Below are 85,738 nucleotides of genomic sequence, written 5' to 3' on the forward strand. Positions count from 1 at the left end.
ATAGCGAATTTCCAAAAGGGCTCTCAGATAAGCCTGGCGGAGAAGATTATCTTGAATTTATAAGCAAGTGGCCTGATTTATCTCCAAATTCTTATCAATTCTATCATCCAGATCCGACGTCTCATGGTCCTTTGGAAGACCGAGGTGTGATCATGGTTTCTATTTTTTCTAACTCTCCTGGGAATGTTTCTGGTCAGGCGTTACTTGATAGAAATGTAGAAATAGGAGGAATAAAGAATTTAAATAATCCATTTAAGGATAAACTAGGATTTAATGAGTATTATGGAATAGTGAATGCACTTTATGAAAAAAAAATTAATAACGTAAAAAAAGTTGTGTCCTGTTCCCCAACACTTAATGGGCACCTGAAATCAACATGTGAATACAGATTTCCATTTTTTGTTCAGGATGAGAATAAATATTTATACGAAGATATGATCGATATTGAAACAGGTCCGCAGCATTTGAAAGATATGTTTGAAGTGGGAGAGGCTGTGCGGGCTAAGGTTCTATCATGGATGAGGTGTTAATTGACGTGCCGTATCAGGAGGTATCGTTAGGATATCACAGCAGGCGGTGCCCAGACAGGTGTGTGCAATAACTTACAGACTGCCTGCTGGGTATGAGGAGAGAGGGGGACTGTGCCGCGGATTTTTTGTCTTCCGAATCCGCACAATCCCCGTTCCCATCAGGCTGTTTTAAGAGCCTTTTTCAGCCCCGCATCCAGCACATCAAGGAAGTCCTGCGTGTTCAGCCATTTGGCGTCTTTGCCAACCAGAAGAGCGAGATCCTTGGTCATCTGGCCGCCTTCGACCGTTTCGATACACACCCGTTCCAGCGTTTCGGCAAAGTGGACAACGTCCGGCGTGTTATCAAACCGGCCCCGGTAGGCCAGCCCGCGGGTCCATGCAAAAATGGACGCAATGGGGTTGGTGCTGGTGGGGCGGCCTTTCTGGTGCTCGCGGTAGTGGCGGGTCACGGTACCATGCGCGGCTTCTGCTTCCACCACCTCGCCCGTCGGGTTGAGCAGCACGGAGGTCATAAGCCCGAGGCTGCCAAAGCCCTGCGCCACAATGTCGCTCTGCACGTCGCCATCGTAGTTTTTACAGGCCCAGACATACCCGCCCGGCCATTTGAGGGCGCAGGCCACCATGTCATCAATCAGGCGGTGTTCGTAGGTCAGACCCGCCTTTTCAAAGTCAGCTTTGAATTCCTTGTCATAAATCTCCTGGAACACATCTTTAAACAGGCCGTCATAGGCTTTCAGAATGGTGTTCTTGGTGGAGAGATAGACCGGCATGTTGCGGTCCCGCCCGTAGGAGAGGGAGGCGCGGGCAAAGCCTTCAATAGACGCACGGGTGTTGTGCATGCCCAGTGCCACGCCGGGGCCTTTGAAGTCATGCACGTTCAGCGTCACGGGCTCGCCGCCGCCTTCGGGCGTGTAGGTCAGCTTGACGGTGCCGGGGCCGGGCACGAGGGTTTCCACCGCACGATAGATGTCACCATAGGCATGGCGGCCAATCACAATCGGCTTGGTCCAGTGCGGCACAAGGCGCGGCACGTTGGAGCAGATGATGGGCTCACGGAAAATGGTGCCATCCAGAATGTTACGGATGGTGCCATTGGGTGAGCGATACATGCGCTTCAGCCCGAATTCCTTCACGCGGGCTTCATCCGGGGTGATGGTGGCGCATTTTACGGCCACGCCGTAGCGTTTGGTGGCTTCGGCGGCATCGACGGTGACCTGATCATCCGTTGCGTCGCGGTGTTCAATGCCAAGATCATAATATTTCAGGTCAATATCGAGATAGGGCAGAATCAGGCGCTCACGGATAAAGTGCCAGATGATGCGCGTCATCTCATCACCATCCATCTCGACGATGGGATTTTTAACTTTAATTTTTGTCATGGTGAATACTCCCTCGTCCCCGCACGGGACCATAAAAACCCGCATGAGGCGTATGGGCATCATGCGGCAGGCGGATGAACGGGATAAGAGGACCGGGGCAGTCTGTCGCTTCACATTCCGGTTAGGAAAATCCCCGTAAGAGGGATGTTTTCCCCGGTTTTGTGCCGCTGGAGGCCGGATTTGTGCGGGGTGTGTGCTTGTGGCGGAACTGGTGTAGGAGGGGGCATCACAATATGGTCAGGACTTCATGACAGCATCTGCGTCTTCTCTGCCGTCCCGAACCCAGTCTTTTTCTGTCGTGCTGGCGATTGAGCTGTGGGAACGGTTCGGCTTTTACGGCATGCAGGGCATCCTGCTGCTTTACATGATCCAGCGGCTTGGCTTTTCCGATACGCAGGCCAACCTGCTGTGGGGCACCTTTTCCGCCGTCTGTTATGCCGCTCCCGCCGTAGGGGGCTGGGTGGGGGACACCCTTCTGGGCGCCCGCCGCACCATGGTGATGGGCGCTGTGGTGCTGACGCTGGGGTATGTCCTGCTGGGCGTGGATCTGGGTGGCCAGATGGCGTTGTTTGTCGCTCTGGCGGTCATCGCTCTGGGGAACGGACTGTTCAAATCCAACGCGGCCAATCTGGTCCGCCGGGTTTACGAAGGGGATGATGCCCGCATCGATGTCGCCTTCACCATTTACTATATGAGCATCAATGTCGGCTCCACGCTCTCTCTGCTGCTCACGCCGTGGTTGCAGGAGAAGTATGGGTGGTCTCCGCCATTTCTGGTCTGTGCGGCCGGGCTGGCGCTTGGGGTGGCGTGTTACACGCTGTGCCGCAAGTGGCTGGCGCGCATTGGCTCCCGCCCGGATTTTGAGCCGCTGGTGTTCTCCCGCTTTATGGCGGTGCTGGGCGGGATGGTGCTGGTTCTGGCGGTTATGGTCGGGCTGCTGCGCTATCCGGCAGCGGGCCGGGCCTGTGTGTGGGTTGCCGCACTGAGCGTAGGTGTGGTGTGGACGCTGCTGTATCGCCGCGCCTCTGCCGCCGTGCGGCCCGGCCTGCGTCTGGCTTATCTGCTGATTGTGCAGACCATGCTGTATTTCGTGTTCTACCAGCAGATGGTCACGTCCCTCACGCTGTTTGCGCTGCGGGATGTGGATTCTGCCTTTACGCTGGGTGGCGTGACGCTGTTCCACATGTCAGCCGGGCAGTTTCAGGCGCTTAACCCGGTATGGATCATGCTGGCCAGTCCGCTTCTGTCGTGGGTTTATAAATCCATGGCGGACCGGGGCTGGAATTTCCCTATTGCCGAGAAGTTCATTGTCGGCTTCTCGCTGGTCTCGCTCTCCTTCCTCATCTGGTGGTGGAGTGCGGCGACGGGTGGCAACCATCTGGTTTCACCCTGGGTCATGTTCTGGGCCTATGGGGCGCTGTCTATCGGGGAGTTGCTGATCAGCGCGCTCGGGCTGGCGGTGGTGGCGCGCTATGCGCCCGCCAATGTCGGCGGGTTCATGATGGGCAGCTACAACGTGTCCAACGGTGTGGCGATGTATCTTGGCAGCGCGCTGGCCAATCTGGCGGCGGTGGGGCCTGCTGTGGCGTCCGGTGACCCGTCCCAGACCCTGCCGGTTTATGCGGGCCTGTTCCGTATGCTGTTCCTGCTGGGCATTGGCTGCACGCTGCTGTTTGTGGTGTGCCTGCCCTTTACCCGCCGGTGGGACGCCCAGCACCGCGCCGCGCAGGCTGCGGCGGAGTAAGCGGCGGTGTTCCTGCCTGCATGAGTTCCGAACGGGGCGGAGGGAAATCCTCCGCCCCGTTTGCGTCTGGGCGGGCAAACAGGCTGCTCTTTGTCCAGAGTTCGTGTCTGCGCCGCGTTTGAAGGGCATCTGCGGGGCAGGGCGGCAGCGTTTTCACACCAGGTCTCCATAAATAAAGTTGGAGGCCAAACGCAGTGTGCTGCAAAAGGTTCTGGGTAAAAACGGTATGCCGGGTCTGTGCCCCATGCGGGTTTTACAGAATGCCGCCTGCAATCGGCAGATTAACGCCTGTCATGTAGCTTGCGGCGTCGCTCAGCAAAAATGACACCACACCCGGAATTTCGGAAATATTGCCGTAGCGACGCATGGGCACGCTGCCAATCATCTGCTTCGCTACGGTCTCAGGATCGGTGGAGAAATACTGTGTCTTGGCTTTGGCCTGTTTTTCCACCTGCATGTCCCACATCGGCCCCGGCCCCATGAAGGCAGGGCTAATGGCGTTGACGCGGATATTATGCGGCGCAAGGTCTTTGGAGGCTGTTTGCGTCAGCCCCACAATGGCAAATTTGGACGCGCCATAAGCTGCCATATTGGGCGGACCCTGCACCCCGGCCATGCTGGCCGTGTTCACAATGGCTCCGGATTTCTGCGCCACCATTTGCCGGGCAACAGCTTGCAGGACATGAAATGCGCCACAGACATTGATCTGGATGACGCGGTTAAAATCCTCTTCCGGATAATCCTGCACCGGGGCAAAAGCCCCCTGAAAACCAGCGTTATTGAACAGGAAATCAATTTTTCCAAAATCGGAAACAACCTGCTCTGTTGTGCTGTTAACGCACTGCGCATCCGTTACGTCACACACATAAGGGCGGACAGTGCTGCCGTATTGCCGAACTTTGCTTGCTGCGTCCTCCAGTTTGTCCTTTTGCAGATCAAGAAGGGCAATGTCCGCCCCCAGAGAGGCCAGATGTTCGGCCACAGCAAGGCCGATGGTGCCAGCGGCTCCGGTAATTACAGCAATTTTGCCTGAAAACTGGCCGGATGTGTGCGGTGTCATACGGGGTCTCCTGTTCGTCCAATATCAGCAGTTACTGGGCCTGATCCGTCAGCAGCGGCACACGGCTTTTTTGCGCCATGTCCTGCATATAGCGGAGAGTGTTGGGGCCGAAGGTCAGGCCTTTGACAATGCTGAGGGAGCGCAGCACCGGGTAGAGGTGGAAGTCGGCTTCTGTCAGGGGAGGTGGGCTGGCCAGCAGAGGGTCCAGCTTATCGAGCTGCGCCTGCACGGGGGGCAGGAGCGTGTCTGTCTGCGCCATGAGGGCATCCAGATTGCCAAAATGCTGCTCTTCCCGGGTAATGAAGGCCTGTCGCGCGGCATCGGTCGCCACTTCTGCAAATTTGCCACGGGTAAAGCGCGGCACAATCAGTTTAAGCCCCAGAGACCAGGTCTCTTTGCTCCAGGCCATCAGGGGCTCATTGGCGGGGGATGTCAGCAGGCGTGGCGGGTAGGTGTCATCCAGATAGTGCACAATATCCAGACTTTCCGGCATGCAGGTGCCGTCGTCTTTCTGCAGGATGGGCAGGCCCTTTTTACCGGTAAGGCGCAGCGGGGTTTCGCTATCGCCTTCCATCACAACGCACAGTTCGACCGGGATATTCTTCAGGCCCGCCATCATGCGGGCGCGGGAGCAGAACGGGCAGTGTTCGTAAATATAGAGCTTCAACGACAGACTTCCTCACTCCGACCGGGCCCATGGAGGCCCGGCCAGTCTCTTGGTTTTGCGTAACCAGAACACGTCAGAGGAAGGATCGTTGCACCGCAGTGCTGGCAGGGCTGGTGTGCTTAGAACTCAGCAGACAGCGTGAAGTGATACACACGCGGCAGGCCGGCATACAGGCTGGAAGACGCGCCGGATGTGCCGCTGGGCGCACCGGTGAAGACGGAGGCCCAGTAGCGCTCGTTGGTGGCGTTGCTCACCCCAAAGCGCAGGACCATCGGCAGGCGCTCGGTCGCGCGGAAGGTGTAGCGTGTGCCCAGATCCAGCGTGGTGTAGGAGCCGGTGTGCAGCGTGTTGGTCACGTTGGCAGCGCGGTTGCCCATGTAATGCACGTTGGCATTAAACGCCCAGCCGGAGGCGAAGGAACCGAGAGACGCTGGGAGGCGATAGTCCAGCAGCAGGTTGGCCTGCAGCGGGGCCGCGCCCACAATTTCCTTGCGGTCCAGCGTGGGAGAGGCCGCATGCACCAGCTCAGCATCCAGCCAGGTCATGCCCGCCAGAACGGAGAGGTTGGGCAGCACTTCACCCGAAATCTGAGCTTCCACACCGTAGTTCCGCTGCGTGCCACCATACTGGTAGGTCTGGCAGTTGGTCATGGCGGCACAGCCGGCGTTCGGGTTGGCGGCGGCGACATACATGGCGTAGGGCGACGTCATGCGGAAACCGGCCACGTTAAACTGCATGGTATTGTAACGCAGTTTGTAGCCCACTTCATATTCTTCGGAATGGGCTGCGGGCAGCGCGATGTTCGTATTGGTGTAGCTGGTGCTGTTGGGGGTAACAGGTCCGGCTTCAATAGACCGACCATAGGTGAAGTAGAAGGTCTGGTTATCGGTCGGCTTATACATGATGCTGGCGGTCGGGCTGAAGGCTGCGGAAGTTTCAAACGTATCCCGCAGAGCGCTTTTGGCGTTCAGCGCACCGCGCTGATGGATCCAGCCCCATGAGAGCGTGCCCATGATGGACCAGTGTTTGTTCAGTTGCAGGGTGTCCCCCACAATGAAGGACTGGCTCATGATGCTGCTGGATTTATAGCGGCCATGATAATAAGGCTGCGTGCCACCGTTCTGGCTCGCGCCATACATGTTGTGGATACCCAGATTTTGCGCCGCCGTTGAGGCCGCAACCGGGTTGTAGTTGCCCATCATGTAGCCGTTGGTGCCAATCACCAGATCATGCCGGATGGGGCCGGTGTAAACGCGACCGTTGATGTAGGCCATGTTACTGCCAACGCGGAAATCGTTCGCGGTGGTGGTGGCGGTGGCTTTGGAGCTGTACCAGCCGTCACTGCCGCGCAGACCGCCGCAGGTTTTGCCGCCGTCACACAGCGTATCAGCCACACCAAAAGCCTGACGCGCAGCGTCCTGATACAAACCACCCAGCGTGAAGCTCCAGTTTTCATTAAACTGATGCTTGATTTTGCCGAGGAAGGTGTTGGTTTCCATGTGGTAGCCGCTCCATTCCGGAGCCAGACGCTTGCTCAGATCCGGAGCTTCCGGGAGCTTGTCGCCCCCCACGCCGGTGGCCAGAATACCAAAGCCGGGCGCGCCGCCGCGCTGGTCATAAGTATAGTGGCTGGCGTCAATTTCGATAACTGTCTTGTCATCCAGATGGAAATCGAAATCACCGCTGACCATTTCACGGCGCATGGAGCTGCCCTGCGTGTAGGCTGTGCCATCGGCGTGCAGCATGTTCAGGCGGTAGCCAAACCAGCCATTGCGGCCCAGACGACCGGAAATATCGCCATTGACGGTTGGGGTGCCGATGGAATCCACGCCAACGGAAAGCCGCTCCGTGCGGCGGTCAGTCGGACGTTTGAGCGTGTATTCAAACACACCAGCCGGGTTTTCCGGCCCATACATGGCCCCTGCCAGACCATTGAGAACCTGAAGGTTATCCACCCATTCCGCGGGATATGGCGTGGTGGAGACCACGTTCAGGCCGTCCAGACGGGAGTTGGCGACAACATCGGATTCAAACCCACGGGACTGCGGGCGGGATGTGTTGGGGTCCCCACGCACTTCCAGCTGCACGGAGGGGAGATACTGCGCCATGTCATTGATGCTGCGGATCTGCTGGTTGACCACAACGTCATGCGTCACACCCATGACGGAATAGGGCGTGTCCAGCGTATCGCGGTTCCCCAGCGGGCCGAGATAGACAACCTTGTTCATATATTTGGCGGCAGTGCCGTCGGCGGCATGGTGGCCGTGGACGTTGATCGTTTCCCCGTTGGAGCCGTCGAGAATTCCGGCAATGGGAGTGGAGGTACGTTTTGCGGAGTTCACAGTCGCAGGGGTTTTAAGCGCAACTTTTTTGGCGGGCGCTGCTTTGATGGCGGCCTGTTTGTCGGGCGCGGCCTGCGGAGCCGGGGCGGGTGTTGAGGCCAGAGCAGAGCTCGTCAGCAGGAGTGCGCCAAATGTCCCTGTGGCGAGGAGGCGGGGAAAACGATCATGCATGGCTCTGGCAGGTCCGGAATAGAAATGAACAAAAGGTGAGCCGGTTCTGCCGAGCCTGCCGGGTGTTGTCCATATATGGCCGTGCATAAACCTGTATATGAAGGAATATAATCATCGGACTGATGCAGGAATAATACAGTTACGCAGCGTTCCCCCGGAAAATGGGGGCTACTGTGCGATTTTGTGCATTATGGTGATGCGTAAAATGTATTGGGGAGCAGGAGGGATGAGCTGTCAAATGGCATCTGAGTGTGCAGGCACGACACGCCAAATCCAGACGCACGAAAACAGCATCTGTGATGCTTGGCTTTAGGCATTATCGATTTTCTGGAGAAAATTGCTGGGGCGAATGACGGGGCTCGAACCCGCGACAACCGGTACCACAAACCGGCGCTCTACCAGCTGAGCTACATCCGCCACACAGCAAGCGCTCATGTAGAGAAACGGAGCTGGCCCGTCAAGACCGAGATGCGGAGAAGGGGCAAAAAATTCCACAACCCGCTTTTGCCGCACGGATGGTGCGGCGCTCTGGCGGTCCGGTGTCTTGATTTATGGGCCGCCAGAGGTCCGGGGAGGGTTAGGCGCGCTTGCTTGCCCAGCGTTCGATACGGGCCACGGCCTCCTGCAACACGCTCTCCTGCTTACAGAAGGCGAAGCGGACCAGATGCTTTGGCGGGGTGCCGTTGGATGGGTCATAGAAGGCGGAGGCGGGGATGGTGGTGACACCGGCTTCTTCCGTCAGCATCCGGGCAAAGGCGACATCATCCAGCCCGTTGGCCAGAGGGCTAATGTCCGCCATCACAAAGTAACTGCCGTCACACGGCAGCACGTCCAGCCCTACGCCGCGCAGGCCTGCGGAGAGGATGTCGCGCTTGCGGGCCATGTCCCCGGCCAGATCGCGGAAATACTGCTCGTCCTTGTTCAGGCCGAATGCTACGGCGCGTTGCAGGTTGGGGGCGGTGGCAAACACCAGATTCTGGTGCGCCTTGGCGACCACAGCCGCCAGCGGGGCAGGGGCGGTGACGTAGCCCACCTTCCAGCCAGTGAGTGAGAAGCTCTTGCCCGCACTGCCAATGCGCAGGCACCGCTCCCGCATGGCGGGGCGGCTCATCAGCGAGACATGCGGCGTATCGAAGGTGAGATGTTCATACACCTCATCGCATACAGCATAGGCGTCGTGCTGAATCAGCAAACCGGCGATGAAGTCCAGCTCTTCCGGGGTGAAGACCTTGCCGGTGGGATTCATGGGCGTGTTGAGCAGAATGGCCTTGGTGCGGGCAGAAAAGGCGGCGGCCAGAGCCTCCCGCGGGAGCGTCCAGCCCGGTTCTTCCAGCCGCACCAGTTTTGGAACGCCGCCAAGCTGGCGGACCATGGGCAGGTAGGTGTCATAAAGCGGTTCAATCAGCACCACTTCATCACCGGGTTCGATCAGCGCCATCAGCGCGGCAGCGAGCGCTTCCGTAGCACCAGAGGTGACGACCACTTCCGACTCCGCATCAATCTCCAGCCCCTGAAAGCGGGCGTTGGAGTCTGCCACCGCGCGGCGTAGTTCCGGCAGGCCGGTCAGCGGCGCATACTGGTTGCGGCCATCCAGCAGGGCATCCGCCGCCGCCTGCACCATGTCCTGCGGGCCTTCCGTATCCGGGAAGCCCTGCCCCAGATTAATGGCGTCATGCGCGCGGGCCAGCTCCGACATCACGGTGAAAATGGTGGTGGGCAGGGCGGCAATCTGCCGGTTGAGCGGTTTTGTCATGGCCGTATGTCCTGGGGGCTGCCGGGGGAAAAACGCAGTGGAAACTACAAAAGTGGCGGGCAGACTGCCACGGGCTGGCAAGGGGAGAAAAGAGGGGAGTTTGATGCCGGATCGTTATATTTCGCACAAGGCCGATTGCCCGCGCGGCCAACCCGTGCAAGTTTGGGGCTGTTCGCCCTGAGCCTTCATGCCTTATGGGCAGGTTACGCGCAGGAAGGACCCCCTCTTGTTCAGTGCAGCACCAGATATATTGATGACGTGACATGAGAAAGATCGAGGCCATAATCAAGCCGTTCAAGCTGGACGAGGTGAAGGAAGCCCTTCACGAACTCGGCCTGCAAGGCATTACCGTGATCGAAGCCAAGGGTTTCGGCCGGCAGAAAGGGCACACGGAACTCTATCGTGGCGCGGAATATATTGTCGATTTTCTGCCCAAGATGAAAATTGAGGTTGTGTGTCCCGCAAATCTGGTGGAACGCGCGGTGGAGGCTATCTCGGCCGCAGCGCGCACCGGACGAATCGGTGACGGCAAAATCTTTATTCTCCCGGTGGAAGACGTGGTGCGAATCCGCACGGGGGAACGAGGGGAAGATGCTATCTGAGGCAGCCCGGCCCGGGGCGCCCCGAGAGCGGACGCGAGTTTTATAATCCTAGACGTGCCGCAAGAGTGTGGTGCGCAACAGGTTGTAGGTGAAGACATATGGTGAAGAAAACGACCACTGCGGGTGACAGCAAAGCCGCAGCGATTGCTAAGGTTTTTGACCTGATCCAGGAAAACTCGGTCGAGTTTGTCGATCTGCGTTTCACGGATCCGCGCGGCAAGTGGCACCACACCACGCAGTATGTCACCACGATTGAAGAAGACACCTTTACCGAGGGCTTCATGTTCGATGGTTCCTCCATTGCCGGATGGAAAGCCATTAACGAAAGTGACATGGTTCTGCTGCCGGACCCGGAAACAGCCGTGATGGACCCGTTTACGGCCCGCCCGCAGTTGATCCTGTTCTGTGACATCATCGAGCCGTCCACAGGTCAGCCCTATAACCGTGACCCGCGCTCCACCGCCAAGCTGGCTGAGCAGTATCTGAAGTCCTCCGGTCTGGGCGACACCGCCTTCTTTGGCCCGGAAGCTGAATTCTTCATTTTCGACAACGTGCGCTTTGGCACGGGCCCGAACTTCGGCAAATATCAGCTCGACAGCATCGAAGGACCCGGCGCGTCCCTGAAGGACTACCCGGAAGGCAACATGGGCCATCGTCCGGGTGTGAAGGGTGGCTACTTCCCCGTACCGCCGGTGGACAGCGAGAACGACCTGCGCGCCGAAATGCTCGCCACCATGGGTGAGATGGGTCTGCCGATTGAAAAGCAGCACCACGAAGTCGCACAGTCTCAGCATGAGCTGGGCACCAAGTTCGACACGCTGGTCCGCTCTGCCGACTTCATGCAGATCTACAAATACTGCGTGCACAACGTGGCCCATTCCTACGGTAAGACCGCCACGTTCATGCCGAAGCCGATCTATGGCGATAACGGCTCTGGCATGCATGTTCACCAGTCCATCTGGAAAGACGGCAAACCGACGTTTGCAGGCAATGGCTATGCGGACCTGTCCGACACCGCCCTGTATTACATCGGCGGCATCATCAAGCATGCCAAGGCGCTGAATGCCTTCACCAACCCGTCCACCAACTCCTACAAGCGTCTGATCCCGGGCTTTGAAGCTCCGGTGCTGCTGGCTTACTCTGCGCGCAACCGCTCTGCGTCCTGCCGTATTCCGTATGCCACCAACCCGAAAGCCAAGCGCGTTGAAGTCCGCTTCCCGGACCCGACGGCCAACCCCTACCTGGCGTTCTCCGCCATGCTGATGGCCGGTATCGACGGCATCAAGAACAAGATCCACCCGGGCGATGCCATGGACAAGGATCTGTATGACCTGCCGCCGGAAGAGCTGAAGCAGATCCCGACGGTTGCCGGCTCCCTGCGTGAAGCGCTGGAAGCTCTGGCCGCTGATCATGAGTTCCTGCTGGCTGGTGGCGTGTTCACCAAAGACCAGATCGAAAGCTACCTGACGGTGAAGTGGGAAGACGTGTATCGCTTTGAACACACCCCGCACCCGGTTGAGTTCGAAATGTACTACTCCGTCTGATCCCTCTCCTTTAGAGGTTCAGTCGATCAGGAACGCGGCCTTCTTCGGAGGGCCGCGTTTTTTTTGTGCCTGCGCTCGGGCTGCACTGTGCCTTTTGGGTGATTGACTCGGCGGGGTGAGGCGATAAGACAACGCCTGTGATGGTTTCCCCCACACAAGGGAATGAAAAGGGAACCGGGTGCAGGCCTCGCTGGCCTTAGTCCCGGGCTGTCCCCGCAACTGTAAGCGGTATGGCTGAGTAGTCCGGACGCAAGGCGTTCGGCCCACTGGAGATGGTGTTTCTCCGGGAAGGGATTGCTCAGCTACGACGCCGCAAGCCAGGAGACCTGCCATCCAGCAAGTGGTTGCGACCAGGAAACGCCAGTCGGGGTGTGTTGGCGTGCGTAACTGAGTTCTGCCCCGGCTACTGCCGTATGGGGCAGGCCGGAGACGCTGTCCTGTGGCAACGGCTGACCACAGGATACGAGTATTATGACCTTCCTTCGTTGCGTGCTGACAACCTCCACCATTCTGGCTGTGGCTGGCTATGGCGGGGTAGCGCAGGCTGCTGCCCTTTCTGAAGCCCAGACTCCTTCCGGCAAACAGGTGGCCCATAAAGCCGCCTCTTCCGGCAAGACCCTGAAAGGTCGGGCCGGTGCGGCGGCTCAGCAGCCGGTCGGCACGGCACCGGCGGGGCGTACAGTTGTCTCGCTCAGCCCGTCGCAGGGATTGCCGGAAGTGGTTACGGTCAGTGCGTTGCGCAGGCCAGTGCGGGCGGATGATGTGGGCTCCAGCGTCACCGTGGTCACGGATGAGCAGATTGCTACCCAGCAGCGGCGCACACTGCCTGATATTCTGGCGCGTCAGCCGGGGCTGAATGTGGTGCGGTCCGGTGGCTTTGGCGGCACGACCTCCATCTTCATGCGCGGTTCAAACGCCAATGACGTGAAGGTGCGGATCGATGGCATGGACATCAATGATGGCAGCTCCGCTGATAATGCGTTTGATGCCGGACAGTTTGTAACGGACGGTATTGGCTCCATTGAAATTCTGCGCGGCCCGCAGAGCGGCCTGTATGGCGCAGATGCCATGGCCGGGGTGATTGATATCAACACCAAACAGGGTGAGGGACGCTTCAAACCGTTTGTGCGGATTGAGGGTGGGTCTTACGGCACGTTCAATCAGGCCTTCGGCGCGTCCGGCAGCAGCGGGCGATTCCATTATAATGTCGTGTTGTCCCATTACCGCACCGACGGTTTTCATGAAATCCCGCGTTATATTGATCGGTATAATGAGGCCAGTCGTGCTCAGCGCCGCGCGGGCGACCGGAATGATAACCGCAGCGCAAACGTCAAACTCGGTTATGATGTCACGCATAATTTTGATCTCGGTCTGACGGCGCGCCTGATACAGGCCAATTATCATACCTTCACATCGTATGATGACGTGTTCACACCGTATAACGGTAACCAGCTGATCCGGGACCAGAATACGCAGAATGAGGCCGTTGTGCGCGGTACGGCGCATCTGTCATCGTTTGGCGGAATGTTCGATCAGGTTTTGGGGCTCGGTTACATGACCAACCGCCGCCGCTACATGCAGGACGGGTCTTACGCGGATGGCGAGCCCGCCATGACGGACCCGTACTATTACCGTTCAACCCGGCTCAAGGTGGACTGGCACGGCACGGTGGATCTGCGAAAATACGGCACTCTTCTTGTGGGTGCCGAGCATTTTCATGACACGATTGATGTCTCGACCAGTGACCCGACGGAACCCATGCACACTACAGCAGGCATGGATACCACAGCGGGCTATGGGCAGTATGAAGGCAACTGGAACCGCATTCTCTACGGCGCGGCCAATGTGCGGTATGATTCCAATTCCCGCTACGGCAACCATGTCACCTGGCGTGTGGCCCCGGCCATTCATGTGCCGAACACTGGCACTATTATCAAAGCCAGTGCCGGGTCCGGCTTCCATGCGCCGTCGCTGTATCAGCTGTTTGTCAATCAGCGTGGGGCAGGCTGGGGGGAAGAGGGCAACCCTAACCTGAAAGCCGAAACCATGATTGGGTATGATGTGGGTGTGGAGCAGAAACTGCTGCATGACAAACTGCATTTTGGCGCCACATGGTATGACAACAAGGTGCGGAATCTCATCCAGTCTTCATCCTACGTGTTGCCAGTGGCAGGGAGCGCGTGGGGGGATTACATTTATTCCTACGGCAATGTGGGCCATGCGCGGATGTATGGTGTGGAAGCGTTCCTGGACTGGAAGGCGTTGGATACGCTCAGCTTTGCGCTGAACTATACCTGGACCCACGCGCGGGATACGGAAAATAATGCGCCGTTGCAGCGCCGCCCACAGCATAAGTTCAATTTCAACACCACATGGTCCCCGGTGAAGGACTTCACGCTGTCTGGCAATATTCTCTACACCAGCGGCTGGCGGGATTACCCGTTAGTGGGTGAAAACTATTGCAGCACCTGTGGCAAGGGGCATGGATATTTCACGATTGATCTGACCGCGCATTACAAAATCAATCGCTATATCTCGGTTTTTGCGCGGGCGGATAATCTGCTCAACCGGCAGTATGAAGACCCGATTGGCTACCTCCAGCCCGGTCGCGCCGGATATGGTGGCTTTACGCTGAATTACTGATCCCGCACGGGGCGCATGCCAGAAGGCAAATGGCCTTTTTTACGCCATGCGTTAGAGTGACAAGACAGTTTGAGACGTATTTCAGAAAGGTTTTTCCCGTATGGTCACGCAACGCCCCGAAACACAGTCCACACAGCGCCAGCCGGTGCGTCGCACGCTTAAGGCACTGGTACGGTGTGGCATGCTGATGGGTCTGCTCTGTGCATCCGTCTCCGGCACGGCGCTGGCGGAAGACAGCACGGTGCATAACTGGACCACCAGCGGGAATGTGACGGTGGCGGATCGCTTCCCGGATGTGCAGGCGTCCGGCATTGCGCGGCTGCCGGACGGGCGGATTGTGCTGTCGCTGCCCACGAGTGCTCAGCGGCATAAAGGCCCGGTGCTGGTTACGTGGACGCAGGGGCAGTTGACGCCGTTCCCCAGCAAAGCCGCGCAAAGTAAGATTATCTCTCCGCTGGGTATGACGGTGGATACCAACGGCCAGCTCTGGCTGCTGGATGAAGGCGTGCGTGCTGGCAGCAAGGCCAAAGCCAAACCGGCCCTGCTGCATATTGACCCGAAGACGAACAGGATTGTCCGTCGTTATGCGTTTGGCGCGCCCGCCGTGCGGCCAGACAGCCATGTGAATGATGTGCGGGTTGACCTCACCCATGGCAGCGCCGGCACGGCATTTGTCAGCGATACGTCCCAGACCACGCACCCCGCTCTGCTGGTGGTGGATCTGGCCAGTGGCAAGGTGCGGCGCATTCTGGAAGAAACCGTGTCCGTCAGCCCGGTGCCGGGTTTTGTGATGGAAGCGGACGGTCGCCTTGGCCGGTATGATGCCGAGCATCCCACCGTGCCGCAGGGCGGGGTGGACGGTGTGGCGCTGAGTGCGGATTCCACGCGCCTTTACTGGTCTCCGCTGTCCTCCCGCCGCCTTTACAGCGCGCCCACAGCCGTGCTGGCAGACCCCAACACGACAGAAGCCACGCTGGAAGCTGCCGTGAAGGACGAAGGGGAAGTCGGGATTATGGACGGCATGATGACCGCCCCTGATGGCAGCCTGTATGTAACGGATATTGAGCGCCATGCCGTGGTGCGCCGCGCGCCGGATGGCAGCCTGTCCCTCGTTGCGCAGGATGCCCGTCTGATTGCACCGGACAGCATGGCGTTTGATGGCAACACCATTTTGCTGACAGTCGGCCAGTGGGCGCGCCTGCCGGACTTCCATAATGGCAAGGACATGCAGGAACGCCCGTATATTCTGGTGCGTATTACCCCGCCTGAAGTCGCAGCTTCAACTCAGCCTGCACAGCAGTAAAAGGTGAGATGGAGCAAAAATGTCTACACAGGATTTTATTTCGACTATCCCAAAAGCTGAGCTGCATCTGCATATTGAAGGCAGTCTGGAGCCGGAACTGATGTTTGCGCTGGCGCGGCGGAACCGGGTTTCCATCCCGTTTTCCTCTGTGGAAGATGTCCGCACCGCCTATCAGTTTACAAAATTGCAGGACTTTCTGGATATCTACTACGCCGGGGCGGATGTGCTGCTGACGGCGGAGGATTTTCGGGATCTCGCCGTCGCCTATTTTGATCGTGCAGCGGCAGATGGCGTAACCCATGCCGAGATCTTTTTTGATCCCCAAACGCATACGCTGCGAGGTGTTCCGTTTGATGTGGTGATGGAAGGGCTGCTTGCGGGGGTGGAGGACGCCCGGCGCAGACACGGCATGAGTGTTCTGCTGATCCTGTGCTTTCTGCGCCATCTGGATGAAGAGTCGGCTTTTGCAACGTTCCGATCAGCTGAAAAATGGTTTGGCCAGATTAGCGGTGTCGGGCTGGATTCCTCAGAAGTGGGGCATCCACCATCAAAATTTGCAAAAGTGTTTGCCGCCGCAGCCGATGCCGGGTTGAAGCGTGTGGCCCATGCGGGGGAGGAAGGGCCGCCCGCTTATGTGTATGAAGCCCTTGATATCCTGCGGGTGGACCGGCTGGACCACGGCAATCGATCACTGGAAGATCCTTTTCTGACCAGCCGTCTGGCGCGGGACGCCATGACACTGACCGTCTGCCCGCTCTCCAACCTCAAATTGTGTGTGGTGGAGGATCTGCGGAACCACCCCATTGATATCATGCTGGAAAAGGGGCTGCGGGCGACGCTGAACTCGGATGATCCGGCTTATTTTGGCGGCTATGTTGCGGAGAATTACCGCGCGCTCGTTGATGCCGGGAAACTGTCAAACCGGGATATTGCGACATTGGCCCGGAACAGCTTCCTTGGCTCTTTTCTGAATGATGATGCCCTGACGCACCAGCTTGAAAGGCTTGATGCGTTTTTGCTGCGTCATGCTGCGGCTCTGTAAAGGCAGGCCGTCAGGAGCTTTTACGGCTGAACCCCAAAGGCGAAGACTGTGGTGTGGTCAAACTCTTCACCCGGTCTGAGCACGGTTGAGGGAAAGTTTGCGTGGTGCGGAGCGTCCGGGAAAAACTGGGTTTCCAGCGCAATACCGTCTGTCTGTCGGTAGGTCCGGCCGGACGGGCCAGCATAACGACCATCCAGACTGTTGCCTGTGTAAACCTGAATGCCGGGTTGCGTGGTGAAAACGGACAGGGTGCGGCCTGTAGTCGGGTCCGTCAGCGTGGCGGCCAGACGGGGGGCCGGACCGGTTGGCGCGGTGAGAACCCAGTTATGGTCATACCCTTTGGCGTGGCGCATCTGCCCGAACGTGCTGCGCAGTCGCTCCTCAATCCGGTGCGGTGTGCGGAAATCCAGTGGTGTGCCGTCAACTTTGGCAATATCGCCGGTGGGGATGGAGGCATCATCTGTCGGGGTGTAATGGTCCGCGTTCAGGCTTAGGACGTGATTTTCCACCGTGCCGGAGCCTTCACCGCCCAGATTAAAATAGCTGTGGTTTGTCAGGTTCAGAACGGTGGGGCGGTCGGTGCTGGCGCGGTAGCGGATGCTCAGGCGGTTACTGTCATCCAGAATGTAGGACACACGGACCGTCAGCGTGCCGGGGAAGCCTTCATCCCCATCCGGGCTGACCAGTGTGAGTTCCGCACCGGTGGCGTTGCTCAGGTCGGAAAGTTTTTTGACAGACCATATCTTTTTATCAAACCCGTTCCGGCCACCATGCAGGGTGTTCGGCGGTTCAGTGGCCGGGAGGTGATAGGTCGTGCCGTCCAGATCAAACGACGCCTTTGCAATGCGGTTGGCGTAGCGGCCCACCAGCGCGCCAAAAAACAGACCGCCTTCTGCACTATCCCGTGTGTAGCCCTCCAGCGTAGGAAAACCGAGCACGATATTGGCCTGCTTTCCGGTCTTATCCGGGGTGGAAATGGCGGTAATGACCCCGCCATAAGAGAGAAACTGCACGGTGAGGCCAGCCTTGTTGCGCAGCGTGTAGCGCGAGACTTTCTGCCCGTTTGCCAGTGCGCCAAACGGTTCAGCTTCAAACGCTCCGGGCGGGGCCGCGTGGGACAGGGACGGCAGCAGCGCCCCCAGCGCGGCCAGCCCCAGTGTTGCGGAGCGGGAGAGGGGGCTCATGAGGCCGTGTGGTCTGGCAGCAGGCGAAACTAAGCGTGAAGTCATGGTGTAAGACCGTTCATGTGTACTGGCCGGAACAAATGCCCGTACGTCGCGTTGGCGTATACTGCCCAATAACGTCATGAGGGCATGAAAGTTCATGTCCAGGGCCACGGGCCAGGCGGTGTCTGTCTGTGGTTTTGTATGTTTTGACAGTCTTGTCCGGAATGTTTTTAGAATTGAGTCGATAAAAAAAGAAAATTCTCTCAGGACTTCTTGAAGAAATTTCTATTTCTTCAGGATAGAGAGCCTGTGTTCTTTCTTGAGAAAAGATAAAAAGCATGCCGCGTGGGTGCGTAGAGCAATCAGTTGCTCTGTTTTCTATCAGGCGCGACGCAGTTCCAGAATTTTTCTGGAAAAAAATGAATTTATCTTATACGGTTGTGGTCCTTTCTTACATTTCTGACAACATTGGTTGACCTGAATGACGCCACCATCTTCGCGGCCCGGTATGCCGTTACTGATTACGACTGTCCTTGTGGCAGTGCTGGGCCTGTTCCTGACGGGAGGCGGCGCATGGCTCGCTTCTCTGGGCGGTTCTCTCTTTTATGTGCTGTGCGGGCTGGTCCTGCTGGTCACGGCTGCGCTGCTCTGGCGGCGCCGGCAGGAAGCCCTGTGGCTGTATGCCGCTCTGGTTTTCGCAACGCTCATCTGGTCCGTGGGGGAAGTCGGGTTTGACTTCTGGGCGCTGGCTCCGCGTGGGGACGTGCTGCTGCCGCTGGGCCTGTGGATGCTCCTGCCATTTGTGACCAGAGACCTCTACCCGCACTCCCGCATGGGGCGTGCGCCGCTGGCGCTGGGTGTGGTGGCTGGTCTGGCAGTGTATGGCTTTGCGCTGACGCAGGACCCGCAGGATCTTGCCGGCGTTCTGCCCTCCGCAGGACCGCAGGCTGCCATTGTGCCGGGTGATGCACAGGACGCAGCGGATGCCGACTGGCCCGCTTATGGCCGCACCCAGTTTGGTGACCGTTATTCTCCGCTCAAACAGATTACCCCGGCCAATGTGTCCGGTCTGAAAGTGGCATGGGTGTTCCGCACGCATGACCTCAAGACCCCGAATGACCCGGGCGAATTCACGGATGAAGTCACGCCCATCAAGGTGCGCGACACACTGTATCTCTGCTCCCCGCACCAGATCCTGTTTGCGCTGGATGCGGCCACGGGCAAGGAACGGTGGAAGTTCGATCCGAAACTTCAGTACAACCCGACCTTCCAGCACATGACCTGCCGTGGCGTCTCTTATTCTGAGATGCATCCCGGTGATGTGACGAGTGATGGCACGCCGGCTCCTACCGAGTGCAGCCACCGCGTGTTTCTGCCGACCAATGACGGTCGCCTGTTTGCGCTGGATGCAGAAACGGGTGAGCGCTGCCACGGTTTTGGTCAGGATGGCGAGCTGGACCTGAAGGGCGGCATGCCGATGCATGAGGCCGGGTTCTATGAGCCGACCTCTCCGCCGGTGGTGACGCAGAAGGTTGTTATTGTCTCCGGTGCGGTGACGGATAACTATTCCACGCATGAACCCTCCGGTGTGACGCGTGCGTATGACCTGTATACGGGCCGTCTGGTCTGGGCATTTGATGCGGGTAACCCCAACCCGAACGAACTGCCGTCCGACACCCACAAATATGTGGCGAACTCTCCCAACTCCTGGATTACATCGTCTTACGATGCCCGGCTGAACATGATCTACATCCCCACGGGTGTGGCCACGCCGGATATCTGGGGCGGTCATCGCTCTGCCGATCAGGAACGCTATGCGTCCGGTATCCTGGCACTGAACGCCGATACGGGTGAGAAAGTCTGGTTCTATCAGACGGTGCATCATGATCTGTGGGATATGGATATTCCGTCCCAGCCCAGCCTTGTCGATATTCGTCAGGCAGACGGCACGGTGGTTCCGGCGCTGTATGCTCCGGCCAAGACGGGCAACATCTTTGTGCTGGACCGCCGCAACGGGCACCTGATTGTCCCCGCTCCGGAAACGCCGGTGCCGCAGGGTGCAGCCCCCGGTGACCATGTGGCTCCTACCCAGCCTTATTCCGAACTCACTTTCCGCCCGAAGAAAAACCTGACGGATGCGGATATGTGGGGCGGCACGATGCTGGACCAGATGGTGTGCCGCATCATGTTCAAGAAACTGCGGTATGAGGGGCCGTTTACGCCGCCGTCCGAGCAGGGCACGCTGGTGTTCCCGGGGAATCTGGGCATGTTTGAATGGGGCGGTCTGGCTGTGGATCCTGTGCGTCAGATTGCCTTTACCAACCCGATTGCCATTCCGTTTGTCTCTACCCTTATCCCGCGTGGGCCGAGTAACCCGGCTGAGCCGAATCCGAATGTCGGGCCGTCCGGTTCAGAAAGTGGTGTGCAGCCGCAATATGGCACGCCGTATGGTGTGGACCTGCATGCGTTCCTTTCCCCGCTGGGCATTCCGTGCAAACAGCCGGGCTGGGGCTATGTGGCGGGCATTGATCTGAAGACCAACAAGATCATGTGGATGCACCGCAACGGCACAGTGCGGGACAGCTCTCCGCTGCCGCTGCCTTTCAAGGTTGGTATTCCGTCTCTGGGTGGCCCGCTGACCACGGCTGGTGGCGTGGCATTCCTGACCTCCACGGCGGATTATTACATCCGGGCGTATGACGTCACGACCGGCCGCCAGCTCTGGCAGGACCGTCTGCCTGCCGGTGGTCAGTCCACACCGATGACGTATGAAGCCAATGGTCGCCAGTTTGTGGTGACAGCCGACGGCGGCCACGGCTCCTTCGGCACCAAGCTGGGTGACTATATTGTGGCCTATGCGCTGCCGGATGGTGCGGAAAAGCATTGATCTGACCAAACTGTTGCCGGACGGTGTTCCGGCATGACGTAAGGGAAGGGGCGAACCGGGAAACGGGTTCGTCCCTTTTTTTATGGGGAAAATGAGGCTGTGCCTGTGGCGTGCAGAGGTAGAGCGCCACCTGTTTTTCTGACGGGAAGGGCTTTGTAAGCGTAGGTCTTGGAGCCGGCGTATTTCCACAGATGGCCTGCCAGAATGTGGGTAAGAAAAGGTGCGTAAATGTATGTCGTGATGGGGGCCACGGGCCATGTTGGGGGCAGTGTGGCGCGGGCGTTGCTGGAGGCGGGAGAGGCTGTCACGGTCGTAACCCGCAGTGCGGCAAAAGCCGAAGCATGGCGGCAGAAAGGGGCGGAGGCAGCGATACTGAATGTGCAGGACACATCAGCTCTGGCCGCCTTGTTTCAAAAAGCCAGACGCGCCTTTGTGCTGAACCCGCCCGCCAGTCCGGCTCTGAAACCGGCGTGTATGCGGTGGAAGGCCCGGAGCAGTATAGTCCAGAGGATGTGGCGGAGCTGCTGCGGGAGGTTTTGAACCAGCCGGTGCGCGTGGCGTCTCTTCCTAAAGCCGAGTTGCTGGCAGCGTATCGTCGGAATGGGTTTTCAGACAGTGCCGCGCAGTCTTACGCCCATATGACAGAGATTTTTGTCACGCAGGCCTATGATGTGCCTGCCAGCCCTTTAAAGGGAACGACTAATCTGAAAACCTGTTTTCAGCAGGTTTTGGCGCCGAATGCGGCCTGAGCAGAGAAGCCGCTTGCATTCCCCGTAGTGATTGATGATCCTGCATTCCATGTGGAATGAACCGTATCTGGAAACCTGTTGTCGCTCTGCCTTGCACCGTTTGTGTCTGGCGGGAGCGGTGGGACGTCCCGCCGGGCAGCGGGATGATCCGTGTCTGGTGCGGATGGAAGGCATGGGCTTTGTGCGGGATGATGGACAGGGCCGCTTTTTTGTCACCGATGAGGGTGAGGCTCGCCATGCGCGGGAAGTGCTGAAAATCGCAGACGGGCTCAAGCCAGCGTCTGTACCACATGAATGATTCGCCCGGATGATCTGTGGGAGGCGCTGGATGCACTGGCGCTGGAACAGGGCCTGACACCCTCCGGTCTTGCTCGTGCGGCGGGACTGGACCCGACCACCTTTAATCCGTCTCGCAGGATCAGCCCGCATGGTGACATGCGGTGGATGGCATTACCCACCCTGCTGCGGGCGCTGGATGTTCTCAAAATTTCCCCGGCGGATTTTATTCGGAGGCTGGAAGGCGAGGGACGCGGGCAAGGGATTGGTGCAGCGCGGCGCATTCGCGGCCTGCCACTCTCCCGCCTGCGGGGCAGCGGCCTGTTTGATAGCACAGGCCGCCCTAACGGCGTGTTGTGGGAAGACGTGACGCTCCCCTGCGCCGTAACGGGAGACGCGTATGTCGTGCGCGTGGATACGGACAGTATGGAACCGCTGCTGCGCGAAGGCAGCTCACTGGTGCTGATGCCCGATATGCCGCCCCGGCGTTCTGACCGTGTGTTGCTCTGGCGGTCGGGGATGGAGCCGGTTCTGGGGATTCTGCTGGATAATCCGCTGGAGGCGGGTGCGCAAAGGAAAGCGGGTGTGCCGGAAAGCAGGCAGGTCGATCCGGTTGGCAGAACGGGTGGGAGAGCACTGTCCTCATCCCGCTGGGCTGTGCAGCCGTTTACCGCCAGTGCCGCGCCTTTACGAGGGATCCCAGCCTACGCGGCGGCGGAGGAGGACATGCACGTGTCGTCACCTTTCGTGAGAGAAGACGCACTCGTACCCGTTCCGGAGGGAAAAGCGGGTGTCTGGCTGCATCGCGTAGTGATGGGCACGTTCTGAAAATGATGGTCGGACGTCACCCGATGCGTGATGTTTTGCCTTTGTGGAAAAATTTACCGGGAAACAGACCCAAGTAGAGCGGAACTGGCTGACAAGTCTCTCCGTATCGCTTAAAGGGAGCAGCATGACCGACACACCCCTTTCGCTCATCCGTAATTTCTCGATTATCGCCCATATTGACCATGGGAAATCGACACTGGCCGACCGCATGATTCAGGCTTGCGGGGCGTTGACCGCCCGCGAGATGACGAATCAGGTGCTCGATAATATGGATCTTGAGCGTGAGCGTGGCATCACCATCAAGGCCCAGACCGTCCGGCTGACCTATCCGGCCAGGGACGGCAAGACCTACGTCCTGAACCTGATGGACACGCCCGGACACGTTGACTTTGCGTATGAAGTCAGCCGCTCGCTGGCCGCGTGTGAAGGCTCGCTGCTGGTGGTGGATGCCTCGCAGGGTGTGGAAGCGCAGACACTGGCCAACGTGTATCAGGCCATTGATGCCAACCATGAAATTGTGCCGGTGCTGAACAAGGTCGATCTGCCCGCAGCTGACGTCGAGCGCGTCAAGGCGCAGATTGAGGAAGTGATTGGCATCCCCGCAGATGATGCGGTGGAAATTTCCGCCAAGACCGGCCTGAATATTGAAGGCGTGCTGGAAGCCGTCGTCACCCGCCTGCCGCCGCCGGTGGGCGATGCAGAAAAGCCGCTTCAGGCCATGCTGGTGGATAGCTGGTATGACCCGTATCTGGGCGTGATCGTGCTGGTGCGCGTCAAGGAAGGCCGGCTGCAGCGCGGCATGAAAATGCGCATGATGTCCAGCGGCGCTGTGCATCAGATTGATCAGGTCGGTGTGTTCGCCCCGCGTATGACGGCGGTGGAAAGCCTCGGTCCGGGTGAGATGGGCTACATCAATGCCGCCATCAAAACCGTGGCTGACTGTAACGTGGGTGACACCATTACCGATGACCGTCGCCCGGCGGACAAGGCTCTGGCAGGCTTCAAGCCCTCCATTCCGGTGGTCTGGTGTGGTCTGTTCCCCATTGTGGCGGATGACTTTGAAAAGCTGCGCGACAGCCTGTCCAAACTGCGCCTGAACGATGCCTCGTTCCATTATGAGGCCGAGACATCCGCAGCACTGGGCTTTGGTTTCCGTTGCGGCTTCCTTGGTCTGCTGCATCTGGAAATTATTCAGGAGCGCCTGTCCCGCGAGTTCGATCTTGATCTGATCGCCACCGCGCCGTCCGTGGTGTACCACATCACGCTGACCAACGGACAGAAAGAAGAGCTGCACAACCCGGCCGATATGCCGGACCTCTCCCAGATCGAGACAATTGACGAGCCGTGGATCAAGGCCACCATCATGGTGCCGGATGAATATCTGGGCGCTGTGCTGACCCTGTGCACGGAGCGTCGTGGTGTGCAGGTGGACCTGACCTACGTGGGCAGCCGCGCCATGGCTGTCTATCGCCTGCCGCTGAACGAGGTGGTGTTTGACTTCTATGACCGCCTGAAGTCTCTCACACGCGGCTACGCCAGCTTTGATTATCAGATGGATGGGTACGAGGAGAGTGACCTCGTGCGCATTTCCATTCTGGTCAATCAGGAGCCGGTGGATGCGCTGTCCTTCATTGCGCATCGCTCTGCAGCGGAAACCCGTGGCCGTGCTATTTGTGCCCGCCTGAAAGACCTCATTCCCCGCCAGCTGTTCAAGATCGCCGTTCAGGCGGCCATTGGCAGCAAGGTGATTGCGCGTGAGACCATTGGTGCACTGTCCAAGGATGTGACGGCCAAATGTTATGGCGGTGATATCTCCCGTAAGCGCAAACTGCTGGAAAAGCAGAAAGAGGGTAAAAAGCGCATGCGGCAGTTCGGGAAAGTGGAAATTCCGCAGAGCGCCTTCCTCGCCGCTCTGAAAATGGATGGCTAACACTGGCATGGCAGGCCTGCGGCAGCGTTAAGGCGGACTTGATCCGTCCTGTTTTCGCTCCTATGTCGGAGGTCTTCCAGCCGGAGTTGGTATCACCTTCATGAACAGCACAGCGCCTCTTGATGTCGGCGACCATCAGCACGCCACCTTCCCCGATGGGCTGGATCTGGAATGCGGTGTGCATCTGCCATCCCTTGATGTGGCCTATCGCACCTACGGCCAGCTTTCCCCCAGACGGGACAACGCCATTGTCATCTGCCACGCCTTTACGGGGGACCAGTATGTGGCGGAAACGCATCCGCAAACCGGCAAGCCCGGCTGGTGGGGGCGCATGGTGGGGCCGGGGCGGCCGATTGATACCGACCGCTTTTTCGTTATCTGTATGAACGTGCTGGGGGGCTGCATGGGCAGCACCGGTCCGCGCTCCCTCAAGCCAGCCTGTGCAGAAGGCAGGGTAGAGCGCTGGGGTACGGATTTCCCGCCCATCACCATCCGGGACATGGTGCGTGCCCAGTATAAGCTGGTGCGCTCTTTAGGGATTGAGCGGCTGTTTGCCGTGGTCGGTGGCTCCATGGGCGGCATGCAGGTGCTGGAATGGGCCGTGACGTATCCACACATGATGCTGGCGGCCATGCCGATTGCCACGGCACCCTTCCATTCGGCCCAGAATATTGCGTTTAACGAGGTCGGGCGTCAGGCCATTTTTGCTGACCCCGAGTGGTATGGCGGGCGCTACTGGGAACATAATGTGGTCCCGGCTCGTGGGCTGGCCGTGGCGCGTATGATGGCGCACATCACCTATCTTTCGGAAGAAGCCCTGACCCGCAAGTTCGGCCGCCGGGTGCGGCAGGAACCCAAAGATGCGCAGGCCCCGGAAGCCTCTCTGGCCATGTTTGGGGATGTGTTCGAGGTGGAATCCTACCTGCGCTATCAGGGCTCGGCCTTTGTACGGCGGTTTGATGCCAATTCCTACCTGACCATTACCCGCGCCATGGACTGGTTTGACCTCGCTGCCGAGCATGACGGCGAACTGCCTGCGGCCTTTGCGGGTACGCCGGTGCGGTTCTGTGTGGTGTCGTTCTCGTCCGACTGGCTGTTCCCCACGTCCAGCTCCCGCTATCTGGTGCGCGCGCTCAATCAGGCTGCGGCTAACGTCTCCTTTGTGGAGATTGAAACGGACAAGGGGCATGACGCCTTTCTGCTGGATGAACCGGATTTTGACAGAACCGTGCGGGGCTTCCTGTGCGGTGTGGCAGATCATGCAGGGCTTGCCTGATGCGTCTTGATCAACGGCTGATTGCAGAAATGATCGAACCCGGTACCCGGGTGCTGGATGTCGGCAGCGGTGATGGCGCGCTGATTGACCATCTGTTCCGCCTGCGCGGCTGTGATGCCCGTGGTATTGAAATTGATATGCGGGAAGTGACCCGCTCCGTTGCCCACGGCCTGCCCGTGGTGCATGGGGATGCGGACCACGATCTGGCGCATTACCCCAATGATGCGTTTGATTATGTGGTGTTGCAGCGCACGCTTCAGGCCGTGGAACGCCCGCGGGAAGTGCTGCGGCAAATGCTGCGCATCGGGCGGCACGCCATTGTCTCCTTCCCCAACTTTGGCCACTGGCAATTGCGGCTGAAACTGTTGCTGAGCGGGCGGATGCCCATGACAGCCGTCTGGCATACCCCGTGGTATGAAACGCCCAATATTCATCCCTGCACCATTCGGGACTTCATCGCGCTGTGCGCGGAAGAGGGCTATTGCGTGCAGCAATGGATGGCGGTGGATGAAGATGGCGAGCGCGCCCCCTGGCGGCGGTCCATCCGGCTGGCCAACCTGTTTGGTGAGCAGGCGCTGTTCCTGCTGCGGCGCGAAGGTGAGTGCCCGCCGCCGCCAGAGGAAAGCTGACCGGAAGCGAAGAGGCGTTGTTTGCGCTGGCCGTTTTGCGGGCTGAAGCGGCGGTTTTGAACAACTTGTGAAGATTTCTTCTAAAACTTTGGTTAGTTCGCAACGGAACCGGATGCTCTCTTTGGAAAAGGAAGCGCCTGTTCTGTTTTTTAAAACCTCCTTTAAAATTGAGCAGCGATGGCTTTTGTTTCATTGCGTCTGCGCGCTGCGGCCTGAGGCGTGAACAGACTGTGACGATTATATGGCGGCTTTCTTTTAGGACCAATATGGTACGGAAGGCTTGCGGGGCAGGAAAACTCCACTTATATACAAATCAAGGCAGGGTTTTCAGACTGGCTTTTTCTGAAAAGACGTGACGCTGCCAGCATTGTTAAAAAATGTTCATGAATGCGGGTGAGGGATCGTGCACAGGGTGTGCCGTTTTCACTCCGTCCTGACACGATATGGTGCGTAACTGAAAAAGGGTGGTCTCGTCTCGCTTTTCAGGCTGCACGAAAAGGTTTGCCCTGATGATTACGTTTTCTGAACTGAATCTTGCCCCTCCTCTGTTGAAGGCGCTGGCTGAGCAGGGGTATGAAACCCCGACCCCCATTCAGGCCCAGTCCATCCCGCATCTGCTGCAAGGCCGTGATCTGCTGGGTCTGGCCCAGACAGGCACCGGGAAGACCGCAGCGTTTGCTCTGCCTATTCTGAACCACCTTAATGCTCACCCCAAGGTTGCAGGCCCTAAAAAGCCGCGCGTTCTGGTGCTGGCTCCCACGCGTGAGCTGGTTTCCCAGATCAGCGAAAGCTTTAAGGCCTATGCCCGTCACATGAAATTCACGCAGGCCGTTGTGTTTGGTGGCGTGGGGCAGGGGCGTCAGGTTGAAGCCATGCGCCGTGGCGTGGATGTGCTGGTTGCAGCTCCCGGCCGCCTGCTGGACCTGATCGGTCAGGGCTATATTGACCTCTCCGGCCTTGAAGTGCTGGTGCTGGATGAAGCCGACCGCATGCTGGACATGGGGTTTGTGCGCGATATCCGCCGCATCATGACCTATCTGCCCGCAAAACGGCAGACACTGCTGTTCTCTGCCACCATGCCGCGCAGCATTGCGGATCTGGCGAACTCTCTGCTGCATGATCCGGCCAAGGTGGAAGTCACCCCGCCGTCCAGCACGGTGGACCGTATCCAGCAGGCTGTGATGTTTGTGGAAGGCACCGACAAGCGCGATGCTCTGCTGACACTGGTGGAATCCCCCAAGGTTGCCCGCGCCGTGGTGTTCACCCTCATGAAGCATGAGGCCAACAAGGTTGCGGAATTCCTGAACAAAAACAACGTGGTGGCGGAAGCCATTCACGGCAACAAGTCTCAGGGTGCGCGTGAGCGGGCCATGAGCGGTTTCCGTGCTGGCAGCGTTAAAGTGCTGGTCGCGACCGACATTGCAGCACGTGGCATTGACGTGGACGATGTGAGCCACGTCTTCAACTACGATCTGCCGAACGTGCCGGAAAGCTACGTCCACCGCATTGGTCGGACGGCTCGTGCAGGGCGTGATGGCTGGGCCGTGTCCTTCTGTGACCCGGAACAGCGCGCCTGGCTGCGTGATATTGAAAAAACCATTGGCAAGCCCATTCCGGTGGTGCGTGACCACCCCTGGCACTCCGAAAGTGCTGAGGTCTCTACCATGCGTCCGCCCGTGCTGGGTGGCGGTGGCCGTGGGCGCGGTGGTCCGCCGCGTGGCGGGAATGGCGGCGGCGGTGGTCGTGGCCGTGGTGGCCCGCCGCGTGGTGGCAATGGTGGCGGTGGCCGTCCGGGTGGCGGTGGTCGCTCCGGTGGCGGCGCATCGTCTGGCCGTGGCCGCGCCTTCTAAGAGTTATCCTGACCCCTTCCGGGGTTACGGTGAGTGCAAAAAAGCCGCTGGGGAGCAATCCTCAGCGGCTTTTTTTATGGCTGGCTGCCAGTTGTTGGAGTTTTTGGGGTGCGTGCGGCAGAGGGTAAGGGCGCTTGTGGACTAAGCCGCACCGATACGGCGCAATGGTCAGAGAGGTTGGCTATCTGGCCGATAGGTCATCACACGCAAGGAATGTGGTTGCAGCCAGCTTTGTGTGCCGCCGCCCAGCAGAATATGGCAATGAAATAAGAGCCGTTTTCGCACGGGCTGGCCCATCCGGCACTTGTCAGGCTCAGCGGGGCTGCGTGAGTCAGCAGCAGGAAAAACGGATCATAAACCGTCATGCGCCGGTTGAAATCGCCCATAATCACAAAGGCTTCATGCGCAGCAGCGCGGGCGCTGATCCAGTTTTGCAGCACGCCAAACTGTTGCACGAGAATGGGGCAGTTATGCTGCTTGTCTGCAACCGGATTGTCCCAGCAGCCGGTTTTGAGATGCAGAACCAGAATACGGAGTGGCGTTGTGCCGGTCTCTACCGTCACATCCAGCCCACGGCGCAGTTGATGTGCGGCGGTTGCGGGGGCGACGTCCAGTTCCACCAGATCCGGGTTTTTGTGGGCGCGGAGCGGTTTGCGGATAGCCAGCGCCGGGTGCTGGAGAAGGGCGTCATCCGTCATGAAGATCTGATAGGTACGGGCGGAGAAAAGCCGCTCTGCCGTGGTGGCGGCGTCCACTTCCTGTAGTCCGATGATATCAGCATCCAGATGCTGCGCGTAGGCCGCCAGTTTTTCAAAATCGGCGGCAGTGCGATGTGGTCGGTCCGGTGGAGCGGTTGCGGCTAGCGGCCCATCTTCCGCCATCAGCCATTCCATATTCCATGTCGCCAGTTTGAGTGGATGGGCCGGAGCCGAAGCCGAAGCGGCTGTCGGCGTCGAAGGTGCGTGCTCTGGCTGTAATGGGGGAGTGATGAGCGCGTGTTCAGCCGGGGAGTTGGCGAGAGCGCGTTGCGTGAGGCAGCCGGTCACTGCCGCTCCCAGAAGGCACACGGCACCAGCGAGCGCCAGAGAGTGTGCAAAGCGGCTCATGCAAAGAAAAACCGGCGAAGCAGGCGCTCCGCCGGTCCTGGTCTTGTTTGAAAGCAAACCGTCTGACTCTTAGGCTGGTTCGGCTTCCAGATGCGAAATGGCTTCCGCAATAGTGGTGGTTTTACGGGTCTGTTCATCAAGAATGGTGATTTCGCCGGTGCCGATGTCGTAGAACCAGCCCTGCAGGAACAGTGTGCCGCGCGCCATACCGGCTACCACAGCCGGGTGCGTTTTCAGGTGGGACAGTTGCAGCAGCACATTCTGTTCAGACAGGCTGCGGACGTTGGCCGGGCCAGCATCTTCTGCTTTCAGGTCGCCCAGGGCTGCGCGGGCGGCTTCTGCATTGCGCAGCCATCTGCGGACCGTCGGCATTTTGTCCAGACCGCTTTTTTCCGGAGCGAGCAGGGCCTTCATCGCGCCGCAATCGGAATGGCCGCAGACAATAATGGCGGACACACCCAGCCCAGCCACAGCGTATTCCACAGCGGAAGAGACGCCACCCAGCATTTCGCCATAGGCCGGAACGATGTTGCCAATGTTGCGCAGAATGAACAGATCACCCGGTTCCGTCTGGGTAATCAGGCTGGGGTTAATACGGCTGTCCGCGCAGGCAATAAACAGGGCATTCGGAGACTGGCCATCTGCCAGAGCAGCAAAAAGGTTCTGCTTGGCCGGGAAAATTTCAGTGTTGAAGTGTTCAACGCCGCGCAGCAGCGAAAGGAGGCTGGCTCGGGCTTCAGAACAAGTAGGCATAGGCTTCTCCAAAAAATACTCATAAGGGTGCAGGCTTCGGTCGTGGCCAGGGACTTCTGTTCTGCATGATAGAGTTGAATAGAACGCATGGCACCGGCTTTTTTTCCGTTTGTCTGAAATTTTTTTTACAGAAAATCAGGTGGCCGGCACAGTCCACTAAAAAATACCCCTGCCAGCGTGGTCCGAAAAGGGGAAGGACCAGCTGAAGCAGGGGTAGTGTCTTAAAACGGATCAGTCATGCGGGTGGCGTTTGGAAAAGGGCCACTCGCTCGGATAGATCAGAGAATATCGGTCTCGTCGTCGTCCAGATCCGGCTCACTCATCTGATCTGCGGGGTGGCGGATAGGGGAGGGGTTGCCCACGCGGGGGCGCTGGGTGTCTGCCTGCTGCCGCCGCGTGAAGTTGTTGGCAATGGTTGCCAGCTCCATGAAGTTGTCGGCCTGACGACGCAGGTCATCCCCAATCAGCGGCGGGGAGGAGCGCATGGAGGACACCACGGAAACACGGGTGCCCTGACGCTGCACGGCTTCTACCACACGGCGGAAATCCGAATCGCCGGTGAAGAGAATGGCGTGGTCGATATGCGGCGCCATTTCCATCATATCCACGGCAATTTCGATTTCCATATTGCCCTTCACGCGGCGCTTGCCGGTGGAATCGGTAAATTCGCGGGCGGGTTTGGTCACCAGAAAATAGCCGTTGTAGGACAGCCAGTCCGTCAGCGGTTTAAGGGGTGAATAGTCTTCCGTATCCAGAATGGCGGCGTAATAATAAGCGCGGATGATGTGTGTTTTGGATGTGAAGAAGTCCAGCAGCTTTTTATAATCGACATCAAACCCCAGACCGCGGGATGTTGAATAAAGGCTGGAGCCATCAATGAAGAGGCAGGTCCTCTCTTCTTTTTTGAGATTCATTGGAGTTTTTTCCTCTAAATTAGATGATAAGGTGTTTTGAATGTTGGTTAAAAATCTATCGCATTCAGGGGTTTAACGGTAAGGGTGGCGGATTATACCCGTGTTCAGAAAAAAAGATACATCAGCTATGGCATTTATATCAGGCCTGACAAAAACCCCGGATGAGCCAGAAACCGTCCTGATTGCGATAGGGGCAAATCTGCCTTACGCGGGTCAGGTGGCGCGTGAGACATGCCAGCGGGTTGTCGCTGCGCTGCAAGACGTACCGGGGTTGTGTATAGAGGCTGTGTCAGCCTGGTATGAAAGTGCTCCTGTCCCACCTTCCGGTCAGCCTCCTTATATCAATGGTGTGGTTCGGGGGGTCGCCAGGATTGGGCCCGAGGCCCTGCTACACGCGCTTCAGACTATAGAAACACGCTTCGGTCGCGAGCGTTCCATACCAAATGCAGCCCGCACGTTAGATCTTGATCTTATCACATACGGCTCCCTTTGTCAGAATGATTCGCATCTTACTCTGCCACATCCGCGTGCGCATGAGCGGGCCTTTGTGCTTCTGCCCATCCAGGATGTGGCGCCCGAGTGGGTGCACCCTTCTAGCGGGAAAACGCTGGCGGACATGGTGCCGGATGTCGCAGAGCAGGAAATCCGCCGGATTCAGGAATAAGGACTTCCTAGGGGTGGGGGGATGCGTTACAATGCTCTTTCTGAATTTTTTACCTGAATTACCTGGAGGCTCTTCGTAATGGCACGCGTCACTGTCGAAGACTGCGTTGAGAAAGTCCCGAACCGCTTTGAGCTGGTGCTGTATGCGGCGCAGCGCGCCCGCAACATCTCCCGCGGGGAAGAGCTTACCATTGACCGGGATAATGACAAGAATCCGGTTGTCGCCCTGCGCGAAATCGCGGACGAAACTGTCAAACTGTCCGATCTGCGCAATGATCTGATCCGCTCTCAGGCCCGTGAGCCCGAGCCCGAGCCTGTGGATGAAGAAGTGCAGGATCTGGTCCCGACCGAACAGAACATCTTTGGTCTGCAGGAAGTCTCTCCGGAAGAAGAGGCCTCTGATGATGCCGGTGCGATTGAAGCCGCTCTCAGCGGGCGCGCACGGCGGTAAGAGCGTGTGACGCAGGCGGGGGGCGACAACAGGACCGGGACTTTGGTGTCTGAGGCAGACTCCTCAGCCGGTTCTGCGCTTCTGCCTGTTGCAACGGGGGACTCCACCCCCGTGCCGGTTTCTCCTGAGCCTTCCGGGCGTGGAGACATTACGTGTGACCGGCTGATCAACGTTGTGCGTGGTTACGCGCCCAATGCTGATCTGGAGAGTATTCGCCGCGCTTTTGCCGTGGCGAAAAAGGCTCATGAGAGCCAGCTTCGTGATAATGGTGACCCGTACATAACGCACCCGCTGGCGGTTGCGATGATTCTGGCCGGCTTCCGGCTGGACGTGCCCTCCATTCTCACGGCTCTGCTGCACGACACCATTGAAGATACCGGCATCACGCAGGAAGACCTGCGGGCACAGTTTGGCCCCACGGTGGCGGATCTGGTGGATGGTGTCACCAAGCTGACCCGGCTGGAACTCCAGTCTGACCGCACCAAACAAGCCGAAAATTTCCGCAAGCTCGTGCTGGCGATGTCGAAGGACATCCGCGTTCTTCTGGTCAAACTGGCGGACCGCCTGCACAACATGCGCACGCTGCATTTTGTGGAGCGGGTGGACCGCCGCCAGCGTATTGCGCGGGAAACGCTCGATATCTACGCCCCCCTTGCCGAACGTATCGGTATGGATCGGGTCAAGACCGAGCTGCAGAACCTCTCCTTTGCCCAGCTTGAGCCGGAAGCAGACGCCACCATCCGCGCCCGCCTGAACTATCTGCGCGGGCAGGGGGCCGATGTGATTGAAGAGGTGCGGCGGGAACTGCTGCGCCTGTGTGAAGAAGCCGGGCTGAAGAATGTTCACGTCTCTGGCCGGGAAAAGTCTCCGTATTCCATCTGGGAGAAGATGCAGCGGCATAATGTGGCGTTCGAGCAGCTGTCCGACATCATGGCGTTCCGTGTGGTGGTGGATACGCGCGAGGATTGCTACATGGCGCTCGGGGCGGTGCATGCCGCCTATCCGGTTATCGCCGGCCGCTTCAAGGACTATATCTCCACTCCCAAGGCTAACGGATATCAGAGCCTGCATACCGGGGTAACGCTGCGTTCCCCGCGTAACCAGAAGATTGAAGTGCAGATCCGCACCGAGGCCATGCATGACATTGCCGAAAACGGCGTGGCGGCACACTGGGCCTATAAGGAAGGTGAACCTGAGGCCGGGGGTGGGATTGCCGGCTTCCGTCGGCCGCGCTGGGTGCAGGATCTGCTGGAAATTCTGGAAGCCTCCTCCGCGCCGGATGAGTTTCTGGAAAACACCAAGCTCGAACTCTATCAGGATCAGGTTTTCTGCTTCTCCCCCAAAGGCCAGCTGATCTCGCTGCCGCGTGGGGCGACGTCGGTTGATTTTGCCTATGCGGTGCATAGCCAGATTGGCGATTCCTGCGTGGGTGCCAAGATCAATGGCCGCCTGATGCCGCTGCGGCATGAGCTGCAGAATGGGGATCAGGTCGAGATCATGACCGCTCGCGGGGGCGCGCCGTCTCCCTCGTGGGAGCGGTTTGTGGTCACCGGCAAGGCGCGGGCGCGTATCCGCCGCTATGTGGCCGCGCAGCAGCGCCAGACCTATCTGGATAGCGGGCGTGCTGCGCTGGCCAAGGCCTTCCGTCAGGAAGGGGTCGATGGCTCCGAAAAGGTTATTGAAACCACACTGAAGACGCTGAAGCAGAACTCGCTTCAGGATCTGTATGTGTCGGTGGGGAACAATAATCTCGGTGCGCGGGATGTTGTCCATGCGGCGTACCCGGAGCTGCGCCGCGCCCCGCGTGTGCCGCGCATGGTGGCTGGCCTGCCGGGTGTTCTGGGCACCGCCGGGCCACGCCCACGGGCGACAAGTGGGGCCAGCAGTGGCCGGTCTGGCGGGGCTATTCCGCTGGTGGGGCTTGGTCCGGGTGTCGCCGTCCATTTTGCCGCCTGCTGCCACGCCCTGCCGGGGGACCGGATTGTAGGTGTGGTTGCTACTGGTAAGGGTGTGACCATTCACACACGAACCTGCCCGACGCTGGAAAGCTTTGCCGCCACGCCGGAACGTTTTCTGGATGTGGACTGGGATTATGACGCCATGGCCCGCTCCGGCAGCGGAGAGCTGCGGGTGGGGCGCATTACCATTGTGGCCGAGAACGAATCTGCCGTGCTGGCCGCCATTACCAATACGGTGTCCAAAGCGGATGCGTCGGTGGTGAACCTGAAGATTGTGCATCGGCAGCTCGATTTCATGGAAATCCTTGTGGATGTGGAGGTGCGGGATTTGCGGCATCTGTCTTCCGTGATCGCCGCCCTTCGGGCCGCGCAGGGTATTTCTCAGGCTGACAGGGCGCGCGCGTGAGTGTGATCGCTGCCGGAGTGGATCTGTGTGACATGCGCCGGATTGAGCGCGTGATCGAACAGTTTGGGGACCGCTTCCTCAACCGGGTCTTCACCCCGACGGAGCGTGCGCGGGCGGACCGCCGGAGCGGGCAGGCCCGGATCGGGGCCTACGCCAAGCGCTGGGCCGCCAAAGAGGCCTGCGCCAAGGCGCTGGGCACCGGGTTTGCACAGGGTGTGGCGCAGAGCCAGATCGGGGTGGCCAACCTGCCCTCTGGCCAGCCGACACTGGTATTGACCGGCGCGGCCTTGCTGCGGTTGCAGCAGATCATGCCAGCGGGGCAGGTGCCGCATCTGGTGCTGAGCATGACGGACGAGCATCCGTATGCCTTTGCTGAGGTGATTATCTCGGGGCGTCCCGCTTGACATCCCCTGGGGTGCGCGGCTTGATCCCGCCGATTTTTCTTTTCTTTCCTAACGACGCAGACAGGCGGTGCAGGACATGACCAACCCGAACCAGACTCCCACGGCATCAGGCGCAGGGGGGCCGGCAACCATCGGGCAGCTCGTGCTGGACTATGCGAGAACCATCATCGGCGTGGTGCTGGTGGTTACGCTGTTCCGCACCTTCCTGTTTGAAAGCTTCGTGATTCCGTCCGGCTCCATGATCCCGACCCTGCAGGTGGGGGACTACATCATGGTGTCCAAATACAGCTACGGCTATTCCCGCTTTTCCTTCCCGTTCTCGCCCAACCTGTTTCAGGGGCGCATCTGGGGGGCGGAACCGCATCGGGGTGATGTGGCTGTGTTCCGTTTTACCAAGGATACGTCGGTTGATTACGTCAAACGGATTATCGGCCTGCCGGGTGACCATATCCGTGTGACGGAAGGCCATCTGTATCTGAACGACCAAATGGTGCCCTGCCTCGCCCCGCATCCCTATACGGCACTGGATGAATCCCACGTCCCGATGGAAGGTGAGGCGTGTGATGAGCAGTTGCCCGCCAGTGGGGGCAAGGGCGTCGTGGCGCATCAGGTGCTCAAGCTAATGGATGATGGCGCGCAGAACAATACGCCGGATTATGTTGTGCCGCCGGGCTACTTCTTTGCCATGGGCGATAACCGGGATGACAGCGCGGACAGCCGCTTTATGGGGGATGGCCCGAAAGACCTTGGTTTTGTGCCGATGGAAAATCTGGTTGGCCATGCGTCACGGGTGTTCTTCTCCGTAGAGTCCGCGCATCCGTTCTGGCAGATCTGGTACTGGCCGGTGGAAATCCGCTGGGCTCGTATTTTCCGGAGCATCACGTGAAGCGCCCCGCACTCTTCGCCGGAGAAGCCTCCGCCGCCATAGCCTTGCAGGACCGGCTGGACTATCAGTTTAGCAACCCGGCTCTGTTGCATGAAGCGCTGACGCATCGCTCTGCTGCGCATCAGAACGCAGGCGGGCGGCGGCGTCCGCAAAAAGCGCGGGGCATGGGCTCCAACGAACGTCTGGAATTTATCGGGGACCGCGTGCTGGGTCTGCTGATGGCGGAATGGCTGCTGGAACGCTATCCGGCGGAGCAGGAAGGCGCGCTGGGCTCCCGTCTGGCGCATCTGGTCTCCCGCACAACGCTGGCAGAAATTGCCGAGCGGATTGATCTGCCCGCCAGTCTGGCTGTCGCAACGCATGAAGCCCGCGTTGGGGTGCAGAGCACCGCCAATGTGGTGGCCGATGCGCTGGAAGCCGTGCTGGGCGCGGTGTTCCTGGATGGCGGGCTGGACCCGGCCCGGAACATTGTCCGCACGGCATGGAAGCCGCTGCTGGATGCGCAGGCCCGCCCGCCCAAGGACCCGAAGACGGCCTTGCAGGAATGGGTTCTGGGCCGGGGGCAGAGCCTGCCGGTGTATAAGACAATCGGGGCCGATGGCCCCTCTCACGCGCCCTTGTTTGTGGTGCAGGTTACCGCTGGTGGCCGGAGTGGAGAAGGGCGGGCCGGGAGCAAGCGGGCCGCCGAGAGTGCCGCAGCAGCGGATCTGCTTGAACAACTTGGAGGCCCGCAACATGGGTGAGACGACACGCTGCGGGTTTGCCGCTCTGGTGGGGGCACCGAACGCCGGTAAATCCACGCTGCTGAACAAAATGGCGGGGGCTAAGCTCTCCATTGTCAGCCCGAAGGCGCAGACGACCCGCGCCCGTGTGCTGGGGATTCTGATGCGCGGCACCACGCAGATTCTGCTGGTGGATACCCCCGGAATTTTCCAGCCGCGCCGCATGCTGGATCGCGCTATGGTGGCAGCCGCATGGAGCGGGGCGGAAGATGCGGACATCACGCTGCTGCTGGTGGATGCGCGCTCCGGCCTGACAGATGCGGTTAGCAGCATTATCGAACGTCTGGCCACCACAGGCCGCAAGGTCTGGCTGGTGCTGAACAAGACCGATCTGGTCTCACCCGAACGACTGCTGCCGCTCACGCAGGAAATCACAAAAAAGCTGACGGTGGAGCATGTCTTCATGGTCAGCGCCCGCTCTGGCAGCGGGGTGGAAGATCTGCTGGACCGTCTGGCCGCCAGCCTGCCGGAAGGCCCGTATCTTTATCCGGAAGATGATCTGACCGATTTGCCGGACCGTCTTCTGGCTGCCGAACTGGTGCGTGAGCAGATCTTCCTGCAAACGCATGAAGAGGTGCCGTATGGCACGACAGTGGAGACGGAAAGCTACAAGGAACGGCCGGACGGCTCCGTGCGGATTGACGCGACCATTTATGTTGGGCGCACAGGGCACAAGGCGATTCTGATTGGTGAGCGCGGACAGAAAATCCGCCAGATTGGGGAGCGCGCGCGTAAGCAGCTTTCCGGTCTGCTGGAGCGTCCGTGCCACCTGTTTCTGAATGTAAAAGAGCGCTCCGGCTGGGATGAAGAGCGCGCCCGCCTGCGGGCCATTGGTCTGGATGATGTGCCATAAGGCGACCCTCACCGCTTGTGGCCTTGCGTCATGAAGGATAAGAGAGGGGCGACTTGTCCTGCCCCTGCATGGGGGCAGGGCCTTTTTCAGACGATCTGCGTGATTGAGGGCCAATGACTGCTTCCACTGGCGAGATGCCACCCCGTAAACGCGTATTGCTCAAAGTTTCCGGCGAGGCCCTGATGGGGTCAGGCGCTTATGGCGTCGATCAGCAGACGGTTGAGCGTATTGCCGCTGATGTTGCCGAGGTTGTGCGCAGCGGGTGGGAAGTCTGCCTGGTTGTGGGCGGTGGCAACATCTTCCGCGGTCTGGCCGCAGCGGCCAAAGGTATGGACCGCGCCCAGGGCGATTACGCCGGGATGCTGGCGACCGTAATTAACGCTCTGCTGCTGCAGAACGCGCTGGAAGGGCAGGAACTCCCCACACGGGTGATGTCCGCCATTGCGATGTCCGCCATTGCCGAGCCCTATATCCGCCGTCGCGCTGTGCGGCATATGGAAAAAGGCCGGGTGGTGATTTTTGCGGCTGGCACCGGCAACCCCTTCTTCACCACCGATACCGCCGCCGCTCTGCGTGCTGCGGAAATGGAATGTGATGTGCTGCTGAAAGGCACGCAGGTGGACGGCGTGTATTCGGCTGACCCCAAGCGTGACCCGTCCGCCGTGCGGTATGAGCAGCTGACCTATATGGATGTGCTGTCCAAACAGCTGAACGTGATGGATGCCGCAGCCATCAGTCTGGCGCGTGAAAATCGTCTGCCGATTGTTGTGTTCAACATTGGTGAGCCGGGGTCTTTCCCGCGCGTGATGCGTGAAGAAGGCCCTTACACGCGGATTATCGAAACCGCGTAAAACCAACGGACTATTGTGTCCGCGGCGTTCTGCCGCCGGACCCTGTTGTTGAGAGTGATGAGACGGACCTGTGCGGGTCCGTCGGGAAACGGGAGAGAGACCGTGTCTGATCTGAATGCCCTTCTGGAAGACCTGACGCGCCGCATGGATGGCGCTCTGGAAAGCCTGCGTCGTGACTTTGCCGGCCTGCGCTCTGGCCGCGCCAGCCCGGCCCTGCTGGAGCCGGTGCGCGTGGAAGCCTATGGCGGTGAAGTGCCGCTGACGCAGGTTGCCTCCATTGCCGTGCCGGAAGCACGGATGATTACCGTACAGGTGTGGGACCGCGTGCTGGTGGGTGCTGTTGAGCGCGCCATTCGTGATTCCGGGCTGGGCCTGAACCCGGCATCCGACGGCCAGCTGATCCGCGTGCCGATTCCGCAGCTGACGGAAGAGCGTCGCCATGAACTGGCCAAGGCTGCCGCCCGCTATGCCGAAGGGGCCAAGATTGCCGCCCGTGGCGTGCGTCGTGATGGTATGGACAAGGCCAAGGGGTTTGAGAAGAAGAGTGAGATCAGTCAGGATGACGTCAAGACGTGGTCTGACGCCATTCAGAAGCTCACGGACCAGTATGTGAAAAAAATTGATGACATGCTGGCTGAAAAAGACCGCGAGATTAAGCAGGTCTGACGCCAGTGGCGTCGGGATTCCTCTCTCTGGCCCGTGGTGGTGAAGCCGTGCCAACAAAATCATCCGGGACTGTAGACAGGAAATCTGTCGTCCCCGCGCATGTTGCCGTCATTATGGATGGCAACGGGCGCTGGGCGCTGGAGAGAGGTCTGCCGCGTCTGGCCGGGCATAAAGCGGGGGCGGAAGCTGTCTCCCGCTGCCTGCGTGCGGCCATGCATCGTGGTGTGAAATACCTCACGCTGTATGCGTTTTCTTCCGAAAACTGGTCCCGCGAGCCTGCCGAGGTTGCGGATCTGACCAGCCTGCTGCGCTATTACCTGCGGCATAAGGTGGCGGAACTACACCGCGAGGGCGTGCGCATTCGCTTTATTGGCGATCTGGCGCGGTTTGACGTCAGCCTGCGGGAAGAGCTGGCGCGGGCGGAAACGCTCACGCGCAATAACGGTCGCCTGACCTTGCTGCTGGCCCTGTCTTACGGCGGCCGCGGCGATATTGTGCAGGCGGCGCGTCGTCTGGCGCAGTCCGTGCAGCAAGGCGATCTGAAGCCCGAAGAGATTAACGAAACCCTGTTTGCGGACAAGCTGTGGACCGCTGGCGTGCCAGACCCGGATGTGGTGGTGCGGACCAGTGGAGAATTCCGGCTGTCCAATTTCCTGCTGTGGCAGAGCGCCTACGCGGAACTCGTTTTTCTGGATATTTTCTGGCCTGACTTCAATGAAGGGCATTTTGCAACCGTGCTGGAGGCCTATGCCCGCCGGGAACGCCGGTTTGGCACAAGGCCTTCTGCATCATGACGCAGCCTGACGCTTCTGCCTGGAGAGACCTGCGTACCCGCCTGATGTCTGCCTGTGTGCTGGTTCTGGTGGCGGGGCTGTGCATTGGCATGGGCGGCCTGCTGTATGACATCCTCATTCTGGGTGTAATGGGCGGTATGGCGGCAGAAGCGGCTATTCTGTTTGGCTTGTCCCCCAAATCATGGCGCGGCAGCATTTATGTGCTGTGGGCCATCGGGGCCGGTCTGGCGGCAGTTACGGGCCGCTGGGAAGCTTTTCCGATTTTCTGCCTGAGTTCTTTTGTCTTCGGCGCGCAGTTATGTGCCGTCATGTGCGTGATTGTGCTGGCAGGCACGGCCCTTGTCTGGCTGCGGCTGGAAAGCCTGTGGCCGGTGCTGTTTGTCGTCGCGGTTGTGGTGGCGAGTGACAGCACGGCCTACCTGACGGGCCGGCTGTTTGGCGGCCCCAAGCTGGCCCCGCGCATTTCTCCCGGCAAAACATGGTCTGGCTCCTTGGGCGGCCTTGTGGGTGCTGTGCTGTGCGGCTGCCTGATAGCCGCTCTCTCCGGGCAGGGTGGTGTGGCAACCGCCGCGTTCTGGGGTGCTGTTCTGGGCATTGTGGCTCAGGCGGGTGATCTGGCGGAAAGCGCTATGAAGCGCGCGCTGGGCGTGAAGGATTCCGGCACCCTGCTGCCGGGGCATGGCGGGCTGCTGGACCGGTTTGATGGTCTGGTTGTTGCGGCACCTGCGGCGGCTCTGGTGTCTTTGTGTGTGGCGGCTCCGGCACCGTTCTGGACGGCGGGCGCACACGCTGTTTTCGCGTTTCTGGCAGGAAAACTGCCGGGGTGAGTCTCAACATGCGGCACGGCCCTGTGGGGGCAGACCGCCTTCATCTGGTTTGAAAGAAAGCGCAATGAGAACCGTTACCGTTCTGGGAAGCACAGGCAGCATTGGCTGTTCAACCGTGGATCTGCTGGAGCAGGCGCGTGACCAGTTCCGGGTACGGGCGCTGGTGGGCGGCAGTAATGCGGCAAAGCTGGCAGAGCAGGCCAAAAGCCTGAAAGCCGAACTGGCCGTTGTGGCGGATGAAAAAGCGTTTGAAGAGCTGCGCACCCTGCTGGCTGGCAGCGGCACCGAAGTTGCCTGCGGGCGTGAGGCAGTGATTGCAGCGGCTGGCTTGCCGGCGGACTGGACCATGGCGGCCATTACAGGTGCTGCCGGACTGGAGCCGACGCTGGCGGCGGTCAAGAACGGCAAGTCCATTGCACTGGCAAACAAGGAAGCGCTGGTGTGTGCGGGCGATGTCATGCTGCGCGCCGTGGCAGACGCCGGGGCCACGTTGCTGCCTGTGGATTCCGAACATAATGCGGTGGCGCAGGCCATGGCCGACAAGCAGGCCGATCAGGTTGCCAAAATCATCCTGACGGCCTCCGGCGGCCCGTTCCGTAAATCCAGCATGGAGGAAATGGAAGCCGCAACGCCCGCACAGGCGTTGAAGCACCCGACCTGGAGCATGGGTGCCAAAATCAGCATTGATTCCGCGACCATGTTCAACAAGGGGCTGGAAATTATTGAGGCTGCCCGCATTTTCGATCTGCCGGAAGACCGCATTGATGTGCTGGTGCACCCGCAGTCCGTGGTGCACGGGCTGGTGCAGTACACGGATGGCAGCCTGATTGCGCAGATGGGTTCAGCCGACATGCGCATCCCCATCGCCCACACGCTGGCCTGGCCGAAGCGTATGAGCACGACCTCCAGCCATCTGGATCTGGCCGCGTTTGCAACACTGGAATTCAGTGCACCGGACATGGTGCGGTTCCCGGCCCTGCGTCTGGCGCGCGAGGCTCTGCGGAGTGGCGGTGCTGCGCCGGCCATTCTGTCCGCGGCTAATGAAATTGCGGTTGAAGCCTTCCTGAAGGAACAGATTGGCTTTCTGGACATTGCCCGCGTGGTCGAGCAGACCATGACGGCTCTGGGTGCGCCCCCGGCAGACACGCTTGAAGCCGTGCTGCACTGGGATGCCGAAGCCCGCAAGGCGGCCCGTACCCATACTCTTGCCCTGGCCGCTTGAGAAAACAGCTCTCTGAGCCGATATTCGGATTATCATGATACACGAATACCTCCGTACACTCATCTCCTTCGCCTTTGTGCTTGGCGTGCTCGTGAGCATTCACGAGCTGGGGCACTATCTGGCGGCGCGCTGGCGGGGGGTGCATGTGGAAGTGTTCTCTCTGGGCTTTGGCCCCGCTCTGTTCCGCTGGCATGACCGCAGCGGCACGGAATGGCGCATCTGCCCCATCCCGCTGGGCGGTTACGTCCGCCCGCATGGGTTTGAAGACCCGGAAGATGCCACACCGGAGCAGAAGGCCGCGTGGCTTCCGGGCCGCACCTTTCATGATAAATCCGTCTGGTCCCGGGCGATCGTGATTGTCGCAGGGCCAGTGTTCAATTTCCTTCTGGCGATCCTGCTGTTCACCATCATTTTCGCCTCGGTTGGTCAGCCCATCGTACGGAACGAAATTGCGGCCGTGCAGCCGGGCGGCGCTGCGGCTGCTGCCGGGGTGCAGGCTGGTGATGTGATCCGCAGAATCGGCACCCATGAGGTGACGGGCGTGCAGGATGCTCAGGCTACCATTCTGAGTGAGGCCGGTGCCAAGACCACGCTGACCGTCGGGCGCGGCGGGCAGGATGTGGATCTGCCTGTCACCATCGGGACGGCCCCGGAGTCGTCCTCCTCCACACCGCACGGCCAGCTTGGTGTGATGTTTGCGACGGAAGCCGGCAAGCCGCTTTCCGTGCCCGGTGCTGTGGTGGCGGGGGTGAAGGCCACATGGACAACGTCCGTGCAAACGCTCGACGGCGTGTGGCAAATTCTGACCGGCCGCCATACAGCCAAGGATCTGGGCGGCCCGCTCAAGATCGCGCAGCTGTCGGGGCAGGTGGCTCAGTATGGTTTTGCCAGCCTGCTTTCGTTCATGGCTTTGCTTTCTGTCAATCTGGGGCTAATAAATTTGTTCCCGGTGCCGCTTCTTGATGGCGGACGCCTCGTTTTTTATGCCATAGAGGCTGTACGGGGGCGTCCGGTTTCAAAGCGGATTCAGGAAATCAGCTTTCAGGCCGGCTTCGCGCTTCTTGCAGGTCTGTTCTTGTTTTCGACATTTAATGACCTGTCGGGTTTCGGACTGTTTAAGTGGATTGCATCGCTCGTAAGCTGAATTACAGCAGGGTTGGAACGGAAGAACTTGCGTGACAAGGGTTATATCGGATACGTCCCCCTGCGGGCGACAGAACAACAGGGGAAGGTCTCCTGAGATGGGAACGCCCCCGATGGAGGATGGCAAATCTTGACGGGTAAGCGTTCAGCCCTCTTTGTTTCTGTCTGCGTGCTGCCTTTCTTCCTGGTGGAAGGAAAGGGCGCGCGGGCGGCGGCGACGGATCATGGTGCACAGTCACCAGCCTCCGTATCTCCTGCCCGGCAGGCCAGACTCTCGGCATCCACATCCACTCTGGCCGGTCATTCCGGTGGGGTGATTGAAGATATTACGGTCTCCGGGAATACCCGTATCGAGACCAATACCGTGCTGTCCTACATGGTGGTGCGTCCGGGAGATTCGTTCAGTCAGGACGATCTGGACCGCTCTTTGAAGACGCTCTACGCCACAGGGCTGTTCAAGGATGTGACCATGCGGCGCGAGGGGGGTATCCTCCACGTGCGTCTGGTCGAAAACCCGATCGTCAACCGCATTGTGTTTGAAGGCAATCATGCCGCGAAGGACGAAGACCTGCGCAAGGTCATCGCTCTGCGTCCGCGTGCGGTGTTCTCGGCAGAAACCACAGCGGATGACCGGCAGAAGATTCTGGACGTTTACGCCCAGAAAGCCCGTTACGCTGCTGTTGTGACGCCACAGATTGTTCGTCTGGCGCATAACCGCGTGGACGTTGTCTTCCAGATTAATGAAGGCCCGCAGACGCTGATCCGCAAGATCAGCTTTGTCGGCAATAAAGCGTATTCCGAAGCGCGTCTGGCGAGCGTGGTCTCCTCCAAGGAAACTGCCTGGTATCGGTTCTTCTCATCGTCCGATGAGTACAACCCCGACCGCCTGAAGTATGATGCCGAACTGCTGCGCCGTTTCTATCTGGCCAACGGCTATGTGGATTTCGAGATCAAGAACGCCACGGGCGAACTCTCTCCGGACCGCAAATCCTTCTACGTGACCTTCACGATGAACGAAGGCATTCGCTACCGTCTGGGCAAGGTGGATATCCGTTCCAGCCTGCGGCACGTCCCGGCGAAGTCCCTGCGTAAGTATGTGGAGCTGTTTGCCCGCCAGTGGTACGACGGCAAGGCCGTGCAGGATAATGCCACGGACATGGAGGAAATCCTTCAGGCTCAGGGCCATCCGTTTGCTATGGTGCGTCCGGAAATTGCGCGTAACCCGGAAAAGCACACCGTCAATCTGCTGTTTGATGTGAGCGAAGGCCCGCGCCGGTATATTGAGCGGATTGACGTGAACGGGAATACCGTCACGCAGGATAACGTTATCCGTCGCCAGCTGCCGTTTGCAGAAGGGGATCCGTACACCCCGAGCTACAAGAAATACGCCAAGCAGAGTCTGGAAGATCTCGGATTCTTCAAAAGCGTCTCGCTGGATGAAAATCAGGGGTCCACGCAGGACCGCACGAACGTTTCCGTCAATGTGACGGAAAAGCCGACGGGTGAATTCTCGCTCGGTGGTGGTTACTCGACCGACGTTGGTGTGCTGGGTAACATTGGCCTCAAACAGCATAACCTGCTGGGCACGGGTGTGGATGCCGGTCTGTCTGGCACCATGTCCATGTGGCAGAAACAGGCTGACTTCTCAGTGACTGATCCGGCCTTCCTGAGCCGGAACATGGTGGCGGGGATCGATCTGTACGGGATTGAGAACAAATACCAGACCTATCAGAACTATTCTGAAAGCCGGTATGGTCTGACCCTGCGTATGGGGTATGCCTATAACCGCTATCTGTCTCAGTCCTGGAGTTATACGCTGATGCGCCGTAACGTCGGGAACACGTGGGATGAGTCCTCGTGGTATGTTCTCGACAACAAAGGCGCGACGACGCTGTCCCAGCTGAGCACCAACCTGGTTTATGACACGCGAGACAACCACATGGCGCCGCATAGCGGTTACATGGTTTCCGTCGGTGGTGATTTTGCCGGTCTGGGCGGGGATACCCGGTATCTGCGTGGTAAGGTGAATGGCGCGTACTATATTCCGCTGGATGACCTGACCAATAGCCATGAGTGGACGGTCGCCCTCCGGGCTGGCATGGGGTACATGACAGACTGGGGCAATGGTAAGAGCAGTATCATTGATAACTTCTATCTGGGCGGTAACAACCTGCGAGGCTTCCTGGACGGTGGCGCCGGGCCGCGGAGTATTGGTTACTACGGCCACTCCTCGGAAGATCTGCTTGGTGGCCGCTTCATGTATACTGCGTCCGCCCAGTTGAACTTCCCGATCCCGTTCCTGTCTGACATGGGTGTAAAAGGACGTGCCTTTGTTGACTCCGGGAGTGTTGCCGGTTTGCGTGTGCGGCGGAATATTATCAATCCTTATACCGACAAGCCTGATGTCAGCGGTAACACACTCCGGCCGCGTGTAAGTGCGGGTGCGGGCTTCTCCTGGAAGAGCCCGTTTGGCTTGCTGAATATCGATCTGGGTGTGCCTGTCATGCGCAGTCACAATGACCGGACACAGCTCCTTCGCTTTGGCTTCGGCCAGCAATTCTGAGGTAATGATGCCCAAGTTTAACAGAACAGCCGCTCTTTCTGCGGCTCTCCTGTCAATTTCCGTTGCGCTGGCACCGTCTGCCATGGCTCAGAACGCTGGGGGCGGTGGCTGGTTTGTGCCTAAGGCCGCCCAGCAGCCTGCGCCTCCGGCTGCTCACACCCAGCGCCGGGCACCGTCCCCGGTTCCGCTGCCTGCCGCCCCGGCTGACAGCAGCGAAGCAGACCAGCAGCAGACCCCGCCGGTTCTGCCGCTGCCGCCCATTCCCTCCATGCAGGATCTGCCCAAGAGCGTTGCTCCGCCGGCAACCGTTATTGGTGTGATCAGTGTCTCCGGTGTCATGCGTCAGTCCAGTGCAGCCATGCAGGTGGAACGCACGCTGGGTGGCCGTCGTGATGCGCTGGCACAGGACCTGCAGAAAGAGCAGGCTGGCTGGCGGGATGAGCAGCAGAACCTGCAGGCTCAGGCCAAGTCCATGACGTCTGACCAGATTCAGAACCGTGAACGCAGCCTGCAGAACCGCGTGATGAAGGCGCAGCGCGATTTCCGTAATCGCAACCGCATCATTCAGGAAGCCGCTCAGGTTTCTCTGGGCCAGATCGAGCGTGAGCTGGTTCAGGTGATCCAGAAAGTTGCCGCCTCCCACGGGATGAACCTCGTGCTGCATAGCGAGCAGGTTGCTCTGCATGTGGACGGGCAGGATATTACCAACGAAGTGGCCAAGCAGCTGAACGGCGTGCTGCCGTCCGTGTTTATTCCGGACGCCAATGTGGATCCGGAAGTGCTGGCAAAATCTGGCAAGATGCCGACCACGGCAGATGCGGATCAGGAAGCGCCTGCTACGGGCCCGGCCCCGGCAGCAGCTCCTGCGGCTCCGGCCGCCGCTCCGGCAGCGCATAAGTAAGGATGACCAGCACCACAGCGTCTTCCGGGCCTGCTGACCCCCGGTTTTTTACGCGGTCTGGTCCGTTTGACGGGCAGGCTCTGGCTGAAGCAGCCGGAGCCACGCTGGTCCCGCCGCGGGAAGGCTCTCTTCCCGCTGAGGGTTATGCCGGCATCGCCCCCCTGCAGGTTGCTGGCGCTCAGCATGTCAGCTTTCTGGATAACCGCCGCTACGCCCATCTGCTGGAAGGCACAAAAGCCGGTCTGGTGATTGTGGCTCCGGCTTTTGCAGACAAGGTTCCGGCGCACTCAGCTGCACTGGTTTCCTCCACGCCGTATCTGGCATGGTCGCGTGTTGCGCGGTTGTTTCACCCCAAGGCACCGGCACAGCCGGGTATTCACCCTCTGGCGGTAGTTGATGCCAGCGCGGTCGTGGATCCCTCTGCTGAAATTGGCCCGTTTGTGGTGGTGGGTGCACGGGCGGAAATTGGCCCGCGCTGCATCATCAATTCTCATGCTGTAGTGGGTGAGGGCGTGGTGCTGGCGGCAGATTGTCGCATTGGCTGCCATGTCACCCTTTCTCACGCCACACTGGGGGAACGGGTGATTATTCTGCCGGGTGCGCGCATCGGGCAGGATGGCTTCGGCTTTGCCGTGGGGCCGAACGGGTTTGAGACGGTGCCGCAACTCGGGCAGGTGGTGCTTGAGCATGATGTTGAGATTGGCGCAAACACCACAATTGATCGCGGTTCTGTGAATGATACCGTGATTGGTGCAGGCTCCCGGCTCGACAATCTGGTTCAGATCGGCCACAACGCCCGGCTTGGACGGTGTTGTATCGTGGTGTCTCAGGCCGGTATTTCGGGCTCCACTGTGCTGGAAGACTATGTGACCGTCGCAGCGCAGGCAGGCCTTATTGGGCATATCCGCATTGGGGCCAAGGCGCGTATTGGAGCGCAATGCGGCGTGATGTCTGATGTTGAGGGCGGCGCTGATGTGATTGGCAGTCCTGCCATGCCGTTCCGGGAGTTTTTCCGGAATGTGGCGGTGTTGCGCAAGCTGTCCAAAAAAGCGTCTGGACCGGCAGAAGGCGGTTCGGGCAAGGGTTGAACAGATACCGGGCGCTGTCCGGCTGAAAAAGGTGGTCTAGGGGACGTGGAGACGAAACAAGAATCGCAGCAGGACGTTCAGACAATCGATGCGATTGACGTCACGCGCATTATGCAAGCGATTCCGCACAGATATCCTTTCCTGCTCATCGACCGGATGGTGGATATCAGGCTCGGGGAAGAAGCAACCGGTATCAAGAATGTCTCGGTTAACGAGCCGTTCTTTCCGGGGCATTTCCCTGTGCGCCCTGTCATGCCCGGTGTGCTGATTGTTGAAGCCATGGCGCAGACAGCGGCCACGCTGGTGGTGCTGACGCTGGGTAAGGCTTTTGAGGGCAAGGTTGTCTATTTCATGACAATCGAGAATGCCAAGTTCCGCAAGCCTGTGGAGCCGGGTGACCAGCTGCGCATCCATGTTGTGAAGGAACGCCACCGCGCCAATGTGTGGAAGTTCCGTGGTGTGGCCAAAGTGGATGGTGTCTCTGTGGCGGAAGCAACGTTCAGCGCCATGATCATGGGTTGAGCCCCCCGTTATTTTTGAGATAATTGTTGCTAAATATCCTGACCTGCCCGGAAAACGCCCGTTTTTTGGGGCAGGTGTTCCCGCAAGCTTATTGTGGCGTACGGGAAGCAGACAGGTGAAAGAGGAGTAGAACTGGTGCATGCAGTAGGAGAAAACGGGGGGGCGCGTGTTCACCCAACCGCCATTGTTGCATCAGAGGCTCAGCTTGGGCGTGGCGTGGTTATCGGTCCGTGGTGTTCCGTTGGCCCGAATGTGGTGATTGAAGACAACGTGGAGCTGATTTCCCACGTTGTGGTGGATGGTCATACGCGCCTTGGCGCGGGATCTCGCTATTTCCCATTCAGCACCGTCGGCATGGCACCACAGGATCTTAAATATAAAGGTGAGCCGACCCGCTGTGAGGTCGGTGCCCGTACGGTGGTGCGTGAGCACGTCACCATCCATCGTGGCACCGCCGTAGGGAGCGGGCTGACGCACATTGGTGACGATGTGCTGATTATGGCCAATGCCCATGTTGCGCATGACTGCACGCTGGGTGACCGGGTGATTATCGTCAACAACGTGGTCATGGGCGGCCATGTGACGATTGAGGATGATGCGCGGGTCATGGGTTCGGCCGCTATTCATCAGTTCGTGCGGATTGGTCACGCGGCGCTGGTTGGCGGCGTGGCTGGGGTGGAAGCCGATGTCATTCCGTACGGCAGCGTGCTGGGGAACCGTGCGCGGCTTGTCGGCCTGCACTGGATCTGGCTGCGCCGGAATGGTGTGCAGTCGGCTGAAATCCACCGGATGCGCAAGGCGTTCTTCACGCTGTATCCCAAAGGGGCATCCGAGGATGGTCCGTTTGCGGCGCGTCTTGAAGTCATGCGGCGCGAGTTTGGGGATGAACCCCGCGTGCGCGAAATTCTTGAGTTTATTGATGCTCCCAGCCGGCGCGGCCTTGTCCGCGTAGCACGTGGAGATTTCAGCACGGCGGAAACCGAGGGCGCGTGAGCGCGCAGCCCGGCGCAGTTGGTATTCTGGCCGGGGGCGGTCCGCTTCCGGCACGCGTGGCCGAAGCTGCTGCGGCAGAAGGGCGACCGGTTTTTATTCTTGGATTTGATGGATTTGCTGAGCCAGAGGTGATCAACCCCTGGCCGCATCAGCTTGTACGTCTTGGCGCGGCCGGACAGATGCTGTCCCTCCTGCGGGCGCATGGATGCACGGACCTTGTGCTGATTGGTCCTATTCGTCGCCCCTCGCTCCGTAGCCTGTATCCCGATGCTGAAGGGGCACGCATTCTCGCCCGACTTGGCCGGGCGCTGTTTGCGGGCGATGACGGGCTTCTGGCGGCTCTGGTCCGTATTCTGGGTGAGGAAGGCTTTTGTGTGCGGGGCGCGCACGAATTTCTGTCTCATGCCGTGGTGCCTCCGGGCGTTCTGGGTGCTGTTGCACCAGATGAACAGGCGATGGCCGACATCCGCCGTGGCATTGAGGTTGTGCATGCGCTGGGCCGGATGGATATCGGGCAGGGGTGCGTGGTGCAGAACGGTCTTGTGCTGGCTGTAGAGGCTATGGAGGGCACAGACCGCATGCTGGCCCGTGCTGGCGAGTGTCGGCAGCCGGGCGAGGGCGGGGTGCTGGTCAAGCTCCTCAAGCCGGGGCAGGATAAGCGGGCGGATATGCCGACCATCGGCCCTGTCACCGTGCGGAATGCGCATCTGGCGGGCCTGCGCGGCATTGCGTTTGAGGCCGGGCATACCCTGCTGACAGATCGGGATGCCTGCGTGGCCGAGGCCAATCAGGCAGGATTATTCCTGATTGCGGTAACCCCGGAGCCTCTCACGCCCTAAAAACAAAGCGAAACAGAGGAGAGACTGCGCAATGGCAAGTTACTTGCACACCATGGTCCGGGTGAAAAATCTGGATGACAGTATCGCTTTTTACAAGCTTTTGGGCATGCATGAATTGCGCCGGCGCGAAGTGCCGGACGGTAAATATACCCTCGTTTTTATTGGCTATGCGGATAATGCTGCCGGGCAGGCCGAAATCGAACTGACCTATAACTGGGGGCAGGATGATGGCTATGAGGTCGGCACCGGCTTTGGGCATTTTGCCGTTGGTGTGCCCGATGTGGCGGCTGCGGTGGAGAAGGTGCGTGCCGGGGGCGGTAAGGTCACGCGAGAGGCTGGTCCGGTCAAATTCGGCACCTCCATTATCGCGTTTGTCGAAGATCCGGACGGCTACAAGATCGAACTGATCCAGCGCCCGGATTAAGGCTTCTCAGGACTGCGGCTTCTGCTTCAGCCGGAGCAGGGCGCGGTCCAGAGACTCGTCAATGGTTTTGACGGCTTTAAGCACCAGCGGGTCCGTGCTGGTGCCGAGCTGTTCAGCCGCCAGCATCGCCGGTGAGAGAATATTCCGGATATCGTGGCGCAGTTTAGGGTCGGGTGTGGGGAGTGAGGTCTGAAGGCGCACTGCCGGACCCGACGGCGGCTGCGAGGCCGTGACCGGGGCTGAACCGACCGGAGCTTCTTCTGCTGCTGGTCTTGCCGACGCAATAGGTGCCGTGGAAGGCGCTGAGGATTCAGCAACCCCTGCGAACTGGGCATTAGAGAGCGATTCTGCGGGCTGTCGGGCGGAAATATGCCCCGAATCAGTCGGCGCAGGGTGCCGGAAGCGCGTTCCCAGCCAGGCCCCAAGCCCTGCGGTCAGGGCGACGGGCAGCAGGCCGGCAGGGAAGGACAGGCCCAGCAGGCCCGCCACCAAAGCCCCTAAAAGAGGCAGGCAGAACAGAAGCAGGACGGTGCTGAGGGGGGATTGAGAGGTGCTCATGGAGGACCAGCCCTTCTTTTGTCGGCACAGAGTGTGCCGGGACTCTGCCGATATGATTGACGTTCTCCTTTCTGAACATTATAAGCCGGCCCTTCAAGACAGGTGGCTTTGGGCTGCCTGCATATCTGTATCAATGAAGGGAGTGCTGCAATGAAGCGCACTTATCAACCGTCCCGGCTGGTCCGCAAGCGTCGCCATGGTTTCCGCTCACGTATGGCAACTGTTGGTGGCCGCAAGATCATCGCCAACCGTCGTTCCAAAGGCCGTAAGCGTCTCTCCGCTTAAGCTTTTTATGGCTTACGGGCATCATGCAACAGCGTGAGCGTCTGGAGGGAGCGGGGGCTGAGCCTGTTCGTTCCCAACGCCTTAAAAAGCGGAAAGAGTTTCTCTTTCTGGCCGCGCGTGGGCGTAAAGCGCCCGTGCGGGGGCTGGTGCTCCAGCTTTTTCAGCGCGCCGACTCCAATGCACCGCGCATTGGCTTTACCGTGACAAAAAAAGTTGGAAACTCCGTGGTCCGCAACCGCGCCCGCCGCAGGCTGCGCGAGGTTGTCCGCATTGTGGAAACTGAAACACCTCTTAACGGCCTTGATCTGGTTCTGATTGGCCGCGCTGCAACCCTGAACCGCTCTTTTGCGGATCTGGTGGCAGATTTTCGCAAAGCCTTGCAGCTGTGTCTTTCTCAGGCTGACCGGAGCGCAAAGCCCGGCCAGAAGTAAGACGTCCGCCTGTCCTACAGGGCAGGAAGATGCTTTCCCGGCTTGCATTCCTGCTCATCCTGCGCTGGAAACCAGAGTGCCGTGAAGACTCCGTGTTTCGCGGTTAAATTATCTGTTCCGTTTCGTGCAGGGGGGCCAGCAGGCCAGCAATGGATACAAGACGTCTGATACTGGCAACACTGCTGTCAGCTGCGGTTCTCATCGGGTTTGATTATTTCTTCCCGCAGGCGCCCAAGGCTCCTGTCACGCAGCAGACCACGCAAAGTGTTTCTGCGCCGCCGTCTGGTGCTGCGCAGCCTTCTTCCACAGCATCCACACAATCCGCAGGCGATGCGGTGAGTGAGACCAACGGGCCGGATGCGCATCTGGCGATTGATGCGCCCGCCGTGCAGGGCTCCATCAATCTGCGCGGTGCGCGGCTGGATGATCTGGTCCTCAAAAAATATCGGGAAACCGTCAAGCCGGACAGCCCGGACGTGCGCGTTCTGGCGGATGGCACGGGCTCCAAGCCGGACTTTATTGATTTCGGCTGGCGTGCTCCGTCCGATGTCTCGGTGCGTCTGCCCGATTCCCGCACGCTGTGGAAAGCGGACAACACGAAGCTGGATTCGACCCATCCCGTCACCCTCTCATGGGATAACGGGCAGGGCCTGACGTTTGAAATCGCTCTGGCGGTGGATCAGGACTTCATGTTCACCGTCACCCAGCGCGTGCATAACGCCACGGGTCAGGCGGTGGCGCTGTATCCGTACTATCGCGTTAATCGTGGTTACACGCCGGAAACAACCGGCGGCATGCTGGTGCATGAAGGCCCGATTTCCGTCATTGATGGTCGTCTGAACGAAGGCTCTTACAAAGCCCTGCGCAACGACGGCGTGCCGCCGGATAATGTCTCCTGGAGCCATCAGGGCACAGGCGGCTGGGCTGGTATTACCGACAAATACTGGCTGATGGCCGTTCTGCCGGACCAGAGCACACAGGTTGTTGGCGCTTATACCTATCTGCCTGCTCAGCACACCTATCAGGTTGGCTTTACGTCTACCGCTCCGGTGCAGGTTGCTGCGGGCCAGACGGCCTCTTCCGAAGCACATGTGTTTGCCGGTGCGAAGGAAGTGCGTCTGCTGGACCGCTATGAGCACGATCTGCATGTGCCCATGTTCTGGAAAGCAGTGGACTTTGGGTGGCTGGCGTTCCTGACGCGCCCGGTGTTCTTCGTGCTGGACTGGCTCTACACGATGATCGGCAACTTCGGTCTGGCTCTGCTGACCTTTACCGTGATCGTGAAGCTGCTCTTCCTGCCGCTGACCATCAAACAGATGCGCATGACGTGGAAGACGGCCCGCCTGAAGCCGAAGGTGGACCAGATCCGCGCCCGCTACAAAGACGACCCGATGGCTATGCAGCAGCATATCATGGGCCTGTATCGGGAAGAGGGCGTGAATCTGTTCGGGGGCTTCCTGCCGCTGTTCATTCAGGCTCCGGTATTCTGGTGTCTGTATAAGGATCTCTACGTCACCATTGAAATGCGCCACGCGCCGTTCTTTGGCTGGATTAAGGATCTGTCCGCACCCGACCCGACGAATGTGTTCAACCTGTTCGGGCTGATTCCGTTTGACCCGGCGCAGGTGCTGTCCATCCTCTCGCTTGGCGCATGGCCGATCCTGTATGGGGCCACCATGTTCCTGATGCAGAAGATCAGCTCCAGCTCCACCAACATGGACCCGGCACAGCAGAAGGTGATGGCCTTCATCCCGCTGGTGTTCACCTTCTTCATGGCGCATCAGCCGGTTGGTCTGGTGATCTACTATGCGTGGAGCAACCTTCTGACCGCACTGCAGCAGTTCATCATCCTCGGGCGCTTCAAGGCGGCTGACAAAAATGCTGATGCCAAGACGACCGTAGTGAGCAAGCGCTGATGCCTGAAGCCGGAACAGACTTTCGTGAACTGACGAATGACGAGCAGATTGCCGCCGCCCTGGAAGAGGGGCGGCGGCTTTTTGCCGGTTCGTGCGACTTCATTTTCGGAGCGCAGAAGCTCGGGCAGTTGCCGCCGCAGACGCTGCCGGAAATTGCGTTTGCCGGACGTTCCAACGTGGGTAAGTCCACGCTGGTCAACGCGCTGACAGGCCGCAAGACGCTGGCCCGTGCGTCCTCCCAGCCGGGCCGCACCAAACAGCTGAACTTTTTTGACCTCGCCCATCGGCTGATGCTGGTGGATATGCCGGGCTACGGCTTTGCCAAGGCGGCGAAGTCGGTCAAGGAAGACTGGCAGGAAATGATGTTTGACTACCTGCGTGGCCGCCCCGGCCTGCGGCGGGTGATGCTGCTGCTGGATGCGCGCATTGAAGTCAAACCGCATGATCTGGAAGTGATGAAGCTGCTGGACCGCGCAGCCGTCAGCTTTCAGGTGGTGCTGACCAAGTGTGATGCCGTCAAGCCGACGGCTCTGGCCCGCAAGGAAGAAGAGGTTCTGGCTCTGACCAAACGCCACCCTGCGGCGTGCCCCTTCCTTTCCGTGACCAGCAGCGAGACCGGGCTGGGCATTGAGCAGCTGCGCGCAGAACTTGCGGCGTTTGCTCTGCCGCCGCAATAACCCCCCGGCAGGATTATCGAGCAGGATTTTCAGCCCATGACCGACCCTTCTTCCTCATTGCCTGATCTGCACCATGAAGCCGCAGTGCTGGCCAGTGCCCTCCCGTATCTGCGGCGGTATGCGGGTGACACCATTGTGGTCAAATATGGTGGACACGCCATGGGGGACCCGGAACTGGCCCTGACATTCGGGCGGGATATTGCCCTGCTCAAGCTGGTCGGGATCAATCCGGTTGTGGTGCATGGCGGTGGCCCGCAGATCAACCAGATGCTGAAGCGGCTAGATATCAGCTCCACCTTTGTGGATGGTCTGCGCGTCACGGATGCCAACATGGTTGATGTGATCGAAATGGTGCTGGCTGGCTCCGTGAATAAGGAAGTCGCGGAACTCATCAGTCAGGCCGGTGCGCTGGCAGTGGGTATTTCCGGCAAGGACGGCAAGCTGATTACCGCCCGCAAGCTGGCCCGCACCGTGCGTGACCCGGATAGCCAGATTGAGCGCGTGCTGGATCTGGGCTTTGTGGGTGAGCCGGTGAAGGTGGACCCGCGGGTGATTTACGCTCTGTCCGGCTCCGGCCTGATTCCGGTGATTGCGCCGGTTGGTCTGGGTGAAGACGGTGCGACCTACAACATCAATGCCGATACCGCAGCCGGTGCTGTGGCCGGGGCCGTGCATGCCACGCGCCTGCTGATGCTGACGGACGTGCCCGGTGTGCTGGATAAAGATGGCAACCTGATCCCCGAACTGACGGCGGAACAGGCACGTCAGGCCATTGCGGATGGCGTGATTACCGGCGGCATGATCCCCAAAGTGGAAACCTGCATTCAGGCCGTGCAGGCCGGGGCGCGGGCTGCCGTCATCATCAATGGCCGTACGCCGCATGCCTGCCTGCTGGAATTGTTTACGGCGTCTGGTTCCGGCACGCTGATCCGCGCGGACTAATCCTGCTGTTTTGAACCTGCCGCCCGCACGGTGGATCAGAGCCCGACTCTGAACCGTGCTGATGGCAGGTGTCCGGCACCGGCGCGTTGACAGGAGCGTGCCCTGTCCGCATGGTTCCTTCCTCTTTTTGCCGGTCGGTGGCGCTGCCCCGGCCCTGTTCTCCATCCTGTCTGACGGTGTCTCATGACTGAAGAAACTCTCCGCGCTCAAATTGAAACTCTGTGGGAAGCTCGTGACCGGATTTCCTCCGCCACGACGGGTGACGATCGCAAGGCGATTGAAACCGCTCTCGAGGCGCTGGATTCCGGGCGTCTGCGCGTTGCAGCCCCCAGCGAAAATGGCTGGGTGGTGCATGAATGGCTGAAAAAGGCTGTTCTGCTTTCTTTCCGTCTGAATGACAGCGTTATCATGCCGGGTGCTGCTGCGGGCGGCCCGGCGTTTGACAAGGTGCCCGTCAAGTTTCAGGACTGGGATCAGGCGCGTTTTGAAAAAGCCGGTTTCCGCGTAGTGCCGGGTGCCATGGTGCGTTATTCCGCTTACATCGCACCGGGTGCGGTGCTGATGCCGAGCTTTGTGAACGTGGGCGCCCATGTGGGCAGCGGCACCATGGTGGATACCTGGGCGACCGTTGGCAGCTGTGCGCAGATTGGCAGCAACTGCCATATCAGCGGCGGTGCTGGTATTGGCGGTGTTCTGGAACCGCTGCAGGCAGCTCCGGTCATTATTGAAGATAACTGCTTTATCGGTGCGCGCTCCGAAGTGGCGGAAGGCGTGATTGTGGAGCGCGGTTCCGTGCTGTCCATGGGCGTGTTCCTCGGCGCGTCCACCAAGATTGTGGACCGTGCAACGGGTGAAATCTTCATGGGTCGCGTTCCGGCCTACTCCGTTGTGGTGCCGGGCACGCTGCCGTCTTCTAAGCCGGTTGGCCCCGATGGCCGCCCGAACCCCAATCTGGCCTGCGCCGTGATTGTGAAGCGGGTGGACGAGCGTACACGCTCCAAGACTTCCATTAACGACCTGCTGCGCGACTAAGCAGAGGGAACCTCGGGCAGACACGCAATGACATATTCAGCGCCGGACCAGACCCTTCCAACCGGACCCCAGACCGGGCTTTTGCCCGAGCTGACAGACCCGGTGGCGGTGACGCAGGCGCTGATCCGTCATGCCTCTGTCTCGCCCGATCCCGGTCCGGCTCAGCAGACTCTGGCGGCTATGCTGGAGGCGCTGGGCTTTACTGTGGTGTCTCTTCCTTATGGGGAAGGGGCAGAACGCACGCCCAACCTGTTCGCGCGGCTGGGCACGGCTGGGCCGCACATCTGTTTTGCGGGGCATACCGATGTTGTACCGCCGGGTGCGGAGAGTGCGTGGACGCATCCGCCTTATGCGGCGGAAATTTCTGATGGCATTCTGTTCGGCCGTGGCGCGTGTGACATGAAGGGCGGCATTGCCGCGTTTGTTTCCGCCGTGGCGCGATGCGTGGAGCAGGGCGGCGTGCCCGGTTCCATTAGTCTTCTGATTACCGGCGATGAAGAAGGCCCCGCCACCTACGGCACCTGCAAGGTGCTGGAATGGATGGCGGAGAAAGACCAGATCCCGGATTATTGTGTGGTGGGTGAGCCGACCAATCCCGCCGCCATGGGCGATATGATCAAGATCGGCCGCCGGGGCAGCCTGAACGCGCATATTGTGGTGGAGGGCGTGCAGGGGCACGTGGCCTATCCGCATCGTGCCGATAATCCGGTGCATAAACTGCTGAGCGTGCTGACCGCCCTGCGGGAGACGCCGCTGGATAACGGCTCCGAGTGGTTTGAACCGTCCAGCCTGCAAATTACCAGCATGGATGTGGGCAACACGGCCACCAATCTCATTCCCGCCACGGCGAAAGCCCGGCTGAATATCCGGTTTAATGACCTGCATACGGGGGCTGGCCTGAAAGGCTGGCTGGAAACCATTTGCCGCCAGCATGCGCCCACGGCGCGGGTGAGCGTGCGGATTAGCGGGGAATCGTTCCTCACGGCACCGGGGCCGGCGACGGACCATCTGGTGCAGGCCGTGCAGACTGTCACGGGCCGCACGCCCAAGCTGGATACCGGGGGCGGCACGTCTGACGCCCGCTTTATTGCAAACTATTGTCCGGTGGCCGAATTTGGGCTTGTCGGGGCCAGCATCCATAAGGTGGATGAACACACCACACTGGCTGATCTGGAAACATTGACGGTGATTTACAAGACCTTTCTGGAAGGGGTCATGGCGTGATTTCAAGTTCGGGTTCTGGCAAGCAGGGTAACGGTCGCAGAATTTTGCAGGGTATGCTGCTGCTGGCCAGTGGGCGGCGTGAAGGCATTGCGTGCTTTCAGGGCACGCCGGATTCCTTTGGCGCGGCACTGGCACCGCAGTTGGCATTGCTGCTGGTCGGCCTGTTTCAGGCGGCCATGCAGCCGGATAAGGCACTGGGCTTTACCAAGCTTCTGCTGTCTCTCTGCGTAGTGCTGCTGCCAGCTGTTGTCTCCCAGTTTTATGCCCATAAATGGGGGCGGGATGCGCTCTGGATGCGCTACATCACGGCGGCCACATGGTGCGGCTGGGTGGTGGTGCTCATTTCTCTGGTGGCCACAGTTCTGGCGGGCCTGCTATTCCCGCCGCTGCTGCATCAGCCGGGGTTCATGGCTTCCCTGATGGTCACCGTCTCCATTTATGAGATGTGGCTGCAATGGTATGTGGCCCGCGTCGGGCTTGGACTGACCCGGAGCCGTGCGCTGCTGCTGTATGTCTCGGTTCTGGCTGTCACACTGGTTCTCTATGGCCTCGCAGCACTTCTGCCGCCGCATTACATCGTGATGCAGGATCTGCTTCAGCCGATGATTGCGGTCAAACCGTCTCACTAAACAGAGCGGTTTGTGCGTCGGAGTGCTGACGCTCTGTTTCGAGAAAGCCTGTGCTGGTTTGAGATATTTTCTCTCAGACTGCACAGGCTTTTTTATGGTGTGAGGTGCTGGGTTACGGATCATAGGCTGGCTCACTGGCTCACTGGCTCAGCGCGAAGAGCACCTTTTCCCCGGTCTTATCGCAGATGCACGACATCCAGTAACAGCAGGCTCAGCACGCCAAGCCCGGCCAGTGAGAGGACGACCGCCGTTGTTACGCGGCCCCCGGCTCTGGTCACGGTTCGGGCATTGACGCCAAGCCCGAGGGCGGCCATGGAGATGACGGTCAGCACCGTGGCGACCTGATTGATTGGCGCAATCCATCCGGCAGGCACCAGACCGAAGGTGCGGCAGAGCATGAGAGCCAGAAAGCCCAGAATGAACCACGGCACGAACTGCGCAAAACCGGCCCGTTTGGGGGAGGCAGGCCCGGCGGTGATGTCACTCCCATCAGGCTTTTCCGGGGGGAGTTTGGGGGCAAGGAGAGAGAGGGCAAAACAGACCGGCCCCAGCATGAGCACCCGCACCAGTTTGACCACGGTGCCCATCTGCACCGCCAGCGTGCCAAGCGGCAAGGTGGCGGCCAGAACCTGCGGCACGGCATAGACCGTCATCCCGGCAAAGATACCAAAGGAGATGCCCGTCATACCCGCCGCAATGCCCAGCACTGGCAGACCAAGCACCACGACTACGCCCAGCACAGCAGTAAAGGCGATGGAGGCGGCCACATCCTTGGCGTCTGCCCGGATCACGGGGGCGACGGCGGCAATGGCGGAATTCCCGCAAATGGCATTGCCGCAAGCCACCAGCAGGGCCATACGGGGCGGCAGGCCCAGCAGCGTGCCAATGCCAAAGCTGACCAGAATGGCAGCGGCGACAACCGCAGCAATGCCCACCAGCAATACAGGACCGAGGGAAACCACGCTGGCAGCACTTATGGACACGCCCAGCAGGACCACGGAAATTTCAAGCAGCGTGCGGGCGCTAAAACAGATGCCCGCCTGCCAGCCGGCGTCCGGCGACCACAGGCTCCGCACGCAGGTGCCCAGCAGAATGGCCAGCACAAGGGCTTCCAACCACGCCTTGCCAAATAACAGCACTTCGACCGATTGAAGGGCGTAGGCGGCAGCGGTAATCGCCACGCATAAACCAATGCCCGGCAGCAGAGTGCGAGCGGTGTGCAGTAGGGAAAAATTGGCGGGTTTCGTCATCTCGATGTCCTTCTGCCGTTTGATCTAGGCGCAGAAGATCAATCAATCCAACGCATTGTTTTTCTTATTTCAATCAGTAAAAGTGATGAATGAGGGGGCGGATTGGCATGACACTGGAACAGCTTCGTATTTTTTTATGTGTGGCTGGGCGTGAGCACATGACGGAGGCCGCCCGGGCTCTGCATGTCACGCAGTCTGCTGTTTCGGCGGCTATTGCAGCTTTGGAGGCTCGGCACGGGGTCCGGCTGTTTCATCGGGTGGGGCGGGGCATTGTGCTGACGGAAGCCGGAACGCTGTTTCTGGCTGAAGCCCGCATTATTCTGGATCGTGTGCAGGCGGCGGAAGCCATGCTGGATGATCTGAGCGGTTTGAAGCGCGGCACCCTGCGCGTGGTGGCCAGCCAGACCATTGCGGCCTACTGGTTGCCGCCGCTGCTGGCGGCCTTCCGTGAGCGGTTCCCGCATATCGAAATCGTGCTGGAAATTGGCAACACCCAGCAGGTGGCCGCGCATGTGCAGGCCGGGCAGTCTGACCTTGGGATTGTGGAAGGCAAGGTGGACAATCCAGTTCTGGCGCAGTGGCCCATTGCGCAGGATCAGCTGGTGCTGGTGCAGTCTACACCGTTTGATGCACACAGCTGCACGGCCAAAGCGTTGCAAAAAGCCCGCTGGATTATGCGGGAGCAAGGGTCCGGCACGCGGTCCACGCTGGATGACTGTTTGCGGCAGATTGGCGTGAAACCAGAAACTCTGCATGAGGCACTTGTGCTGCCCTCCAACGAGAGTGTGCGCACGGCAGTGGAAGCTGGAGCGGGGATTGCGGGCCTGTCCTCACTGGTGGTGGCCCCGGCTCTGGCGGCGGGCATGTTGCATGTGGCCCCGGTGACTTTTGGCCCGCGCGTGTTCTTCGGTCTGCGGCACAAGGAACGGTACCGCAGCCACGCCGTTGAGGCTTTGACAGATTTTATTGCCCAGCGTTCGGCGGACTGAAGAGAGATGCACCTTCCTGAACAACTCGGCCTGACAGTTCCGGTCTTTCAGGCTCCGATGGCCGGTGTGTCCACTCCAGCGCTTGCGGCGGAGGTTTCCAATGCGGGCGGGTTGGGCGCACTGGGGCTGGGGGCGACAAAGCCTGAGCAGGCACGTGCACTGATTGCGGAAGTTCGGGCGAGGACTGATCGGCCATTCAACGTCAATCTGTTCGTGCATCCTACGCCCAGAGCAGATGCAGAGCGTGAGGCGCGCTGGCTGGAGTGGCTGAACCCTCTTTTTGCGGAGCATGGTGAGGCCGCACCAGAAAAACTCTCTTCACCTTACACAAGTTTTCTGGATGACCCGGAGATGCTGGCGCTCCTGCTGGAGGTCAAACCGCCCGTCATCAGCTTCCATTTCGGACTGCCCCCGGCTGCCTCTGTCATGGCCCTCAAACAGACGGGTGCTTTCCTTCTGGCGACTGTCACCAGCCCCGCCGAGGCGCAGGTGGCAGAAGCTGCCGGGATGGATGCGGTGATTGCACAGGGTATTGAGGCCGGAGGGCATCGGGGCATGTTTGACCCGCATGCGCCGGATGATGCGCTGGGCACGTTCCCGCTGGTCCGTCTGCTCAGCCGCCAGTGTCATGGTCCGGTGATTGCTGCTGGCGGCATTATGGACGGGGCCGGGCTGGCGGCCGCGCTGGATTTGGGGGCCGTGGCGGCGCAAATGGGCACGGCATTTCTGCTTTGCCCGGAAACGGGGTTGGATGAGGCGTATCGAAAAGCCCTGATGGGGCAGGCTGCTTTTCACACCCGCATGGTCAGCCTGATTTCCGGTCGGCCCGCGCGAGGGCTATCCAACCGGTTTACTGCGTTGGCTGATAGCCCCGATGTACCGCCGTGCCCGGATTACCCCATTGCGTATGATGCCGGGAAGGCTCTGGCGAAAGCAGCCGGTTCCCACGGGGAGGCAGGCTTTGGCGCACACTGGGCCGGGCAGGGGGCGCCGCTGGCCCGCGCTCTGCCTGTGGCCCGCTTGGTTCGGGAAATTCAGGCGGAATACACGGAAATTCTGAAACAGCGGTCGCGCCAGATTAAGCGCGCGGGACTGGTTTGACGACTGCCAGAGCCAGTGTCTGCGTTAGTATGAGGCTGGCGGGTTTGCAAACGGATCAGGATTATAGCCCACGCCGGTCAGATACAGGCCTTCTGCCGGGGCGGTCGGGCCTCCGGCGGTGCGGGAGCGGGCGTCCAGCGCTGCGGTAATGCGCTCCGGGGCCCAGCGTTCCCGGCCAACAAGAACCAGCGTGCCGACCATGTTCCGCACCTGATGGTGCAGAAAGGACCGCGCGCGGGTGCGGATATGCACTTCCTCGCCCACACGCTCCACCGTCAGGCTGTCCAGCGTGCGGACCGGGTTTCTGGCCTGACAGGCGGCGGCCCGGAAGGACGTAAAATCATGCGTGCCCACAAGCCTGTCTGCACCTTCGCGCATCTTGTCCAGATTCAACCGGGCGCGCACATGCCACATATGGGTGGCTCCAAGGGCCGGGGGCGAGGGGCGGTTGATAATGCGGTAGAGGTAGGAGCGCCATGTGGCGGAAAACCGCGCGCTCCATTTCTCCGTCACCAGTGCCGCCTGCAGCACGGCAACAGGGTGGGGTTTCAGATGGTAGCTCAGCCCGTCACGCACAATATGCGGGGCAAGGTTCATATCTGCAGGGAAGTCCAGATGCGCGACCTGCCCCAGTGCATGCACGCCCGCATCCGTCCGCCCTGCGGTAATGCTGGAGACGCGCCGCCCATTGGCCATGCGGGTGGCGGCTGCTTCCAGCAGGCCCTGCACGGAGGTGCCAACACTCTGTTTCTGCCAGCCGACCAGACCCGTGCCGTCATATTCGATTTTGACAGCCCAGCGCTGGAATGCCTGCTCGGTCTGGGCATCCTTATGCGGATCAGACGGAAAAACGGGCGAGGGTTCGGAGAGAAACGACGGCAGCTCGGTCATTCGGCGTCGGGTGCGGCTGGCGGCGTGTGATACAGGCGCGTGCCTGCGGGCATGGGCTGGCCGCGCAGGAAGGCATCGGCGTCCATCATGCCACGACCGGGCTTTTGCAGGCGGGTCAGGCGGAGGGCGCCGTCTCCACACGCAATGGTCAGAGCATCATCCAGCGTCGTGCCGGGGGTAGCGGTGTGCTTGCGGTCGGGCAGCGGGGTAGCCGCACCAATTTTCAGCACGGTGCCATCGGCCTGTAAGGTAAAGGTGCCGGGCCAGGGGGTGAGGGCACGAATGCGCAGATCGAGTGCCGTAGCAGACTGGGACCAGTCCAGACGGCCATCTTCACGCGTCAGCATCGGGGCGTAGGTTACGCCGTCTTCCGGCTGCGGCGTGGGGGCGGGGCGTTCGGCCAGCACGCGCACGGCCAGTTGCCCGCCAATAGCACTTAGCGCGTCATGCAGGCTGCTGGCGGTAGTCTCGGCGGTAATGGGCACGGCTTCACGCAGCAGCATGGGGCCGGTATCAAGGCCCGCTTCCATCTGCATGATGGTCACGCCGCTTTCCGTATCACCCGCCAGAATGGAGCTCTGGATGGGGGAGGCCCCGCGCCAGCGCGGCAACAGGCTGGCATGGATGTTCAGGCAGCCAAGGCGCGGCGCGTCCAGCATGACCTGTGGCAGAATGAGACCATAAGCAGCCACAACAGCGGCATCGGCCTCAAGGGCAGCAAAGGCGGCCCATTCTTCCTCATTTTTACGCAGCTTTTCGGGGTGACGCACCGACAGGCCGAGGGCTTCCGCCGCCTGCTGCACGGGCGAGGCCCGCAGCGCCTTACCCCGCCCAGCGGGGCGCGGGGGCTGGGAATACACGGCGACAATCTCGTGCCCTGCGGCATGGAGGGCGTGCAGGGCAGGCACCGCAAAATCCGGTGTGCCCATAAAGATAAGGCGCATGGTATCCAGCCCTCCGGCTTATTTCCGCTTCTGTTCCTTGGCCAGCCGCCGCAGGATCATATTGCGGCGCAGCACGGAGAGGTGATCCACAAACAGGATGCCTTCCAGATGGTCAATTTCATGCTGCATGCAGGTGGCCAGCAGGCCGTCCACTTCACGCTCCATCACATCGCCACCGACAGTGCGCCACTGCACGCGCACCTTTTCCGGGCGGGTGACTTCGGCATACTGGTTGGGCAGGGAAAGGCAGCCTTCCTCCCGCGCGGCCAGTGTTTCCGTCTCGGCAATCACTTCGGGGTTGATCATCACGATCGGCTCGCGGGCGTCTTCCTCGCCCAGATCAACCAGCGCAAAACGCAGGCCGAGGCCCACCTGCGGGGCGGCCAGCCCGATGCCGGGGGCGGCATACATGGCGGAAAACATGCTGGGCAGAACCCGGCGGATGTCCGCCATATCTTCCGGTTTTACCTCACGCGTCTTGCGCCGCAGCACGGCATGCGGGGCAATGAGAATGGGCATAGGAGCGGCATCTGCCGCCGCAGCGGAAAAAGCTGCATCTGTCATGGCTGCGTCTGTCATACGCCCGATTTAACCTCCCGCGCCCGGCTACGCCAGAGGGAGATGGCGCTGATGACACAAAAACCGTGGGAAATATGCCGCACTCGGCCTCTGTTATGGGGTGCAAACCCGCCGGAGTGGCAGTTTCAGGCATGCGTGGGCTTCCGTGCAGTCTTGCGTTTGGCCGGGTGTCTCCCATATCGTGAGGAAAGCCGGGTGCCATGAAGGGCCCGGTTTCTGTCTCGCTCAGAAAGGGGAGGCTTTATGTCTGGCAGAGTATTCGGTTCACCCATGTTCCTAGGTTTTGACCATCTCGAGCAGATGCTCGAACGGGCCAGCAAGGGGAACGGGGATGGGTATCCACCCTATAATATTGAACAGATTGCCCCCAACGGGCTCCGGATTACGCTGGCGGTTGCCGGGTTCCGGATGGATGACCTCCAGATTACGCAGGAAGACAATCAGCTGGTGATCCGTGGCCGGCAGGTGGAAGACGGTGAAGAGCATGTCTATCTGCATCGTGGCATTGCCTCCCGCCAGTTCCAGAAGGCGTTTGTGCTGGCTGAGGGGATAGAGATTGGCGGGGCCTGGCTGGATAATGGCCTGCTGCATATTGATCTGTTCCGCCCGCAGCCGGAAGTGCGCGTCAAACGGATTGAGATCATGCAGCCCGGCACCCCGAAAAGTGCAGCAGCCTCGGCCAGCGGGCTGAAGCCGCGCACCTCCCGTATGTTGCATACGGTGGTGGAGGACTGAAAAGCCCGGCTCAGGACGGGTGGGGATCTTTCCCCGCCAGCCTGCGTTGGCGTTATAGATACGGAAAGGAGACACCATGAGAGTCACGACCCGGAACGGACGTGTTGTTCTTATGCCCGATGAGTCGGATAAACCGTTGGATGTCCATCAGCTTTCCGAAAATCAGTTTCGGTCTCTGGGGGTTGTCAATGTCGCCTATGTGCGCCCGGCTCTGACAGAGGATGGCGAGGAAGGCTGCGCCATCCATGCTGCCGATGGCTCACCGCTGGCGGTGGTGGATGATCTGGAAACCGCGTGGGGGGTTATTCTCCAGCACGACATGGTGCCGGCCAGCCTTCAGTAAACCTTCGGGCAAGGCCAGCTTATGAAAAACCCTGCCACATACGGGAGAAAATTTCCGTCGTGTGGCAGGGCATTTTTTTGAGCAAAAGGGTGAGGACGTCCTTCAGGACGGCCCCGTATCCACCCAGCCGATATTCCCGTCATCCCGCCGGTAAACCAGATTGATCTGCTGATTTTTGCGGTTACGGAACAGCAGAATGCTGCATGCGGCGAGGTCCAGCCGCATGACGGCCTCACTCACGCTCAGGGTGGGGATATCCGTGGTGTGTTCCGCAATAATGGCGGCGTAGGTTTCGGCTTCCGCCGTGGCTTCATGGTCTACGCCATTGTCCTGCTGGGCTTTGGTGTCCGCAGCGGATGGGGTGGATTTCAGCACGTAGGATCGCCCGGTTTCGGGCGGAGCCTCCGCCGTCTTGGTAGCGCGGGCGTGGGAGGTGACGCGGCGATGGTAGCGGCGCAGGCGTTTGGCGATATGCTCGGCGGCATCATCAAACGCGGCGTTCGCGTCTGCGGCCTCGCCTTCTCCGCGCAGGGTCAGGCCGCGGCCTGCATGCACGTTGATATCGCAGGTGAAGAAGGAACGGGCTTTACTGAAAGTCACATTGGCTTCCAGCGCCTTGTCAAAATATCGTTCTGCAAGGCCGCCCAGGTGAGCATTGACCCGATGTTTGAGCGCATCGGACAGAGCAATCTGTTTACCGGAAACATGAATATGCATCGGATGTCGTTCCTCGCTGGTTAAGAGCAGGACCGTCTTTGCCTGAGCGCGGAGCCGTAACAGATGCAGCCCTCTCTCAGGCGCAGGCGGCTTAACTCATCAGGACACGGGGTGACTCCCTCATGCCTGCCAGTATTTGGGCATGGTTGGCGGGGGTCTGTCTATGGGTTTGTGACAGTTTTAATATAGGAACCAGCGGGGGTATTCTGGCGTTATAGCGGCCGCGTTTAGGGCAGACTCTGAAAAAACCACCTCTTTCGGGGTTGCTGTGCCGGAAAGCTGGCGCATACAACACAAGACAGAGTTGCAAGCCAGACAGGATGCCATGCTTTTAAGATCCAGCCCGCCCGTCAACATGCCCAAAATGCGCCACAAGTGGCGGGCCAAAGTCGCGATCCTGCTGGTGCTGCTGGCCGCTTACGGCAGCATCATGTGGTACATGACGCACTATAAGCCGCCGATGGAAAAGGTGGTGATTCCGGTAGAGGTGGTCAAGCAGAAGCCAAAAGCTGATGCCGCCCGCCTGCCAGTGCCGCCCATCACGCTGGAACCCGCACCGCCCGTGCCGGAGATGGCCCCGCCACAGCTGGTGATTAAAGGGCGGCGTTAGAGCGAGAAGCTCTCGCCCAGATACACACGGCGCACGTCTTCATGCGCCACAATCTCTTCCGGCACGCCCTGCATCAGCACCTGCCCGCTGTGCATGATGTAGGCGCGGTCAATGACTTCCAGCGTCTCACGCACGTTATGGTCGGTAATCAGCACGCCAATGCCACGGTCTTTCAGGTGCGAGACGAGGTCTCGGATTTCGCCCACCGCAATGGGGTCAATCCCGGCCAGCGGTTCATCCAGCAGGATGTAATGCGGCTGGCTGGCCAGTGCGCGGGCAATTTCCAGACGCCGCCGTTCACCGCCTGAAAGGGCGAGGGAGGGGGAGCGGCGCAGGTGGGAGATGCCGAATTCGCTCAGCAGGCCATCCAGCATTACTTCCCGCTGGTCCGGGTCACGTTCCACCACTTCCAGCGCTGCCATAATGTTCTGTTCAACATTCAGGCCACGGAAAATACTGGCTTCCTGCGGCAGATAGCCAATGCCCAGCCGCGCGCGGCGATACATGGGGAGCTGGGTGATGTCCGCACCATCCAGCGTGATGGAGCCGGTATCAGGCTGCACAAGGCCCACAATCATATAAAAGCTGGTGGTTTTCCCGGCCCCGTTTGGCCCGAGCAGGCCAACGGCCTCGCCCCGATGCACCTCGATGGAGACGTTCTTCACCACCTCGCGCTTTTTGTAGGATTTGCCAATACCGTTGGCAAACAGGCCGTGGCCGGGCGCGTGCGGGGCGTTCGGGTTGGTTGGTTCAGGACCCGGTCCGATGACCTGATCTTCCACCGTTTCTTCCGAAGTCCAGCTGATCTCCTGCGTCATCCGTTATTTCCTGTCCGATGAGTCGCCACTGTTGGGCACAACCAGACCGCTCACGCGGCTGCCCGGGCGTTCTGTCATGGTTGCCAGACCTGTATGCATGTTGATGATAGCCGCAGCGCCCTGGATCTGGTTCGGTCCACGGGTGATGTGCACATTCCCCACAATGCGGGCAATACCGGTATCCGGCACATACACACCCCGGTCCCCGGTGACGGTTTCCGTCTGGGTGCGGACCCACACATGGCCAAACGCGTTGACCTTTTCCAGCTTGCCAGAACCATTGGCCAGCGGGTCAGACGAGTTCTGGTTTGCGTCTTTCTTCTGGTCTGCCGGCTGCGCGGACTGGTCCGGCGGAGCGCTGTAGCCCACCAGCACATCCGCACGGATCTGCCGGTTGTCATTGGTTGTCACAGTCGCATTGCCGCGCCCAATGGAAATGCGCTGCTGCGAGTAATATTCCATGGAATCCCGCGCCGTCAGAATATCCTGTGGGGTGGTCAGTTTCAGCGCCTTACCGGTCATGACCAGTACGGCCTGATCCATGTCATACACGGCCTTATCGCCCCAGCCCTGATCGGTCTGGGTGTAGATATGAACGTGGCCGACGGCTTCCAGTCGATAAATTTCGTTCGCGCCAGAGGAATCCGGGTCACCGCCCTCGGTTTTGCCGTTCGCAGGCTTGGCGTCTGCCGGAGCCGGCGTGCTGGCCGGGGCGGGAGGCTGGCCGGTTGGGGCTACGGCGTCTGACCCCGGTTTGGCGCTGGCCGTTGTGCCGGTAACCGCCCCAGCCGGAGCGTCACCCTGCGCGGGAGCGGGCGTGCCGTCGGGGGCGGCCTTCTTGCGGTAATAGGCAATCAGCTTGTCCGCCGTCACCGTTACGTCACCGCGCACGGCCTTGGCCTGATCATACGCCGTGACTTTTTTCTGGTTCTGGTCCCAGTCAAACCCACCGGCTGCGGTGACGGTAATCTGGCCGCCATGCGAGAGGTCGATGGACTGCGCGTGCGCCGTGCCACAGAACAGGGCCGCCAGCAGCGGGAGTGCAGCAAGCCCGAAAGCAGGAGCCAGCACCGGGCGGCGCAGGCCGCGCAGGCGGGAGGATAAGGTCAGGAGCATATCAGGAGGCCTTCCCATCAGCCGGATGGCTGCCGCGGTCGTCGTTCAAAATCAGTCGGCCCGGCCCGCGGAACTGGGCAATGCCTTCATGCTGAGACACCAGATATCCTTTTGCATCAAGCACGCCAAACGGCCCTTCCGCCCGCACCCAGCTATCGGACGCAATAATGCCCGTGCGGACATCCACATCCGCCACAGGGCTGCGCATCATAAGGCCATCATCACGATACAGGGTGACTTCTCCGGTCAGGTCAAGAATCTGTGCATGCTGCATGTAGACCCCTTTTTCCGATCGGACCAGAAGCCAGCTTCCTCCCTGACTGAGGATATCGGCCACAGGGTTGTCCAGATCCATCCGTTCCGGGTTGGCCTGATGCGCACTGTCCGCCGTAATCATAAAGGGGCGGTTATGCTCATCCAGACCACGATAGGTCGCGCCAATCAGATTGCCGCTTTCCACTTTAACCTTGGAGATTTCCTTCAGCGCCGCCTTGTTGGCGTTAATCAGCCGGTCCACTTCCGGCCAGACGGCAATGGAGCTGAGCAGCAGCAGAGCCGTGGCGGGCAGAACCCATTTGGCCCAGCGCAGCAGCATCCGCCTGCGGGCCAGTTCTCCCGCATCAGGCGGCAGACGGCGGGCGATGGAGGGGGCCATACGTTCGCGCTGCTGGCGAACGGTTTCTTCCGAGCGGGCAAAATCATCGCGTTGAGGTGGGCGGCCGGAAGGTTCCGTCATCCCACACCTGCCCGTAGCAGATCATGCACATGCACAACGCCCATCGGGCGGCGGTCTGCATCCAGAATGAACAGGGAGGTGATGGGGCGGTCGCGTTCGTTCATCATGCGCAGCGCATCAGCAGCAAAAATGTCAGGCCCTATGGTGAGAGGGTGACGGTTCATGACATCCTTTGCCAGCGTGGTTGTCAGATCATGGTCCAGCGCGCGGCGCAGGTCACCATCCGTGATCAGCCCCGCCAGTCGGCCATTATGGTCCAGAATGCCAATGCAGCCTAGAGCCTGACGCGTCATTTCCATAATGACATCCCGCATCGGGGTGTCTTCACGCCCCAGAGGGATGTCTGCGCCGGTGCGCATCAGTTCCTGCACGGTGCGCAGGCGGCTGCCCAGACGACCGCCGGGGTGATAATTGCCAAAGTCACTCGCAGTAAAGCCGCGCTGGCGCAGCAGGACCACAGCCAGAGCATCCCCAAAGGCCAGCTGCATGAGGGTGCTGGTGGTCGGGGCCAGCCCCATCGGGCAGGCTTCCGGCATGGCGGGGAGGGTGAGCGCCACATCCGCCGCAGAGGCCAGCGTGGAATTTGCCCGGCTGGTCACCGCCAGCAGCGGCAGGCCAGCCTTGCGGGTGTGGGCGGCAATGTCGCCCAGTTCCGTGGTCTCACCGGAGTTGGAGAACGCCAGAACCACATCGCCCGGCTGCACCATGCCCAGATCCCCGTGTGAGGCCTCGGCAGGGTGAACAAACAGGGCGGGGGTGCCGGTGGAGCAGAGAGTGGCCTGAATTTTCCGGGCCACATGGCCGGATTTTCCAATACCGGTGACGACCACCCGGCCCGACACATGCAGCAAGATCTCCACAGCCCGCGCAAACGCGCCCCCCAGCCCGGAGGGGTCCTGCAACGCACAGTCCAGCGCATCCAGCCCGGCGCGCTCGGTCTGAATAACGGTTGCGGCCTCCTTCGCGAGGCGGTCAGGTGCGTCTAAGGTGGCGTGTTCTGTCATGCGGGGCAGGCTCCGGTCCGGGCTGGATCAGGCGCGGTGAGAAAAGATATCCGGGTCTTCATAACCCAGAAGGTCAAGCCGGGCACGCGCGGGCAGGAAGTCGTAGCAGGCCTGAGCCAGCTCACGACGGCCCTCACGGTGCAGCAACGCATCCATTTTCTGCCACAGCGCATGCAGATACAGCACATCGGACGCGGCATAAGCCAGCTGTTCCGGCTTGAGGTCCACAGCGCCCCAGTCAGACGTCTGCTGCTGTTTGCTCATCTCAACCCCCAGCATATCCCGGCACAGAGCGGCCAGACCGTGGCGGTCCGTAAAGGTGCGGACCAGACGGGCGGCAATTTTGGTGCAGACCACGGGGCTGACGGTAATGCCCAGCGCATGCTGGAGAATAGCGACATCAAACCGTGCAAAATGCATGATCTTGGTCACGGCGGGATCGGCCATCAGGCGTTTGAGGTTCGGGCAGTTATAGCCTTTGCCGCCGAGGAATTCCGGGATGATCTGCACCAGATGCGCCGTGCCGTCCCCTGCGGAAAGCTGCACAAGGCACAGCCGGTCCCGATGGGGGTTGAGGCCCATGGTTTCCGTATCCACGGCAACAGACCCGGTAAAGGTCAGCCCGTCGGGCAGGTCGTTGCGATGTAGAGTGATGCTGCCCTCGGAAGAGCTCCGGGATGCGTTCATGACCCGCTCCATGCCTTGTTGTTGATCAGGCTCAGACGGATACAGCCGGGATGGCGGAATGTCCATTCTGGACACCCTGCCGAGGCTTTCAGGCGATTTGATGGTGACGGTAGCGACTTCAGGATGCGGAGAGCGTGCCGTTCCGGGATTCCTGCAAGGCAAGCTGGGTCAGCCGGGCCTCATTTTTCTTCAGGAAGCGCCCCATGGCGACCATACCGCCAATGGCCGCAATGCCGATGACAATGCCAACCGGGCCAGAGACTTCTGAAATCTTGCGCCCCAGAGCATAAGTGCCCAACGCATAACCGCCCGCCCAGCACGTGCCCCCCAGTGCATTAAACAGCATGAAGCGCGGCCAGTGCATGCGGCACGCCCCGGCCAGCACGGCCACAAATACGCGCACCACGGAAATAAACCGGCCACAGAAGACAATGGCGCTGCCGTGATGGTGGAACAGATATTGCCCCAGAATGAGCCGCTGGGAGGTCAGGCCGAAGCGTGGGCCATATTTTTCCAGCAGCGGTAGCCCGACTTTGCGGCCAATAAGGTAGCCGATGTTATCGCCAATAATCGCCCCTGCCACAGCGGCAACGGCCACCCAGCCAATAGCAAGGTGATGGGTCTTCAGGCAGTACAGCGAGGCCGTGATGATGCAGGCTTCAGCCGGCACAGGCACACCCATGCTCTCCATCATGACAATCAGGGTGACAATGCCATAGCCGTAATGCTGAAGCAGCGTGTCCAGATGGTGCAGCAGGGGTCAGGTGTCCTTGTGCAGGAGAGTGCGACAGAACCGCACGGGGTGATGCGGACCATGCCGCAAACCTTTTACCGGGAGAAGGCAGGCTGCGGCATGGCAGTTCTTCGATCGTCTCGCTGAAGAGGTTAGTACGCCTGATTGTCGTCGGGTCTTTGACAGTCTTACCAGCCGGGTGTGCTGACCGCACCTTCAAATTCAAACACTCCGCCCACCCGGCGGCGCTGCCAGACGCGCTGCCAGAACGCTGCCTGCCGCCTGTTTTTTACCGCGGACCACGGCTGTATCCAGTGCGGAGAGAAAGGCGGAACGGTCTTTTTTGGTAAAGCTCTTGCCGCCGCCCAGCATGGTTCCGGTGGAGCGGAGGTCTTCCATCAGGTTGCGCATGGCCAGCGCCATGCCGATGGCGTTTTCATCCAGAATGCGGCCATTGGGGTTCAGCACACAGGCCTTTTTTGCCACGCAGCGGGCGGCCAGCGGGATGTCTGAGGAAATCACGATGTCATGCGGTTTGACGTGCTGGGCAATCCAGTCATCCGCCACGTCCATGCCGTCCGTCACCACAATGCGCTCAATCTGCGGGGAGGCCGGGGCGGCCAGCAGGCGGTTGGAAACTACATAGGTTTTCAGCCCGTGGCGTCCGGCCACCTGATAGGTTTCATCCCGCACCGGGCAGGCATCGGCGTCTATAAAAATACGTATCATGCTCTGAGTCCTAGGCCGCGTAGCTGCATGGTTGCAAGGGATGCGACGGATGGGCCGCACCTGCTTGCAGGGGCCGTGGCGGCCAGTAAGGCAGCCAGAGGTGCGTCATCTGCCCCGGAAGCTGCGGCAAAGGGGATAGCCCGGCGGTGGCAGTTTGCGGTAGGGAAGGGGCTGAACACGATAGCTCAAGGTTTTATATGCGCACTCCCCGTTCTGGCCGTCCGCCTCGCCGCTCGCGCGGTGCTTCTCCCGCTGGGCGCGAGGGGGCCGCACCCGCTGGCGCCTGCTGGCTGTTTGGCACCCACGCCGTGGCTGCCGCTCTGGCTAACCCGAACCGTGTGTTCCAGCGCCTGCTGGTGACGGAGCCCGAGCATCCGGCGCTGCTGGCGGCAAAAGAAGCCGGGGCTGTGATCCGCATTGAGCCGGAAATTGTCCAGCGTGCCCGTCTGGATGACATGCTGGGTGAGGACGCCGTGCATCAGGGCGTGGCCGTGCTGGTCAAGGCGCTGCCTAACCTGACGCTGGAAGAAGCGCTGGAACGCCCCGGCCCGGTGCTGGTGCTGGATCAGGTAACGGACCCGCGCAATGTGGGCGCAATCCTGCGGTCTGCCGCTGCCTTTGGCGCGGCCTGCCTTGTGGTGCAGGACCGCAACGCGCCGGAAGAAACCGCCGTGCTGGCCAAGGCTGCCTCCGGCGCACTGGAAACGGTGCCGATGGTGCGGGAAGTCAATCTGTCTCGCGCTATTGAAGCCTTGCAAAAAGGCGGCTGCTGGACAGTCGGGCTGGATGCAGGCGGTGGCCTGCTGGATGGTCCGTCCTTCAAGGGCCGCCGTGTGGCCCTCGTGCTGGGGGCGGAAGGCAAGGGCCTGCGCCGCCTGACGCGTGAAAGCTGTGATGAAATTGCCGGGCTTTACATGCCGGGTGAGATGGAAAGCCTGAACGTGTCCGTAGCCGCAGCCGTTGGGCTTTATGAACTGGCGCGTGAACGCATGCCCAGCACATACCAGCCCCCGGCCACAAAGAAGCCCACGTAAGAGCCAATATCGGCGCCGTCCAGCCAGCGGGCGACGGGGCCGGTGTAAAGCTGGCTGTCAGAAAATAGCAGGATGGTCAGCACGGAGGTCACGGCAAAAATCGTGGCCCCATAGGTCCAGCCCGGTGGCACCGGGCGCGGCTGGCGGGTGCCGCAATACCAGTCGGCCAGCACAATGCCGATCCACGGCGCAATCCAGTACATGGTGACCAGCAGATAATCCGTATAAAGCGCGGTGTAACGCCCGGCACCCGCCACGGCCAGCCCATAACCCAGCAATGCGGTCAGGATGGCAGCGGCAACACGCGGCACATGCAGCCCAGCGGAAATCAGGCTGTAACTGGCTGTATTATCGTTAAACGAATTGCCGGTGATGGAAGACAGCGCAATCGCTGCCAGCGCCACAGCCCCCAGTGGTCCCATGGCCTGCTGGAGCGAGGCAATCACGGCAGTAGGCGAGGGATTGGCGACGCTCCCGGCACTAATCAGCCCCAGAATCTGGAATGGAATAGCCGAACTCAGCAACCCGGCCAGCGCCAGCCAGACCACTTTTTTCGGGTTGGTATCGGCTGGCAGATACCGCGTGTAGTCCGAAGAATAGGACGCCCAGGAGAGGTTGAAGCTGACCAGAATCCCCGTGGCGAGCAGGAAGGTGGACAGGCTGACCGGATGGTGGGCTGCAATGGGAGCAGCGCCGCGCACGGCAAACACCACGCCCATCAGAATGAACGTCACCAGCAGCAGCCCGCCCAGATATTTCTGCACGGCCTGCACCACATGATGCCCGTAAATGGAGGCCACCATCTGCACGGAGGCCAGAACAGCGAGTGCGAACCAGAAGGGCAGGGAGACGCCCGCCAGCATCAGCAGCGCCATCAGGGCCGTGGCGGCGGGCACGTTGTTCACCGCGTCCCACCCCACACAGTAAATCCAGTTGAGGAAAGCCGGAGGGCGCACGCCCAGACGCCCCAGTGCGCGGCGGGAGGCTTCCATCTGCGTCAGGCCGGTGGCCGGACCAATGGAGGCGGCAAGGGCGACTGGCAGCGCGCCAATAAGGTTGCCCAGCAGAACCGCCAGCACTCCGGTCTTGAAGTCCAGCCCCAGACTGATGAGTAGCGCCCCCGTCACCCAGCCGCCCGGCCCCAGATTGGGGGAGAAGTGGCTCCAGAAGACTTTGTCCAGCGCCATGGTCTTCTGGTCCGCAGGCACGGGCTCCCGCACGGACGCTTCGGAAAGATCCTCCATCAGGTGGTGCTGGGTGGAGGCAGGGCCGGAAGAGGCGGGGGGCGTTGTCATGCCGGGTCAGGTCCTGAAAAGGCGAGGCCGAAGAGGCGCGTTAAGACAGATCCGGCTCCGGCATGCTGCCAGCAGCGCCGGTTGGCTGATGATTATAATAGGCTTCGGCCAGACGGATAGGCAGAAGGTCCATAAAACGAGACCCGGCGACCAGCCAGCGCGGAAAGACAATGCGCCGTTCGTTCCGCCGCAGCCCACGCAGAATACGGCGGCTGGCATTCTCCACATCCGTCAGCCCCGGCATGGGGAAATGGTTGCGGGCCACCATAGGCGTGTTGAGAAACCCGCAAACCACGGAGGTCATCAAAATCCCCGCCTGCTTCATATTGCCGCCCGTGGCGACCATGAAGCGGTCCACTGCCGCCTTGGAGGCGCTGTAGGACGGGGTGCCGGGGTAGGACACAATGCCTGCCACAGAGGAAATAGCGCAGATGCGCCCCCGCATTCCATCATCCGCGCGCGGCTGGCGGCGCATGATCTGCAGGGCAGGCAGCACCGTGTTCAGCACGCCTTGCACATTGGTTTCAAACATCCGGCGGATCTGCGCGTCCGGTTCATACGGTGCATCGTCCGGGGTCGGGGCACTGCGAGTGCCGCCGGTAATGCCGGCGCAGGCCAGAACCATGTCCAGATGGCCGGTATTATGCACCCATTCTTCCATGCCGAGGCGGTCCGTCACGTCACAGAGTCGGATTTCTGCTGCTGCTCCGCGCGAGATACACTGGCGGGCCGTGTCGGTCAGGCGGTCACTATTGCGGCCCCCCAGAAAGAGCCTGCGGCCCGGCCGGGCCAGCGTCAGAGCCAGCGAGCGCCCCAGTCCGGATGACGCGCCGGTAATCAGAACGGTATCGTGTTTCATGTCGCCCTCTTAACCCGAGACTGTTAGAAGATCTCCCCATTATGGCACCCTGACGGCGCTTGTGGCAGAGACGCAGGGTGAGTGGTGAGTTGAGAACACGGAATAGGATGGAACGGCGGTATGTCGAACGCAGCGTCTGAACAGGGTAAGGGCATCAAACGTCGGGGTGTGTGTTTTGTCATTTCCGCGCCGTCGGGGGCGGGGAAATCGACCATTGCCAACGCGTTGCGGGCGTCTGAACCTAAGCTGCGCCATTCTGTGTCCGTCACCACGCGCCAGCCGCGCCCCGGTGAGAAGGAAGGTGTGCATTACCACTTCCGCACCATGGAGCAGTTTGAAGAGATGGCCGCCAACGGCGAGCTGCTGGAATGGGCCATTGTCTTTGGCCGGGGCTACGGTACCCCTCGCGCGCCGGTGGAAGAAGCGCTGAACGCCGGGCATGATATGGTGTTTGATATCGACTGGCAGGGCCACCAGCAGATTCGTAAGGCGCTGCCGGATGATGTGGTGAGCCTGTTTGTGCTGCCGCCCTCTCTGGTCGAACTGGAACGCCGCCTCCATTCCCGTGCCTCCGACCACCCGGATGAAATTGCCCGCCGCATGGCTGCCGCACGGGATGAAATTTCCCATTGGCGGGAGTTTGATCATGTGGTGGTCAATACAGAGCTGGACCGTGCCATCTTTGAAGCCCGCGCGGTGCTGACAGCCGGACGCCTGCTGACGCGCCGGCAGACCGGGCTGGCCGATTTTGTGCAGACCTTCGGAGCCTGATGGGTATGGATTTTTCGTCAGTTTCGGTCCTCTGCCTTGGGGATGTGATGCTGGACAGGTTCCTTTACGGAACCATGGAGCGGATTTCGCCAGAAGCTCCGGTGCCGGTGCTTCTGCTGGACTCCCGGCGGGAAATGCCGGGCGGGGCAGGGAACGTCGCCAATAACGTCATTTCTCTGGGTGGACGCGCCATTCTGGTCGGGCTGGTCGGGCAGGATGAAGCCGGGGGTGTGCTGCGGAACGCTCTGGGTAATCAGGCCCGCGTGGTGGATGCCACCGTCTGCTCGCCTGCGCGCCCCACCATCTGCAAGACGCGGTTTATTGCCGTGCATCAGCAGGTGGTCCGCGCGGATGAGGAAAGTCGGGCTCCGCTTCAGCCGGAAGAGGCCGAGGCGCTGTGCCGTGCGATTGATGCGCAGATTGATCAGGTTCAGGCCGTTGTGGTGTCGGATTACGGCAAGGGCGTGTGCAGCCCCACCGTGCTGACGCATGTGTTCACCATGGCCCGCGCCCGCGGCATTCCGGTGTTTGTGGACCCCAAGACGGCGGATTACACCCAGTATCGCGGTGCGACCTGTATCACGCCGAACGCGAAGGAACTCGCTCTGGCCTCCGGCATGCCGGTGGGGACGGAAGCGCGGGCGGAACTGGCAGCCCGTACCGTCATGGCGCAGGCGGATGCCTCGGCTATTCTCGCTACGCGGTCGGAAAAAGGCATGATGCTGGTCCGGCGCGACGGCCCCGTGCTGTCTGTGCCTGCTCGTGCGCGGGAAGTGTTCGACGTCTCCGGGGCAGGCGATACCGTTATCGCCACCATGGCGCTGGGTGTTGGCTCAGGTATGTCGTTCGAGCAGGCCATGCGTGTGGCCAATGCCGCAGCAGGTGTTGTGGTGGGCAAGCTGGGCACCGCTACGGCAGACATGCAGGAAGTGCAGCACGAACTGGAGGAACAGTCCGGCCCGGATGACATTCCGCATCTGCTCCCACTCTCCGCAGCCTGTGCGCAGGTGCAGCGGTGGCAGGCGCAGGGGTTGAAGGTGGGCTTTACCAATGGCTGCTTTGACATCATCCATCCCGGCCATGTCGGCCTGCTGGCCGAAGCCCGCGCGGCATGTGACCGGCTGGTGGTGGCGCTCAATACCGATGCCAGCGTCCGCCGCCTTAAAGGCCCGACGCGCCCCGTGAACTCTCTGGACGCCCGCGCCCGTGTGATGGCCGCCATCCGCTATGTGGATGCCGTGGTGTCCTTTGATGAAGATACGCCGCTGGAAACCATTCGCGCGCTGATGCCAGATGTGCTGATTAAAGGGGCGGATTATAAACCGGAGCAGGTTGTGGGGGCAGATATTGTGCAGAGCAATGGCGGGCGGCTCGTGCTGGCCACTCTGGCCGCAGGGCATTCCACAACGGCTACGATTGGACGGATTCAGGGATCATGAGTCGCACACTTCCTCCAAATCCTCTGACAGATGCCCAGACAGATGGCGCACCGTTGCCGCTGGTGGCCGTGCGGGACCGGTTTTCTGACTGGCTGTTCCAGAAGGCTCTGCCCTTCTGGGCCACCACGGGGTGTGATGGCACGCCGCATGATCTGGCCTTGCTGGGCGCGCAGGAATCTCTGACGCTGGAGGGAGAGCCCGCTCTGCCGCCGTTCAAGCGGGTGCGCGTGCAGGCGCGGCAGTTGTTTGCGTTCTCATGGGCGGCCTTGCAGGGGTGGGAAGAAGGTGTGTCCCGCGCCCACGGTATTTTCCGCTTCATGCTGCGTGCGCGGCGCGAAGATGGTGGCTGGGTGCGGAGCCTCACGCGGGACGGCGGTGTGAAAGACAACACGGCAGACCTGTATGACCTCGCTTTTGTGGTGTTCGCACTGGCCTGGTACGGGCGGCTGGAAGGCTCTGGCCGGGCGGAAAAGCTGGCGCGGGAAACGCTGGTCTGGATTCAGAAAAATATGGCCACGCCGGACGGTGGCTTTCTGAACTGCCTGCCGGATGACGGCGCACCCCGGCAGCAGAACCCGCATATGCACCTGCTGGAAGCCGTGCTGGCGCTGTATGTCACCACCAAGCACGAGCCTGATCTTGCTCTGGCGCATACGCTGTACCGGCTGTTCCGCACGCGCTTTTTTGATCCTGTAACGGGCACGCTGGGCGAGTTCTTCACAAAAGACTGGCAGCTTGCACCCGGTGAGGCCGGGCAATGGGTTGAGCCGGGGCATCATTTTGAATGGGTCTGGCTGCTGGGCGAATATAGCCGCCTGAGTGGCGTGGATACGTCCGAACCCGCCATGCGGCTGGCCAGCTTTGCGACCCGTTTTGGTATGGTGCCGGAAACGGGCCGGGTGCGTGATGTACTGCGCCGGGATGGCACGGTACTGCGGGGCGGCTCCCGCCTGTGGGTGCAGGGGGAAGCCCTGCGTGGTGTGCTGAGCCAGGATAAGCAGGACAGCCGGGGTATGGCAGTGCGTCTGGCGGACAATCTTCTGGACCATTATTTTACCGGCTGCCCGGTGGGCACATGGGTAGACCAGCTGGATGCGGCGGGTGCGCCTGCGGTGACAAAAATCCCGACCAGTTCCCTCTACCACATCATCACCGCGTTTGATGCGCTGGATCAGGCGGCAAAGAAGGCATGAGCATGACCCAGACCCAACCCGCGCGGCAGGAAGAAGAAACGCTTCTGTCGCTCTCCCTTCGCCATCCTCCTGCCAACCTTGAAGCAGAGCAGGCCCTTCTGGGTGCGCTGCTGACGAACAACCGGGCGTATGACCGCGTTTCGGACTTTCTGACTGGCGCGCATTTTGCCAATCAGGTGAATGGCCGCATTTATGATGCCATTGCTCGCCGGATTGAAAACGGCCAGCTGGCGGACCCTGTGACCCTGCGGGCCGAACTGGAAAATTCCGGTATCCTGAATGATGTAGGCGGCATGGCCTATCTGGCCAAACTGCTGACCTCCATGGTCGGCATTATCAATGCCGGGGATTATGGCCGCGCCATTCATGATGCGTGGATCCGTCGCCAGTTGATTGATATTGGCGAGACCGTGGTGAACAGCGCGTTCGGTACGATCTCTGACCTGTCCGGCCCCGACCAGATTGCCGCGGGGGAAGAGGCGCTGTTCCGTCTGGCCACCGAAAAAGGACAGGACGGCGGCTTTGTGGTGTTTGACCGCGCCCTGACCGACGCCATTAAAACAGCCGAACTGGCCTTCCGGCGGGAAGGGCATGTGTCCGGCCTGACCTCCGGCCTGCGCGACCTTGATAAGAAAACCGGTGGCCTGCATCCGTCGGATCTGATGATTCTGGCTGGTCGTCCGGCCATGGGTAAAACGGCGCTGGCCACCAAGATTGCCTTCTCCGCAGCCCGTGCGCTGATGATTGAGGCGGAAGAAAAAGGGCCGGGTGTTGAGCCAACTGGCACCGTCGCTATTTTCTCGCTGGAAATGTCGGCTGAACAGCTGGCGACCCGTATTCTGTCCGAGCAGGCGGAGGTTTCCGGTGAAAAAATCCGTCGTGGTGACATTGGCCAGAAAGAGTTTGACCGCTTTGTGCGAGTAAGCCGTGAACTGGCCCGCCTGCCACTGGTGATTGACGATACGCCGGCCATCTCCCTTTCCGCCATGCGCACCCGCTGCCGCCGCCTGAAGCGGACGCGTGGATTAAGCCTTGTGGTGGTCGATTACCTCCAGCTGATGCGCCCCTCCGTTGGTACCCGCCCGGAAAGTCGCGTTCTGGAAATTTCCATGATTACACAGGGCCTGAAGGCGATTGCGAAGGAACTGGAAGTGCCGGTTATCGCTCTCTCCCAGCTCTCCCGTCAGGTGGAAAGCCGCGAAGACAAACGCCCGATGCTCTCGGATTTGCGTGAATCCGGCTCGATTGAGCAGGACGCGGATTCCGTGATGTTTGTGTATCGAGATGAATACTATCTCCAGCAGCGTATGCCCAAGGAAACAGCCTTTGATTCCATGGAGAAATACTCAGCAGCGCTGGATGACTGGCAGCGCAAGATGAGCCTTGTGCATAACAAGGCCGAACTCATTCTGGAAAAACAGCGTCACGGCCCCACCGGCGTCGTGCATCTGTTCTTTGAAGGCGAATACACACGCTTTGCCGATCTGGATATGGTGCATGAGGAGCCGCATCACTAAGGGCTGTTCTGCACTCTGTCAGTGAAAAACCAGAGTGCAAAAAACCAGTTTTCAGGCTGACCCATGATAGGATGGGGCAGCCTGAACTGTTTTTGGATGGTGTGTGTCAGTTCGCTTTTGCGGGCGTTACACACGCAAAACTCGCCGCATCGTCCATGCTGCCTTTACCATCATAGCGGGCAACGGCGGGCCAGGCGCAAAGGGGGCGGGTGCGGGTCACTTTGCCGTCTTCCACGCGGGCGGCAATCAGTTTGTCCGGGGCAGTCTGGTTGCTTACCCAGTTATCAATCGCGCCCAGTTTGCTAAATGTGTCACACCCGGCCCCGCCATAACAGTGGCCCATGCCGGGGATGGTGATCAGACGCATGGCATCCTTTGCGCTGCCACCAGCATTTTTCATCACAGCCTGATAATAGTCTGCCAGCTGTTCCGGGTTGTGCCCGTCATTCCAGCCAATATACATCAGCAATTTGCCACCATGCCGGAAGAACGGGGTCAGGTTGTCATCCACATGGAGCAGCGGGCCGACGGCCTGCGTGGCTTTGGCAATGTCAGTATCCCAGTTCAGGGTCGTCCAGTCCCAGTTCGGGTTCTGGAATGCTGCATATTTGAAAAGATCAAGTGCTACAGGGAAGGCTTTTCCGTCTGCAGAAAAACCGTCCTCGCTGCCTTTGGCCGGGCCGGGGAAAAGAACCTGATGCGTGCGCGGGTTGACCGGACCCTGATAAATCTGTTCAACAGACTGCACTTCAGACGCGGTCAGGCAGCTGGAGGTGTCCGCGCCCTTACAAAGCAGGTCTTTAGGTTCAAAATGGCAGGCGTCAGGTTCATCCAGAAACCCCTGCTTTTTGCCAACAGGCGTTGCACAGGCGTTCATCACAGCCTTGTTCAAAAGCTGGAATTTCTCGCGCGGCACACGCAGGGCGGGGTTATGGTAGCTCATCCACCCGGCCCAGAGCTGCTCGGCATTGAAATTCACAATGGGGTTGGGTGGTGCGCCTACAACAATGCCGTCATAATCCTCGGGGAAGCGTTTGGCTTCAATCAGGCCTTCCAGCCCACCCAGTGAGCAGCCAATCCAGTAGGCATGGCTGGCGTTCTGGCCGTAGAAACTATGGATTAGCGTTTTGGCGGTAGTGGTCATCAGGTGATCAGCGCGGTAGGCGTAATCCACCATTTTTTCGGGATGGCCGAGGGTGAAGCGGCCGCCTTGTCCTTCCGGTGTGCTGCTATCATGCCCGGTATCCGTGCTGGCCACGGCGTAGCCTTCGCTCACGCCGGTTTCCATGCCCTGATACATCAGTGAGCCTGCCCAGCCGAAATTTCCAACGCCCAGAAAACGCCCATTCCAGCCCTTCAGCGGCATCCAGACTTCAATGCGGATGGCAGAGTCAGACGAGGGATGCAGCGTTGCGGCAACCCGGCAGAAGGCCGGAGTGCTGCCTCGTGTAGGTTTGCCCGCTACATTCATGCCGGGTGCGGACATAATGCGCGTCAGCTGCGTCTGGGGGGCCTGCCATTGCCCGGCTTCCACCATCTGCACGGTTGTAAACGTGGTATCGGGCAAGGCCTGCCGGGCCAGATCGGCGCAACTGGTGGCGTGGGCGTTTGTGGGGCGAAGGAGGGGGGCGGAGACTGCCAGAACAGCTGCCGCCAGACACAGTGTTTGTGTGCGGTGGGCCAGAACAGGCTTCAGAGAAGCACGGAAAGGCATGGAAAGCTCCTGTTATTAAGAGACTGAACTCTACGCCTGACAGACCATAGGGGAAGCACCTTGATCCCGCCAGAATTGGAAGGCAGTCTGTGCAGCACAGAAGAGTTGTTAAAATTGCCCGGCTGCGGGCGCGGAGTGCGTTTCATGCAAAAGACTTTTGTTGTGGCGGCAGGATTGCTGCTGGCTGCACCTTCTCTCGCGGCTCAGATGGTGCAGCCAGCCGTTGCGGCCTCCACTGAGGAGGAGGGACCTGTGCAGCAGACACAAAAGGGCGTGGCCGCGGCGCAGGCCTTTCTCGCGACGTTCGATACGCAGGGGAAAGCGACTGTGCAGTTTCCGTTTGTGGCGCAAAAGTCTGCTGTGCTGGCGCGCTTCCGTCGCACAACACCGGGGGGCCCGGCTGAACCGGTGACGAGCGCCAACGCAAATGCTCCCGTAGCGCGCGGGCCGGGCATGGGGCCGCCGGGTGGTTTTCTTGGTGAGCAATACGGCAAGGCCATGTGGTCCAACTTCCCGGTCAGCGACGTGCCGCGCCCCGGCCGCCAGATGGGCAGCCTGACGGCGCCGCAGCGCGCGGCGGCCATGGCGCTTCTGAAAACCCTTTTGAGCGAGAAAGGGTTTCAGAAAGTGCAGGACATCATGGGGTCGGATCAGGCTTTGACGGATGAAGGCACAAATTTTGCCTCCGGGAAAGCTGTTTACACCATCGCTGTTTTTGGGGAACCGAGTGCCACAACGCCGTGGATGGTGCAGTTTGGTGGCCATCATCTGGGCCTGAATATTGTGATTGATGGCGCACATGGCGTGATGACGCCCACTCTGACGGGCGCGCAACCTGCTGTGTATCAGGCCGGTGGCAAGACCGTGCGTGTTCTGGCCGGCGAGAATGACAAGGCTTTTGCCCTGCTGGACGCGCTGACGCCTGCCCAGCGCAAACAGGCCATTCTGCCGTATAAAGTGGAGGATCTGGTGATGGGGCCGGGGCATGATGGCGAAACCATTGTGCCGGAAGGGCTGAAAGGTTCCGCCATGACGCCCGCGCAGAAAACGCTGCTGCTGGATGTGATTAGTGAATGGGCAGGCATTTTCAATCCGGTTTATGCCGCCCCGCGCCTGAAAGAAATTGAGAGCGATCTCAATGAAACATGGTTTGCATGGAGCGGGCCGACCTCCCATGCGCCGGACCGTAACGGTTCCTCGTATTACCGTATTCAGGGGCCGCATCTGGTTATTGAGTTTTCTCCGCAGGGCGTAGGGGGTGACCCGACCCTGCATGTGCATACGGTCTATCGGGACCCGACCAATAGTTACGGCAGCCGGTTTACCGTCAAATGAGTGTGCGCATGACCTTACCCAAAGCAGCATTTATTGGCGGGCTGGTGTGTCTGGCTGGCGTTCATCAGGCCTCGGCCCATCGGCTGGATGAATATTTGCAGGCCACAACTGTAAATCTGGCGCGGGAGGGCGTGACGCTCCGCCTGCGCCTGACGCCCGGCGTGGATGTGGCGGGGCGGGTGATCCCGCAGATTGACCGGAATGGGGATGGCGTGATTTCGGCGGCGGAACAGCAGGCCTATGCGGCCCAAACTGCTCATTCTCTGAGTGTTACGCTGAACGGAAAGCCGGTTGCCTTGCAGGCAGTATCAGCCAGCTTCCCCACGCTCTCTGCTATAAAAGGCGGGGAGGGGGTGATTGCTCTCCAGTTTTCTGTGCCGCGCGTTTTGCAAAAAGGTGCTTATCATCTGGCCTATACCAATCACGGGGCCGGAGCAGATACGGTGTATCTGGTGAACTGCCTGCAACCGAAGGACCCGGGCATTCAGGTGCAGGGGCAAAAGCGCTCAGCGGATCAGGCGTCTTATCAGCTTGATTTTGTTGTGACGCAGTAGGGCTGTTTAAAAACTCTGTCAGGCTGGTCAGCCGGACCTTTTCATCCGACTGAGGTGCATCAGCCGGAGGCGTCGGATACCGATAATGACGCCTGACAGAAACACGCAGAACACGCCAGTCAGGAGCGGCAAGGCTATGCCCCAATGTGTGGGGGCGTCACGCAACCATGGCCAGAAATCGAGATCGTGAAACCCGTAAACCAGCCAGCGCGACTGGCGAGCGGGCTGATCCAGCATGGCCAGCACCGCTCCGGATTGTGCGTCCAGATAGATCAAAGTGCCGTCTGCGGCCTGCGCACGCCAGACGGGAAAATGCCGTTTATGCGTGGGGCGGCTGAAGTAATAGGCGTCTGCGCTGGTAAGAAAGGTCAGGCTCTCTGCTGTTTTGAGCAAGCCTGCAGGGCGTAGAAACTGGACAAGTTGCTCTTTGGTGAGAGGGGCGGGGGCGAGTGTTTCGTCTAGCCTTTGAAAGACAGATTTTTGCAGGGCTTGCAGGAAAACATGCCCGTCCAGCAAGGTGCTTTTCACGCCGGTCCAGCCGGTAGGGGCTGCGGTGTCAAGCCGGGAAAGCAGAGCCCGAATCTCTGCACCCGTCACGGTGCCGGTCACGCGCAACGGGTTCACCGCGTCCGGTTTGCTGTGGAACAGGCCGCCCGGTGACATGCTGAGCAGCCCGGTTGTTACCCAGAGCAGGGCCAGCACGCCAAACATCGTTCCACTGACATGATGGACACAATGCCACCCCCGGTAAGGCGTAAAAGGGGACCTGCGCCGGAGCCGCAAAACGCCAATCCACAACCCGGTAACCGTCAGAAAAACGCCTGTGCCAGACAGCACAATCACGACCTGCTGCCAGAGAGAGGGATGTTTGCGCAGCTCTGCCGGATAGAGCCAGTGCGGGATAGCGCCAACCCATGCCCATACGCGGGTCGTGCGGGTTGTCGCCTGCATGACCTCGCCTGTCAGAGAGGACACGTAAACCTGCGTGTGGTGAATGTCCGGGAAGAGAAAACGATAAAATCCATGTTCCCGGCCATGAGTATCCAGAACCCACTGGTCGTCCGTGGTGAGGCCGTCAAACACTGGCTGATCTTGTGTACCAGTCGCGCGGGCATAGCGTAGGGCGCTGGTGGCGGCGTCTGTCGGGGGAATGCGGCCCGCAAGGCCTGTGCGCAGATTGAGCGCAAAAGGCGGCCCGTTTTCCGGGGTGAGCGTCAGAACGGGTTCCTGCCCGACCATGCTGATCTGGAACGCCTGAAAGCGTTTGTCCCTGTCGAGATCGCGTAAATTCGGAAGGTGTGCAGGCCACTGGATTTCTGCCGGAACATGGGCAAGGGCACGGTCATCCGGCTGAGGCCATGTGTGCCAGAGCATGACAATGCCGGACGCGCACCAGCCTGCCATAAGCAGCCCCATGCCAAGCCCCAGCCATCTGTGTGTCAGATAAAGCGCTCTGCGGAGTGCCTTCATGCCGGGGCGTTATACAAAGCCATGGCGGCGGCCTGTGCGCCGCGCGTCCAATGCACGGCCACATAGGCCTGCACAATCTGCTGTGCGGCCTTGGGTGCCATATCCAGAGTGAGCGCCGGCATGGTTTCGAGATACTCAGTGGCCGTTAGCAGAAGGGGGCGAAAAGCCTCTTCCAGCATGGCCCCGCGTTCCCGGTGTGTGGCGGGCAGGCTGGGTGTCAGTTTCAGGAAAAGCGCTTGGCCGTTGCGTGCAATAACGTCTTCCTGCTCCGGGGGCGGTAGCAAAGCCAGACGGGCGGCCTGCAGGGCATGGAAACGGGGCGGGCATGAGCGCAGCAGTCTGGCAAAAGTCGGGTGATAAGCCTCAGCCGTCCGATATGGGCGGGGCAAAGAGGAAAGGGGCGAGAACGGTCTCACGGTGTTTACTCCTGCCTTCCGGTACATCCCGCCCGGCGGCACGGTCCTGAACGACAACAGCAGGTCTCCTGGCTCGCGGATACGC

Annotated in this window: 84 protein-coding genes, 1 tRNA gene and 1 riboswitch; of the genes, 56 read left to right on the plus strand and 29 right to left on the minus strand. The window is 60.1% G+C overall.

Going from position 1 to position 85,738, the window contains the following annotated elements; genetic code table 11:
* Window positions 1-530 (plus strand): hypothetical protein (locus tag AD928_RS14980; RefSeq protein WP_167347362.1); only part of this gene is annotated, 530 nt, incomplete at its 5' end.
* Window positions 531-688: 158 nt separating this feature from the next.
* Here AD928_RS14980 and AD928_RS09850 read toward each other — a convergent pair.
* Window positions 689-1,909, minus strand: a complete 1,221-nt coding sequence (locus AD928_RS09850; protein ID WP_062250302.1) for an NADP-dependent isocitrate dehydrogenase — start codon at window positions 1,907-1,909, stop codon at window positions 689-691.
* Window positions 1,910-2,156: 247 nt separating this feature from the next.
* Between AD928_RS09850 and AD928_RS09855 the strand changes: the two genes are divergently transcribed.
* Window positions 2,157-3,653 carry a peptide MFS transporter gene (locus AD928_RS09855; protein ID WP_062250221.1) on the plus strand — a complete coding sequence of 499 codons (1,497 nt, stop codon included), beginning with the start codon at window positions 2,157-2,159 and terminating at the stop codon, window positions 3,651-3,653.
* 253 nt (window positions 3,654-3,906) lie between these two features.
* Here the strand turns inward: AD928_RS09855 and AD928_RS09860 are convergent, their stop codons facing one another.
* The 5 genes from AD928_RS09860 to AD928_RS09880 form a co-directional block, all read right to left on the minus strand.
* Window positions 3,907-4,713 carry an SDR family NAD(P)-dependent oxidoreductase gene (locus tag AD928_RS09860; RefSeq protein ID WP_062250223.1) on the minus strand — a complete coding sequence of 269 codons (807 nt, stop codon included), beginning with the start codon at window positions 4,711-4,713 and terminating at the stop codon, window positions 3,907-3,909.
* Window positions 4,714-4,744: 31 nt separating this feature from the next.
* A complete protein-coding gene (gene grxB / locus AD928_RS09865; RefSeq protein ID WP_062250225.1) occupies window positions 4,745-5,380 on the minus strand; it encodes a glutaredoxin 2 in 636 nt (211 codons plus the stop codon).
* A 119-nt stretch (window positions 5,381-5,499) separates the two neighbouring features.
* Window positions 5,500-7,893, minus strand: coding sequence for a TonB-dependent siderophore receptor (locus tag AD928_RS09870; protein ID WP_062250227.1), 2,394 nt, complete (start codon window positions 7,891-7,893; stop codon window positions 5,500-5,502).
* A gap of 341 nt (window positions 7,894-8,234) precedes the next feature.
* Window positions 8,235-8,310: transfer RNA gene (locus AD928_RS09875), tRNA-His, on the minus strand.
* Window positions 8,311-8,470: 160 nt separating this feature from the next.
* The gene (locus tag AD928_RS09880; RefSeq protein WP_062250229.1) at window positions 8,471-9,646 is read right to left on the minus strand and encodes an aminotransferase; all 1,176 of its coding nucleotides are present in this window, start codon (window positions 9,644-9,646) and stop codon (window positions 8,471-8,473) included.
* A gap of 263 nt (window positions 9,647-9,909) precedes the next feature.
* Here AD928_RS09880 and AD928_RS09885 point away from each other — a divergent pair, with 263 nt between their 5' ends.
* The 5 genes from AD928_RS09885 (at window position 9,910) to AD928_RS09905 (ending at window position 16,780) form a co-directional block, all read left to right on the plus strand.
* A complete protein-coding gene (locus AD928_RS09885; RefSeq protein ID WP_043551886.1) occupies window positions 9,910-10,248 on the plus strand; it encodes a P-II family nitrogen regulator in 339 nt (112 codons plus the stop codon).
* 98 nt (window positions 10,249-10,346) lie between these two features.
* On the plus strand, window positions 10,347-11,792 hold the full coding sequence (gene glnA, locus AD928_RS09890; protein WP_043551888.1) for a type I glutamate--ammonia ligase: 1,446 nt from the start codon (window positions 10,347-10,349) through the stop codon (window positions 11,790-11,792).
* Between the two features lie 124 nt (window positions 11,793-11,916).
* A riboswitch (cobalamin riboswitch) is annotated at window positions 11,917-12,140 on the plus strand.
* A gap of 123 nt (window positions 12,141-12,263) precedes the next feature.
* Window positions 12,264-14,435, plus strand: coding sequence for a TonB-dependent receptor plug domain-containing protein (locus AD928_RS09895; protein WP_062250231.1), 2,172 nt, complete (start codon window positions 12,264-12,266; stop codon window positions 14,433-14,435).
* A gap of 100 nt (window positions 14,436-14,535) precedes the next feature.
* Window positions 14,536-15,738 carry an L-dopachrome tautomerase-related protein gene (locus AD928_RS09900; RefSeq protein WP_082779853.1) on the plus strand — a complete coding sequence of 401 codons (1,203 nt, stop codon included), beginning with the start codon at window positions 14,536-14,538 and terminating at the stop codon, window positions 15,736-15,738.
* A 19-nt stretch (window positions 15,739-15,757) separates the two neighbouring features.
* On the plus strand, window positions 15,758-16,780 hold the full coding sequence (locus AD928_RS09905) for an adenosine deaminase (RefSeq protein ID WP_062250233.1): 1,023 nt from the start codon (window positions 15,758-15,760) through the stop codon (window positions 16,778-16,780).
* Between the two features lie 20 nt (window positions 16,781-16,800).
* On the opposite strand, the gene AD928_RS09910 is transcribed toward AD928_RS09905, so the two are convergent.
* The gene (locus AD928_RS09910) at window positions 16,801-18,009 is read right to left on the minus strand and encodes an aldose epimerase family protein (RefSeq protein WP_233420041.1); all 1,209 of its coding nucleotides are present in this window, start codon (window positions 18,007-18,009) and stop codon (window positions 16,801-16,803) included.
* A 418-nt stretch (window positions 18,010-18,427) separates the two neighbouring features.
* Here AD928_RS09910 and AD928_RS09915 point away from each other — a divergent pair, with 418 nt between their 5' ends.
* Window positions 18,428-20,833 carry a glucose/quinate/shikimate family membrane-bound PQQ-dependent dehydrogenase gene (locus AD928_RS09915; protein ID WP_062250237.1) on the plus strand — a complete coding sequence of 802 codons (2,406 nt, stop codon included), beginning with the start codon at window positions 18,428-18,430 and terminating at the stop codon, window positions 20,831-20,833.
* A gap of 80 nt (window positions 20,834-20,913) precedes the next feature.
* On the opposite strand, the gene AD928_RS14985 is transcribed toward AD928_RS09915, so the two are convergent.
* Window positions 20,914-21,141 carry a hypothetical protein gene (locus AD928_RS14985; protein WP_062250238.1) on the minus strand — a complete coding sequence of 76 codons (228 nt, stop codon included), beginning with the start codon at window positions 21,139-21,141 and terminating at the stop codon, window positions 20,914-20,916.
* Between AD928_RS14985 and AD928_RS15230 the strand changes: the two genes are divergently transcribed.
* The 8 genes from AD928_RS15230 to AD928_RS09955 all read left to right on the plus strand — a co-directional run bounded on the left by AD928_RS15230 (window position 21,074) and on the right by AD928_RS09955 (window position 28,371).
* Window positions 21,074-21,373, plus strand: coding sequence for an NAD(P)H-binding protein (locus AD928_RS15230; protein ID WP_233420044.1), 300 nt, complete (start codon window positions 21,074-21,076; stop codon window positions 21,371-21,373). The genes AD928_RS14985 and AD928_RS15230 overlap by 68 nt on opposite strands.
* On the plus strand, window positions 21,346-21,582 hold the full coding sequence (locus tag AD928_RS15235; RefSeq protein WP_233420042.1) for a hypothetical protein: 237 nt from the start codon (window positions 21,346-21,348) through the stop codon (window positions 21,580-21,582). The genes AD928_RS15230 and AD928_RS15235 overlap by 28 nt, the downstream gene beginning before the upstream one ends.
* A 49-nt stretch (window positions 21,583-21,631) precedes the next feature.
* A complete protein-coding gene (locus AD928_RS09930) occupies window positions 21,632-21,880 on the plus strand; it encodes a hypothetical protein (RefSeq protein ID WP_062250307.1) in 249 nt (82 codons plus the stop codon).
* Window positions 21,877-22,686 carry a helix-turn-helix transcriptional regulator gene (locus AD928_RS09935; RefSeq protein ID WP_062250242.1) on the plus strand — a complete coding sequence of 270 codons (810 nt, stop codon included), beginning with the start codon at window positions 21,877-21,879 and terminating at the stop codon, window positions 22,684-22,686. Before AD928_RS09930 ends, AD928_RS09935 begins: the two co-directional genes overlap by 4 nt.
* Before the next feature lie 124 nt (window positions 22,687-22,810).
* Window positions 22,811-24,616: a translation elongation factor 4 gene (gene lepA / locus AD928_RS09940; RefSeq protein WP_061507838.1), complete on the plus strand. Its 1,806-nt coding sequence runs from the start codon at window positions 22,811-22,813 to the stop codon at window positions 24,614-24,616.
* Between the two features lie 100 nt (window positions 24,617-24,716).
* Window positions 24,717-25,892: a homoserine O-acetyltransferase MetX gene (metX, locus tag AD928_RS09945; protein WP_061507837.1), complete on the plus strand. Its 1,176-nt coding sequence runs from the start codon at window positions 24,717-24,719 to the stop codon at window positions 25,890-25,892.
* Window positions 25,892-26,521, plus strand: coding sequence for a methionine biosynthesis protein MetW (gene metW, locus AD928_RS09950; RefSeq protein WP_062250244.1), 630 nt, complete (start codon window positions 25,892-25,894; stop codon window positions 26,519-26,521). The genes metX and metW overlap by 1 nt, the downstream gene beginning before the upstream one ends.
* A 509-nt stretch (window positions 26,522-27,030) precedes the next feature.
* Window positions 27,031-28,371 carry a DEAD/DEAH box helicase gene (locus AD928_RS09955; protein ID WP_062250246.1) on the plus strand — a complete coding sequence of 447 codons (1,341 nt, stop codon included), beginning with the start codon at window positions 27,031-27,033 and terminating at the stop codon, window positions 28,369-28,371.
* 200 nt (window positions 28,372-28,571) lie between these two features.
* Here the strand turns inward: AD928_RS09955 and AD928_RS09960 are convergent, their stop codons facing one another.
* From AD928_RS09960 to AD928_RS09970, 3 genes are all read right to left on the minus strand, one after another.
* Entirely contained in the window at window positions 28,572-29,477 is a 906-nt protein-coding gene (locus AD928_RS09960) for an endonuclease/exonuclease/phosphatase family protein (RefSeq protein WP_233420043.1), read from the minus strand.
* A 69-nt stretch (window positions 29,478-29,546) separates the two neighbouring features.
* Window positions 29,547-30,230, minus strand: coding sequence for a carbonic anhydrase (locus AD928_RS09965; RefSeq protein WP_061507834.1), 684 nt, complete (start codon window positions 30,228-30,230; stop codon window positions 29,547-29,549).
* 278 nt (window positions 30,231-30,508) lie between these two features.
* Window positions 30,509-31,144: a LabA-like NYN domain-containing protein gene (locus tag AD928_RS09970; protein WP_061507833.1), complete on the minus strand. Its 636-nt coding sequence runs from the start codon at window positions 31,142-31,144 to the stop codon at window positions 30,509-30,511.
* 127 nt (window positions 31,145-31,271) lie between these two features.
* Here AD928_RS09970 and folK point away from each other — a divergent pair, with 127 nt between their 5' ends.
* From folK to gloA, 20 genes are all read left to right on the plus strand, one after another.
* Window positions 31,272-31,808 (plus strand): 2-amino-4-hydroxy-6-hydroxymethyldihydropteridine diphosphokinase, encoded by a 537-nt coding sequence (folK, locus tag AD928_RS09975; RefSeq protein ID WP_062250248.1) that lies wholly within the window; start codon window positions 31,272-31,274, stop codon window positions 31,806-31,808.
* A gap of 78 nt (window positions 31,809-31,886) precedes the next feature.
* A complete protein-coding gene (rpoZ, locus tag AD928_RS09980) occupies window positions 31,887-32,258 on the plus strand; it encodes a DNA-directed RNA polymerase subunit omega (protein WP_061507831.1) in 372 nt (123 codons plus the stop codon).
* A 111-nt stretch (window positions 32,259-32,369) separates the two neighbouring features.
* A complete protein-coding gene (locus tag AD928_RS09985; protein WP_062250310.1) occupies window positions 32,370-34,622 on the plus strand; it encodes a RelA/SpoT family protein in 2,253 nt (750 codons plus the stop codon).
* Window positions 34,619-35,026, plus strand: a complete 408-nt coding sequence (gene acpS / locus AD928_RS09990) for a holo-ACP synthase (RefSeq protein WP_061505339.1) — start codon at window positions 34,619-34,621, stop codon at window positions 35,024-35,026. The genes AD928_RS09985 and acpS overlap by 4 nt, the downstream gene beginning before the upstream one ends.
* A gap of 76 nt (window positions 35,027-35,102) precedes the next feature.
* Complete coding sequence (gene lepB / locus AD928_RS09995) at window positions 35,103-35,912, plus strand: signal peptidase I (RefSeq protein ID WP_062250249.1); 810 nt, start codon at window positions 35,103-35,105, stop codon at window positions 35,910-35,912.
* Window positions 35,909-36,655 carry a ribonuclease III gene (gene rnc / locus AD928_RS10000; protein ID WP_061507829.1) on the plus strand — a complete coding sequence of 249 codons (747 nt, stop codon included), beginning with the start codon at window positions 35,909-35,911 and terminating at the stop codon, window positions 36,653-36,655. Before lepB ends, rnc begins: the two co-directional genes overlap by 4 nt.
* A complete protein-coding gene (gene era / locus AD928_RS10005; RefSeq protein ID WP_061507828.1) occupies window positions 36,648-37,547 on the plus strand; it encodes a GTPase Era in 900 nt (299 codons plus the stop codon). Before rnc ends, era begins: the two co-directional genes overlap by 8 nt.
* Before the next feature lie 113 nt (window positions 37,548-37,660).
* Window positions 37,661-38,398 carry a UMP kinase gene (pyrH, locus tag AD928_RS10010; RefSeq protein WP_043551915.1) on the plus strand — a complete coding sequence of 246 codons (738 nt, stop codon included), beginning with the start codon at window positions 37,661-37,663 and terminating at the stop codon, window positions 38,396-38,398.
* Between the two features lie 57 nt (window positions 38,399-38,455).
* Entirely contained in the window at window positions 38,456-39,064 is a 609-nt protein-coding gene (gene frr / locus AD928_RS10015; protein ID WP_373320542.1) for a ribosome recycling factor, read from the plus strand.
* A gap of 113 nt (window positions 39,065-39,177) precedes the next feature.
* The gene (gene uppS, locus AD928_RS10020; protein ID WP_231866212.1) at window positions 39,178-39,858 is read left to right on the plus strand and encodes a polyprenyl diphosphate synthase; all 681 of its coding nucleotides are present in this window, start codon (window positions 39,178-39,180) and stop codon (window positions 39,856-39,858) included.
* On the plus strand, window positions 39,855-40,685 hold the full coding sequence (locus AD928_RS10025) for a phosphatidate cytidylyltransferase (RefSeq protein ID WP_062250251.1): 831 nt from the start codon (window positions 39,855-39,857) through the stop codon (window positions 40,683-40,685). Before uppS ends, AD928_RS10025 begins: the two co-directional genes overlap by 4 nt.
* A gap of 64 nt (window positions 40,686-40,749) precedes the next feature.
* Window positions 40,750-41,907 carry a 1-deoxy-D-xylulose-5-phosphate reductoisomerase gene (gene dxr, locus AD928_RS10030; protein WP_062250253.1) on the plus strand — a complete coding sequence of 386 codons (1,158 nt, stop codon included), beginning with the start codon at window positions 40,750-40,752 and terminating at the stop codon, window positions 41,905-41,907.
* Window positions 41,908-41,938: 31 nt separating this feature from the next.
* The gene (gene rseP, locus AD928_RS10035) at window positions 41,939-43,051 is read left to right on the plus strand and encodes an RIP metalloprotease RseP (RefSeq protein WP_197459218.1); all 1,113 of its coding nucleotides are present in this window, start codon (window positions 41,939-41,941) and stop codon (window positions 43,049-43,051) included.
* Between the two features lie 129 nt (window positions 43,052-43,180).
* On the plus strand, window positions 43,181-45,613 hold the full coding sequence (bamA, locus tag AD928_RS10040; protein ID WP_061507825.1) for an outer membrane protein assembly factor BamA: 2,433 nt from the start codon (window positions 43,181-43,183) through the stop codon (window positions 45,611-45,613).
* A gap of 4 nt (window positions 45,614-45,617) precedes the next feature.
* Window positions 45,618-46,514, plus strand: coding sequence for an OmpH/Skp family outer membrane protein (locus AD928_RS10045; RefSeq protein WP_082779568.1), 897 nt, complete (start codon window positions 45,618-45,620; stop codon window positions 46,512-46,514).
* Window positions 46,515-46,516: 2 nt separating this feature from the next.
* Complete coding sequence (lpxD, locus tag AD928_RS10050) at window positions 46,517-47,602, plus strand: UDP-3-O-(3-hydroxymyristoyl)glucosamine N-acyltransferase (RefSeq protein ID WP_061507823.1); 1,086 nt, start codon at window positions 46,517-46,519, stop codon at window positions 47,600-47,602.
* A gap of 45 nt (window positions 47,603-47,647) precedes the next feature.
* Window positions 47,648-48,124: a 3-hydroxyacyl-ACP dehydratase FabZ gene (gene fabZ, locus AD928_RS10055; RefSeq protein WP_082779567.1), complete on the plus strand. Its 477-nt coding sequence runs from the start codon at window positions 47,648-47,650 to the stop codon at window positions 48,122-48,124.
* Between the two features lie 135 nt (window positions 48,125-48,259).
* A complete protein-coding gene (lpxA, locus tag AD928_RS10060; protein WP_062250255.1) occupies window positions 48,260-49,117 on the plus strand; it encodes an acyl-ACP--UDP-N-acetylglucosamine O-acyltransferase in 858 nt (285 codons plus the stop codon).
* Window positions 49,114-49,956 carry an LpxI family protein gene (locus tag AD928_RS10065; RefSeq protein WP_062250257.1) on the plus strand — a complete coding sequence of 281 codons (843 nt, stop codon included), beginning with the start codon at window positions 49,114-49,116 and terminating at the stop codon, window positions 49,954-49,956. The genes lpxA and AD928_RS10065 overlap by 4 nt, the downstream gene beginning before the upstream one ends.
* 31 nt (window positions 49,957-49,987) lie before the next feature.
* A complete protein-coding gene (gloA, locus tag AD928_RS10070; RefSeq protein ID WP_061507820.1) occupies window positions 49,988-50,380 on the plus strand; it encodes a lactoylglutathione lyase in 393 nt (130 codons plus the stop codon).
* Window positions 50,381-50,386: 6 nt separating this feature from the next.
* Here the strand turns inward: gloA and AD928_RS10075 are convergent, their stop codons facing one another.
* Complete coding sequence (locus AD928_RS10075; RefSeq protein ID WP_062250259.1) at window positions 50,387-50,938, minus strand: hypothetical protein; 552 nt, start codon at window positions 50,936-50,938, stop codon at window positions 50,387-50,389.
* A 150-nt stretch (window positions 50,939-51,088) separates the two neighbouring features.
* Between AD928_RS10075 and rpmH the strand changes: the two genes are divergently transcribed.
* The 8 genes from rpmH to AD928_RS10115 all read left to right on the plus strand — a co-directional run bounded on the left by rpmH (window position 51,089) and on the right by AD928_RS10115 (window position 58,074).
* Window positions 51,089-51,223 carry a 50S ribosomal protein L34 gene (rpmH, locus tag AD928_RS10080; RefSeq protein WP_043553126.1) on the plus strand — a complete coding sequence of 45 codons (135 nt, stop codon included), beginning with the start codon at window positions 51,089-51,091 and terminating at the stop codon, window positions 51,221-51,223.
* Between the two features lie 23 nt (window positions 51,224-51,246).
* Complete coding sequence (gene rnpA / locus AD928_RS10085; protein WP_061507818.1) at window positions 51,247-51,654, plus strand: ribonuclease P protein component; 408 nt, start codon at window positions 51,247-51,249, stop codon at window positions 51,652-51,654.
* Between the two features lie 149 nt (window positions 51,655-51,803).
* A complete protein-coding gene (gene yidC, locus AD928_RS10090; RefSeq protein ID WP_062250260.1) occupies window positions 51,804-53,570 on the plus strand; it encodes a membrane protein insertase YidC in 1,767 nt (588 codons plus the stop codon).
* A complete protein-coding gene (yihA, locus tag AD928_RS10095) occupies window positions 53,570-54,247 on the plus strand; it encodes a ribosome biogenesis GTP-binding protein YihA/YsxC (protein ID WP_043551935.1) in 678 nt (225 codons plus the stop codon). Before yidC ends, yihA begins: the two co-directional genes overlap by 1 nt.
* 36 nt (window positions 54,248-54,283) lie before the next feature.
* Window positions 54,284-55,189: an acetylglutamate kinase gene (argB, locus tag AD928_RS10100; protein ID WP_043551936.1), complete on the plus strand. Its 906-nt coding sequence runs from the start codon at window positions 54,284-54,286 to the stop codon at window positions 55,187-55,189.
* Window positions 55,190-55,372: 183 nt separating this feature from the next.
* On the plus strand, window positions 55,373-56,221 hold the full coding sequence (gene dapD / locus AD928_RS10105; RefSeq protein ID WP_062250263.1) for a 2,3,4,5-tetrahydropyridine-2,6-dicarboxylate N-succinyltransferase: 849 nt from the start codon (window positions 55,373-55,375) through the stop codon (window positions 56,219-56,221).
* 27 nt (window positions 56,222-56,248) lie between these two features.
* Window positions 56,249-57,445 carry a succinyl-diaminopimelate desuccinylase gene (dapE, locus tag AD928_RS10110; RefSeq protein WP_082779855.1) on the plus strand — a complete coding sequence of 399 codons (1,197 nt, stop codon included), beginning with the start codon at window positions 56,249-56,251 and terminating at the stop codon, window positions 57,443-57,445.
* Window positions 57,442-58,074 (plus strand): hypothetical protein, encoded by a 633-nt coding sequence (locus tag AD928_RS10115; protein WP_231874902.1) that lies wholly within the window; start codon window positions 57,442-57,444, stop codon window positions 58,072-58,074. Before dapE ends, AD928_RS10115 begins: the two co-directional genes overlap by 4 nt.
* Before the next feature lie 176 nt (window positions 58,075-58,250).
* On the opposite strand, the gene AD928_RS10120 is transcribed toward AD928_RS10115, so the two are convergent.
* Window positions 58,251-59,324 (minus strand): YeiH family protein, encoded by a 1,074-nt coding sequence (locus AD928_RS10120; protein ID WP_062250267.1) that lies wholly within the window; start codon window positions 59,322-59,324, stop codon window positions 58,251-58,253.
* Between the two features lie 107 nt (window positions 59,325-59,431).
* Here AD928_RS10120 and AD928_RS10125 point away from each other — a divergent pair, with 107 nt between their 5' ends.
* The gene (locus tag AD928_RS10125; protein WP_062250269.1) at window positions 59,432-60,313 is read left to right on the plus strand and encodes a LysR family transcriptional regulator; all 882 of its coding nucleotides are present in this window, start codon (window positions 59,432-59,434) and stop codon (window positions 60,311-60,313) included.
* Between the two features lie 6 nt (window positions 60,314-60,319).
* Window positions 60,320-61,414: an NAD(P)H-dependent flavin oxidoreductase gene (locus AD928_RS10130; RefSeq protein ID WP_062250271.1), complete on the plus strand. Its 1,095-nt coding sequence runs from the start codon at window positions 60,320-60,322 to the stop codon at window positions 61,412-61,414.
* A gap of 24 nt (window positions 61,415-61,438) precedes the next feature.
* Here AD928_RS10130 and truA read toward each other — a convergent pair whose 3' ends face one another.
* From truA to def, 3 genes are read right to left on the minus strand one after another with little or no spacing between them, the layout of a single operon-like run.
* Complete coding sequence (truA, locus tag AD928_RS10135; protein ID WP_082779856.1) at window positions 61,439-62,305, minus strand: tRNA pseudouridine(38-40) synthase TruA; 867 nt, start codon at window positions 62,303-62,305, stop codon at window positions 61,439-61,441.
* Window positions 62,302-63,249 carry a methionyl-tRNA formyltransferase gene (fmt, locus tag AD928_RS10140; protein ID WP_062250273.1) on the minus strand — a complete coding sequence of 316 codons (948 nt, stop codon included), beginning with the start codon at window positions 63,247-63,249 and terminating at the stop codon, window positions 62,302-62,304. Before fmt ends, truA begins: the two co-directional genes overlap by 4 nt.
* An 18-nt stretch (window positions 63,250-63,267) precedes the next feature.
* Window positions 63,268-63,828: a peptide deformylase gene (gene def, locus AD928_RS10145; RefSeq protein ID WP_179193742.1), complete on the minus strand. Its 561-nt coding sequence runs from the start codon at window positions 63,826-63,828 to the stop codon at window positions 63,268-63,270.
* Window positions 63,829-64,071: 243 nt separating this feature from the next.
* Here def and AD928_RS10150 point away from each other — a divergent pair, with 243 nt between their 5' ends.
* Window positions 64,072-64,563: an Hsp20 family protein gene (locus tag AD928_RS10150; RefSeq protein WP_062140536.1), complete on the plus strand. Its 492-nt coding sequence runs from the start codon at window positions 64,072-64,074 to the stop codon at window positions 64,561-64,563.
* 112 nt (window positions 64,564-64,675) lie between these two features.
* A complete protein-coding gene (locus AD928_RS10155; protein WP_373320543.1) occupies window positions 64,676-64,906 on the plus strand; it encodes a DUF1150 family protein in 231 nt (76 codons plus the stop codon).
* A 102-nt stretch (window positions 64,907-65,008) separates the two neighbouring features.
* Here AD928_RS10155 and hpf read toward each other — a convergent pair whose 3' ends face one another.
* Window positions 65,009-65,623, minus strand: coding sequence for a ribosome hibernation-promoting factor, HPF/YfiA family (gene hpf, locus AD928_RS10160; RefSeq protein WP_062250277.1), 615 nt, complete (start codon window positions 65,621-65,623; stop codon window positions 65,009-65,011).
* A 325-nt stretch (window positions 65,624-65,948) separates the two neighbouring features.
* Between hpf and AD928_RS10165 the strand changes: the two genes are divergently transcribed.
* Window positions 65,949-66,233, plus strand: a complete 285-nt coding sequence (locus AD928_RS10165; RefSeq protein WP_156470177.1) for a hypothetical protein — start codon at window positions 65,949-65,951, stop codon at window positions 66,231-66,233.
* On the opposite strand, the gene lptB is transcribed toward AD928_RS10165, so the two are convergent.
* The 7 genes from lptB to AD928_RS10200 all read right to left on the minus strand — a co-directional run bounded on the left by lptB (window position 66,230) and on the right by AD928_RS10200 (window position 72,056).
* Window positions 66,230-67,051 carry an LPS export ABC transporter ATP-binding protein gene (gene lptB / locus AD928_RS10170; RefSeq protein WP_156470178.1) on the minus strand — a complete coding sequence of 274 codons (822 nt, stop codon included), beginning with the start codon at window positions 67,049-67,051 and terminating at the stop codon, window positions 66,230-66,232. The two genes, AD928_RS10165 and lptB, sit on opposite strands and share 4 nt — an antisense overlap.
* A gap of 3 nt (window positions 67,052-67,054) precedes the next feature.
* Window positions 67,055-68,167 carry an LptA/OstA family protein gene (locus tag AD928_RS10175; protein ID WP_062250280.1) on the minus strand — a complete coding sequence of 371 codons (1,113 nt, stop codon included), beginning with the start codon at window positions 68,165-68,167 and terminating at the stop codon, window positions 67,055-67,057.
* Between the two features lies 1 nt (window position 68,168).
* The gene (gene lptC, locus AD928_RS10180; protein ID WP_062140547.1) at window positions 68,169-68,903 is read right to left on the minus strand and encodes an LPS export ABC transporter periplasmic protein LptC; all 735 of its coding nucleotides are present in this window, start codon (window positions 68,901-68,903) and stop codon (window positions 68,169-68,171) included.
* A complete protein-coding gene (locus AD928_RS10185) occupies window positions 68,900-69,907 on the minus strand; it encodes a KpsF/GutQ family sugar-phosphate isomerase (protein ID WP_062250282.1) in 1,008 nt (335 codons plus the stop codon). The genes lptC and AD928_RS10185 overlap by 4 nt, the downstream gene beginning before the upstream one ends.
* Before the next feature lie 27 nt (window positions 69,908-69,934).
* Complete coding sequence (locus tag AD928_RS10190; RefSeq protein ID WP_062250322.1) at window positions 69,935-70,594, minus strand: ribonuclease D; 660 nt, start codon at window positions 70,592-70,594, stop codon at window positions 69,935-69,937.
* Between the two features lie 118 nt (window positions 70,595-70,712).
* Entirely contained in the window at window positions 70,713-71,276 is a 564-nt protein-coding gene (locus AD928_RS10195) for a DedA family protein (protein WP_231874853.1), read from the minus strand.
* A gap of 273 nt (window positions 71,277-71,549) precedes the next feature.
* On the minus strand, window positions 71,550-72,056 hold the full coding sequence (locus AD928_RS10200; protein ID WP_062250285.1) for a YaiI/YqxD family protein: 507 nt from the start codon (window positions 72,054-72,056) through the stop codon (window positions 71,550-71,552).
* A gap of 197 nt (window positions 72,057-72,253) precedes the next feature.
* Between AD928_RS10200 and rlmB the strand changes: the two genes are divergently transcribed.
* Window positions 72,254-73,090 carry a 23S rRNA (guanosine(2251)-2'-O)-methyltransferase RlmB gene (gene rlmB / locus AD928_RS10205; protein WP_043551964.1) on the plus strand — a complete coding sequence of 279 codons (837 nt, stop codon included), beginning with the start codon at window positions 72,254-72,256 and terminating at the stop codon, window positions 73,088-73,090.
* Here rlmB and AD928_RS10210 read toward each other — a convergent pair.
* Together AD928_RS10210 and AD928_RS10215 are read right to left on the minus strand one after the other, a co-directional pair.
* Window positions 73,024-74,385: a purine-cytosine permease family protein gene (locus AD928_RS10210; RefSeq protein WP_062250287.1), complete on the minus strand. Its 1,362-nt coding sequence runs from the start codon at window positions 74,383-74,385 to the stop codon at window positions 73,024-73,026. The two genes, rlmB and AD928_RS10210, sit on opposite strands and share 67 nt — an antisense overlap.
* Window positions 74,386-74,425: 40 nt before the next feature.
* Entirely contained in the window at window positions 74,426-75,244 is an 819-nt protein-coding gene (locus AD928_RS10215) for an SDR family NAD(P)-dependent oxidoreductase (protein WP_062250289.1), read from the minus strand.
* A gap of 120 nt (window positions 75,245-75,364) precedes the next feature.
* On the opposite strand from AD928_RS10215, the gene gmk reads away from it, so the two are divergent.
* Genes gmk through AD928_RS10235 form a run of 4 tightly spaced genes read left to right on the plus strand, consistent with a single transcriptional unit; the run spans window position 75,365 to window position 80,164 of the window.
* Window positions 75,365-76,015 carry a guanylate kinase gene (gene gmk / locus AD928_RS10220; protein WP_062140562.1) on the plus strand — a complete coding sequence of 217 codons (651 nt, stop codon included), beginning with the start codon at window positions 75,365-75,367 and terminating at the stop codon, window positions 76,013-76,015.
* A gap of 5 nt (window positions 76,016-76,020) precedes the next feature.
* Window positions 76,021-77,454 carry a D-glycero-beta-D-manno-heptose-7-phosphate kinase gene (gene rfaE1 / locus AD928_RS10225; RefSeq protein WP_062250323.1) on the plus strand — a complete coding sequence of 478 codons (1,434 nt, stop codon included), beginning with the start codon at window positions 76,021-76,023 and terminating at the stop codon, window positions 77,452-77,454.
* Entirely contained in the window at window positions 77,451-78,647 is a 1,197-nt protein-coding gene (locus AD928_RS10230; RefSeq protein WP_062250291.1) for an AGE family epimerase/isomerase, read from the plus strand. Before rfaE1 ends, AD928_RS10230 begins: the two co-directional genes overlap by 4 nt.
* Complete coding sequence (locus AD928_RS10235; protein WP_062250293.1) at window positions 78,644-80,164, plus strand: replicative DNA helicase; 1,521 nt, start codon at window positions 78,644-78,646, stop codon at window positions 80,162-80,164. The genes AD928_RS10230 and AD928_RS10235 overlap by 4 nt, the downstream gene beginning before the upstream one ends.
* Window positions 80,165-80,270: 106 nt before the next feature.
* Here AD928_RS10235 and AD928_RS10240 read toward each other — a convergent pair whose 3' ends face one another.
* Window positions 80,271-81,878, minus strand: coding sequence for a tannase/feruloyl esterase family alpha/beta hydrolase (locus AD928_RS10240; protein WP_062250294.1), 1,608 nt, complete (start codon window positions 81,876-81,878; stop codon window positions 80,271-80,273).
* A gap of 144 nt (window positions 81,879-82,022) precedes the next feature.
* On the opposite strand from AD928_RS10240, the gene AD928_RS10245 reads away from it, so the two are divergent.
* On the plus strand, window positions 82,023-83,213 hold the full coding sequence (locus AD928_RS10245; RefSeq protein ID WP_062250325.1) for a DUF3500 domain-containing protein: 1,191 nt from the start codon (window positions 82,023-82,025) through the stop codon (window positions 83,211-83,213).
* Between the two features lie 8 nt (window positions 83,214-83,221).
* A complete protein-coding gene (locus AD928_RS10250; protein ID WP_062250296.1) occupies window positions 83,222-83,767 on the plus strand; it encodes a hypothetical protein in 546 nt (181 codons plus the stop codon).
* A gap of 27 nt (window positions 83,768-83,794) precedes the next feature.
* On the opposite strand, the gene AD928_RS10255 is transcribed toward AD928_RS10250, so the two are convergent.
* Both AD928_RS10255 and AD928_RS10260 read right to left on the minus strand, forming a co-directional pair.
* Window positions 83,795-85,237 (minus strand): PepSY domain-containing protein, encoded by a 1,443-nt coding sequence (locus AD928_RS10255; protein WP_062250298.1) that lies wholly within the window; start codon window positions 85,235-85,237, stop codon window positions 83,795-83,797.
* The coding region (locus AD928_RS10260) for a hypothetical protein (RefSeq protein ID WP_209436684.1) at window positions 85,234-85,738 on the minus strand (505 nt) is incomplete at its 5' end. The genes AD928_RS10255 and AD928_RS10260, both read right to left, overlap by 4 nt.

It is taken from the genome of Acetobacter cerevisiae (genome assembly GCF_001580535.1).
Taxonomy (GTDB): Bacteria; Pseudomonadota; Alphaproteobacteria; order Acetobacterales; family Acetobacteraceae; genus Acetobacter; species Acetobacter cerevisiae.

What these genes read in the sequence shown, in the direction of transcription:
- AD928_RS09870 (WP_062250227.1), bottom strand. Translation starts at nt 7,893, where the DNA reads ATGCATGATCGTTTTCCCCGCCTCCTCGCCACAGGGACATTTGGCGCA.
- lptC (WP_062140547.1), bottom strand. Translation starts at nt 68,903, where the DNA reads ATGACGGAACCTTCCGGCCGCCCACCTCAACGCGATGATTTTGCCCGC.
- AD928_RS09955 (WP_062250246.1), top strand. Translation starts at nt 27,031, where the DNA reads ATGATTACGTTTTCTGAACTGAATCTTGCCCCTCCTCTGTTGAAGGCG.
- dapD (WP_062250263.1), top strand. Translation starts at nt 55,373, where the DNA reads ATGACTGAAGAAACTCTCCGCGCTCAAATTGAAACTCTGTGGGAAGCT.
- lpxD (WP_061507823.1), top strand. Translation starts at nt 46,517, where the DNA reads ATGACCAGCACCACAGCGTCTTCCGGGCCTGCTGACCCCCGGTTTTTT.
- AD928_RS09960 (WP_233420043.1), bottom strand. Translation starts at nt 29,477, where the DNA reads ATGAGCCGCTTTGCACACTCTCTGGCGCTCGCTGGTGCCGTGTGCCTT.
- metW (WP_062250244.1), top strand. Translation starts at nt 25,892, where the DNA reads ATGCGTCTTGATCAACGGCTGATTGCAGAAATGATCGAACCCGGTACC.
- AD928_RS10075 (WP_062250259.1), bottom strand. Translation starts at nt 50,938, where the DNA reads ATGAGCACCTCTCAATCCCCCCTCAGCACCGTCCTGCTTCTGTTCTGC.
- lepB (WP_062250249.1), top strand. Translation starts at nt 35,103, where the DNA reads ATGACCAACCCGAACCAGACTCCCACGGCATCAGGCGCAGGGGGGCCG.
- pyrH (WP_043551915.1), top strand. Translation starts at nt 37,661, where the DNA reads ATGACTGCTTCCACTGGCGAGATGCCACCCCGTAAACGCGTATTGCTC.
- AD928_RS10250 (WP_062250296.1), top strand. Translation starts at nt 83,222, where the DNA reads ATGACCTTACCCAAAGCAGCATTTATTGGCGGGCTGGTGTGTCTGGCT.
- AD928_RS09885 (WP_043551886.1), top strand. Translation starts at nt 9,910, where the DNA reads ATGAGAAAGATCGAGGCCATAATCAAGCCGTTCAAGCTGGACGAGGTG.
- rfaE1 (WP_062250323.1), top strand. Translation starts at nt 76,021, where the DNA reads ATGGATTTTTCGTCAGTTTCGGTCCTCTGCCTTGGGGATGTGATGCTG.
- AD928_RS10255 (WP_062250298.1), bottom strand. Translation starts at nt 85,237, where the DNA reads ATGAAGGCACTCCGCAGAGCGCTTTATCTGACACACAGATGGCTGGGG.
- AD928_RS09860 (WP_062250223.1), bottom strand. Translation starts at nt 4,713, where the DNA reads ATGACACCGCACACATCCGGCCAGTTTTCAGGCAAAATTGCTGTAATT.
- glnA (WP_043551888.1), top strand. Translation starts at nt 10,347, where the DNA reads ATGGTGAAGAAAACGACCACTGCGGGTGACAGCAAAGCCGCAGCGATT.
- dxr (WP_062250253.1), top strand. Translation starts at nt 40,750, where the DNA reads ATGAGAACCGTTACCGTTCTGGGAAGCACAGGCAGCATTGGCTGTTCA.
- AD928_RS09930 (WP_062250307.1), top strand. Translation starts at nt 21,632, where the DNA reads ATGTGGAATGAACCGTATCTGGAAACCTGTTGTCGCTCTGCCTTGCAC.
- AD928_RS10155 (WP_373320543.1), top strand. Translation starts at nt 64,676, where the DNA reads ATGCCCGATGAGTCGGATAAACCGTTGGATGTCCATCAGCTTTCCGAA.
- gmk (WP_062140562.1), top strand. Translation starts at nt 75,365, where the DNA reads ATGTCGAACGCAGCGTCTGAACAGGGTAAGGGCATCAAACGTCGGGGT.
- AD928_RS10025 (WP_062250251.1), top strand. Translation starts at nt 39,855, where the DNA reads ATGACGCAGCCTGACGCTTCTGCCTGGAGAGACCTGCGTACCCGCCTG.
- gloA (WP_061507820.1), top strand. Translation starts at nt 49,988, where the DNA reads ATGGCAAGTTACTTGCACACCATGGTCCGGGTGAAAAATCTGGATGAC.
- AD928_RS09855 (WP_062250221.1), top strand. Translation starts at nt 2,157, where the DNA reads ATGACAGCATCTGCGTCTTCTCTGCCGTCCCGAACCCAGTCTTTTTCT.
- era (WP_061507828.1), top strand. Translation starts at nt 36,648, where the DNA reads ATGGGTGAGACGACACGCTGCGGGTTTGCCGCTCTGGTGGGGGCACCG.
- yidC (WP_062250260.1), top strand. Translation starts at nt 51,804, where the DNA reads ATGGATACAAGACGTCTGATACTGGCAACACTGCTGTCAGCTGCGGTT.
- fmt (WP_062250273.1), bottom strand. Translation starts at nt 63,249, where the DNA reads ATGCGCCTTATCTTTATGGGCACACCGGATTTTGCGGTGCCTGCCCTG.
- AD928_RS10210 (WP_062250287.1), bottom strand. Translation starts at nt 74,385, where the DNA reads ATGACAACGCCCCCCGCCTCTTCCGGCCCTGCCTCCACCCAGCACCAC.
- AD928_RS10190 (WP_062250322.1), bottom strand. Translation starts at nt 70,594, where the DNA reads ATGAACGCATCCCGGAGCTCTTCCGAGGGCAGCATCACTCTACATCGC.
- AD928_RS15230 (WP_233420044.1), top strand. Translation starts at nt 21,074, where the DNA reads ATGGGGGCCACGGGCCATGTTGGGGGCAGTGTGGCGCGGGCGTTGCTG.
- truA (WP_082779856.1), bottom strand. Translation starts at nt 62,305, where the DNA reads ATGACCGAGCTGCCGTCGTTTCTCTCCGAACCCTCGCCCGTTTTTCCG.
- AD928_RS10230 (WP_062250291.1), top strand. Translation starts at nt 77,451, where the DNA reads ATGAGTCGCACACTTCCTCCAAATCCTCTGACAGATGCCCAGACAGAT.
- yihA (WP_043551935.1), top strand. Translation starts at nt 53,570, where the DNA reads ATGCCTGAAGCCGGAACAGACTTTCGTGAACTGACGAATGACGAGCAG.
- AD928_RS09895 (WP_062250231.1), top strand. Translation starts at nt 12,264, where the DNA reads ATGACCTTCCTTCGTTGCGTGCTGACAACCTCCACCATTCTGGCTGTG.
- def (WP_179193742.1), bottom strand. Translation starts at nt 63,828, where the DNA reads ATGACAGACGCAGCCATGACAGATGCAGCTTTTTCCGCTGCGGCGGCA.
- AD928_RS10195 (WP_231874853.1), bottom strand. Translation starts at nt 71,276, where the DNA reads ATGGGTGTGCCTGTGCCGGCTGAAGCCTGCATCATCACGGCCTCGCTG.
- AD928_RS10120 (WP_062250267.1), bottom strand. Translation starts at nt 59,324, where the DNA reads ATGACGAAACCCGCCAATTTTTCCCTACTGCACACCGCTCGCACTCTG.
- dapE (WP_082779855.1), top strand. Translation starts at nt 56,249, where the DNA reads ATGACATATTCAGCGCCGGACCAGACCCTTCCAACCGGACCCCAGACC.
- AD928_RS10240 (WP_062250294.1), bottom strand. Translation starts at nt 81,878, where the DNA reads ATGCCTTTCCGTGCTTCTCTGAAGCCTGTTCTGGCCCACCGCACACAA.
- metX (WP_061507837.1), top strand. Translation starts at nt 24,717, where the DNA reads ATGAACAGCACAGCGCCTCTTGATGTCGGCGACCATCAGCACGCCACC.
- AD928_RS09965 (WP_061507834.1), bottom strand. Translation starts at nt 30,230, where the DNA reads ATGCCTACTTGTTCTGAAGCCCGAGCCAGCCTCCTTTCGCTGCTGCGC.
- frr (WP_373320542.1), top strand. Translation starts at nt 38,456, where the DNA reads ATGAGACGGACCTGTGCGGGTCCGTCGGGAAACGGGAGAGAGACCGTG.
- uppS (WP_231866212.1), top strand. Translation starts at nt 39,178, where the DNA reads ATGGATGGCAACGGGCGCTGGGCGCTGGAGAGAGGTCTGCCGCGTCTG.
- AD928_RS10235 (WP_062250293.1), top strand. Translation starts at nt 78,644, where the DNA reads ATGAGCATGACCCAGACCCAACCCGCGCGGCAGGAAGAAGAAACGCTT.
- AD928_RS09880 (WP_062250229.1), bottom strand. Translation starts at nt 9,646, where the DNA reads ATGACAAAACCGCTCAACCGGCAGATTGCCGCCCTGCCCACCACCATT.
- AD928_RS10045 (WP_082779568.1), top strand. Translation starts at nt 45,618, where the DNA reads ATGATGCCCAAGTTTAACAGAACAGCCGCTCTTTCTGCGGCTCTCCTG.
- hpf (WP_062250277.1), bottom strand. Translation starts at nt 65,623, where the DNA reads ATGCATATTCATGTTTCCGGTAAACAGATTGCTCTGTCCGATGCGCTC.
- AD928_RS10175 (WP_062250280.1), bottom strand. Translation starts at nt 68,167, where the DNA reads ATGCTCCTGACCTTATCCTCCCGCCTGCGCGGCCTGCGCCGCCCGGTG.
- AD928_RS10165 (WP_156470177.1), top strand. Translation starts at nt 65,949, where the DNA reads ATGCTTTTAAGATCCAGCCCGCCCGTCAACATGCCCAAAATGCGCCAC.
- AD928_RS10215 (WP_062250289.1), bottom strand. Translation starts at nt 75,244, where the DNA reads ATGAAACACGATACCGTTCTGATTACCGGCGCGTCATCCGGACTGGGG.
- lptB (WP_156470178.1), bottom strand. Translation starts at nt 67,051, where the DNA reads ATGACGCAGGAGATCAGCTGGACTTCGGAAGAAACGGTGGAAGATCAG.
- lepA (WP_061507838.1), top strand. Translation starts at nt 22,811, where the DNA reads ATGACCGACACACCCCTTTCGCTCATCCGTAATTTCTCGATTATCGCC.
- rpoZ (WP_061507831.1), top strand. Translation starts at nt 31,887, where the DNA reads ATGGCACGCGTCACTGTCGAAGACTGCGTTGAGAAAGTCCCGAACCGC.
- AD928_RS09935 (WP_062250242.1), top strand. Translation starts at nt 21,877, where the DNA reads ATGATTCGCCCGGATGATCTGTGGGAGGCGCTGGATGCACTGGCGCTG.
- argB (WP_043551936.1), top strand. Translation starts at nt 54,284, where the DNA reads ATGACCGACCCTTCTTCCTCATTGCCTGATCTGCACCATGAAGCCGCA.
- rlmB (WP_043551964.1), top strand. Translation starts at nt 72,254, where the DNA reads ATGCGCACTCCCCGTTCTGGCCGTCCGCCTCGCCGCTCGCGCGGTGCT.
- AD928_RS10245 (WP_062250325.1), top strand. Translation starts at nt 82,023, where the DNA reads ATGCAAAAGACTTTTGTTGTGGCGGCAGGATTGCTGCTGGCTGCACCT.
- AD928_RS09970 (WP_061507833.1), bottom strand. Translation starts at nt 31,144, where the DNA reads ATGAATCTCAAAAAAGAAGAGAGGACCTGCCTCTTCATTGATGGCTCC.
- AD928_RS10200 (WP_062250285.1), bottom strand. Translation starts at nt 72,056, where the DNA reads ATGATACGTATTTTTATAGACGCCGATGCCTGCCCGGTGCGGGATGAA.
- AD928_RS09900 (WP_082779853.1), top strand. Translation starts at nt 14,536, where the DNA reads ATGGTCACGCAACGCCCCGAAACACAGTCCACACAGCGCCAGCCGGTG.
- AD928_RS10185 (WP_062250282.1), bottom strand. Translation starts at nt 69,907, where the DNA reads ATGACAGAACACGCCACCTTAGACGCACCTGACCGCCTCGCGAAGGAG.
- AD928_RS10130 (WP_062250271.1), top strand. Translation starts at nt 60,320, where the DNA reads ATGCACCTTCCTGAACAACTCGGCCTGACAGTTCCGGTCTTTCAGGCT.
- AD928_RS10125 (WP_062250269.1), top strand. Translation starts at nt 59,432, where the DNA reads ATGACACTGGAACAGCTTCGTATTTTTTTATGTGTGGCTGGGCGTGAG.
- AD928_RS09910 (WP_233420041.1), bottom strand. Translation starts at nt 18,009, where the DNA reads ATGACTTCACGCTTAGTTTCGCCTGCTGCCAGACCACACGGCCTCATG.
- AD928_RS09905 (WP_062250233.1), top strand. Translation starts at nt 15,758, where the DNA reads ATGTCTACACAGGATTTTATTTCGACTATCCCAAAAGCTGAGCTGCAT.
- rnpA (WP_061507818.1), top strand. Translation starts at nt 51,247, where the DNA reads ATGCAACAGCGTGAGCGTCTGGAGGGAGCGGGGGCTGAGCCTGTTCGT.
- AD928_RS09850 (WP_062250302.1), bottom strand. Translation starts at nt 1,909, where the DNA reads ATGACAAAAATTAAAGTTAAAAATCCCATCGTCGAGATGGATGGTGAT.
- rpmH (WP_043553126.1), top strand. Translation starts at nt 51,089, where the DNA reads ATGAAGCGCACTTATCAACCGTCCCGGCTGGTCCGCAAGCGTCGCCAT.
- AD928_RS10150 (WP_062140536.1), top strand. Translation starts at nt 64,072, where the DNA reads ATGTCTGGCAGAGTATTCGGTTCACCCATGTTCCTAGGTTTTGACCAT.
- folK (WP_062250248.1), top strand. Translation starts at nt 31,272, where the DNA reads ATGGCATTTATATCAGGCCTGACAAAAACCCCGGATGAGCCAGAAACC.
- AD928_RS09915 (WP_062250237.1), top strand. Translation starts at nt 18,428, where the DNA reads ATGACGCCACCATCTTCGCGGCCCGGTATGCCGTTACTGATTACGACT.